The 112,967-nt window shown below is 66.1% G+C and carries 106 protein-coding genes (2 of these 106 only partly in view); 53 read left to right on the top strand and 53 right to left on the bottom strand.

All coding sequences use genetic code 11. The annotated features are described in order from the left end of the window. The 5 genes from IV113_RS08100 to IV113_RS08080 all read left to right on the top strand — a co-directional run. On the top strand, positions 1-698 hold the 3' portion of the coding sequence (locus IV113_RS08100; RefSeq protein ID WP_291082824.1) for a nitronate monooxygenase family protein. It extends 520 nt beyond the left edge of the window; 698 of the gene's 1,218 nt are visible here — the last part of the coding sequence; its start codon lies beyond the left edge, outside the window; it ends in the stop codon at positions 696-698. A 162-nt stretch (positions 699-860) separates the two neighbouring features. Continuing rightward, the gene (locus IV113_RS08095; RefSeq protein ID WP_291082821.1) at positions 861-4,409 is read left to right on the top strand and encodes an LAGLIDADG family homing endonuclease; all 3,549 of its coding nucleotides are present in this window, start codon (positions 861-863) and stop codon (positions 4,407-4,409) included. Next, a complete protein-coding gene (locus tag IV113_RS08090; protein ID WP_291082818.1) occupies positions 4,406-5,065 on the top strand; it encodes a nitroreductase family protein in 660 nt (219 codons plus the stop codon). The genes IV113_RS08095 and IV113_RS08090 overlap by 4 nt, the downstream gene beginning before the upstream one ends. Positions 5,066-5,078: 13 nt before the next feature. Beyond that, positions 5,079-5,483 carry a ribonucleotide reductase subunit alpha gene (locus IV113_RS08085; protein WP_291082815.1) on the top strand — a complete coding sequence of 135 codons (405 nt, stop codon included), beginning with the start codon at positions 5,079-5,081 and terminating at the stop codon, positions 5,481-5,483. 53 nt (positions 5,484-5,536) lie between these two features. Further along, a complete protein-coding gene (locus IV113_RS08080; RefSeq protein ID WP_291082812.1) occupies positions 5,537-6,112 on the top strand; it encodes a hemerythrin domain-containing protein in 576 nt (191 codons plus the stop codon). Positions 6,113-6,115: 3 nt separating this feature from the next. Here IV113_RS08080 and IV113_RS08075 read toward each other — a convergent pair whose 3' ends face one another. The 3 genes from IV113_RS08075 to IV113_RS08065 are packed head-to-tail and all read right to left on the bottom strand — an operon-like array spanning position 6,116 to position 9,108. Next, positions 6,116-6,817 (bottom strand): fumarylacetoacetate hydrolase family protein, encoded by a 702-nt coding sequence (locus IV113_RS08075; RefSeq protein WP_291082809.1) that lies wholly within the window; start codon positions 6,815-6,817, stop codon positions 6,116-6,118. Between the two features lie 14 nt (positions 6,818-6,831). After that, complete coding sequence (locus IV113_RS08070; protein WP_291082806.1) at positions 6,832-7,890, bottom strand: cupin domain-containing protein; 1,059 nt, start codon at positions 7,888-7,890, stop codon at positions 6,832-6,834. Positions 7,891-7,905: 15 nt separating this feature from the next. Next, on the bottom strand, positions 7,906-9,108 hold the full coding sequence (locus IV113_RS08065; RefSeq protein WP_291082803.1) for a 3-hydroxybenzoate 6-monooxygenase: 1,203 nt from the start codon (positions 9,106-9,108) through the stop codon (positions 7,906-7,908). 90 nt (positions 9,109-9,198) lie between these two features. Between IV113_RS08065 and IV113_RS08060 the strand changes: the two genes are divergently transcribed. Further along, the gene (locus IV113_RS08060; protein ID WP_291082800.1) at positions 9,199-9,672 is read left to right on the top strand and encodes a MarR family transcriptional regulator; all 474 of its coding nucleotides are present in this window, start codon (positions 9,199-9,201) and stop codon (positions 9,670-9,672) included. 280 nt (positions 9,673-9,952) lie between these two features. Here the strand turns inward: IV113_RS08060 and IV113_RS08055 are convergent, their stop codons facing one another. Together IV113_RS08055 and IV113_RS08050 are read right to left on the bottom strand one after the other, a co-directional pair. After that, entirely contained in the window at positions 9,953-10,840 is an 888-nt protein-coding gene (locus IV113_RS08055) for an alpha/beta hydrolase (RefSeq protein WP_291082797.1), read from the bottom strand. A gap of 64 nt (positions 10,841-10,904) precedes the next feature. After that, positions 10,905-11,507 (bottom strand): TetR/AcrR family transcriptional regulator, encoded by a 603-nt coding sequence (locus tag IV113_RS08050; protein ID WP_291082794.1) that lies wholly within the window; start codon positions 11,505-11,507, stop codon positions 10,905-10,907. Positions 11,508-11,625: 118 nt separating this feature from the next. On the opposite strand from IV113_RS08050, the gene IV113_RS08045 reads away from it, so the two are divergent. Together IV113_RS08045 and IV113_RS08040 are read left to right on the top strand one after the other, a co-directional pair. Continuing rightward, on the top strand, positions 11,626-12,123 hold the full coding sequence (locus IV113_RS08045) for a hypothetical protein (RefSeq protein ID WP_291082791.1): 498 nt from the start codon (positions 11,626-11,628) through the stop codon (positions 12,121-12,123). Continuing rightward, the gene (locus IV113_RS08040; protein WP_291082788.1) at positions 12,120-13,490 is read left to right on the top strand and encodes a GAF domain-containing protein; all 1,371 of its coding nucleotides are present in this window, start codon (positions 12,120-12,122) and stop codon (positions 13,488-13,490) included. Before IV113_RS08045 ends, IV113_RS08040 begins: the two co-directional genes overlap by 4 nt. Here the strand turns inward: IV113_RS08040 and IV113_RS08035 are convergent. From IV113_RS08035 to IV113_RS08000, 8 genes are all read right to left on the bottom strand, one after another. Continuing rightward, entirely contained in the window at positions 13,487-14,230 is a 744-nt protein-coding gene (locus IV113_RS08035) for a hemerythrin domain-containing protein (protein WP_291082786.1), read from the bottom strand. The genes IV113_RS08040 and IV113_RS08035 overlap by 4 nt on opposite strands. A gap of 166 nt (positions 14,231-14,396) precedes the next feature. After that, the gene (gene arfB / locus IV113_RS08030; RefSeq protein ID WP_291082784.1) at positions 14,397-14,801 is read right to left on the bottom strand and encodes an alternative ribosome rescue aminoacyl-tRNA hydrolase ArfB; all 405 of its coding nucleotides are present in this window, start codon (positions 14,799-14,801) and stop codon (positions 14,397-14,399) included. 30 nt (positions 14,802-14,831) lie between these two features. Then, positions 14,832-15,374: a cytochrome b/b6 domain-containing protein gene (locus tag IV113_RS08025; protein ID WP_291082782.1), complete on the bottom strand. Its 543-nt coding sequence runs from the start codon at positions 15,372-15,374 to the stop codon at positions 14,832-14,834. Further along, the gene (locus IV113_RS08020; RefSeq protein ID WP_291082779.1) at positions 15,371-15,628 is read right to left on the bottom strand and encodes a PepSY domain-containing protein; all 258 of its coding nucleotides are present in this window, start codon (positions 15,626-15,628) and stop codon (positions 15,371-15,373) included. Before IV113_RS08020 ends, IV113_RS08025 begins: the two co-directional genes overlap by 4 nt. A gap of 134 nt (positions 15,629-15,762) precedes the next feature. Beyond that, on the bottom strand, positions 15,763-16,617 hold the full coding sequence (locus tag IV113_RS08015) for an ABC transporter permease (RefSeq protein ID WP_291082776.1): 855 nt from the start codon (positions 16,615-16,617) through the stop codon (positions 15,763-15,765). An 84-nt stretch (positions 16,618-16,701) separates the two neighbouring features. After that, positions 16,702-17,568 carry an ABC transporter permease gene (locus IV113_RS08010; protein ID WP_291082773.1) on the bottom strand — a complete coding sequence of 289 codons (867 nt, stop codon included), beginning with the start codon at positions 17,566-17,568 and terminating at the stop codon, positions 16,702-16,704. A 7-nt stretch (positions 17,569-17,575) separates the two neighbouring features. Then, positions 17,576-18,691 carry an ABC transporter ATP-binding protein gene (locus tag IV113_RS08005; protein WP_291082770.1) on the bottom strand — a complete coding sequence of 372 codons (1,116 nt, stop codon included), beginning with the start codon at positions 18,689-18,691 and terminating at the stop codon, positions 17,576-17,578. 3 nt (positions 18,692-18,694) lie between these two features. Beyond that, complete coding sequence (locus tag IV113_RS08000) at positions 18,695-19,762, bottom strand: extracellular solute-binding protein (protein WP_291082767.1); 1,068 nt, start codon at positions 19,760-19,762, stop codon at positions 18,695-18,697. A gap of 216 nt (positions 19,763-19,978) precedes the next feature. On the opposite strand from IV113_RS08000, the gene mnmA reads away from it, so the two are divergent. Further along, the gene (mnmA, locus tag IV113_RS07995; protein ID WP_291082764.1) at positions 19,979-21,133 is read left to right on the top strand and encodes a tRNA 2-thiouridine(34) synthase MnmA; all 1,155 of its coding nucleotides are present in this window, start codon (positions 19,979-19,981) and stop codon (positions 21,131-21,133) included. A gap of 20 nt (positions 21,134-21,153) precedes the next feature. Here the strand turns inward: mnmA and IV113_RS07990 are convergent, their stop codons facing one another. The 7 genes from IV113_RS07990 to IV113_RS07960 form a co-directional block, all read right to left on the bottom strand. Continuing rightward, positions 21,154-21,474, bottom strand: coding sequence for a DUF3325 domain-containing protein (locus IV113_RS07990; RefSeq protein ID WP_291082761.1), 321 nt, complete (start codon positions 21,472-21,474; stop codon positions 21,154-21,156). Further along, positions 21,467-23,164 (bottom strand): PepSY-associated TM helix domain-containing protein, encoded by a 1,698-nt coding sequence (locus tag IV113_RS07985; protein WP_291082758.1) that lies wholly within the window; start codon positions 23,162-23,164, stop codon positions 21,467-21,469. Before IV113_RS07985 ends, IV113_RS07990 begins: the two co-directional genes overlap by 8 nt. 9 nt (positions 23,165-23,173) lie before the next feature. Continuing rightward, complete coding sequence (locus tag IV113_RS07980) at positions 23,174-23,473, bottom strand: iron uptake protein (RefSeq protein ID WP_291082755.1); 300 nt, start codon at positions 23,471-23,473, stop codon at positions 23,174-23,176. Positions 23,474-23,512: 39 nt separating this feature from the next. Beyond that, entirely contained in the window at positions 23,513-25,648 is a 2,136-nt protein-coding gene (locus IV113_RS07975) for a TonB-dependent siderophore receptor (protein ID WP_291082752.1), read from the bottom strand. 384 nt (positions 25,649-26,032) lie between these two features. Continuing rightward, complete coding sequence (locus tag IV113_RS07970; RefSeq protein WP_291082749.1) at positions 26,033-27,394, bottom strand: DUF3422 domain-containing protein; 1,362 nt, start codon at positions 27,392-27,394, stop codon at positions 26,033-26,035. Positions 27,395-27,470: 76 nt separating this feature from the next. Beyond that, positions 27,471-28,508 carry a response regulator gene (locus IV113_RS07965; protein WP_291082746.1) on the bottom strand — a complete coding sequence of 346 codons (1,038 nt, stop codon included), beginning with the start codon at positions 28,506-28,508 and terminating at the stop codon, positions 27,471-27,473. Beyond that, positions 28,505-30,166, bottom strand: a complete 1,662-nt coding sequence (locus IV113_RS07960; protein WP_291082743.1) for a HAMP domain-containing sensor histidine kinase — start codon at positions 30,164-30,166, stop codon at positions 28,505-28,507. The genes IV113_RS07965 and IV113_RS07960 overlap by 4 nt, the downstream gene beginning before the upstream one ends. Before the next feature lie 571 nt (positions 30,167-30,737). On the opposite strand from IV113_RS07960, the gene IV113_RS07955 reads away from it, so the two are divergent. After that, on the top strand, positions 30,738-32,735 hold the full coding sequence (locus IV113_RS07955; RefSeq protein ID WP_291082739.1) for a sensor histidine kinase: 1,998 nt from the start codon (positions 30,738-30,740) through the stop codon (positions 32,733-32,735). Here the strand turns inward: IV113_RS07955 and IV113_RS07950 are convergent. From IV113_RS07950 to IV113_RS07940, 3 genes are read right to left on the bottom strand one after another with little or no spacing between them, the layout of a single operon-like run. Further along, positions 32,702-33,196: an NUDIX hydrolase gene (locus tag IV113_RS07950; RefSeq protein ID WP_291082736.1), complete on the bottom strand. Its 495-nt coding sequence runs from the start codon at positions 33,194-33,196 to the stop codon at positions 32,702-32,704. The two genes, IV113_RS07955 and IV113_RS07950, sit on opposite strands and share 34 nt — an antisense overlap. 8 nt (positions 33,197-33,204) lie before the next feature. Further along, positions 33,205-35,517 (bottom strand): molybdopterin-dependent oxidoreductase, encoded by a 2,313-nt coding sequence (locus tag IV113_RS07945; protein WP_291082733.1) that lies wholly within the window; start codon positions 35,515-35,517, stop codon positions 33,205-33,207. A gap of 10 nt (positions 35,518-35,527) precedes the next feature. Continuing rightward, positions 35,528-35,986: an Lrp/AsnC family transcriptional regulator gene (locus tag IV113_RS07940; RefSeq protein WP_291082730.1), complete on the bottom strand. Its 459-nt coding sequence runs from the start codon at positions 35,984-35,986 to the stop codon at positions 35,528-35,530. A 129-nt stretch (positions 35,987-36,115) separates the two neighbouring features. On the opposite strand from IV113_RS07940, the gene metC reads away from it, so the two are divergent. The 11 genes from metC (at position 36,116) to IV113_RS07885 (ending at position 50,732) form a co-directional block, all read left to right on the top strand. Continuing rightward, positions 36,116-37,336, top strand: coding sequence for a cystathionine beta-lyase (gene metC, locus IV113_RS07935; RefSeq protein ID WP_291082727.1), 1,221 nt, complete (start codon positions 36,116-36,118; stop codon positions 37,334-37,336). Positions 37,337-37,440: 104 nt separating this feature from the next. After that, positions 37,441-38,376, top strand: a complete 936-nt coding sequence (locus IV113_RS07930) for a 4-hydroxy-tetrahydrodipicolinate synthase (protein ID WP_291082724.1) — start codon at positions 37,441-37,443, stop codon at positions 38,374-38,376. 16 nt (positions 38,377-38,392) lie between these two features. Then, on the top strand, positions 38,393-39,172 hold the full coding sequence (locus tag IV113_RS07925; RefSeq protein ID WP_291082721.1) for an SDR family NAD(P)-dependent oxidoreductase: 780 nt from the start codon (positions 38,393-38,395) through the stop codon (positions 39,170-39,172). A 77-nt stretch (positions 39,173-39,249) separates the two neighbouring features. Next, positions 39,250-40,263: a tripartite tricarboxylate transporter substrate binding protein gene (locus IV113_RS07920; protein ID WP_291082718.1), complete on the top strand. Its 1,014-nt coding sequence runs from the start codon at positions 39,250-39,252 to the stop codon at positions 40,261-40,263. A 6-nt stretch (positions 40,264-40,269) separates the two neighbouring features. Next, a complete protein-coding gene (locus IV113_RS07915; RefSeq protein ID WP_291082715.1) occupies positions 40,270-41,538 on the top strand; it encodes a D-amino acid dehydrogenase in 1,269 nt (422 codons plus the stop codon). An 81-nt stretch (positions 41,539-41,619) separates the two neighbouring features. Beyond that, the gene (locus IV113_RS07910; RefSeq protein WP_291082712.1) at positions 41,620-42,753 is read left to right on the top strand and encodes a Re/Si-specific NAD(P)(+) transhydrogenase subunit alpha; all 1,134 of its coding nucleotides are present in this window, start codon (positions 41,620-41,622) and stop codon (positions 42,751-42,753) included. A gap of 30 nt (positions 42,754-42,783) precedes the next feature. After that, positions 42,784-43,107, top strand: a complete 324-nt coding sequence (locus IV113_RS07905) for an NAD(P) transhydrogenase subunit alpha (protein ID WP_291082709.1) — start codon at positions 42,784-42,786, stop codon at positions 43,105-43,107. Next, a complete protein-coding gene (locus IV113_RS07900) occupies positions 43,107-44,531 on the top strand; it encodes an NAD(P)(+) transhydrogenase (Re/Si-specific) subunit beta (protein WP_291082706.1) in 1,425 nt (474 codons plus the stop codon). Before IV113_RS07905 ends, IV113_RS07900 begins: the two co-directional genes overlap by 1 nt. Positions 44,532-44,675: 144 nt before the next feature. Beyond that, entirely contained in the window at positions 44,676-48,119 is a 3,444-nt protein-coding gene (locus IV113_RS07895) for a PAS domain-containing protein (RefSeq protein WP_291082703.1), read from the top strand. Between the two features lie 169 nt (positions 48,120-48,288). Then, positions 48,289-49,977 carry a long-chain-fatty-acid--CoA ligase gene (locus tag IV113_RS07890; RefSeq protein ID WP_291082700.1) on the top strand — a complete coding sequence of 563 codons (1,689 nt, stop codon included), beginning with the start codon at positions 48,289-48,291 and terminating at the stop codon, positions 49,975-49,977. Further along, complete coding sequence (locus IV113_RS07885; protein WP_291082697.1) at positions 49,977-50,732, top strand: 5'-methylthioadenosine/adenosylhomocysteine nucleosidase; 756 nt, start codon at positions 49,977-49,979, stop codon at positions 50,730-50,732. Before IV113_RS07890 ends, IV113_RS07885 begins: the two co-directional genes overlap by 1 nt. Positions 50,733-50,738: 6 nt before the next feature. Here the strand turns inward: IV113_RS07885 and corA are convergent, their stop codons facing one another. The 3 genes from corA to IV113_RS07870 form a co-directional block, all read right to left on the bottom strand. Next, entirely contained in the window at positions 50,739-51,725 is a 987-nt protein-coding gene (gene corA, locus IV113_RS07880; protein ID WP_291082694.1) for a magnesium/cobalt transporter CorA, read from the bottom strand. Positions 51,726-51,933: 208 nt separating this feature from the next. Continuing rightward, the gene (locus IV113_RS07875) at positions 51,934-53,181 is read right to left on the bottom strand and encodes a patatin-like phospholipase family protein (protein WP_291082691.1); all 1,248 of its coding nucleotides are present in this window, start codon (positions 53,179-53,181) and stop codon (positions 51,934-51,936) included. 4 nt (positions 53,182-53,185) lie between these two features. After that, complete coding sequence (locus IV113_RS07870) at positions 53,186-54,970, bottom strand: ATP-binding protein (protein WP_291082689.1); 1,785 nt, start codon at positions 54,968-54,970, stop codon at positions 53,186-53,188. A gap of 216 nt (positions 54,971-55,186) precedes the next feature. Between IV113_RS07870 and raiA the strand changes: the two genes are divergently transcribed. The 3 genes from raiA (at position 55,187) to hprK (ending at position 57,173) form a co-directional block, all read left to right on the top strand. Then, entirely contained in the window at positions 55,187-55,516 is a 330-nt protein-coding gene (gene raiA / locus IV113_RS07865; RefSeq protein WP_291082686.1) for a ribosome-associated translation inhibitor RaiA, read from the top strand. A 143-nt stretch (positions 55,517-55,659) separates the two neighbouring features. Next, on the top strand, positions 55,660-56,130 hold the full coding sequence (locus tag IV113_RS07860; RefSeq protein ID WP_291082679.1) for a PTS sugar transporter subunit IIA: 471 nt from the start codon (positions 55,660-55,662) through the stop codon (positions 56,128-56,130). A 92-nt stretch (positions 56,131-56,222) separates the two neighbouring features. Beyond that, positions 56,223-57,173: an HPr(Ser) kinase/phosphatase gene (gene hprK, locus IV113_RS07855; protein ID WP_291082674.1), complete on the top strand. Its 951-nt coding sequence runs from the start codon at positions 56,223-56,225 to the stop codon at positions 57,171-57,173. Between the two features lie 12 nt (positions 57,174-57,185). On the opposite strand, the gene fur is transcribed toward hprK, so the two are convergent. After that, positions 57,186-57,629 (bottom strand): ferric iron uptake transcriptional regulator, encoded by a 444-nt coding sequence (gene fur / locus IV113_RS07850; protein WP_291082671.1) that lies wholly within the window; start codon positions 57,627-57,629, stop codon positions 57,186-57,188. 161 nt (positions 57,630-57,790) lie between these two features. On the opposite strand from fur, the gene IV113_RS07845 reads away from it, so the two are divergent. From IV113_RS07845 to holA, 7 genes are all read left to right on the top strand, one after another. Further along, entirely contained in the window at positions 57,791-58,390 is a 600-nt protein-coding gene (locus IV113_RS07845; protein ID WP_291082668.1) for an outer membrane protein assembly factor BamE, read from the top strand. Continuing rightward, complete coding sequence (gene dapB / locus IV113_RS07840; RefSeq protein ID WP_291082665.1) at positions 58,387-59,205, top strand: 4-hydroxy-tetrahydrodipicolinate reductase; 819 nt, start codon at positions 58,387-58,389, stop codon at positions 59,203-59,205. The genes IV113_RS07845 and dapB overlap by 4 nt, the downstream gene beginning before the upstream one ends. Next, positions 59,205-59,870 (top strand): MotA/TolQ/ExbB proton channel family protein, encoded by a 666-nt coding sequence (locus IV113_RS07835; protein ID WP_291082662.1) that lies wholly within the window; start codon positions 59,205-59,207, stop codon positions 59,868-59,870. The genes dapB and IV113_RS07835 overlap by 1 nt, the downstream gene beginning before the upstream one ends. Then, positions 59,867-60,298, top strand: a complete 432-nt coding sequence (locus IV113_RS07830) for a biopolymer transporter ExbD (RefSeq protein WP_291082659.1) — start codon at positions 59,867-59,869, stop codon at positions 60,296-60,298. The genes IV113_RS07835 and IV113_RS07830 overlap by 4 nt, the downstream gene beginning before the upstream one ends. Positions 60,299-60,408: 110 nt before the next feature. Then, on the top strand, positions 60,409-63,090 hold the full coding sequence (gene leuS, locus IV113_RS07825) for a leucine--tRNA ligase (protein WP_291082656.1): 2,682 nt from the start codon (positions 60,409-60,411) through the stop codon (positions 63,088-63,090). 10 nt (positions 63,091-63,100) lie between these two features. Then, positions 63,101-63,643: an LPS assembly lipoprotein LptE gene (gene lptE, locus IV113_RS07820; RefSeq protein ID WP_291082653.1), complete on the top strand. Its 543-nt coding sequence runs from the start codon at positions 63,101-63,103 to the stop codon at positions 63,641-63,643. Positions 63,644-63,650: 7 nt separating this feature from the next. Further along, entirely contained in the window at positions 63,651-64,703 is a 1,053-nt protein-coding gene (gene holA, locus IV113_RS07815; RefSeq protein WP_291082650.1) for a DNA polymerase III subunit delta, read from the top strand. A gap of 101 nt (positions 64,704-64,804) precedes the next feature. Here holA and IV113_RS07810 read toward each other — a convergent pair whose 3' ends face one another. Next, a complete protein-coding gene (locus IV113_RS07810) occupies positions 64,805-65,791 on the bottom strand; it encodes a helix-turn-helix domain-containing protein (protein WP_291082647.1) in 987 nt (328 codons plus the stop codon). A 192-nt stretch (positions 65,792-65,983) separates the two neighbouring features. On the opposite strand from IV113_RS07810, the gene IV113_RS07805 reads away from it, so the two are divergent. The 7 genes from IV113_RS07805 to IV113_RS07775 all read left to right on the top strand — a co-directional run bounded on the left by IV113_RS07805 (position 65,984) and on the right by IV113_RS07775 (position 74,317). Further along, the gene (locus IV113_RS07805) at positions 65,984-67,183 is read left to right on the top strand and encodes an amino acid ABC transporter substrate-binding protein (protein WP_291082644.1); all 1,200 of its coding nucleotides are present in this window, start codon (positions 65,984-65,986) and stop codon (positions 67,181-67,183) included. Between the two features lie 133 nt (positions 67,184-67,316). Then, a complete protein-coding gene (locus tag IV113_RS07800) occupies positions 67,317-68,219 on the top strand; it encodes a branched-chain amino acid ABC transporter permease (protein WP_291082641.1) in 903 nt (300 codons plus the stop codon). Beyond that, complete coding sequence (locus IV113_RS07795) at positions 68,216-69,244, top strand: branched-chain amino acid ABC transporter permease (RefSeq protein WP_291082638.1); 1,029 nt, start codon at positions 68,216-68,218, stop codon at positions 69,242-69,244. The genes IV113_RS07800 and IV113_RS07795 overlap by 4 nt, the downstream gene beginning before the upstream one ends. Next, the gene (locus IV113_RS07790; protein ID WP_291082635.1) at positions 69,234-70,034 is read left to right on the top strand and encodes an ABC transporter ATP-binding protein; all 801 of its coding nucleotides are present in this window, start codon (positions 69,234-69,236) and stop codon (positions 70,032-70,034) included. The genes IV113_RS07795 and IV113_RS07790 overlap by 11 nt, the downstream gene beginning before the upstream one ends. Next, the gene (locus IV113_RS07785) at positions 70,031-70,849 is read left to right on the top strand and encodes an ABC transporter ATP-binding protein (RefSeq protein WP_291082632.1); all 819 of its coding nucleotides are present in this window, start codon (positions 70,031-70,033) and stop codon (positions 70,847-70,849) included. Before IV113_RS07790 ends, IV113_RS07785 begins: the two co-directional genes overlap by 4 nt. 136 nt (positions 70,850-70,985) lie before the next feature. Beyond that, a complete protein-coding gene (locus IV113_RS07780; protein WP_291082630.1) occupies positions 70,986-72,440 on the top strand; it encodes an aldehyde dehydrogenase in 1,455 nt (484 codons plus the stop codon). Positions 72,441-72,718: 278 nt separating this feature from the next. Further along, positions 72,719-74,317, top strand: a complete 1,599-nt coding sequence (locus IV113_RS07775) for an MFS transporter (protein ID WP_291082627.1) — start codon at positions 72,719-72,721, stop codon at positions 74,315-74,317. Positions 74,318-74,484: 167 nt separating this feature from the next. Here IV113_RS07775 and IV113_RS07770 read toward each other — a convergent pair whose 3' ends face one another. Together IV113_RS07770 and IV113_RS07765 are read right to left on the bottom strand one after the other, a co-directional pair. Beyond that, a complete protein-coding gene (locus tag IV113_RS07770) occupies positions 74,485-74,718 on the bottom strand; it encodes an addiction module antidote protein (protein ID WP_291082624.1) in 234 nt (77 codons plus the stop codon). A 17-nt stretch (positions 74,719-74,735) separates the two neighbouring features. Then, positions 74,736-75,428, bottom strand: a complete 693-nt coding sequence (locus tag IV113_RS07765; RefSeq protein ID WP_291082621.1) for a helix-turn-helix domain-containing protein — start codon at positions 75,426-75,428, stop codon at positions 74,736-74,738. A gap of 129 nt (positions 75,429-75,557) precedes the next feature. On the opposite strand from IV113_RS07765, the gene IV113_RS07760 reads away from it, so the two are divergent. The 3 genes from IV113_RS07760 (at position 75,558) to IV113_RS07750 (ending at position 77,952) form a co-directional block, all read left to right on the top strand. Continuing rightward, complete coding sequence (locus IV113_RS07760) at positions 75,558-76,448, top strand: methyltransferase domain-containing protein (RefSeq protein ID WP_291082618.1); 891 nt, start codon at positions 75,558-75,560, stop codon at positions 76,446-76,448. Between the two features lie 134 nt (positions 76,449-76,582). Then, entirely contained in the window at positions 76,583-77,059 is a 477-nt protein-coding gene (locus tag IV113_RS07755) for an Rrf2 family transcriptional regulator (RefSeq protein WP_291082615.1), read from the top strand. Then, positions 77,056-77,952: an NAD(P)/FAD-dependent oxidoreductase gene (locus IV113_RS07750; RefSeq protein WP_291082612.1), complete on the top strand. Its 897-nt coding sequence runs from the start codon at positions 77,056-77,058 to the stop codon at positions 77,950-77,952. The genes IV113_RS07755 and IV113_RS07750 overlap by 4 nt, the downstream gene beginning before the upstream one ends. Positions 77,953-77,955: 3 nt before the next feature. Here the strand turns inward: IV113_RS07750 and IV113_RS07745 are convergent, their stop codons facing one another. Beyond that, positions 77,956-78,282, bottom strand: a complete 327-nt coding sequence (locus IV113_RS07745) for a flagellar basal body rod protein (protein WP_291082609.1) — start codon at positions 78,280-78,282, stop codon at positions 77,956-77,958. Between the two features lie 124 nt (positions 78,283-78,406). Here IV113_RS07745 and IV113_RS07740 point away from each other — a divergent pair, with 124 nt between their 5' ends. The 7 genes from IV113_RS07740 to IV113_RS07710 all read left to right on the top strand — a co-directional run bounded on the left by IV113_RS07740 (position 78,407) and on the right by IV113_RS07710 (position 85,813). Next, entirely contained in the window at positions 78,407-79,687 is a 1,281-nt protein-coding gene (locus IV113_RS07740; protein WP_291082606.1) for a glutamate-5-semialdehyde dehydrogenase, read from the top strand. A gap of 24 nt (positions 79,688-79,711) precedes the next feature. Beyond that, positions 79,712-79,987 carry a DUF2277 domain-containing protein gene (locus tag IV113_RS07735; protein ID WP_291082603.1) on the top strand — a complete coding sequence of 92 codons (276 nt, stop codon included), beginning with the start codon at positions 79,712-79,714 and terminating at the stop codon, positions 79,985-79,987. 132 nt (positions 79,988-80,119) lie between these two features. Then, positions 80,120-81,412: a glutamate--cysteine ligase gene (gshA, locus tag IV113_RS07730; protein ID WP_291082600.1), complete on the top strand. Its 1,293-nt coding sequence runs from the start codon at positions 80,120-80,122 to the stop codon at positions 81,410-81,412. Between the two features lie 131 nt (positions 81,413-81,543). Next, positions 81,544-83,412 (top strand): potassium transporter Kup, encoded by a 1,869-nt coding sequence (locus tag IV113_RS07725; protein WP_291082592.1) that lies wholly within the window; start codon positions 81,544-81,546, stop codon positions 83,410-83,412. Between the two features lie 21 nt (positions 83,413-83,433). Then, positions 83,434-84,621, top strand: coding sequence for a benzoate/H(+) symporter BenE family transporter (locus IV113_RS07720; RefSeq protein ID WP_291082589.1), 1,188 nt, complete (start codon positions 83,434-83,436; stop codon positions 84,619-84,621). Beyond that, positions 84,618-85,562 (top strand): glutathione synthase, encoded by a 945-nt coding sequence (gene gshB, locus IV113_RS07715; RefSeq protein WP_291082585.1) that lies wholly within the window; start codon positions 84,618-84,620, stop codon positions 85,560-85,562. The genes IV113_RS07720 and gshB overlap by 4 nt, the downstream gene beginning before the upstream one ends. Next, the gene (locus IV113_RS07710; RefSeq protein WP_291082582.1) at positions 85,559-85,813 is read left to right on the top strand and encodes a VF530 family protein; all 255 of its coding nucleotides are present in this window, start codon (positions 85,559-85,561) and stop codon (positions 85,811-85,813) included. The genes gshB and IV113_RS07710 overlap by 4 nt, the downstream gene beginning before the upstream one ends. 23 nt (positions 85,814-85,836) lie before the next feature. Here IV113_RS07710 and IV113_RS07705 read toward each other — a convergent pair whose 3' ends face one another. Further along, complete coding sequence (locus IV113_RS07705) at positions 85,837-86,169, bottom strand: SMR family transporter (RefSeq protein ID WP_291082579.1); 333 nt, start codon at positions 86,167-86,169, stop codon at positions 85,837-85,839. Between the two features lie 133 nt (positions 86,170-86,302). On the opposite strand from IV113_RS07705, the gene IV113_RS07700 reads away from it, so the two are divergent. Further along, on the top strand, positions 86,303-86,794 hold the full coding sequence (locus tag IV113_RS07700; RefSeq protein ID WP_291082576.1) for a VOC family protein: 492 nt from the start codon (positions 86,303-86,305) through the stop codon (positions 86,792-86,794). Between the two features lie 7 nt (positions 86,795-86,801). On the opposite strand, the gene IV113_RS07695 is transcribed toward IV113_RS07700, so the two are convergent. Continuing rightward, positions 86,802-87,791 carry a hypothetical protein gene (locus tag IV113_RS07695; protein ID WP_291082573.1) on the bottom strand — a complete coding sequence of 330 codons (990 nt, stop codon included), beginning with the start codon at positions 87,789-87,791 and terminating at the stop codon, positions 86,802-86,804. A 157-nt stretch (positions 87,792-87,948) separates the two neighbouring features. Here IV113_RS07695 and IV113_RS07690 point away from each other — a divergent pair, with 157 nt between their 5' ends. Beyond that, the gene (locus tag IV113_RS07690) at positions 87,949-89,037 is read left to right on the top strand and encodes an alpha/beta fold hydrolase (protein ID WP_291082570.1); all 1,089 of its coding nucleotides are present in this window, start codon (positions 87,949-87,951) and stop codon (positions 89,035-89,037) included. 237 nt (positions 89,038-89,274) lie between these two features. Here IV113_RS07690 and IV113_RS07685 read toward each other — a convergent pair whose 3' ends face one another. From IV113_RS07685 to IV113_RS07665, 5 genes are all read right to left on the bottom strand, one after another. Continuing rightward, positions 89,275-90,102, bottom strand: coding sequence for an ABC transporter permease (locus IV113_RS07685; protein WP_291082567.1), 828 nt, complete (start codon positions 90,100-90,102; stop codon positions 89,275-89,277). Between the two features lie 3 nt (positions 90,103-90,105). After that, positions 90,106-90,918, bottom strand: a complete 813-nt coding sequence (locus IV113_RS07680) for an ABC transporter ATP-binding protein (RefSeq protein ID WP_291082563.1) — start codon at positions 90,916-90,918, stop codon at positions 90,106-90,108. A gap of 1 nt (position 90,919) precedes the next feature. Then, positions 90,920-91,945 carry an ABC transporter substrate-binding protein gene (locus IV113_RS07675; protein WP_291082560.1) on the bottom strand — a complete coding sequence of 342 codons (1,026 nt, stop codon included), beginning with the start codon at positions 91,943-91,945 and terminating at the stop codon, positions 90,920-90,922. A gap of 103 nt (positions 91,946-92,048) precedes the next feature. Continuing rightward, positions 92,049-92,813 carry a class II glutamine amidotransferase gene (locus tag IV113_RS07670; protein WP_291082557.1) on the bottom strand — a complete coding sequence of 255 codons (765 nt, stop codon included), beginning with the start codon at positions 92,811-92,813 and terminating at the stop codon, positions 92,049-92,051. Positions 92,814-92,925: 112 nt separating this feature from the next. Further along, the gene (locus IV113_RS07665) at positions 92,926-94,410 is read right to left on the bottom strand and encodes an MFS transporter (RefSeq protein WP_291082554.1); all 1,485 of its coding nucleotides are present in this window, start codon (positions 94,408-94,410) and stop codon (positions 92,926-92,928) included. Between the two features lie 141 nt (positions 94,411-94,551). On the opposite strand from IV113_RS07665, the gene IV113_RS07660 reads away from it, so the two are divergent. Next, complete coding sequence (locus IV113_RS07660) at positions 94,552-95,670, top strand: AI-2E family transporter (RefSeq protein WP_291082551.1); 1,119 nt, start codon at positions 94,552-94,554, stop codon at positions 95,668-95,670. Here IV113_RS07660 and IV113_RS07655 read toward each other — a convergent pair. Then, positions 95,667-95,906, bottom strand: coding sequence for a cysteine-rich CWC family protein (locus tag IV113_RS07655; RefSeq protein WP_291082548.1), 240 nt, complete (start codon positions 95,904-95,906; stop codon positions 95,667-95,669). The genes IV113_RS07660 and IV113_RS07655 overlap by 4 nt on opposite strands. 243 nt (positions 95,907-96,149) lie before the next feature. On the opposite strand from IV113_RS07655, the gene IV113_RS07650 reads away from it, so the two are divergent. After that, on the top strand, positions 96,150-96,791 hold the full coding sequence (locus IV113_RS07650) for a PEP-CTERM sorting domain-containing protein (RefSeq protein ID WP_291082545.1): 642 nt from the start codon (positions 96,150-96,152) through the stop codon (positions 96,789-96,791). Between the two features lie 75 nt (positions 96,792-96,866). Here the strand turns inward: IV113_RS07650 and IV113_RS07645 are convergent, their stop codons facing one another. From IV113_RS07645 to IV113_RS07620, 6 genes are all read right to left on the bottom strand, one after another. Next, positions 96,867-98,453, bottom strand: a complete 1,587-nt coding sequence (locus tag IV113_RS07645) for a gamma-glutamyltransferase family protein (protein ID WP_291082542.1) — start codon at positions 98,451-98,453, stop codon at positions 96,867-96,869. A gap of 26 nt (positions 98,454-98,479) precedes the next feature. After that, positions 98,480-99,316 carry a sulfite exporter TauE/SafE family protein gene (locus tag IV113_RS07640; RefSeq protein ID WP_291082540.1) on the bottom strand — a complete coding sequence of 279 codons (837 nt, stop codon included), beginning with the start codon at positions 99,314-99,316 and terminating at the stop codon, positions 98,480-98,482. A gap of 4 nt (positions 99,317-99,320) precedes the next feature. After that, the gene (locus tag IV113_RS07635) at positions 99,321-100,646 is read right to left on the bottom strand and encodes a TRAP transporter large permease subunit (protein ID WP_291082537.1); all 1,326 of its coding nucleotides are present in this window, start codon (positions 100,644-100,646) and stop codon (positions 99,321-99,323) included. Continuing rightward, the gene (locus IV113_RS07630; RefSeq protein ID WP_291082534.1) at positions 100,639-101,166 is read right to left on the bottom strand and encodes a TRAP transporter small permease subunit; all 528 of its coding nucleotides are present in this window, start codon (positions 101,164-101,166) and stop codon (positions 100,639-100,641) included. Before IV113_RS07630 ends, IV113_RS07635 begins: the two co-directional genes overlap by 8 nt. Positions 101,167-101,182: 16 nt before the next feature. After that, complete coding sequence (gene dctP / locus IV113_RS07625) at positions 101,183-102,271, bottom strand: TRAP transporter substrate-binding protein DctP (protein WP_291082531.1); 1,089 nt, start codon at positions 102,269-102,271, stop codon at positions 101,183-101,185. A gap of 369 nt (positions 102,272-102,640) precedes the next feature. After that, on the bottom strand, positions 102,641-103,126 hold the full coding sequence (locus tag IV113_RS07620; protein WP_291082528.1) for an Lrp/AsnC family transcriptional regulator: 486 nt from the start codon (positions 103,124-103,126) through the stop codon (positions 102,641-102,643). Positions 103,127-103,268: 142 nt separating this feature from the next. On the opposite strand from IV113_RS07620, the gene IV113_RS07615 reads away from it, so the two are divergent. Continuing rightward, positions 103,269-104,033: a M48 family metalloprotease gene (locus tag IV113_RS07615; RefSeq protein ID WP_291082526.1), complete on the top strand. Its 765-nt coding sequence runs from the start codon at positions 103,269-103,271 to the stop codon at positions 104,031-104,033. Between the two features lie 12 nt (positions 104,034-104,045). Here the strand turns inward: IV113_RS07615 and IV113_RS07610 are convergent, their stop codons facing one another. From IV113_RS07610 to IV113_RS07575, 8 genes are all read right to left on the bottom strand, one after another. Next, complete coding sequence (locus IV113_RS07610; protein ID WP_291082523.1) at positions 104,046-105,209, bottom strand: ATP-binding protein; 1,164 nt, start codon at positions 105,207-105,209, stop codon at positions 104,046-104,048. Between the two features lie 47 nt (positions 105,210-105,256). Beyond that, positions 105,257-105,559 (bottom strand): hypothetical protein, encoded by a 303-nt coding sequence (locus tag IV113_RS07605; protein ID WP_291082519.1) that lies wholly within the window; start codon positions 105,557-105,559, stop codon positions 105,257-105,259. 73 nt (positions 105,560-105,632) lie between these two features. Beyond that, positions 105,633-107,843 (bottom strand): malate synthase G, encoded by a 2,211-nt coding sequence (locus IV113_RS07600; RefSeq protein WP_291082516.1) that lies wholly within the window; start codon positions 107,841-107,843, stop codon positions 105,633-105,635. 62 nt (positions 107,844-107,905) lie between these two features. Beyond that, positions 107,906-108,604 (bottom strand): haloacid dehalogenase type II, encoded by a 699-nt coding sequence (locus tag IV113_RS07595; protein WP_291082513.1) that lies wholly within the window; start codon positions 108,602-108,604, stop codon positions 107,906-107,908. A gap of 51 nt (positions 108,605-108,655) precedes the next feature. Further along, complete coding sequence (locus IV113_RS07590) at positions 108,656-109,360, bottom strand: hypothetical protein (RefSeq protein WP_291082510.1); 705 nt, start codon at positions 109,358-109,360, stop codon at positions 108,656-108,658. Then, positions 109,341-110,057 carry a hypothetical protein gene (locus IV113_RS07585; RefSeq protein ID WP_291082507.1) on the bottom strand — a complete coding sequence of 239 codons (717 nt, stop codon included), beginning with the start codon at positions 110,055-110,057 and terminating at the stop codon, positions 109,341-109,343. The genes IV113_RS07590 and IV113_RS07585 overlap by 20 nt, the downstream gene beginning before the upstream one ends. A gap of 173 nt (positions 110,058-110,230) precedes the next feature. Then, the gene (locus tag IV113_RS07580) at positions 110,231-110,680 is read right to left on the bottom strand and encodes a hypothetical protein (protein ID WP_291082504.1); all 450 of its coding nucleotides are present in this window, start codon (positions 110,678-110,680) and stop codon (positions 110,231-110,233) included. After that, positions 110,677-112,967, bottom strand: partial view of a hemagglutinin repeat-containing protein gene (locus tag IV113_RS07575; RefSeq protein WP_291082502.1) — the end only. It continues 4,624 nt past the right edge of the window; 2,291 of the gene's 6,915 nt are visible here — the last part of the coding sequence; its start codon lies off the right edge, out of view; it ends in the stop codon at positions 110,677-110,679. Before IV113_RS07575 ends, IV113_RS07580 begins: the two co-directional genes overlap by 4 nt.

Raw genomic sequence — 112,967 nt, 5'->3', positions numbered from 1 at the left:
ACGCGCGCGGTGTGCAGCTGCTGGTGCGCAAGTGGGAGAAAAAGGGACGCCTGCCCGACGCCATCGTGATCGAGCACCCGCGGCTGGCCGGTGGCCACCTGGGCGCGGCGAAGGTGGCGGATTTGCAGGACACGCGGTTCGATTTTGAGGTGGTGATCCCGCAGGTGCTCGAGTTTTTCAAGACCGCCGGCATCGAGCGCGAGATACCGCTCATCGCCGCCGGCGGCATCGGCTGCCGCGACGACATCCTGCGCTTGCAGGCCCTGGGCGCCAGCGCGGCGCAGCTCGGCACGGCGTTCGCCGTCACGCAAGAATGCGACGCCGATCCGGCCTTCAAACGTGTGCTGGCCGAGGCCCGACCCGAGGACCTGGTGGAGTTCATCAGCGTGGCCGGCCTGCCCGCGCGCGCCGTGCGCACGCCCTGGCTGGACAAATACCTGCGTCTGGAGCCGCGACTGAAGGCGGTTGCGCATGTGAAGAAAAAGTGCAACATGGCATTTGATTGCCTGGCCCATTGCGGATTGCGAGACGGCAAGGGCGAAATGGGGCAGTTCTGCATCGACCAGCAGCTCGGCCACGCGCTCGACGGCGACACGCAGAAAGGCCTCTTTTTCCGGGGTGCGGGTGTGCTTCCATTCGGCCAGCAGATCCGACCGGTGAAAGACCTCATGCTGTGGCTGTTGGGCGGCAGGATGTGAACACCCCCCGCAGTGCGGTGATCACCCTCCGCGTCGCCTTCGGCGCCACCCCCCTGACAGGGGGCGACACCTGAGGCCCGGCGGAGCCGGTTCCTCGGTGTCTCTGGGCTGGGGCATTTCGCGCGGTGCGGTGTGGCAACTGATTGAAAGGAAAGTCTGAACATGAAACGCGACGCATTGAAATCTGCCTCCACCGCCATCGGCCAGCAACCCATCACGCTGGACGTGCTGAAAGAAAAATACCTCAAGGACGGCGAGACCAGCGAGCAAGACATCTACCGCCGCGTGGCGCGTGCCATGGCCTCGGTGGAGCCCGAGGCCGACCGTGCGCTGTGGGAACAGCGTTTCTTCGACAACCTGCAGGCGGGCGCCATCGGTGCGGGCCGCATCATGAGCGCGGCCGGCACGGCGATCCAGGCCACGCTGATCAACTGCTTCGTGCAGCCCGTGGGCGACTGCATCCAGGGCCTGGACGACGGCGGTTACCCCGGCATCTACGAAGCCCTGCGCGAAGCCGCCGAGACCATGCGCCGGGGCGGTGGCGTGGGCTACGACTTCTCGCGCATCCGCCCGCGCGGCGCCGAGGTCAAGACCATGGCCTCGCTGGCCTCGGGTCCGTGCAGCTACATCAACGTGTTCGACCATTCGTGTGCCACGGTGGAGAGCGCGGGCGCGCGGCGCGGTGCGCAGATGGGCGTGCTGCGCATCGACCACCCCGACGTGATCGAGTTCATCACCGCCAAGCGCACACCGGGGCGCTGGAACAACTTCAACGTGTCGGTGGGCGTGAGCGACGCCTTCATGCGCGCGCTGGCCGACGACCAGCCCTGGGAGCTGGTGCACCGCGCGCGCCCTGGCGCGGCGCTGATGGCCCAGGGCGCCCACCAGCGCTCCGATGGCCTGTGGGTCTACCGCAGCATGCCCGCGCGCGAGCTGTGGGACACGGTGATGCGCTCCACCTACGACTTCGCCGAGCCCGGCATCCTGTTCCTCGACCACATCCAGCGCGACAACAACCTGCGCTACTGCGAGACCATCGAGGCGACGAACCCCTGCGTGACGGCCGATACCCGGCTGGCAACGCAACACGGACTGGTGCGGATCGGCGACCTGTGCGCAAGCGGGCTGCCACTGGAGACCACAGTGGATCGCCGAGCGCTTGGAGGCGAGGGGCGTGGTGTCGACACCCGTCCAGCCAAGCCCGCCTTCATGACCGCCCGCCTGGCCGATGTCTTCAAGGTCACCACCGAAGATGGCTACGAGATCAAGGCCACGGCCTGGCACGATTTCTACACGTCGCGCGGCAAGGTCAAGTTGTCGGATTTGAAGGTGGGCGACGAGTTGTGGGTGCAGTCAGGCAAGGGCCAGTTTGGCCAGCAGGGCAGCGAGGAGCTGGGCATTCTGCTGGGTCTGATCACGGGCGATGGCCATTTCATCCACCGGGGCAAAGGTCAGGAGGTCGTTTGCATCAACCTCTGGAATCAGGAACGCGAACTCGCCGAGCGGGTGACCACCACGGTCAACGCCATGATTGCCGGCTTGTCGCGAACGCAGAGGACCTACTGCGTCTCGCCGGTGTCGGTGGCTGAGCGCAACCACGTGTTCATTCGCTCCGTGCTGTTGGCGCGTGCCCTGGAGGCACTCGGTTTCACGCGGGCCACCAAGCTGAGGGTGCCCGAGGTGGTCTGGCAAGGCAACGAGGCGTGCGTCAAGGCCTATCTGAGGGCGCTTTTTCAGACCGACGGCACCGTCAACATCTCCGGGGCCAGCGAGAGTTGCTCCATCCGTTTGAGCTCCAGCTACCCACAACTGCTCCAGGATGTGCAGGTGCTGCTGGCCAATTTCGGGGTGTTCAGCCGTTTGCGTTTGCGCAGGGATGCGACCGTCAAGGCCATGCCCGACGGAAAGGGGGGACAGGCCGAATACGCTTGCAAGTCCCAATACGAACTCATCGTGGACGGCGAGTCCCGCGAGCAGTTCATGAGCGAAATCGGCTTCCTGCTCGATTACAAAACGGCCCGATACCGCGACTGGGTGGCTGGCAAGGCTTTGCGCAAGACCCAGCGCTTCTCGAGTCGGATTGCAGAAATCGTGTCCGCCGGCCAGGAGGCTGTTTACGACACCACCCAAGCCGATCACAACACCGTGATTTTCAATGGCGTGGTGACGGGGCAATGTGGTGAGCAGCCACTTCCACCCTACGGCTGCTGCGATCTCGGGCCGGTGATCCTGACGCGTTTCGTGCGCCACCCCTTCGGCTTCGGCGGCTTGCCCACCTTCGACTTCGAGGCCTTCGAGCAGGCGGTGGCACTGCAGGTGCGCGCGCTCGACAACGTGCTGGACGTGACCTTCTGGCCGCTGCCGCAGCAGCGCGACGAGTCGGCGGCCAAGCGGCGCATCGGCGTGGGCTTCACCGGCATGGGCAATGCGCTGGCCATGCTGTGCGTGCGCTACGACCGCCCCGAGGGGCGCACCCTGGCCGCGCAGATCGCCGAGCGCATGCGCGACGCGGCCTACGCGGCCTCCGTGGCGCTGGCGCAGGAGAAGGGCGCGTTCCCCAAATTCGACGCCGACGGCTACCTGGCCGAGGGCACCTTCGCCAGCCGCCTGCCCGAGGCGCTGCGCACGGCGATCCGCACGCACGGCATCCGCAACAGCCACCTGCTGTCGATCGCGCCCACCGGCACGGTCAGCCTGGCCTTTGCCGACAACGCGTCCAACGGCATCGAGCCGCCGTTTTCCTGGATGTACCGGCGCAAGAAGCGCGAGGCCGACGGCACGACCACCGACTACGCGGTGGAAGACCATGCCTGGCGGCTCTACCGCGAGCTCGGTGGTGACATGGCGCAACTGCCCGAGTTTTTCGTGAGCGCACTGTCCATGCCGGCGGCCGACCACCTGGCCATGATGGAGGCGGTGCAGCCCTTCGTGGACACGGCGATCTCCAAGACGGTGAACGTGCCGGCCGACTACGCGTACGACGATTTCAAGGATCTCTACCGCCAAGCCTGGCGCGCACAGCTCAAGGGGCTGGCGACCTACCGTCCCAACGCCATCCTGGGCTCGGTGCTCGACACCGGCACACACTCCGAAGTTTTGCCTGAGACAACAGCGAGCGTGGCCACCGTGGACCCGATGCGCAGCGTGATCGAGAGCCGGCCGCCGGGTGCGCTGTCGGCGGTGGCCGACAAGATCGAGTACTGGACGCAGGAAGGCCACCAGACCTTGTACCTGCTGGTGTCCTTCCTGCCCGTGCCGAGTGCCGACGGTTCGGGCACGGTCGAGCGCGCGATCGAGTTCTTCATGCCGGTGGGGCAGAGCGGCGAGTCGCAGCAGTGGGTGTCGTCCAGCATGCGCCTGCTCTCGCTGGCCGCGCGCGGTGGCTTCCTCGAACGCGCCCTGCGCGACATGCGCAAGGTGGCCTGGGACCGCGGACCGGTGCGCATGGGCACGCACCAGAAAGCCGATGGCACGCACGTGCCGATGTGGCACGACTCGGTGGTGGCGGCCATCGCCTACGCGGTGCAGACCCTGATCGCGCAGCGCGCCGGGATCACCCCCGCAGGCGCGCCCCCGCCACCGGTGGTGGTGGCGGCCACGCCGGGCCTCATGCCGGGCAAGAAGTGCGGCGAGTGCGGCGCGCATGCGGTGATCCGCAAGGACGGCTGTGACTACTGCACGCAGTGCGGTCACCTCGGGGTGTGCGGATGAACACGGTGCTGCGCAACAGGCCGTTGCAGGCGGCGTTCGAGGTTGATGCGGTCGAGCGGGAATGCGCCCGCACGGCGGCCGACCTGATCCACGCGCGCCAGACCGTGCTGCCCAAACGCCTGCTGGCGCCCGGACCGGATGCGGACCAGCTGCAGGCCTTGCTGGGTGCCGCTGCGGCTGCGCCGGACCACGGGCAGTTGCTGCCCTGGCGCTTCGTGATCGTGCCGCGCACCGAACGCGGCTCGCTGGCCGAGGTGTTCGCACGAGCGCTGCACGAGCGCGACGCCACCGCCACGCCCGAGCAACTGGACCAGGCGCGCGAGAAGGCGCACCGCGCGCCCTTCCTGTTGCTGGTGGTGGTTGACGGGCAGCGCGGCGACCCGGCGGTGGACCTGTCCGAGCGCATTCTCTCGGCCGGGTGCGCGGTGCAGAACATGCTGCTCATGGCCACCGCGATGGGTTTTGGCTCGGCCCTCACCAGTGGCAAGGCGCTGGGCTCCACCGCCTTGCGCCAGCGCTTCGGCCTGAGCGCGGGCGAACATGCCCTGTGTTTTCTGAGCGTGGGCACGGTGGCGGCACGCCGGCCCGCGCGCGCGCGCCCGACCATGGCCGACTACTGCAGCACGCTCGGCCCCGCGCCGGTGAATGCCAACTGAATCTGGAGACACCATGAACATTCAAACCTTCGACGACCTGCTGAGCGCCGCGCGCCTGCAACCGCTGCCGCAGCGCCTGCTGTTCGTGTTTGCCGGCGTGGAGCTGCCCGACGACGCCACCGAGGCCCAGCGGCTCGAATTCGAACGCGGCGAGGGCGGCGCGCTGGTGCCGCAGATGTGCGTGGACAAGGGGCTGGACGAACTCCACTCGTTTGATCAACTGGTGCAAGAGGCAGAGGCCTTTGGTCAGCCGTGGGGCATGGTGTTTGCTGCTGCGCTGGCGGGCACGCCGGGCCGACAACCCGAGAGTGCCGAGGCCGAACAGCCACTGCAGGACATGGTGGAGGCGATCCGCCAGGGCCAGCTGCACGCTTTCATTCCGTTCGACCCGCAAGGGCAGGCCGTGGCTCTGGGATGAGGTGAAACAAACACCCCCGCCGCGCTTCGCGCGCTGCGTGATGGAAATCTGACATGGTCACCACGATCCCCCTCACATCGATCACCTTGCCCGGTCACCGCGCGCCCGCCGCGGGGTTCGAAGCGCCGTTCGAGATGCTGGGCGCCTGCCACGAGCGCGTCGAGCGCATGCTGGGCTTGCTGGCCAAGCTGCAGCAGCACGTGTTGGTGCGCGGCTGGGACGAGAGCGTGGCCAGCGCCGCGTGTGACGTGATGCGTTATTTCGACCTGGCCGCCCCGCTGCACCACGAAGACGAGGAGCGCCATGTGTTCCCGCCACTGCTGGCCGGCGATGACGCGGCGCTGCGTCAGGTGGTGCAAGGCCTGCAGCAGGACCACCGCGACATGGAAGCGGCCTGGGTGACGGTGCGTGCAGCGCTGGCGTCTGTGGCGCAGGCGCCACCTCCGGGGTGGGCCCACTTCAGCCCGCAGGAAGAGGCGGCGCTCATCGGCTTCGCCCGGCTGTACGACCACCACCTGTGCCAGGAAGACGGCCTGGTCTACCCGGTCTCACAGGCCCAGTTGTCGGCCGATGCCTTGCGCGCCATGAGCGCCGACATGATGCGCCGCCGGGGGCTGGAACCCACCTGAAAGTCAGGCCTTCGGCCCCACCTGCAGCGCCACCTCGCCCACACCTTCCACGGAGCCCGTGATGCGGTCACCCGGCAGCACCGCGCCCACGCCTTCGGGCGTGCCGGTGTAGATCAGGTCGCCGGGTTGCAGGTGGTAGAAGAGCGAGAGGTCGGCAATGATTTCGCGGATGTTCCAGATCAGCTTGTCCACGTCGGACTTCTGCTTCACCGCGCCGTTGACCGCCAGCTCGATGCCACCGCGCTCGATCACCACACCCGGCATGGGCACGATCTCGCTGCACACCGACGAATGCTCCACGTCCTTGCCCAGGTCCCAGGGGCGGCCCTTGTCGCGCGCCACCAGCTGCAGGTCGCGCCGCGTCATGTCCAGACCGGCCGCATAGCCGTAAATGATCTCGTGTGCGTCTTCGGCCTTCACGCGGAAGCCGGGTTTGCCGATCGCCAGCACCAGCTCCATCTCGAAGTGGTAGTTGGCCGTCTCGCTCGGGTAGGGCGTGGTTGCGCCCGACAGCGCCAGCGTCTGCGGCGCCTTGGTGAAGTAGAACGGTCGCTCGGCCGTCTTGTTCACCGGCTTGCCCATTTCCACCGCGTGCGCGTGGTAGTTGCGGCCGACGAAGAACAGGCGGTTGACGGGGAATTGCTCGGTCTTGCCGCGCACGGGCACGGCCGCAACGGGGGGTGGGGGGAAGAGGTAGGTGGTCATGGGTTGGGGCCGGTTCAGGGCATGGAGGGTTGGTTGTCGGGACGCACTTCGTAGACGCCGAGCTTGCGGTGCAGCGGCGATTCGTCGGCGATGAAAAGGAAGGCCGGTGCGCTGGCCGAGGCGTTGCTGAGCGTGGTGGCGGTGTAGCCGGGGATGCAGCAGGTGTCGGCGGCGACCAGGTCGAAGCCCTGCGCGTCGGTGGCCACGCGCGCCGCGCCTTCGATCACGTGGTAGACCACGGCCGGCGAACGCGCGGGCAGCTTGAGCGTTTGGCCCGGGCGCAGCATGAGTGCGTGGAAGCCGAGGATGTTCTCCACGTCTTCACCGGTCTCGGGGTTCACATAGGTCACCTGCACCGCGTCCACATCGGGCCGGTCGGCCGCGATCGACTCCAGCGCGGCCTTCGCATCGGCCCAGGGGTAGCGCAGCATGGGGTAACGCTTGCCGCTGCGGCCGAACACGGGTGTGGGCACGACGCCGGCGCGGGCGTACGCGCGGTCGCCCTGTCCAGGCTTGGTGTCCTGGCGCGCGCCGTTGAGGTGGTAGCTCACCTCCAGGTAGTAAGCCAGCGGCAGGTCGAGCACGTCGAGCCAGATCACCGGTTCGGTGCCGTCGTGGCCGTGCTCGTGCCACAGGCCGGTGGGCGTGAGGATCAGGTCGCCGCGCGACATGGGGCAGCGCTCTCCGTCCACCGTGGTCCAGGCGCCTTCGCCTTCCACCACCATGCGCACGGCGTTGGGCGTGTGGCGGTGGCTCGGTGCCCACTCGCCGGGCATCAGCAGCTGCATGCCGAGGTACATGGCCGCACTGGCCTGCATCTTCTCCAGCGTGTGGCCCGGGTTGGCCAGCACCAGCACGCGGCGCTCGGCCTTCTCGATCGGGGTGAGCTCACCGGCTTTGAGCAGCAGCGGCTTGATGGTCTTGTAGGGCCAGTGCGTGGCCTGCGTCTGGCGCGTGGGGATGGTCGGCGGCAGCACGCCGCGCAGGCTGGGCCACAGCGGCACCAGGTTGAGCGCGCGCAGCTCGGCCACGTAGTCGGCGGGCAGGTCTTCGAGTCGTCCGAGGTCGTTCATGTTGTCTCCGTGTGTTCAGTGGGCGGCCAGGCAGTTCTGCACGTTCCAGCCGTAGAGCCACTCCATGGCGTCGTAAAAACGCTCGGGCGTGCGGCCCTTCCAGAGGTCGTTGCGCACCAGGCGTTCGACGCCTTTGGCGTGGTAGATGCGGCCCATCTCGCGCGAGCTCAACACGATGCGCGCGGTGCGCGCCACGCGCGAGCGCTGGTAGAGGTCGAAGGCCTTCTCGATGTCGTTGCCGTGCACGCGCAAGGCTTCGCCGAGCGTCACCGCGTCCTCGATCGCCATGCACGCGCCTTGCGCCATGTACTGCGTGGTGGGGTGGGCCGCGTCGCCCAGCAGCGTGACGCGGCCAAAGCTCCACTGGCCGATGGGCTCGCGGTCGGCCGTGGCCCAGCGTTTCCAGCTTTTCGGCAGGTCGATCAACTGCCGCGCCTTGGGGCACAAGCCTTGAAAGTAGCTCTGCACTTCTGCCTGGCTGCCCTCGGTCACGCCCCACTCTTCCTGCTCGCGGCTGTGGAAGGTCACGACCACGTTGTACTGCTCGCCGCCGCGCAGGGGGTAGTGCACCAGGTGACAGTTGGGCCCGACCCAGATGCTGGCTGCGTTCCATTGCAGGTCTACGGGAAAGTCGGCCTTGTCGACCACCGCGCGGTAGACCACGTGGCCGGTCACGCGCGCCTCGTCACCCACGAACTGCTGGCGCACGACAGACTTCACGCCGTCGGCGCCGATCAGCGCCAGGCCGCGGTGGGCGTTGCCGTGCTGGTCGTGCACCGTCACGCCATTCGCATCCTGCTCCACGCGCGCCACGCGGGTGGAGGTGACGAACTGAATCTGCCCGCTGGCCTGCACGCCTTCGAGCAGCGAGCCGTGCGCGTCCGCCCGGTGGATCACGGCGTAGGGGTTGCCGAAGCGCTGGCGGAAGGCTTCACCGGTGGGGATCATGCCGACCTGGACTTCGTCGATGGCGTCGTGCATGACCATGAAGTCGGTGTACACGGCGCGCTGGCGCGCGGCCTCGCCCACGCCCAGCGCGTCAAACGCGTGAAAGGCGTTGGGCCCGAGCTGCATGCCCGCGCCGATCTCACCCAGCTCGGCCGCCTGCTCCAGCACCTTGACGTGAAAGCCCTGGCGCACCAGGGCGAGCGCCGCGGCCAGGCCGCCAATGCCGCCACCGGCAACGATGACGGGCAAGTCTGAATGGGGTGCGCTCATCGGTGTCTCCTCGATATGCATCGCATGCTTATGATCAGTGTACTTATTGTATGACCGGTGCTAGGATTCCCGCAACCCCCATCCATCGCCATGAAACGCAGCCCTCCCGCCGTCGACATCGACCACCAGCCCGGCCACTACATCCGCCGGCTGCACCAGATCTCGGTGGGCATCTTCCTGCAGGAGCTGGGCGAGATCGGCATCACCCCGGTGCAATACGCCGCCCTGCAGACCGTGGCCAACCACCCGGGTATTGACCAGCGCACGCTGGCGCGCACGATTGCGCTGGACGCCTCCACCACCGGCGGCGTGGTCGACCGGCTGGAAGCCCGTGGCTGGCTGGAGCGCCGCACCGCGCCCGAAGACCGACGCGCCCGCCAGCTTGCGCTCACCGACGCCGGCGTGCAATTGCTGGGCGAGGCCGTGCCGGCCATGCTGGGCGCGCAAGACTTGATCCTGGGGCCACTCTCCGAGCGCCAGCGCGCCCAGTTCATGAAGCTGCTGCGCCTGCTGGTGGACACCAACAACGAACACAGCCGCGCGCCCAGCGAAGCGATGAAGTGAGCGCGGTGGGGCTAGAGCCTGCTCTAAGTCTGTCTGGGGCCGCGTTGGGTCGAAATCGGGATGAGTTGCCCGCCCACATGCCGCCGCTGGGCTCATGCCCATGCAAGGGATTGGGTGGGCAAATCGCCCGATTTCGTCCCAACCCGGAGGGCAAGAGTCTTTTCGGGCGGTCTGCCGCGTTGCAAAGCCTCGCCGGGCCACCGGCCCGGCTGCGTTTTGCGCCTTGCAGCCCATCCCGAAAAGACTCTTGCGCGGCCCCAGACAGACTTAGAGCAGGCTCTTAGCCCCGCAGGTGTGCCACCACCGCCTGCAGCACCTGCTCGTCGCGCAGCAGCCGGGTGTGGCCCAGGCCGTTGGTTTCCATCAACTGCGCGCCAGCGATCGCATCGCGGTAGGCCTCGGCGTCGGCGAAGCGGTTGATGCGGTCTTCGCGGTCGTGCACGATGAGCGTGGGCACGGCCACGCGCGGGCCGACCGCCGCCGGCTCGAACTGACGCATCAGAATGCCTTCGCGCGCTTCCACCCGTTGCTGCATGCGCGAGCGCGTGTCCTCGCTCAGACCGAACACCATGGCGAACAGGCGCGTGTACGCGTGCGGCGAGGCCGGAGGTGCGAGCAGCGCCAGCCGGGCCACGGGCAGGCCGCGCGCGGCGGCGTAGGCCAGTGCGTTGGCCGCCAGCGAATGCGCCACCACGGCGCGCACCTCATGGCCCTGTTGCTGCAGGCGGGCGGTGACGTACTCGATGGCGCGCGCGAACTGCGGCAGGTTGCTGGTGCTGCCCTGACTGCGGCCGTGGGCGGGCAGGTCCACCAGCATGGGCCGCAGGCCTTGCGCCTCCAATGCCTGTGCCAGCGGCAGCATCTGCGCGGCATGGCCGCCCCAGCCGTGCAGCAAGAGCACCACCGGGCCGGGTGGGCCCGGCGGGGGCTGGTACAGCGTGACGCTGGCCTGCTCGAAGGGCCAGGGCGTGGCCTGCCAGGTGGCCAGTGCGGGTTGCCGGCGGTGCAACCATTTTGGTGGCAGCGGCGTGCCGAACAGGCGAAGGGCGCCGCGCACGGCCAGCGAGGGCCAGACGCGCTCGGACAGGCCCAGCGCCCAGCGCAGCCAGCGTGTGCCTGGGGTGGTCTGGTAGTAGGCGGAGGCTGTCTGAAGGGGTGTGGTGGTCATGGGCTTCTCCTGTAATCGCACAGTCGTGCGAAATTGGTTCAAAAAAAAGCAAGCAGAAAATGGCTCAGATTTGATAGGTCTTGACCAGCCGCGCCCAGGTGGCCTGCGCGCGCTCGGTGGCGCGGGGGTCGCGCAGGAAGCGCACGTCGTGCACCAGTCCGATCGCCAGGCTGCAGATCTCGCCCACCAGTTGTTCGGCGTCGGTGTCGGGCTGGAGGTGGCCGACCTCGATCGCCTGCAACACGGTGCGGCGCAGTGCGGCACGCCAGCGCGTGACTTCGCCCAGCAACAGGTCGCGCAGTTCGCCCTCGCGGTCATCGAGTTCGAAGGCGCCCGAGGTGTAAAGGCAGCCGGTGTGGGCCTCGACATCGCGCAGACGGATGAACCAGCGCCGAACGATCTCGCTCAGCCGCGGCAGCCCCTTGGGAACCTGCATAGCCGGCACGAACACGTCGGCAAGGAAGCGGCGGCCGAACTCCTCGATCACCGCCTTCTGCAAGGCTTCGCGCGAGCCCACACGCGAGAACACGCCGCTTTTGGAAACGCCGATGCGATCGGCCACCGCCTGCAGCGTGATGGCCTCCAGCCCGTCGGACGAAGCGAGGTCCAGCGCCGCGCCCACGATGGCGGCGCGTGTCATTTCACTTTTCTGGGTCCGGGCATCCATGGGCCATATTTTGGCACACATGTGCGAAATTGCAAATGTTCGAGTTTCTGCGGGCGCTTGGCGTTGCGGCACCTGCTCGCTATGATCGCGGCGTCCCGTCCACCGACGCCGGCCCCCCTTGGAACAACCCAGCCCACCCCTGTTGACACCGGAGCACCTGGCCATGATGGACGGGGGCATCTCGGTCATCGCCAGCAGTTGCGGCCCCGACCTCACGCCCAGTGTGATGCGCGCCGTCGGCAGCCTGGTGCAGGCGCAGGGCCGTCACATCACGGTGTACGTCTGCCGCAGCCAGGCGGGGCAGTTGCTCGGCGATGTGGCCCGCAGTGGGCGCCTGGCGGTCGTTTTCAGCCAGCCGAGCAGCCACAAGACCGTGCAGCTCAAGACACGTGGTGCCCGTCTGCGCGAGGCGCGTGAGGACGACGTGCCGGCACTGCAGCGTTACCTGCGCGGCATGGAGATCGAGCTGACGCGCATCGGCTTTGGCGCGGTCTACGCACGCGCGATGCTGTCGCACCGACTGGACGACGTGGTGGCCATCGAATTTGAACCCGAGCTGGCCTTTGACCAGACACCCGGTGCCAGGGCGGGCCAGCCCATCACGGGCGCCGCATGACGGCGGCACTCCCATTGCCTGCGGTGGATCTGGGCGAGGTGCGGCCCTGCCTGGAGGGTGCGATTCCCGCCATCATGGCCACCACCGCGGCCGACGGCACGCCCAACGTGGCCTACATCTCGCAGGTCTATTACGTGGACGAAGGCCACGTGGCGCTGTCGTTCCAGTTCTTCAACAAGACGCGCCAGAACCTGCTGGTCAATCCGCGTTCCACGCTGCTGGTGCTCAACCCGCTCAACGCGGTGTTCTACCGGCTGCACCTGCGTTACCTGCGCACCGAGGACGCGGGACCGGTGTTCGAGAGCATGAAGGCGCAACTGGCGGGGATCGCCTCGCACACCGGCATGGCCGACGTGTTCCGCCTTCGGGGGTCTGACATCCACGAAGTGATCGAGGTCGAGCGACTGCCACAGGAGCCGCTGCCCGAGGCCTTGCCCCCGCCGCCCCCCAGGCCCAACTTTCTCGCCGTGCTGCGCCGCGGCAGTGCGCGCCTCTCGGCCGCGCGCAGCCTGGGCGCGGCACTCGACGCCACGCTGGACACGCTGGAGCAGGACCTCGCGGTGCGCCACGCCATGGTGCTGATCTCGGACGCTGCTTCCCAGCGCCTGTACACCGTGGCCAGCCGTGGCTACGACACGTCGGGCGTGGGCTCCGAGATCGCACTCGGCGATGGCGTGATCGGCGTGGCCGCGCGCGAGTGCACGCCGGTGCGCATCATGCACATGACCAGCGCCTACCTGTACAGCAGCGCCATGCGCAGCAGCCTGGGCGACGCTCAACCGCAGAGCACCGACATCCCCTACCCCGGCCTGCCCGAGCCGCACAGCCAATTGGCGGTGCCCCTGCAGTCGGCCGGGCGGGTGGTCGGTGTGCTGTTCGTCGAGAGCCCGCTGGACATGCAGTTCAGCTTCGAGGACGAAGACCTGCTGGTGGCGCTCGGTGGCCAACTGGGCGCGGCCATCGACCTGATGCAGGAGGCCGAAGCGCCGTGCACTGAGGACGAAGTCAACGCCACGACGCCGGTGCCAGCGGTGGCGGCGGGCCCGGTGCTGCAGGTGCGGCACTACCGCAGCAACGACAGCGTCTTCATCAACAACGCCTACCTGATCAAGGGCGTGGCCGGTGCCATCCTGTGGAAACTGCTGCGCCACAGTCAGCAGGGCCGCAGCGAGTTCACCAACCGCGAACTGCGGCTGGACAGCTCGCTGCGCCTGCCCGAGGTGGCCGACAACCTTGAAGCCCGGCTGCTGTTGCTGCACCGCCGGCTCGCCGAGCAGTGCCCGCAATTGCGCATTCACAAGACCGGGCGCGGCTGCTTCCGCTTCGAGGCGCAGGGCCCGGTCGAGCTCGAGGACATCGCCGCTTAGCCGGCGACGAGGCCGGGCACCGGCGGCAGGCCGAGGCCGCGCGCGAGCTTGGTCCAGTCGCGCTGGTTGAGCAGCCCCTGCGTCCCTGTCAGCATGCCTTCGAACACGGGGGCGGGCGCGCCCGCGCGCATGCCCTCCATCACCCCCAGGCGCTCAGGCGCGTTCAGCTGGGGCAGCATCCAGCGCATCACCAACATCATCTCGGCCGGCGGGATGGTGGCCAGCAGGGCGTCGTGGATGCCGATCAACTCGGCGTCGCTGTACGCCGCCCAGAGCGCGGCGTTGTGCACTGTCTCCTCAGCGTGCATGTGCTGGAAGTTGTCGGCCACGAACAGGGCGAGTGCCAGGTAGAGGGCCTGGAGCGTGGCCTCGCGCTCGGCGGCCTCCAGGCCTGCAAGGCCTCGAGCGGCGTCACGCAGGTGGGCAATGTGGTGCAGGTGGCCTTCGTGGTCTTGCGCGACAGGCCCACAGACGCCGGGGCAGCGCGCTTCGAGCGCGGGGTGCACGGAATTGTTTTCGTGGGCGACGTGGCTGGCGCACAGGTCCATGAGTTCACCCACCCGGGTCGCGGCATGGGCCACATCGGCGGCGTCCGTGGGGTCGGCGCGGCCGACGGTGAGCAGGGTGTCGGCCATCAAGGCGCGCAAGGCTTTGTGGATACCGGCGTACATGTTGAACCGGCCGAGGTTGGTGCGGGCGGTGGCGGCCACGTGGGCCATTTCGAGTGCGTGGGATTGCATGGAGGTTCCTTGGGCGGGCAGAGCCCGGCTTGTCTCGTGATGACCGCAGCACCCCATGTGCAACGAATCATGGAAGACGAGTCTAGGAATCCACCGCGGCGCGCGCTGCTAAATAGCGCTTAAAGGAATCGTAAAAAAACCTTAAGCGAAGCGGGTGGCGGTAGTTTCAGTCCTGTCCGCGCACGCGACCGCGCAGTTGCTTGACGGTGGAGCGCGTGGCCTTGCCTTCCAGCCGGCGTTGCTTCGAACCGAAGGTGGGTTTGGTGGCCTTGCGTGCCTTGGGCAGCGTGGCCACGCTGTCCACCAGCGCCTGCAGGCGCTCGAGCGCTTCAGCCTTGTTCTGCTCCAGGCTGCGGCTGGTCTGCGCCTTGATCACCACCACGCCCTCGGTGGTGATGCGCTGGTCGCTGAGCGCCAGCAGGCGTTCCTTGATCGGCTCCGGCAGCGATGAGGCGTGGATGGCAAAACGCAGGTGCACCGCGTTGGACACCTTGTTCACGTTCTGCCCGCCCGCGCCCTGGGCACGGATGGCGGTGAACTCCACCTCGTTGGGATGCACGCTCGGGGACATGCGGCGAGTGTGCCACGCAGCCCCGCGCCCTCAGTAGCGCTCCTTCACGCCGGTGACCATGGCCTTGACGAGGCGCGTGCGCTCGATGCGGCCCATGACGATGGCCGCCGCTGCGTGCAAGCCGACCATCGGCAGCAACCACTCGCCCAGGCCTTCATGCAGGTCCTGCAGCCATTCCTCGCCCCAAAAGGCATCAAGGCCCTGCATCCAACCGGTGAGGCCCAGCGCCAGCACCATCGCCATGAGGCCGAGCACCATCAGCCCACCCAGCGGGTTGTGGCCCCAGTGGTGTTCGGCTTCACCACCGAACAGCGCGCGAACGTGGCTGGCCACGCGGCGTGGCGTCGGGAAGAAGTCGGCAAACCGCGCGTGGCGCGGGCCGATGAAGCCCCACACCACGCGCACACCCACCAGCGCTGCGGCCACGTAGCCCAGCCACTGGTGCAGGTCTTCACCGTCCTCCACCACGAACAGGTTGAGCAGAACGCAAGCCACCAGCGACCAGTGGAAGACGCGCACCAGCGGATCCCAGACCCGACGCGATGCGGCGGTGGTGGTGGTGGTGGTGTTCACTTCTGTTCCAGCGCCTTGCCGCTGACAGGGTCGAAATAGACCTCGACCTTCTTGCCTGCCTTGTCGGTGCCGTAGATCTCGTAGCACTGGCCCTTGGTCACTTTGAAGGTCTTGATCTGGTAGCCCTGGGCTTCCAGGTCCTTCTTGAAGGTGGCCTCGGGTTGCCACTTGTCCTTGGGTGCGGTGCAGGTGGGAGAAGCCAGTGCGGTGCCGGCCGCGGCGATCAGAAGGGTGGAGAGAACGAGCGATTTCATGTGGGTTTCCTGTGCAATGAACCCCCGCCGAAGTGCGGGTGAAGGCATTGCAACGCCCCAACTTGAAGCCAGCCTTAAGCGGCTTGTGACGGATGTGAGCAGCGGTAAGCAGGCACGCTGGGAGCTCCGCGAGCTCAGGGGGTGGTGGGCTTGCGCCACAGCAGCATCAGCGCCAGCAGGGCCGAGGCGATCATGAGGAACAGGCTGATGGCGTTGAGCACCGGTGTCGCGCCTTCGCGCATGCGGCTGTACATCAGCACGGTGAGTGGCGAGTCCGAACCGACCAACATCAGCGTCGTGTTGAAGTTCTCGAACGACATCAGGAAAGCCATGGCGGCCGCACCGATCATGCTCGGGCGCAGGTAGGGCAGGGTCACCGTCCACAGCACGGCGGCGCGGCTGGCGCCCAGGTTGTAGGCAGCCTCTTCCAGCGTGCGGTCGAAGCGGCGCAGGCTGGCCGAAATGGAGAGCGTGGCGATGGTGACGATGTAGCAGAACTGCCCCAGGATCACCAGCGGCAAGCCCGGGCGCAGGAAGTCGAGCTCCAGGCCCCAGGTCTCGTCAGCGAAGTTGGCGATGCGACTGGCGAACGCGAGGATGGAGATGCCCAGGATCACGCCCGGGATCACCAGCGGCAGCATGCTCAGCAGGGCGATGGCGTTCTTGCCGGGAAAGTCGAAGCGCTCCAGCAGGAAGGCGTTGCAGGTGCCCACGCCAACCGACAGCACCGTGACCCAGGTGGCGACCCAGGCGCTGGTGCCCAGGCTCTTGATCAGCTCGCCGTCGGCCAGCAGGCCGGTGCGCCTGTCGTTGTCGGCCACGAACCAGTCGAGTGTGAAACCCATCCAGGGCGGCGTGGGATGGGGCGCGTTGTTGAACGCGAAGAGGGCCACCACGGCCAGCGGCACGAACAGGAACACAAAGAACACCAGCACGAAGGCGTTGAGGCCGAGGCGCTGTGCGAAGGAGCGGGGGAGGCTGGGGATCATGTCAGTGGCCGCACGGCCGCCCGAAGGACACTGAGCGCCCCCTCGGGGGGCAGAGAACGAAGTGAACGTGGGGGCTTCATGTCTTCAGGTCTTCATCACCGCGCCGAAACGCTGGCCTGTGAGTCGCAAGCCCACCCACACCAGCACGGTGGAGAGAAACAGCAGCAGGAAACCGAAGGCCGCGCCCTGGTTCCAGTTGAAGCGGGTGATGAACTGCGTGTAGATCTGCTCGGTGAACCACAGCGAGTTCTTGCCGCCCAGCAGCGTGGGCGTGAGGTAGTTGCCCAGGCACAGCATGAAGACCACGATGCAACCGGCCGCGATGCCCGGCGCCGCGTGCGGGATGACGATGCGGCGCACGATGTTGGCGGTGCTGCCGCCGAGGTCGTAGGCGGCTTCGATCAGGCTGTCGTCCAGGCTTTCCAGGCTGTTGACCAGCGGGATCACCATGAAGAGCAACGAGGCGTAGACCAAGCCGACCAGGATGGTGGCATCCCGGTAGAGCAGCTCCACCGGTGCATCGGCCAGGCCCACGCTTTGCAGCAGGCTGGAGATGACACCGGTTTCGCGCAGCAGGATCAGCCAGCCCAGCGTGCGCACCATCTCGCTGACCCAGAACGGCAGCAGGCACAGCACCAGCAGCACGGTCTTGGCGCGCCCACGCGCCACCTTGGCGATGTACCAGGCGGCCGGGAACGCCAGCAACAGAGTGAGCACGGTGGCCAGCACCGAGAGCGTGGCGGTGCGCACGAAGGTGTTCCAGTACAGCGGCTCGTCCACGAAGGTGCGGTACTGCTCCAGGCTGAAGCCGTACTCGCCTGGCCCGGTGCGCGCCTGCAGCGAGAGCACCAGCAGTTCGATGTGCGGCAGGATCACCAGGCCCAGCAGCCACAGCAACGCCGGCGCCAACAACACACCCAGGAAGAAGCGGCGGTGGGTGCTTTCGCTCATGGTGGGTTCATGCCCCGAAACACCAGGCCTGCGCGCTCTGATACGCGAAGTGCACCGTTTCGCCCGGCTTCAGATCAGCCAGGCGCCCGGTGAGGGGCAGGGCGATGTGCAGCGGCGTGTTGCTGCGCGTCTCGCGCACCTGCACGGTGGAGTTGCCGCCGTCGAACAGCACGCTGTCGACCACCGCGCTCCAGGCCGGGTCGCCAGCCGGCAGCTCGCGCGGGCTGCGCCCGATCTCGATGGCCTCGGGCCGCACGAAGAGCACCGCGGTCTGGCCCACGGAGACCGTGCCCACGGCCTGCGCCCACAGCGCCATGCCGCTGCCGGTGCGCAGCTGCACCTGGGCTCCATTGAGTTGCTCCACGTGGCCCTCGAAACGGTTGTTGTTGCCCACGAAACCGGCCACGAAGGACGTGGCCGGCTGGTAGTACAGCTGTTGCGGGCTGCCGACCTGCTCGAAGCGGCCCTGGTTCATCACCGCGACCTGGTCCGACATCACCAGCGCTTCCGACTGGTCGTGCGTGATGTAGACGAAGGTGGTGCCGATCTCCGCCTGCAACTGTTTGAGCTCGACCTTCATGTGCTCGCGCAGTTTCAGGTCAAGCGCGCCCAGCGGCTCGTCGAGCAGCAGCAGGGTGGGCTCCAGCACGAGCGAGCGCGCGATGGCCACGCGCTGCTTCTGCCCGCCCGAGAGCTGGTCGATGCGCTTGTCGACGCTGCCGGGCAGGCCCACGCGCTGCAGCATGTCGGTGACCTTGGCCTTGATGGCTGGGCTCTTGACGCCGCGTCGCGCCAGCCCGTAGGCGATGTTCTCGCCCACGCTCATCATGGGAAACAGCGCCAGGTGCTGGAACACCATGTTCACCGGTCGCCGGTTGGGTGGCACGCCGAGCATGGACGCGCCTTTGATGCGCAGGTCGCCGCTGTCGGGGGCGATGAAGCCCGCGACCATGCGCAGCAGCGTGGTCTTGCCGCAGCCCGAGGGGCCGAGGATGGAGAAGAACGAGCCGCGGCGGACGTTGAAGCTCAGGGCCTGGACCGCCGCAAACGCGCCATAGCGTTTGTCGACGGCCAGGACTTCGAGATCGTTGTCGCCGACGGATGCGGCACCGGGTGTGGGCACCGCTTACTGGGCGGCTTTGACGCGGTCGAGCACGCGGCCTTCGATGTCTTCAATGCCGGCGGGCACCGGCGGGTACCACTTGATGTTCTTCAGCGCGGCGTCGGGGAAGCTGTCGGCGAACTGCTTCTTGAGCGTCGCGTCGGCCAGCTGGTCGGCGCCTTTGCTGGCGGTGAAGTTGCCCGCGGCACTGGCGACTTTGGCGGCGACTTCAGGGCGCATGTTGAAGTTGATCCAGGCGTAGGCAGCTTCGTCGTTCTTGCCCTTGGCCGGCAGGGCGAAGGTGTCGACCCAGCCCAGCGCGCCGGATTTGGGCGCAATGAACTTGATGTCCGGGTTGGCCTTGTTCAGTTCCCAGCCGCCGGTGTCCCACATCATGGCGGTGGTCAGTTCACCCGAGCGGATGCCGGCGAGCAACTGGTCCTTGCCGTCCCAGTAGAACTTCACGTTCTTCTTGCAGTCGGCCAGCTTCTTGCCCATGTCGTCCATCAAGGCGGTGTAGGCCTTGGGGTCGTTGTAGAGCTTGAACGGGTCTTTGCCGGATGCAAATGCCATCGCGATCAGCGTGGGGCGCTTCAGGCGCATGCTGACCTTGCCGGCGTTGTCGGCCGCGCACAGGTCGGCGTAATCGGTGGCTTTGGATGTCTTGGTGTTGACCACAAGCCCGTCGGTGCCCCAGATGTGCGGCACGCCATAGACCTTCCCGGCCACGGTCGTGTTCTTCTTGGTGGCATCGAGCATGGTCGGGATGAACAGCTCGGACTTGAGTTTGCTCAGGTCCATGGGCTTGTAGATCTTGAATTCGGTCTGCGGGCCGGCGATGCGGTCCTGGCTGGGCTGCACCAGATCGAAGCCCGCGCCGGCGGTAGCGCGCAGCTTGGAGATCATTTCCTCGTTGTTCGAGAGCGTGACCTCGACATTGATGCCGGTTTCCTTGGTGAACTGCTCGACCACTTCCTTGGGCGCGTACCCGCCCCAGGTGAGCAGTCGCAGGGTTTTGTCTTGTGCGCTGGCGCCGGTGGCGACGCACAGCAACAGGGAGGCCAGGGCGATGTGGCGAAGGGGTCGGTTCATGTGGGGACTCACTTTCAATGGTGACAGGACAATGAAAACGGCGTGACGACGGGATGGACCGGGTGTGACAGGCGAAGCGCCACTATGGTCCAACCGCATGGCTTGTCAAGACGGCAAGCCCGAAGCGGGCCGACTCCAGCGTACGTCGAAGGGGTGACGGCCCGGTGACAGCCCCGCTACACGCGGGGCCATGTTCGCGACTGGGATAATCCCCCGATGGCAAGCAAACAGCGGGTGGTGGTGGGATTGAGCGGTGGCGTGGACTCTGCGGTGAGCGCGTACCTGCTCAAGCAGCAAGGGTATGAGGTCATCGGCATCTTCATGAAGAACTGGGAAGACGATGACGACAGTGATTACTGCTCGACCCGGCAGGACTTTCTGGACGCCGCCAGCGTGGCCGATGTGCTGGGCATCGACATCGAACACGTGAACTTCGCCGCCGAGTACAAGGACCGCGTGTTCGCCGAGTTCCTGCGTGAGTACCAGGCCGGGCGAACGCCGAATCCCGACATCCTGTGCAACGCCGAAATCAAGTTCAAGGCCTTCCTCGACCACGCCATGCGCCTGGGCGCCGAGAAGATCGCCACCGGCCACTACGCCCGGGTGCGCGAGCGCAACGGATCGTTCGAGCTGCTCAAGGGGCGCGATCCCCTGAAGGACCAGAGTTACTTTCTGCACCGCCTGAACCAGGCACAACTGAGCAAGACGCTGTTCCCGGTGGGCGAGCTGCCCAAGACCGAGGTGCGTCGCATCGCGGCCGAAATCGCCCTACCCAACGCGAAAAAGAAGGACAGCACCGGTATCTGCTTCATCGGCGAGCGGCCGTTCCGCGATTTTCTCAACCGCTACATCGCGAAGGAACCGGGCCCGATCAAGGATCACAAGGGCCGCGTGCTCGGCCAGCATGTGGGCCTGAGCTTCTACACCTTGGGGCAACGCCAGGGCCTGGGCATCGGGGGAGTGCGCGAGAAGGGCGCGCAGAAGGGCGGCAACGAGCACGCGCCCTGGTTCGTCGCACGCAAGGACATCGAGACCAACACGCTCTGGGTGGTGCAGGGCCATGACCACCCCTGGCTGCTCACGCCGCGGCTGCGCGCGCAGGACGTGAGCTGGGTGTCGGGCCATGCGCCCGCCACCGGCAACATGGCCGCCAAGACGCGCTACCGCCAGGCGGATGCGCCTTGCCGTTTCGAGGCCGACGGTGACGCCGGTTTCGCGCTCGCGTTCACCGATCCCCAATGGGCCGTGACACCCGGGCAAAGTGCGGTGCTGTACGACGGCGAGGTGTGCCTGGGCGGCGGTGTGATCACCTCCGATGCCGCGTCCATGGCCGCCGAAACATCCGCCCGCTCGGGGCCCGTGCCGGCCTGATCCGACCCGCGTTCAGACGCTCACACACGGGCACCGACCAGCAGCGCGCGCATCACGCGCGGTCGCCAGGTGAGCAGCATGGCGATCCCGAAAGCGGACGCGGCGACGAACATCACCCAGACCAACACGGCCATGGAAGGGTGGTCGGCCGCCAGACACAGCGCGAGCGACGCCAGCAGGCCCAGTGCACCGGCCTGCCGCAGGCCGCGGCGAAGCAACCGAGGCACCGTCGCCTGCGATCCAGTGACCTGCCGCCAGTGCACCTCCATCGACAGCGCCAGCCAGGCCATGGAGACCCATGCCGCCAGAGCGGCCAGCCCGAGCAACATGGCTTCAGACATGGGCGGTCTCCTCGGGCGAGGGTTTGGGAAGGGCTTGTGGCGCGCCGCTGCGCTCACGGCGGGCGAGGCGGCGTGCCGCCCCCCACGCCAGGCCGGCCGAGACCAGCAATGCCAGGTCCACGCCGGCCACGGGCCAGTAGGAGAACAGGGTCTTGCCCAGGTGGTCCCCTGTGCTGGCCCAGTTCAACAGCACCGCGAGCAGAGCGAGCGCAGAAAAGGCGCGGCACTGCTCGCGCCAGGCGGGTGAGACCGTGCCCTGCGCCACCGGGGCGCTGCGCCAGAACGCGTGCGCCGCAGCGATCAGCCATGCGCCCCAGAAGGCCAGCCGCTCCCACTCGCCCCGCTCGGCCAGCCCGGCGGGCAGCACCCGGTTGGCCACCAGGATGGCGGCGGTGGCGATCAACATGCCGGTGACGGTGCTCACCGCCAGTGCGTCAACGACACGGCTGCCCGCCACGCCCCGCTGCGCGTGCTGGCGCTTGCGCTTTTCCACGAAGAACAGGAAGCCGGTGGCGATGCAGACGCAGCCCAGCAACCCGCCGAACACGTAGAGCCAGCGCAGCAGCCAGTGCTCGAAGTGCTGCAGGTGCAGGCCGGTGAGGAATTCTTCGATGCCGTGCGGCACGGTGGGCGCCGGCTCCTCGCGCAGCACCTCACCGGTGGAGCCCTTGAAGTGCACGGCCTGGCCCACCAGGGCCACGCGGTCGCTGCCGGCGCGGTAGATGCTCACGTAGCTGTTGGCGTCGCCCACGTGATGCACCTGCAGAAAGCCGACCTGGCCGGGCATGCCGCGCGCGTCCCAGCGGCGCCGGGCTTCGAGCACCATGGCGTCCACCGAGGCCAGGGGCCCGGCCACGCCCGCCCGCGCGTGGGGCAGGCCGGTGGCGGCGGCCTCGGCCACTTCGTGTGCCTGCGCCAGCGGGCGCAGCATGGTCTGCGACACCGGCAGGTAGTAGAACTGCGCGAAGATGACCAGGCCCGTGAAGGCGAAGAAGAAGTGGAAGGGCAGGGCCACCACGCCGGTGAGGTTGTGCAGGTCGAGCAGGCCGCGTCGCAGGTGCTTGGTGGGCCGGAAGGTGAACAGCTCGGCCAGCACCTTGCGGTGCATCACCAGGCCCGTGACCAGCATGGCCAGCATGGTCAGCGCCGCCAGGGCCACGATCCAGAAGCCGATCAGCTTCCACTCCAGGTGCAGGCTGTAGTGCAGCGGGTAGAAGAACTCGCTGCCGATCTTCTGCTGCCCTTCGCGCAGGGCCTCGCCGTTGCGCGGGTCGATGGTGGTGTCGCCGTGGACGTGGTTGTGACCCTGCGGGTCTTTCGGCTGCGGCACGCGAAAGCCCACGCCCATGGCCAGCACCGGGTCGCGGTGCGTGGTGTAGGCCCAGAACTCGTCGGCCGGCAGTTCCAGGCGCGGCGTCATCGGGCCTTGCTTCGGGTCGTGCAGCAGCGGCATATTGGCCGCGTAGTCCACTTCGTCGGGCTGCACACGCTGCAGGATGGGCAGCAGCACGCGGTCGAACGAGGGCATGGGCTGGGGCTCGAAGCGCGTCTCGGGGATGGCCCAGCGGTCGATCTCGCGGTCGAACACCGAGAGCGAACCAAAGAAGAACACGACCACGAGCACGAAGCCCAGCACGAGGCCGAACCAGGTGTGCAGCCAGGTCATGGAGAGGCGGAAGTTCGACAGCATGGCGGGCTCCTAGATCAGTTGTTGCTGCAGCAGCCAGGCCGCCCCGGTCATGCACAGGCCGCCCAGCCCCAGCACCAGCCACACGCGAGCGAGGCTGCGCGCCGCGAAGGCCCAGACGAAGGCGACGAGGAAGACGAGGAAGGCCAGCAGCATCAGCACGGTGTGGGCTTCGTGGTAGTCCACGCCGAGCGCCACCAGGCCGGTGATGCCCAGCGTGGTGACGCCCCAGGTGAAGGCGTAGCCGCCCAGCAAGCTGGCCGCGATGCGGCCGATCACGTGGGCGGTGGTGGGCGAGGTGGCGGTGGTCATTGGGCAACCTCCGCGCGAGTTGTGGTCCTCATGGCTTGCTCACCAGCGGTAGTCGGCGGTCAGGATGACCTTGCGCCGGCTGCCGAACCAGCAGTCGCCGCGCGCCAGGCAGACCGCGATGTAGTCCTCGTCGGCCAGGTTGTTGACGTTGAGGGCGAAGCGCCAGGGGCCGGTCTCCCAGGCGGCCATGGCGTCGAACAGCGTCACCGAAGGCACGAACACATTCCCGGTGCCGTCGCCGATGCGGCCGATGTAGCGCGCGCCCGCGCCCACCGACACGCCGGGCAGGCCGACGTCGCGGAAGTTGTGCACGGCCCAGAACGAGCTCATGTGTTTCGGGATGCCCTCGAGTTGCTGGGTGGGATCGAGCGCACCGCCCCAGGATGTGGCGCTGGCGCGTGCCTGGGTGTAGGTGGTGCTGGCCAGGAACTGCCAGGCGCCCACGCGAGCCTGACCCTCCAGTTCCACGCCTTTCACGCGCGAATCGCCGATCTGCTTGCTGAATCCGATGTTGTCGGGGTCGTCGCCCAGGCGGTTCTTTTCCTGGAGCGTGAACACCGAGGCGGTGGCCTGCATCGGCAACTGCCGCGATTCCCACTTGACACCCACTTCCACCTGTTCGCCGCGCTTGGGCGTGAAGGCCCGGCCGAAGGCGTCGGTGCCCGCCACGGGGTTGAACGATTCCGAGTAGCTCGCGTAGGGCGAGACGCCCGGCCGCACCTCGTAGACCACGCCGAGGTTGACACTGGTGGCCGAGTCGCGCGTGGTTTCGCCGCCGACCACGGTGTTGCGCACCTGGTCGTGCCGCGCGCCCAGGCGCACGCTCAGGCCGTTGTTGAACTTCATCTGGTCCTGCACCAGCCAGCCGAGGCGCTTGATGCGTGTCTCGGTGGGCGTGGGGTTGCCCAGCGAGGGGCGCGGGAAGCTGCCGTAGACCGGGTCGTACACGTTGAGCGGCGTGCCCATGCCGTCGGCCTGGGCCAGGCTGGTTTCCATGTCCGTGGCGTCGAAGCCGAACGCCACGCGGTGTGTCACGCCGCCGAGCTCCCAGTCGCGCTTGAGCAGTGCCTCACCGGTGGTCAGGCGCAGGCCATCCTGATAGATGTACCAGGGTCGCCCGAGGTACTGGCCGTTCGCATCGGGGGTGCCTGCCGCGTTGAGGAAGCCGGACCACCAGTCCATGTACATGGATTCCATGCGGCCGTCCACGCGGTCGTGGCGCAGCTGGTGGCTCAGGCGCCACTGGTCACCCAGGCCGATGTCCAGCGAGTAGCCCACGCGCTTGCGCGTGCCGCCGTAGGTGTCCCAGTCGGGCTCGCCGGCGAACAGGTCGCGCGGGATCGGCCCGTTGGGCGCGGGCCGCAGTGTGCCGGCCAGCGGCAGGAAGGCGTTGGTGTTCTGGCTGCGGTCCTTCTGGTATTCCGCATAGACGGTGTAACTGTCCTGCGCGTTGGGCTTGAAGGTGAGCGAGGGCGCGACGAAGGTGCGCTCCTCGTTGGCGAAGCGGATCTGCGTACCGCTGTCCTTCTTCACCGCGACCAGGCGGTAGAGCAGCGAGCCCTCCGCGTTGAGCGGGCCGGTGAGGTCGGCGTGCACCTCGCGCAGGGAATCGTTGCCCACGCGGATGCCGACCTCGCGCTGCGGCACGGCCAGCGGCCGCTTGGGAACCAGGTTGACCACGCCGCCGGGGTCGTTCTGCCCCGCGATGATGGACGAGGGGCCACGCAGCACTTCGATGCGCTCGAAGTTGTAAGGCTCGGTGCGCACCGTGCCGTAGTAGCCCGTGAGCGGCTCGCGCAGGCCGTTGTACAACAGGGTGGACTCTTCGCTGCCGCGCAGCGAGAACCAGTCACCGCGGTTGTCGATGCCGTAGAGCTCGTTGCGCACACCCGCCGCGTAGCGCAGCGCTTCCTGCAGGTTGGGCGAACCCTGGTCGCGGATCTGGTCGGCCGTGATGACGGTCACCGACTGCGGCGTCTCGTTCAGCGGCGTGTCGGTTTTGGTGGCGGTGGCGCTGCGCTTGGTCGCGTAGCCGCGCACCGGGCCACGCGCATCCTCCGGCTGCGCGGGCGCGGTCACCGTGACCTCGCTCAGCGTTGGCGCCGTATCGGTGCCGGAAGCCGTGGCCTGCGCCAGCGTCACTGCGGGCAGGACGGACAGCATCATGGCGGCCATCGCTTGGGTCAGGGGTGAGGGTGCGCATGGGTCAACGCAGATGCGTCCGCAGGAGCGGGCGAGCGGGTCTTGGTGTTTGTGCATGGTCGTAAGGGTGCCGGTGGCTTCCCTCGATCGCATCGGCGCGGCGCCCGTTGCCGGGAACGCCATCGCTGTCAGCGCGGACCGCCGCACCCGCGCGAGCGCACAGACAGGCAGATCGGAAAGAGGGCCAACGGTCACGCCGCGTCGGTTTCCAGAGAAATGGCTGGCGACGGACGGTGTTCGCCCTCTCGGCTGGCTGCATGGCTGCTGTAGGCACAGCAGCTGGCGAATTATATGGGAATAATTCTCATTACCAACAACGACAACAACAACGATGCCGATGGCGGTGGCCGTGCACGCTCAATGCGTTGGCGAGCCCAGGCGTGCGTGAATGCGCCGCGTGGTGCGCCACACGACCCACAGCACGAGTGGCACCAGAGCGCCCGCGGCCATCTCGGGCTGGATCGGCATGCCCGCGGCCTTGGCGCCCTTGGCGATGTAGAGCAGCAGGCTGATCACGTAGTACGAAATGGCCGCGATCGACAGGCCTTCCACGGTGGCCTGCAGTTGCAGCTGCAGTTCCTGACCTCGCGTGAGCTTGGCCAGAAGTTCCTGGTTCTGCGCCTCCGTGACGATGTCGACCCTCGTGCGCAACAGCGCGCTGGTGCGCGAGACGCGTTCGGACAACGACGCCAGGCGTTGCGCGCTGGCCGCCACCGTGGCCATGGCCGGCGACAGTCGGCGCTGCATGAACTCGCCGATGGTCTGCGTGCCCGGGATCGGCTTTTCGCGCAACTCGGCAATGCGCTGTGTGACCACCGAGTCGTAGGCACGGGTGGCGCCGAAGCGGTAGGTGTGCTCGGCGGTGGCGCGCTCGACCCGCGCGGCCAGCGAGACCAGCTGGTCGAGCAGTTCCTGCTCCGATGTGGACTTGTTTTCCAGTTGCGCCGTGATGGCAGCGAGTTGGGCTTCGGCCTGCGCCAGCATGGGCGCCAGCGCCTTGACCACGGGCAGGCCCCGCAGCGCCATGAGGCGGTAGGTTTCGATTTCGAACAGTCGCTGCGAAATGCGGCCAGCCCGCGTTTCGCTCGTGTCCTGCGGGGTGATGACCAGCATGCGCTCAAAGCCCGAGGGCCGCAGGTGAAAGTCCGTCAGCGCCCAGGAATGGCCGCCACCCAGTTGTGAGGCGACCACGGTGCGTTCACCGAACCAGCGCTGCGCAGGCCCCATCAACGCGGCTTGGGCCTCCGGGTTCTGATCGGGCAGCTCGGCCTGCAGCATGACCATCTTGATCGCGGCCACGGTGCGTCCGGGGATGTCGCGCAGCCAGCCCGGCGGCGTGACCAGCGCGCCCAGCAGAGCCGGCTCGCTGGTGCCCAGACCCGTGCCCTCGGCCAGTGGCTGCACGATGGAGTAGCGGGTGAACTCGGTGTGGCGCTCCCATTTGAGCGTGTAGCCCTCGAAGCGCAGCCGCAGGAAGTTGCCGCGCATCTGTTCGGGCGTCAGGGTGTCCTGAGCGGGCAGTCGGCGCAGGTGCTCACATTCCTGCTCGCGGCTCACACCGTCGTTGAGCACGGCCACGAAAACGATCAGCACCGGCAGGCGGATGCGCGCGGAGGGCCGGGCATGCACTTCGTTGTGCAGCTCTTCGCGCAGGGCGTCGTCGGGCGGCAATGCACTGGGTGGGACGGGACTGCCGGCGGGGTGTGTGGGCGAATTCATCGGCGCGTGGACTCTGGGAGTGGGGGCTGCCGCCAACTGTATGCCAAGGCGCTTGCCGCGCTCCCGCCGCATCCACTCAGGATTTGCCGAACAGACGCTTGAGCCAGGTCACGCCGGAGATGGACGCGGTGCTTGTCGTCCCGGTGGTATCCGTGAACAGGTCGAAGAATGGGGCCCCCGGAGGAGCCACATCTGCCGGATCCCCGCCAGACGTCGCCTCGCCAGCGTGTTCGAACGCCAGACTGCGTGATGCCTCCACCGCATGCCTTGCGATGCGGGCGGGTTGTGCCATGAGATCCCGGTGCTTCTTGAGTGCCGATCTGATCATGCGGTTCACGTGGCTCGGGGCCGCGGGTTTGGCTATGAAGCGGAAAATCTGACCTTCATTGATGAGTCGGCCGATGGTGCTGCCGTCGCGTTCCGAGGTGTAGATCATGGCCACGATGTTCGGGCTGCTGCGCTTCACTGCCCTGATGAGATCCAGGGTGGAGCCGGTGTCGGCGTGGGTGTCGGCCACGATCACGGCCACTTTGTGGCGGTGGAGCAGCCTGACCGCTTCGCTCGGGTTTCGCGCCCACAAAAGCAACATCTCGGCACCCAGAACGGCGCGGAGCTGGTGTTCGATGGCAGGGTCTTCGTCCATCAGGAGCACGGCTCCGGTGCGACTGCCACGCAGGCCGTTCATGTCGATTTTCGCGGTGACCGTCGGGTTCGAAGGCCGTGGCAGGGGGACCTCGCGCGCCACCGTCGCTGCATAGGCGACCGTGTCGATCAGGTGCTGGTTGTCCCAAGGCTTGCTGATGAAGCGGAACACTTCGCTGTCGTTGATCGAACGCAGCACGTCGTTGTATTCCGAGTACCCGGTGAGCAACAGCCGCATGGTGTTGGGAGAAACTTCCTTGACCCGTTGGAGGAACTCGGTGCCGGTCATGCCCGGCATGCGCTGGTCGCTGATCACCACGTCGAAATCGCCGTTGCCAACGAGCTCAAGGGCTTCACCGGCATCGGTGGCCGACGACACTTCAAAGCGGCTTTGCAGCAGCCAGTTGAGCGAGCGCAGCACACTGGGTTCATCGTCCACACAGAGGACACGGGGTTTTCGGAGGGCGTTCATGCGGGCAGGCCTGCTGGGATGGGAAGTTCGATCAGGAAGGTGGTGCCGATGTCCACCTGGGTCTTCACGCTCAGGGTTCCGCCATGACCGGTCACGATGTCCTGGGCAATGGCCAGACCCAACCCGGTGCCTGCGCCCGCAGGTTTGGTGGTGAAGTAGGGGTCGAAGATGCGCGGCAGGACGTCATCGGGGATGCCCCTGCCGGTGTCTTCGACCGTGATGCGGATGTATTGACCGTCCGTGGCGGTGGACACCGTGACCACGCCGGCGCCGTCGATGGCCTGGGCCGCGTTCATGATCAGATTCAGAAAGACCTGGTTGAGCTGTGAGGCGTGGCACACCAGCCTGGGAAGCTTGGAGAACTTCTGGACCACCCGGATCTTGGTGGAGATCACGGCCTTGGCGATGTAGATCACGCTCGCCAAGGTGGTGTTGAGGTCGACTGCTGCGGTGCGTGAGCGATCCCGTCGGGAGAAGCTGCGCAGGTTGTCCACCATTTCGTTCATCTGGTCCAGACCCATCAACACATCACCCAGCATGTCCTGCGTCATGTGGAGTTCGTCGGGAAACTGGCTCAACCGCGCTCGCACCGAGTCGGTGTCGAGCTCCAATGGCTGAGATGCCGCTGTGTTCCCCGCACTGGCGGTCGCACGCTCCAGTGCGCGAGATGCTCCGCGAATGCCTGGCGTCATGTCGTCCAGCGCCTGGATGGCCATGAACACATTGCTTTTGGAGAATGCCAGCGGTGTGGTGAGCTGGTGGGCCACGCTGGCCACCATTTGCCCCAGCGAGGTCATCTTCTCGGACTGCGCGAGGTGTTGCTTGTTGGCATCGCTCTCCTGCGCCTGCCTTTCGATCAGCGCCTGTGCGCGCCGCACGATGCTGTGGAGCACCGCGTACACGAGCACGAGCAGGCCCGCCAACATCATCAGATGCATCTGCTCCGAGCGCTGGACAAGATCGCGGTTGTCCTGTGTTTGTTGCTCCAGGCGCGTCTGGTTGTTGGCAGCGGTCAGGCGGACATCGGCCCAGGTCTTCTGGAGCTGGTTGAGGTGGGCCGTGACGTCGGACTGCACCTCAAAAACTGCGACGGGCTTGTCCGTCCGGGGATCAACGAGTGGCCAATGGCTGGTGATGACATCGCGGTTGTCCCGTGACGAAAGATCGCTGGCGGGTTGCCCTTCTCGTGCCGCGCGCGTCCAGCCAGGATCGCCCGACGGGTCCGTACCCACTTGCGAGGGGTCGGAGGAATACAAGGTGATGCCGTGAAGGTCGTGCATCCTGATCTTCACAACCTCGCTTCCGCGCATGGCGCCGAGCAGGCGGGTGTGGAGCGCAGCGAACTGGGGGAGTGCCCGAACGCGCGTCCCCTGCTGCCTCAAGCACTCTTGGGACTGCCTTGACGACATGGGTGCGGGGAAGGTGCCTTCGTGTTTCTTCAGGGGCAGGCAGTGACTGAAATCGATGCCTCGGGCGGCGGCCAGAAACGGCGCCAGCGGGGCGTCCCACAGCGCATTCGACAGGAGGCGTGCCAGTTGGACGTTGCTGCCCTCGTGCGTGGTCAACAGATCACGGCGCGCGACTTCCTCCGCGTGGTTCACCAGCAATGCCTGCATCTCATGAATGGCGTGCGCCTCTTGGTCCTGCACGGATTTCACGAGTTTTGATTCACTGGTCTGAAAATGAATCAATGCGGCGGCAACGCAAACCAGTGCAGCCAAACTGGTGATGGTGAAATGTCTAATCAGTTTGAATCGGGCTTGCATGGTATTGGCCGAGTGGGGTCGGGCGGGAGAATTTCCTGATGGCTTCTCGAAGCATCGTTCCGGTTTCAATGGAATTGACTTCGGTTCGCACGCTGAACACTAAAAGATGATCGTATTCAGTAACGAATGAGGGCCACATACCGCCGTGGCAGTATTTTGAATGCGCGCTTGCCAATCAATTGAGCATTTGTCCGCAAAACGCACATTTCAATATCAATTTTGGCGACTGAAAATTGCGTGAAATTGCAATTGACGGTTGGTTGCCCTCATTCCCGGATGTGCGATTGAGTTTCAATTGAAAACCAATATAGTGCTGATGCAGTATTGGTGACGAATAGCCTCCATTTGCAGAATGCCAGGTCGAAATCGCCGTATGGAAATCGAATGATTCACGGTGATGCGAGACGATCCTTCAAAGCGCATTTCACCTGCGCACTGAATCGAACAAGGAGCCGCAAGCGTCATGACGTTTCGCCAACGCACACACGAAGGTGGGTGGTGGGTCCGGGCGTTGCTCTGGTCGATCTGGCTCCTGTGCGCGCCGGCCCAGGCGCTGGTGCTGGGAGAAGCTGAGGCCTATGACTTGTCCACGGCGTTCACGTACCGGCTTGACGACACCGGGGCGCTGTCCGTGCGCGATGTGCTGTCGCGCCATGAAGCGTGGCGCTTCAGGCCCCTGCGCCAAGGCGCGGCGACGCCCAACTTCGGCTACCAAAGCACCACCCTCTGGCTCAAAGCCGAACTGGATGTCTCCGCGCATGCACCAGATCACTGGTTGATGCAGGTGGCCAACCCGCAACTGGATCGTGTCGAGGTGTTTGTCCTGGAGCCCGGTGGCCGCCTCAGCCGGTCCGTCGGCGGCGATGAGCTGCCGTTTTCGGCGCGCGTCGTCCCGCACAGGCATCTGGTTTTCCCGCTGGTTTTCAACGGGACCGGTCCACGCACCGTGGTGCTGCGCGTCCAGTCCTCCAGCTCTCTGCAAATCCCCGTCACGCTGCTGCAGCCTCAGGCCCTCTTGAGCCAGGACCACCGCCTGTATTCCCTGGTGAGCCTGTACTTCGGTCTGCTGACGGGCTTGTTCGCCTACAACCTGCTGCTCTATGTGGCGGTTCGCGACCGGGTATACCTCTACTACATCGCGTTCGTCGCCGCCATGGGTATGGCCCAACTGACCACCTCCGGTTTCGGTGCCCAGTTTCTCTGGCCGGAGCGACCGGACTGGAACAACCTCGCGCTGCATTTGGGCTACGCAGCGTGTGGACTCGCGGCCATCCTCTTCGGGCGCCGGTTCCTGCACAGTGCCGATGAGTTGCCGTGGCTGGACCGCGTTCTGCGCGGGCTGTTGGTCTGTTGGGCCATCTACATCGTGCTTCGGCCATGGATGGACCACAAGCTGGCGGCCCATGTCCTTGTCGCCATGGTCATTGCCTCCATCCTGCCGCTCATGCTGGCGGGGTGGAATCGGCTCATGGCCCGACGCCGGGGCGCACGCTATTTCTTGCTGGCCTGGGCTCTGCTGATGGTGTGCGGTGTTGCCGAGTCCCTGATTTCGCTGGGTTGGTTGCCGGCCAACACGCTGCTCGCACATCCTGTGATGGTCGGCTCGGCGGTCGAGATGCTGCTGCTGTCGTTTGCCTTGGCCGATCGCATCAAGGCCGACCGCGAAGCGAAGGATCTGGCGCTGTCCATGGGCTTGCGTGAGCAGGTGAAGAAGCAGGAGGCCGAGCGTCAATCGATCGAAAAATCGCGGTTTCTCGCGGCGGTCAGCCACGACCTGCGCCAGCCGCTGTTCGCCATGGGCCTGGCCACTGAAAGCCTGCATGCGCGCGAGCCAAGGCACGACCCCACCGTGATGCAGATGAAATCTGCACTCGTATCGGCCAACGGGCTGCTGGACTCGATCATGACCATGGCGCGCCTGGAAACCGGCTCATTGAGAGCGAACATGTCCGATTTCTCCATCCAGCCGTTGCTGGACCGGGTGGACCTGACTTTCGAGCCACAGGCCACGGCCAAGGGGCTGCGCTGGGTGGTCACGCCGAGCATCGCCTGTGTGCACAGCGACCCCTTGCTGCTGGAGCGCATGGTCAACAACCTGGTGTCCAACGCCGTGCGCTTCACCCAGTCCGGTGGCGTGGTGGTGTCTTGTCGTCTCAGCGGGGCATGTCTGCTGCTGCAGGTTTGGGACACCGGTGCGGGCATAGCTCCGGCTCACCACGAAACCATCTTCACCGAATACTTTCGGGGGGAGCCCGAGACCGAGAGCGACAACGGTGTCGGTCTGGGCCTCTTCATTGTCAAGAGCTGCGCCGCGATGTTGGGCATCGGTCTGTCGTTGCGATCCGTGCCGGGCCGCGGCTCTTGTTTCTCGCTGCGCATCCCGCTGGCCCGAGCAGAGTCGACGAGCCTGGCCAGGATGGCTGACTCTCAGCCAGGCCCTCTGACGGAGACATCGGTTTGAACCAGGGCCAGGGGGTAGCGCTGACCCGCCAGGTGGTCTTCCATGCAGCGCAGCACCAGGGGGCTGCGATGGCGTGGCGCGCTGCGACGGATCTCGTCGGGCGTGAGCCACAACGTCCTGACGATGCCGGTGTCCAGGCTGACACCCGGTGTCACATCCCCCAGCTCGCCGCAGAACGCAAACCGCAGGTAGGTGATGTCCTCGTCCTCGGCGGGGGTCTGGCCGGCCCGTTGAAACCGCGACAGGTACACGCCCACTAGCGCTGTGGGGGTGAACCGGTGGGTGGTCTCCTCCAGCGTTTCTCGCACCACACCTTCGGCCGGGCTTTCGCCGGGGTCCAGGTGACCGGCCGGATTGTTCAGGCGCAAACCCTCAGGCGTGTGCTCTTCGATCAACAGGTACCTGCCATCGCGCTCGATGATGGCGGCCACGGTGACACTGGGTTTCCATCGGGTGTCCATGGCGCGCATTATGGTGGCGCGGGCACCCAGGTGGGTGGTGCGAACGCCTGCACCGCCGGCGCTTCGCCCTGCCAGCGCTCCACCTCGACCAGGGTCGTCATCGCGCTGGTACCCTGGGCCAGCCGCGAGGTGCCCACGTCGAGCGTGAGCACGTTGGGGTTGCCGTGCCGTTCCAGGGTCTCGTCCTGCGGGTCGAACCAGGCGCCGGTGGACATGACCAGCACGCCCGGCATGACGCGCGCGTCCAGCTCGGCGCCGGCCAGGCAACTGCCGCGCGCGTTGAAGACCCGCACCAGGTCGTGCAGGCCGATGCCGCGGCGCGAGGCTTCGTCCGGGTGCATGCACACGCGCTGGCGGGCCTTGATCTTGCCCTGGACCGAGCGCTCCCCCGCGTCGAGTTGCGAATGCAGCTTGTCCGGCGGTTGCGAGCTCACCAGGTGCAGCGGCCAGCGCGCGGCCTCGGGCGCGCCCAGCCACTCCGCGGGGGGCAACCAGGCCGGGTGCGGCGGGCAGTCGTCGTAGCCGAACGACGCGATCTTCTGCGAGTACAGCTCGATGCGGCCCGACGGTGTGCCCAGCGGCGCCGCCACGGGGTCCTGGCGGAACGCCTCGAACAGCACCATGTCGCGCGCCGGTTCGGGCAGTTCGGCGAAGCCTTCGGCCCAGAACACATCGAACGAGGGCAGTCCGAAGCCGGCCGCGCGCCACTTGACGGCCATGTCGTCGTAGATGGAGCGGATCCACGCGGCCTCGTCCCGGCCTTCGGTGAACGCGGCCTCGTGGCCCGCGCGCGCCGCGAGCTCGCGGTAGATGTCGAAGTCGTTGCGGCTCTGTGCGTGGGGCGCAAGCGCCTGCTTCATGGCCAGCACGAAGCGGTCGCGCGAGGAGCCGCCGATGTCGTTGCGCTCCAGCGTGGTGGTGGCGGGCAGCACGATGTCGGCGCGGCGCGCGGCGGGGGTCCACCAGCTGTCGTGCACGACGATGGTTTGCGGCTTCTGCCAGCCCTTCATCAGGCGGTTGAGGTCCTGGTGGTGGTGGAACGGGTTGCCGCCGGCCCAGTAGATGAGCTCGATGTCGGGGTAGGTGCTGGTGCGGCCGTTGAAGTCGTAGGGCTGCCCGGGTGCCAGCAACATGTCGGCGAAGCGCGCCACCGGGATGGACTGGCCGATCGGGTTGCGCCCGGCCGACATTTCGGGCGCCGGCACGTCGGGCCTGGGCGTGGCCGCGCCGTTGATGGAGCCGTGCCCGAAGGCGAAGCCACCGCCGGGCAACCCGATCTGCCCGAGCATGGACGCCAGCGCGATGCTGGCCCAATAGGGCTGCTCGCCGTGGTGGGCGCGCTGCAGCGACCAGGTGCAGTTGAGCAGGGTGCGCCGGCTGGCCGCCCGCAGGGCGAGTTCGGTGATGGTGGGCGCGTCCACGCCGCAGATCGCCGCTGCCCACGCCGCGTCCTTGGCCTGGCCGTCGTCCTCGCCCCGCAGGTAGCGCGCAAAACCTTCGAAGCCTTCGCAGTGGCTGTGCAGGAACGCCGTGTCGTGCCGGCCTTGCGCCAGCAGCGTGTGGGCCATGCCCAGCATCAGCGCGGTGTCGGTGTTGGGGCGGATCGGGATCCAGCGCGCGCGCATGCCTTCCGGCACGTCGGCCTGCGTCGGGCTGATGACCACGAACTCGATCGCGCTGCGGCAGGCGCGTTCCACCCAACCCTGCGTGCTGTGCACACCGGCGCCACCCGAGGTGATCTGTGCGTTGCGCAGGGGCAGCCCGCCGAACGCGATGAACAGCTCGGTGTGGTGCAGCACGTTGTTCCAGTCGGTCACGCGGCCCGTGACGGGCGCGTAGGTGCCGATGACATGGGGCAGCAGGAACTGCGCCGCGCCCCAGCTGTAGTTGCCCGCCTGGTTGACGCAGCCACCGCCGCTGTTCAGGAAGCGGTGCGTGAGCGTGCGCGCGTGGTGCAGGCGACCGGCCGACGACCAGCCGTAGGAGCCGCCGAACACCGCGGCGTGCCCGTGCTGGCTGCGCACGCGGGCCAGTTCACCGGCGACGAGGTCCAGCGCGACGTCCCAGTCGACTTCGACGAAGCGCTCCTGGCCACGCGCACTGCGGTCGCTGGCCTCGCGCTGGTTCAGCCAGCCTTCGCGCACGGCGGGCCGCGCGATGCGCAGGTCGGACTGCATCGTGCCGGGCATGGACGCCAGGATGCCGGAGGGCGCCGGATCGCGGTGGAAAGGCTCGCACGCAAGCAGGCGACCGTCCTGGACGACCGCGGTGAACGCGCCCCAATGGGACAGGGAGGGGAAGCGCTGCACGGGAAGGCTCATGAACGGGGTCTCAGATGTAGTCCAGCGGCAGCGCGGTGGTGTATTTGATTTCTTCCATCGCGAAGCTGGAGCTGACGTCGAACAGGTCCACGATCTGGATGAGCTTCTTGTACACGCGGTCGAAGCCCTGGATGTCGGGCACCACCACCTTGAGCAGGTAGTCGGTCTCGCCACTCATGCGATAGAACTCCACCACCTCGGGCAGGTCGCGCACGCCCAGCGCGAAGCGGCGCAGCCATTGCAGGTCGTGGTGGCTGGTCTTGATGGAGACGAACACCGTGACGCCCAGGCCGAGCTTCGCGCTGTCCAGCAGGCAGACCTGCTGGCGGATGAAGCCCTCTTCGTGCAGACGCTGCACGCGTTTCCAGCAGGCCGTGGTGGAGAGACTGATGCGCTCGGCGATGTCGCTGACCGACAGCCGCGCATCGGTCTGCAACAGGGCGAGGATGCTGCGGTCTTTTTTGTCCATGGTGTGTCCATGATTGTTGAAACAGCCATGGTAAATTTTTTTCACTTTTGAAGCCGGAATGAGGGCAACAACGAAAGAATCGTCACTGCCGCCGCTCCTAGACTGGGTCATCAGCAAGGAGTGCAACGCATGAAAGAAAGTACCCGATTGGTCTCGCTCGGGCGTGATCCCGAACGCTTCGGCGGCATGGTCAACACCCCGGTGTTTCGAGGCTCGACCATCCTGTCGAGCTCCATGGCCGAATGGGAGCAGAAGAAGACGGACCGCGCCAACGATGTGGCCGGCGTCAGCACCTATGGCCGTTTCGGCACGCCCACCACCCACGCGCTGGAAGATGCCGTGGCCCAGCTCGAAGGAGGCCACCGCTCGCTGCTCTTCCCCTCGGGGCTGGCGGCCATCGTCACCACGCTGACGGCGCTGCTGTCGGCGGGCGACCATGTGCTGGTCACCGACAGCGCCTATTCGCCCACCCGCACCTTCCTCGCCCGCGTGCTGTCGCGCTACGGCGTGGAGATGACGCTGTACGACCCGCGCATCGGCGCCGGCATCGAGAAGCTGATGCGGCCCAACACCCGCGTGGTGTATGTCGAGTCGCCGGGTTCGGAGACCTTCGAGATCCAGGACATTCCCGCCATCGCGGCGGTGGCGCACCGCCATGGCGCCCGCGTGGTGATGGACAACACCTGGGGCACGCCGCTGTTCTTCAAGCCGTTCCAGCACGGTGTCGATGTGTCGGTGCAGGCCGCCACCAAATACATCGTGGGCCATTCCGATGCGATGCTGGGCGTGGCCACCTGCTCGCGCGAGGTGTGGCCGCTGATGCGCCAGGTGACGCAGGACATGGGGCAGACGGCCGGTCCCGAAGAGGCCTACCTGGCCTTGCGCGGGCTGCGCACCATGGGCGTTCGACTGCGTCAGCACGGGCAATCGGGTCTGCGCGTGGCCCAGTGGTTGCAGGGGCGCGAGGAGGTCGAGGCGGTGCTGCACCCGGCCCTGCCGGACCACCCCGGGCACGCGCTGTGGAAGCGTGATTTCACCGGCGCCTGTGGCCTGTTCTCGGTGGTGCTCAAGACCTCGTCGCCCGAGGATGTCGCGGCGTTCGTGGACAACCTGAAGTTCTTCGGCCTCGGGGTCTCCTGGGGCGGTTTCGAAAGCCTGGTGGTGCCCTTCACCCCGGGTGCTGCCCACACCGGGGCACGCTGGCCCTGGCGCGGGCAGGCATTGCGCTTGCATGTGGGGCTGGAAGATGTAGACGATCTCATCGACGACCTGGCGCAGGCGCTGGCGTGCATGACGCGCCGTCGCTCGCCGGGCCGCCTGCCTGAGCCCGACCTGGCACGCGCGGCATAAGCTCACAACGAATGTGTCTCCGCCGCACGGCTGTATCTGGGTACCATCGTTTCCCCTGGAATGCCGAACTGGCGACTGTCTCAACTGATAAGGAATGAATGACCATGGCCAAGATGAAAATTGAAGGCTCCTTCGTCGCGCTGATCACCCCGTTCAACCAGGACGGTAGCCCCGACTTCGGTGCCTTTCGCAGCCTGCTGAAGTTCCAGGAAGACCATGGCACCAGCGCGGTGCTGATCATGGGTTCCACCGGTGAGGTGTCGATGCTGTCGCAGAAGGAGCGCGAGACCATCATTGCCGAGACGGCCAAGATGAAGACCGGCAAGATGAAGTTCTTCTACGGCTGCACCGGCAACAACACGCAGACCACCATCGACTACCTGAAGTTCGCCAACGCCAACGGGGCGGATGGCGCCATCCTGGCGGCCCCGGCCTACATCTGCGGCCCCGAAGCCGACCTGGAGGACTACTTCCTGGAGGTGGCCGACGCGACCGATCTGCCGCTGGGCCTGTACAACAACCCGCCACGCGTGAAGACCGACCTGCACTGGGACAACCTGCTGCGCATCTTCAAGCACCCCAACTACGTGGTGCACAAGGAGTCGACCACGCGGGTCGGCCAGGTGGCGCAGGTGCTGCGCGCGCGGCCCGATGTGGCGGTGATGTGCTGCGACTCGCCCAACCTCGGCCTGGTGGTGCCCACCATGAGCCTGGGCGGCCATGGCACCGCCAACATGACCGGCAACATCGCGCCGGCGGAGATCGCCACCATCTCCCGCCCCTGGACCACACCCGAGGTGTCGGTGAGCTTCCGCGATGCCTACCTCGGCCTGCTGCCCATGCTGCACTACTCGTACTCGGCCATCAACCCGGTCGCCATCAAGTCGCTGATGCGCGCCCTGGGCATGCCGGCCGGCGAACTGCGCAAGCCGCTCAAGGGCCTGGAAGGCGAGCCCCTGCTCAAGGGCCTGCGCATCGTCAAGGAACTGGAGCTCGACAAGAAATACGGCTGGAGCTCGCCCGCGCTCAAGTCGGTCTGATACGAAGGTCACCACCATGGATCTGGGAATCGCAGGCAAGACGGCGCTGGTGTTCGGTGGCAGCAAGGGCATGGGGCGGGCCTGCGCGGCGCAGCTCTCGTCTGACGGCGTGCAGGTGGTGATCGCCGCCCGCACCGTGGCCACCATGGAACAGGCCGCGGCCGAGATCTCGGCGCAGACCGGCCAGCCCGTGCGCTGGGTGTCGGCCGACATCACGACCGATGCCGGGCGCGACGCCGCGCTCGCGGCCTGCCCGGCGCCGGACATCCTGATCAACAACGCCGACGGCATGTCGCCCGGCGATTTCCGCACCTGGACCGTGGCCGACTGGCATGCGGCGATCGACTCGATGATGCTCGGGCCGATCGAGATGATGCGGCGCACGGTGGACGGGATGATGGAGCGCCGCTTCGGGCGCATCGTGAACATCGTCTCGCGCAGCGTCAAGACGCCGCAGCTCGAACTGGGCCTGTCCAACGGCGCGCGTTCCGGCCTGGTGGGCTTCGTGGCCGGGCTGGCGCGGCAGACCGTGCGGCACAACGTCACCATCAACAACCTGCTGCCCGGCGTGTTCGCGACCGACGCCCAGCGCCACCACATCCTCGGCATGCTGGAGAGCACCGGCAAGACCTTCGAACAGCTGTGGCACGAGCGCGGCACCAACAACCCGGCCGGGCGCTACGGCGAAGCCGCCGAACTCGGCGCGCTGTGCGGCTTCATCTGCTCGGCGCAGGCCGGGTACATCACGGGACAGAACATCCTGATCGACGGGGGTTCGTACCCGGGCACTTTCTGAGCACCTGAGCCGGCGCAGACCGGCAGCCAGGGGACAAATTGACTGCATCCTTTTCCATTCCATCTTCAAGGGTCATCATGAAACGCTCCACTCGCCGCCTTTTTGTCCAACATGGCGCCGCCCTGGCCGGCGCCGCCGCGCTCACCTTGCTGCAGGCCCCGCAGGCCGCCGCGCAAACCCCCTACCCCAAGGTCCGACCCATCACCATCGTGGTGCCCCATGCACCCGGCGGCGCGGTGGACGGCGTGGCCCGCACCCTGGCCGAGCGCCTGGCCTCGGAGCTCGGGCAAAGCGTGATCGTCGAAAACCGCGCGGGTGCCTCCGGCATGATCGGCGCCGCGTCGGTGGCGCGCACCGACGCGGATGGCTACACGCTGTACTTCAACGCGTCCATCCACTCGATCAACCCGCTGCTCTACAAGAGCACCATCAAGTACGACGCGGTGAAGGACTTCACCGCCATCGGCATGGTGGCCCAGGGCGCGCTGATCTTCAGCGTCAACCCCCAGGTGCCTGCCAATACGGTCCAGGAACTGGTGAGCGTGGTCAAGGCAGCGCCCGACAAGTTCAGCTTCGTCACCAGCGGCTACGGCTCGGCGGGCCACCTGGGCGTGGCCCAGTTCCTGTACGAAACGGGCCTGTCCAAGAGCGGCATTCCCATCGTTCTGTACAAGGGCGCGGCGCCAGCGTTGCAAGATCTGATCGGGGGCCAGGTGCACGCCATGATGGACCCCTTCCTGTCGTCCCTGCCCCATGTGAAGGCGGGCAAGCTGCGTGCACTGGCGGTGACCGGTGCCGAGCGCAGCCCCTTGCTGCCCGACGTGCCCACCATGCGCGAAGCCGGCCTGAAGGACTTCGAGTTCTATTCCTGGTACGGCCTGTGGGCGCCGGCCAAGTTGCCCGCGCCTATCCTCAAGACCCTGGAGGCCGCCACAGCCAAGGCGGCCCAGGACCCGGCGCTCAAGACCAAGCTCAACGGTCTGGGCTTCGACGTGGCCTACCGCAACGCCGCGGATTTCGACAAGTTCATTGCCAGCGAGATGACCAAGTACCAAGCCATCATCGAAAAGGCCAACATCAAGATCGAATAAGCGCACATGCGAGTCCTGGTGCTCGGGGCCGGCGTCGTCGGCATGGCGACGGCCTACTACCTGTGGCGCGACGGACACGAGGTGACGGTGGTGGACCGCCAGGGCGGCCCGGGGCTGGAGGCCAGCTACGGCAATGCCGGCGGTCTGTGCCCCAGCTTCGCGGGCCCGTGGGCCGCGCCCGGCATGGTGGCCAAGGCGCTGCGCCTGTCGCTGACGCCGCGCTCGCCGATCCGTTTCCGGCCGCAGCCCGATCTCCATCAGTGGACCTGGCTGGCGCGTTGGGTGGCCAATTGCAATGTGGAGAGTTTTCGCCGGAACAAGCTGCGCATGCAGCGCGTGGCGCATTACAGCCTGGCCTGCCTGCGCACGCTGGTCGACGAGGCCGGCCTGGACGGCTTCGACTTCCACAGCGATGGCGTGCTGCAGCTGTTCCGCACCCCGGAAGAGCTGGAGCTGGGGCGCCTGTCGGCGCGGGCGCTGGAGGAATTGGGCATCGCGTGGCGCCTGCTGAACGCGGGCGAGGTGGATGCGCTGGAGCCGGCGTTGGCGCAGCGCAGCGCCCCCATCGCCGGCGCCCTGCACCTGCCGTCGGATGCGTCCGGCGACAGCCACAAATTTTCGAAAGCGCTGCACCAGCATCTGGTGGCGCGCGGTGTGCGGTTCCTGTTTGACACCCCGGTCCACGCGATCGAGCACGAGGCCGCGGCGATCACCGGTGTTCAAGCCGGGCCGCAACGCCTGGTGGCCGATGCCTATGTGGTGGCGCTGGGCAGCTTTGCACCCCGGCTGCTGCGACCGCTGGGCATCCGGCTGCCGGTGTATCCGCTCAAGGGCTACTCGATCACGGTGCCCGTGCAGGACGACGGCCCCGACTTCCAGACGGCGCTGATGGACGAGCACAACAAGGTCATGATTTCGCGCCTGGGTGGTCGCGTGCGCGCCGCCGGCATGGGTGAACTCGGCGGCTACGACCTGAGCACCGACCCCGAGCAGCGCGACATGCTGGTGAATGTGGTGCGCGAGTTCTTTCCGGTGGGGCTGGACTTCGATCGTGTGGAAACCTGGGCGGGACTGCGGCCCATGACACCCGATGGCCCACCCGTGCTGGGTCGCACGCACTGGCCCAATCTGTTCCTGAACAGCGGGCACGGGTCCAATGGCTGGACACAGGCGTGCGGCACCAGCCGCATCGTGGCCGACATCCTGGCGGGTCGATCACCCGCCATCGACATGGATGGCTTGACGGGCGAGCGATTCGGCATCGCGTCGGCCTGATGCGATTGCGCGGACTAGAATGCGTCCCAGCCCGGAACCCGCGTGCCGCGGGGCAACTGCCCAGATACTGAGGAGACCTTCATGCTGATTGGCGTACCCGCTGAAACGACAGTGGGCGAGACCCGCGTAGCCGTCACGCCCGAGACGGCAAAGAAATACGTGGCGCAGGGCCACACGGTTCGCGTTCAATCCGGGGCCGGCGTGGCCGCCAGCGTGACCGACGCGGCGTACACCGCGGTGGGCGCCGAGATCACCGACGCTGCGGGCGCGCTGGGTTGCGACCTGGTGCTCAAGGTGCGCACCCCGTTCGACAACGAGCTGACCCTGATGAAGCCCGGCGCCACCGTGGTCGGCATGCTCAACCCCTTCGACGGCGACGGCCTGCAGCGCATGGCGCGTGCCGGCCTCACCGCTTTTGCACTGGAAGCGGCACCCCGCACCACCCGTGCGCAAAGCATGGACGTGCTGTCCTCGCAGGCCAACATCGCCGGCTACAAGGCCGTGATGTTGGCGGTCCACCACTACCAGCGCTTCTTCCCCATGCTCATGACGGCCGCCGGCACGGTCAAGGCCGCGCGCGTCGTGATTCTGGGCGTGGGCGTTGCGGGTCTGCAGGCCATTGCCACGGCCAAGCGCCTGGGCGCCGTGATCGAAGCGTCGGACGTGCGCCCGAGCGTGAAGGAACAAGTCGAGTCGCTGGGCGGCAAGTTCATCGACGTGCCTTACGAGACCGCTGAAGAGAAGGAAGCGGCCGAGGGTGTGGGTGGTTATGCCCGGCCGATGCCGCCGAGCTGGCTGGAGCGTCAGAAGATCGAAGTGGCCAAGCGCGTGGCGCTGGCCGACGTGGTGATCTCCACCGCACTGATTCCCGGGCGTGCTGCGCCCGTGCTCATCACCGAAGACATGGTCCAGTCGATGAAGCCTGGCAGCGTGATCGTGGACATCGCCGCTGGCAAGGGTGCCAACGGTGTCGGTGGCAACTGCCCGATCACCGAGACCGACCGCACGGTCGTCAAGCACGGTGTGACCATCGTCGGCGAAACCAACCTGGCCGCCATGGTCGGCGCCGATGCCTCGGCGCTCTACGCGCGCAACGTGCTCGATTTCCTCAAGCTCATCGTCAACAAGGACGGCGCGCTGCACGTGGACATGGAAGACGACATCGTCGCGGCCTGCCTGATGGCGCAGGGCGGTGAAGTGAAACGCAAAAGCTGAACCCAGCGAAGAGACAACAAGGAAAAGACCATGGAAGCCGTATCCCCCACCGTTCTCAACCTCATCATCTTCGTGCTGGCCATCTACGTGGGTTACCACGTGGTGTGGAACGTCACGCCCGCGCTGCACACGCCACTGATGGCCGTGACCAACGCGATCTCGGCCATCGTGATCGTCGGCGCCATGCTGGCTGCAGCCCTCACCGAAACGAACCTGGGCAAGACCATGGGCGTGCTGGCGGTTGCGCTGGCCGCGGTCAATGTGTTTGGTGGATTCCTCGTCACGCGGCGAATGCTGGAGATGTTCAAGAAGAAAGAACGCAAGGCGCCAGTGACGAACGTGGGGGCCCAATAATGTCCCTGAACCTCGTCACGCTGCTGTACCTGGTGGCCAGCGTCTTCTTCATCCAGGCCCTCAAAGGCCTGTCGCATCCCACCACCTCCATCCGGGGCAACATCTTCGGCATGACCGGCATGGCCATCGCCATCCTCACCACGGCCGCGCTCATCGTGGAGCTCGCCGGCGGCAAGGCCGAAGGCATGGTCTGGGTGCTGGGCGGGCTGCTGGTGGGCGGCACCATTGGTGCCATCATGGCCAACCGGGTGGAGATGACCAAGATGCCCGAGCTGGTCGCTTTCATGCACAGCATGATCGGCCTGGCCGCGGTCTGCATCGCCGTGGCCGTGGTGGCCGAGCCCTGGGCCTTCGGCATCGTTGCCAAGGGCGAGGGCATTCCCGGCGGCAACCGCATCGAGCTCGCGCTGGGCGCCTTCATCGGCGCGGTCACCTTCAGCGGCTCGGTGATCGCCTTCGGCAAGCTCTCGGGCAAGTACAAGTTCCGCCTGTTCCAGGGCGCGCCGGTGCAGTTCGCCGGCCAGCACAAGCTCAACCTGCTGCTGGGCCTGGCCACCGTCTTCTTCATTTTTGGCTTCTGGCATTCGCAGAGCTGGATCGACATCGTGCTGGTGATCGCGCTGGGCTTCATCCTGGGCGTGCTGATCATCATCCCCATCGGCGGCGCCGACATGCCGGTGGTGGTGTCCATGCTCAACAGCTACTCGGGTTGGGCAGCTGCGGGCATCGGCTTCAGCCTGAACAATTCCATGCTGATCATCGCCGGTTCGCTGGTGGGCTCGTCGGGCGCGATCCTGAGCTACATCATGTGCAAGGCGATGAACCGCTCGTTCTTCAACGTGATCCTGGGTGGCTTCGGTGGGGAAGCGGCAACCGCCGGTGGCGCCAAGGCCGAAGCGCGGCCGGTCAAGAGCGGCAGCGCCGACGACGCGGCCTTCGTGCTGGGCAACGCCGAGACCGTGGTGATCGTGCCGGGTTACGGTCTGGCGGTGGCGCGCGCGCAGCATGCGGTGAAAGAGCTCGCGCACAAGCTGACCGAAAAAGGCATCACGGTGAAGTACGCCATCCACCCGGTGGCCGGGCGCATGCCGGGGCACATGAACGTGCTGCTGGCCGAAGCCGAGGTGCCGTACGACCAGGTGTTCGAGATGGAAGACATCAACGGCGAGTTCGGCCAGGCCGACGTGGCCATCATCCTGGGCGCCAACGACGTGGTGAACCCGGCTGCTCTGCAAAAGGGCAGCACGATCTATGGCATGCCGATCCTGGAGGCCTACAAGGCCAAGACGGTGATCGTGAACAAGCGCTCCATGGCCGCGGGCTATGCCGGCCTGGACAACGAACTGTTCTACATGGACAAGACCATGATGGTCTTTGGCGACGCCAAGAAGGTCGTCGAGGACATGACGAAGGCGATCGAGTGAGGGGCGCCTGATCGGGGCGATGGCGCGAAGGGTGAGGCGTGCATGGGATGGCGGCCGGTTCCAACCTGACTTAGACTGAGATTTCCAAAGCGCAGGACGTGAGGGACTGTGGAACATTGGAACCCACCCGCCTCTGCAGACGCGATGTCCGACCCGGTGCCGGCGTTGCTGCTCGGATGGCTCAATGCCTATCCGTCGGTGATCATGATCGCCGACGAAGCCGGCAGAGTTGTGTTCGCGAACGACGCGGCGTGCCAATGGCGTGGCTGTGATCGCCAGCAGCTGTTGCAGGCGAGCGTTCACGACATCGACGCGGCCCTCTGGCGGGAATGGTCGGATGCTGCGCATCCTCGCTGGCGACCCGGCGCTTCAACTCAATGGCAGTCGTGGCACGAAGCCGCAGATGGTCGTCGCGTTGCGACGAACTTCCGTCTTCAGGGGCTGACACTGCGCGAACAGCGCTTCCTGGTGCTGTCCTCCGGCGAACTCAATCCGCGTGGGGATGTCGAGCAGGAGTTGAAGCGAACCCTCGCGTTCGTGCAGGGCATTGTTGATGCCTTTCCGGACTTTCTGTTTGAGGGCAGCGCTGAGGGGCGCTACCTCAACACGTGGACGAAGAACCCTGAACTGCTCGCGTCGTCGCGAGATTTCATGCTGGGGCGTACGCTTGACGAGGTGCTTTCGCCCGCCAGTGCAGCGATCGCCAAGGCGGCGTTTCGCGAGGCCGACGAAAGAGGCCTTTCGTTCGGCAAAGTGATCTCTGTCGACACCGCCCAGGGGCGGCATTGGTACGAACTGTCGGTTTCCAAAATGCCGATGGGCGAAGGAGAGGCGCCGCACTTCATCACCGTTTCGCGTGATGTCTCGGCCCGACTGGCCCTGCAGGAGGCGCTCGAAGAAAAGGAGCGCCAGTTCCGCACATTGGTCGAGAACTCGCCCGACCTCATCGCGCGGTTCGATGCCAGTTCTTGCTGCCTCTACGCGAATCCCGCGCTCGCCGAACGCACGCACCGTGAGCCCGCCGAGTTGATCGGGATGACGCCGGGGGATTGCTTGGGATCGACACCGGGCGAAGAGCTCCAGCACCGGATGCGTGCTTGCCTTCGACGGGGTGAGCCGCAGCACATGGAGTTGAGCTGGACCGACACAAAGGGTCGCCCGGCGTGCTTTCTGGTCAGTCTCACCCCCGAGTTCGACAGCCTGAATCGTGTCGGCAGCGTGCTTCTGGTGGGGCGGGACATCGGCGAATTGCGCGCCCACCAGGACCGGATCCATCGTCTGGTGGAGTCCAACATCATCGGCGTGCTGTTCTGGCATGACGACGGGCGCATTGAAGCGGCCAACGACGCCTTCCTCGACATGCTGGGTTACTCGCGCTCCGACCTGTTGACTGGCCACGTGCGCTGGAACCATCTGACACCGCCGGGCCATGAAGAGGCCGACCAACGAACCGCAGAAGAGATCCGCCTCACAGGCGCATGCGGCGCTTACGAAAAGGAGTTGCTCCATCGCGACGGACGGCGGGTTCCTGTGCTGGTGGGGTCAGCCATGCTGGACCGCGAACAACAGTTGCGGGTCACGTACGTGCTGGACCAGACGGAAAGGCGGCGTGCCGAGGTCGAGCGACGCGCGCGTGAAGCGGCCGAGGCGGCATCGCGGGCCAAAGGTGAGTTTCTGGCCCACATGAGCCATGAAATTCGCACGCCGCTCAACGCGGTGCTGGGCATGGCGTATCTGGCGGAGCGCGAAACCCGCGAAATCTCCACGCGAGAAAAACTCGAAAAGATCGCACGCGCCGGTCACTCGCTCCTGAATTTGATCAACGACATCCTGGATTTCTCCAAGATCGAGGCAGGTTTGCTCAAGATCGAGCACGCCCCGTTCGATCTGCAAAAGGTGCTCGACAACGTCGCCGTCATCATGGGTTCGGTGGTCTCGAGCAAGGCCGTGGAAGTGCTGGTTGCGCCTCTGCCCATGGGAGTCCAGCACCTGGTGGGCGACGCATTCCGGATCGAGCAGGTCCTCATCAACCTGGCCGGCAACGCGCTGAAGTTCACCCACGAAGGTCACGTTGAACTGTCGGTCAGGGTGATTGACAAGGTTCGCGACCGCGTCACCCTGCGGTTCTCGGTGGAGGACACCGGCATCGGCATGACCCGCGAAGAGGTGGCGTCCCTCTTCAAGCCTTTCACGCAAGCCGAAGTGTCGACCTCGCGGCGCTTTGGCGGTACCGGGTTGGGCCTGTCGATTTCCAAGCAACTGGTGGAGCTGATGCACAGCGAGATCGTTGTGGAAAGCACCAAGGGGCGTGGCAGCGCATTCAGGTTCACTGTTGAGGTCGGACTGGCCACTGATAGCGAGTGGCCGGCGTCCGAGGCGTTTGCGCGGCGGCAGGTGTTGCTGGCGATGGCCCATGAGCGCACCAGAGACAACCTGATTCAAATCTGTCATCGGCTCGACTGGGGCGTGTCCAATGTGGCAATCGGCGAGGCGGGTGCTCCGGCGGTGGTCGGGCGCGGAGTGGACCCCGTGGCGGATGTGGTCCTGATCGAATGGGGGTCGGACGACGGCGCTGGTCCTGCGCTGGCACGCCAGCTCCGCGACGCCACGGCGGGACGGAGCCTGGGGCTGGTGGCGGTGACCCGCGCCCGGGAGGCGCTCGCTCTGGAATCGCTGGTGGACCAAGGGGTGCTCGATGCGTTGCTTGTGAAGCCCGTGACGCCCTCAACTCTTCGAGAAAGTGTCGACAGAGCCCTGCGTCGCTGCGGTCGGTCACCGGAGACGGACGGCAAGACGAGAAGTGAGTCCGCTCCCCTGCGGGGCATCCGTGTGATGGTGGTGGATGACAACGACACCAACCGGGAGCTGGCCAGCAGCATTCTCGCCAGCCACGGAGCTTCCGTCATCACGGCTGCCGACGGACAGACCTCGGTGGACATCCTGCAGGTCGACCGGAGTGTGTGCGACATCGTGCTGATGGATCTGCAGATGCCGGGAATGGACGGGATGCAGGCGACGTCACGGATCCGCCAACTGCCGGGGTGCGAGACCTTGCCCATCGTGGCGTTGACGGCCAGTGCCTTCAACGAGCAGCGGGAAGCAGCACTGGGTGCTGGCATGGACGCCGTGGTCACCAAGCCGTTTGATGTCGAGGGCCTTGTTCGTCTGCTGTTCCGCCTCGGCAGGGGCCTTGTCGAGAGCGAAGGGATGGCCGCCGATTCACCGCCGCCAGGGACGTCCACGGTGTCTTCTGGTGAACTGTTGCTGGTCGACTTCAATGTGGGATTGCAACTGTGGCAAGACCTTGGGCACTATCGTCACCACCTCCACCGCTTTGTACAGGAGCATGAGGACGAGGCGCAGCGTGCCGATGCGTTGGGGAATGAGGACCTCATTCGTCATGTGCACAAGACGCGGGGCAGCGCTTCGGCACTGGCGCTGATGGCGGCCGCCCAGGTCGCCAGCCATTTGGAGGAGCACCTGCGAACGGGGGTGCGCGACCCCGATGAGATCGCCCGCTTTGCTTCAGAGATCGGGCGGACCTGCGTGGCCATCGGCGAGCATCTGGACACACCACGGGCCAAGTGAGTGCCGGTCGCGACACCGGCTCTCTGGTTCTTGTAGCAGTCCGGCAGCCTGCCATGCGGTTTTGAGGTAGCCTGCCAGCCCACGCGTAAGGGAAAAACACGAGGACCCGTGCCCTGCTTTCCACAGACAATGCGCGGCAGCTGTATCCACAAGAATGAGGAAATTCCGAATGACCGACTCAACGGCCGACCGTCCCTGGCTGGGCTCGTATTCACCCGGTGTGCCCGCCGACATCGACGTGGCGCAATACAGCTCGCTGGTGCACCTCATGGAAGAGAGCTTCGGCAAGTTCGCCAGCCGGCCAGCCTACAGCTTCATGGGCAAGCAGATCACATTTGCTCAGACCGACAGCCTGTCTCTGGCCTTCGCGGCTTATCTGCAGGGCCTGGGGCTGGTCAAGGGCGATCGTGTGGCCATCATGATGCCCAACGTGCCGCAGTACCCGGTGGCGGTGGCCGGCATCCTGCGTGCGGGCCTGGTGGTGGTCAACGTCAATCCCCTCTACACGCCGCGCGAGCTGGAACACCAGCTCAAGGATTCGGGCGCCAAGGCCATCGTCATCATCGAGAACTTCGCCAGCACCTTGCAGCAATGCATTGCCAACACGCCGGTGAAACACGTGGTGCTCACCGCCATGGGTGACCAGCTCGGCCTGCTCAAGGGCGCGCTGGTGAACTACGTGGTGCGCAACGTCAAGAAGATGGTGCCCGCCTTCAACCTGCCCCAGGCCGTGCGCTTCAACGAAGCCATTGCCAAGGGCACACGCGGCACGCTCAAGCGTCCCGACATCAAGCCCGACGACATGGCCGTGTTGCAGTACACCGGCGGCACCACCGGCGTGAGCAAGGGCGCGGTGCTGCTGCACCGCAACGTGATCGCCAACCTGCTGCAGTCCGACGCGTGGAACGAGCCGGTGATGAAGCGTGTGCCCGAGGGTGAGCAGCCCACCAGCGTGTGCGCCTTGCCGCTGTATCACATCTTCGCGTTCACGGTGAACATGATGCTGGGCATGCGCACCGGCGCCATGAACATCCTGATCCCCAATCCGCGCGATCTGCCGGCGGTTTTGAAAGAGCTGAGCAAGCAGACCTTCCACAGCTTCCCCGCGGTCAACACCTTGTTCAACGGATTGGCCAACCACCCCGACTTCAACACCGTGAACTGGAGCAACCTCAAGGTCTCGGTGGGCGGCGGCATGGCGGTGCAAGGCGCCGTGGCCAAGCTCTGGCTGGAGAAGACCGGTTGCCCCATCTGCGAAGGCTACGGTTTGTCCGAGACCAGCCCGTCGGCCACCTGCAATCCGACCACAAGCACCGCCTACAGCGGCACCATCGGCTTGCCCCTGCCCAACACCTGGATGAAGTGCCTGGATGACGATGGCAACGAAGTGCCACTGGGCCAGCCCGGCGAGATCGCCATCAAGGGCCCGCAGGTCATGGCGGGATACTGGCAGCGGCCTGACGAGACCGCCAAGGTCATGACGCCGGATGGTTACTTCAAGACCGGCGACGTGGGCGTGATGGACGAGCGCGGCTACTTCAAAATCGTCGACCGCAAGAAAGACATGGTGCTGGTCAGCGGCTTCAACGTGTACCCCAACGAGGTGGAAGACGTGGTGGCGCAGCTGCCCGGTGTGATGGAGTGCGCCGTGGTCGGTGTGCCCGACGACAAGTCGGGTGAAGCGGTCAAGCTGGTGATCGTCAAGAAGGACGCGGCGCTGACCGAGGCCCAGGTTCGCGACTACTGCAAGGCCAACCTCACGGGCTACAAGCAGCCCAAGGTGGTGGAGTTCCGCACCGAGTTGCCCAAGACCCCCGTAGGCAAGATCCTGCGCCGCGAGTTGCGCGACAAGAAATAGTGGCAGGCCCCACCGCCCTCGTCAGCGCGCTGCACGAAGAGCTGGCCGCCGTGCTGGCGCTCATGCCTGACGAGCAGCAGCAAACTGTGGGTGGGCGCACGTTCTGGCGCGGCCACCTGCACGGGCACGAGGTGGTGGCCGTGCTCTCCGGTATTGGCAAGGTGGCCGCAGCCACCACGGCCACCACCCTGATCGAGCGCTTCGGCGTGCAGCGCATCGTGTTCACCGGCGTGGCCGGCGGTCTGGGGGACGGCATCAACGTGGGCGACGTCGTGGTGGCGCAGCGGTTTCTGCAGCACGACATGGACGCCTCGCCCATCTTTCCGCGCCACGAGGTGCCCGGTTATGGCCGCTCCACCTTCGACGCCGACCCGGCGCTGACCACGCAGCTGTTGCGCGCCAGCGAGCAGGTGCTGCGCACACTGCCGTCGCAGTTCGGGACCGACGTGTTGAATGCCTTCGGCTTGCAAGCGCCACGCTGCCACCAAGGCCTGCTGATCAGCGGCGATCGCTTCGTCTCGACCACCACCGAAAGCCAAGCCCTGTGCGAAGCGTTGCCCGAGGCGCTCGCGGTGGAAATGGAAGGTGCGGCCTTCGCCCAGGTATGTCACGACTACAGCGTGCCGCTGGCGGTGGTGCGCACCATCTCCGACCGCGCCGACGACGCCGCGCACGTGGACTTTCCGCGTTTCCTGCGCGAAGTGGCCAGCCGCTACAGCAGCGCAATCATCGACGCGTTGTTGACACAGCCCTGAGCCGCGCTACCTCAACCAACCACGCTTGCGGAAGTACAGCATCGGCACCACGGCTGACAGCACCATCAGCGCCAGCGCCAGCGGGTAACCGTAGTGCCACTGCAGCTCGGGCATGAATGCGAAGTTCATGCCGTAGCTGCTGGCCACCAGCGTGGGCGGCAGCAGCGAAACGCTGGCCACCGAGAAGATCTTGATGATCTTGTTCTGGTTGATGTTGATGAAGCCAACCGTCGCGTCCATCAAAAAGTTGATCTTGTCGAACAGGAAAGCGGTGTGGCTGTCGAGTGAGTCCAGGTCACGCAGGATCTGGCGCGCGTCTTCAAACTGTTCGGCGCTCAGCAGGCGGCTGCGCATCATGAAGCTGACCGCGCGGCGCGTGTCCATCACGTTGCGGCGGATGCGGCCCGACATGTCTTCGTGGCGCGCGATGGCAGAGAGCGCCTCGCTCAGCAGGTTGTCCGAGGCGTTGCTGTTGAGCACCTGCTTGCTCACCGTCTCGATCTCGTCGTAGATGTCTTCCAGCGTGTCGGCGCAGTACTCGGCATCGGCGTCGAACAGCATCAGCAGCACGTCCTTGGCGTCCTCGATCAGCCCCGGCATGCGCCGCGCGCGCATGCGCAGCAGGCGGAACACCGGCACGTCCTCGTCGTGGATGGAGAACAGCACGCCCTGGCTTTTGAGGGTGTCGTTGTGCTCGTTCAGGATGAAGGCCACCCGCACCGCGCGCGGGTCTTCCTCGTCGTCGATCAAAAAGTCGGAGCGCACATGCAGCTCGCCGTTGTCTTCCTCGAAGAAACGGGCCGACTCCTCGATGTCCTCGTCCATCGCGTCTTCGGGAATCGACAGGCCGAAGTGCTGCTTGACCCAGCGGCGCTCTTCGGGCGTGGGGTCTTCCAGGTCGACCCAGATCGGCTTGAATTGAGCCAGCTCTTCGAGCGACTCGATCTCTTCCTGGAAGAGGCGGCCATTGGCCAGGGTGAATACGTTGAGCATGGAGCGCTCCCGGCGAAGTCTGCTGTCTGAAAGGGCGGGGCCGCGCAGGCGGGCCCGAAGGCGGGTAGGGTGCTTTCAGCCAGCGGACCGCCCGATCCAGTGGGCTGCGCCAGGCGCAGCGGTCAGACGGTGACGGGGGTGGCTGAAAGCACGCAACTGGGGGGCGTGCTGTCCATGAGGCTCTCCGTGGGTGGATTCGACCGGCGAATTATGGCACCGACACTGTTTCTGGAAGCGGTGCGTGAGGCGCCATGAAACGCATCAGTTCGTCCTTTCGGCGCCAGGCATCGTGTTCGCCGAGCTCGATGAGTGCATGCACGAAACCCGGCTCAAACAGCAGGTAGCTGGCCAGCGAAGCAGCACTGCCGGCCGCGCCGCGCGCGGTGTCCAGCGCGCCCAGCCCGGCCAAGGTGTTGCGGGTGGGCGCGGGCAATTCGCCGATGTGCTTGCGCGCCAGCTCATCGAGCGAAAAGCTCGGCTGGATGGCCAGCACGTCGACCGGACGGTAGGGCAGGGCCGCGGCCAGAGCCGGGGGCAGACGCGACAAGGTCTGGCTCACGCGCTGGGCCTGCTCCACATCGGCCTGCAAGGTGTCGTGAAACACGCTGGCCATGGCGTGGCCGGCGATGGTGCCCGCCGTGGGGTCGCCCGCCGCACGCGCCACCATGCCCGAGCGTTGGGGCTGCCCGACGCCGATCACCAGCACCCGCCGCGCGCCGAAATGGATGGCGGGCGACAGCGGCGAGAGCTGGCGCATCGAGCCATCGCCAAAGTGCTCCTTGTGGCCTTCGACCCACAGCGGCACCGATGGAAAGAGGAAAGGGATGGCGCTGGACGCCATCAGGTGTTCGATCGTGATCGGGTGGAATGCGGCCCGGCGTCCCGGGCGGTGCCACGGCTGCACCGAGTTCCCGGTGCGGGTCTGGCAAAAGGTCCAGTGTTCGCCGCTCGTGTAGCTGGAGGCGGTCACGCCCAGCGCGTGGATGGCACCTTGCTCCAGCGCGGACTCCAGGCCCGGCAGATCGATCGCCCGGTGCAGTGTGTTCACCAGCGGCAGCGTGTCGAGCAGCGCGCGGTGGCGCTTGACCTGACGCGCCAGCGTCCAGCCTGCCACCAACCGGTTGGCGCGCACCCAGCCCGGCGCTTCCAGCCGGTAGACCTGCTCCGAGCGCAGCCCCATCCAGAAGGTTGCAAGCTGCGGCAGTGCAGGCAGGCCTTGCAGGGCGATGCTGCCCAGGTAGGCCGCGTTGAGTGCGCCTGCCGAGGTGCCGAACAACCACTGAAACGGAAATGCCTGACTGGTTCGTGGCTGCATCGCCGCCAGCGCCTTGAGCACACCGGCCTGGTAGGCGGTGCGTGCGCCGCCACCCATCAGCACCAGCGCGCACGCGTCGGGCTTCACCTCGTGTGATGAGTGCGCCAACATGTTGTGCGTGATGATGGTGTCGAGCGACATGGGATTACCGGGTCGGCGGAGGAGCAGCTCGGCTTGCGTGCGCGATGAACTGCTGCAGCTCTGCGGGGTCAACCGGTTTGTGCATCACGGTCAGGCCGGCCGCCAGCACGGCGCTCATCACCTCGGTGCTGGTGTCTCCGGTGACGATGGCCACCGCCAGGTCGGGTCTGGCGTGTTGGCGCAAGAGATGGGCCACGGCGAGTCCATTGCTGTCCCGCGCCAGGTGGAAGTCGACCAGGGCGGCGTCCAGCTGGTCCCGGTGGTCCAGAGCGATGCGGGCGGCCGCCTCCGCGTTTGACGCCTGCAGCGGGACGTGTCCCCAGCTTCGCAGCAGAATGGACATCGCCGCCAGGATGTCCTGGTTCTCTTCGACGACCAGCACGATGCGCGCGCCGACAGGTTTCAATGCAGAGGCTTCAAATGGCAGGGGCGTGGCTGGTTGATGGCCGGCTTGCGCGCGGGGCGTGCGGATGGAGAACATCGAGCCCTTGCCCAGCGCCGAGCGCCAGCTCAGGCGCACGCCGATCAATTGCGCTGATCGGTGCACGATCGCCATGCCCAGTCCGAACCCCCGTGTCTGGCTGCCGTCCGCATGCGCATTGCTGCCTTGGTAGAACTCTTCGGTGATGCGCGACAACTCGTGCGACGAAATGCCGATGCCCGTATCCCAGACCTGGATGTCGACACTGTCGCCTCGCGAGCGCGCCGACACCAGCACGCCGCCCTGGTCGGTGTAGCGAACGGCGTTGCTGACCAGATTGCTCAGCATCGTGTGCAGCACCGATGGATCGCTGTGCACCCACAGGCCGCCATCGTGCATGCGCAGCCGCAGCCCCTTGGCCTCGGCCTGCGCCGCCACCTCGTCCACCACCGCAGACAGCAAGGGCTCCAGCGGGAAGTCTTCCGGGGTCACGCGCACCGCGTCGGCATCCAGTCGAGAGACATCCAGCAAGCGGCTGAGCAACTGCCCCATGTTGCCCAGCGCCGACTGCATGCGATCGGCCATGTCCCCCAGTGCCGGGGCAGAGAGTCTGCCCTCTTGTGCCATGCGCTTGAGGGCCGGGACGAACATGCTCATCGCATGGATCGGTTGACGCAGGTCGTGGCTGGCGGTCGCCAGAAACCGCGTCTTGGCCTTGCTGGCGGCCTCGGCGGCGTCTCTGGCCTGCGAAAGTTCGGCCACCAATGCGTCGTTTTCGAACCGAAGGCGAAGCGCTTCTTCGATGGCCGAGGCAATGCGTCGCGCAAACAGCTCTGCCATCAACAGAAAGACCAGTGCGAGCAGGCCCACGGTCATCGTGCGCGCATCGCCGCTGAACATGCTGCGCAACGCCAGCGGCACGATGGCGGGCACGGCAAAAGCCAGGTGCGCCGGGAAATACGGCCCCAACGACTGGGTGGCGCTGGCAACGATGGACGCCAGGATCATGACCAGCACCGCTTGCGTGTGCGGATCGTCGGGGCTGAAGAACAGGGCCGTCAGCGAGCCCCACAGCAATCCGGCGGCGAACGACGCCAGGACGAACCAGCGGGCCCACCGTGGCGCCTGCGCCTGATCTGGCTGTGATCGCTGGTAGCGCCATGCACCCCAGGACCGCACCGCACACAAGGCCACGACGGCGCCCAGCCAGATCAGCACCCACTGGGAAGGCTGACCGTTCATCAGGAGCAGCGCAGCGGTGCCGATGGCCAGCACCAACGTACCCACAACCAGGGCCGGGACATTTCGCGCGAGCAACCGCACCTGCTCGTGCAGCAGCCGGTCTTGCGAGGGGGAGACACTGAGCATGCGCACGAGCATAGAACAAGCCGGACCCCCATGAGCGCGGAACGCGCCTGCCTGAATGACAACAGTCACATACAGGGCGTTCGCACGCTTTGTTGCCCTTGCCAGCTTGCGCCTCAGCGGTTTCGTGTGCATAGTGGGCTCAAGACATCCCCGTGGCCGTCGGGAGGTCTTGCCCCAGGCGGCTTGTCTCAACCCGGAGCATATGGAGGCTCTTTTATGAACCTGACGATCAGCGGTCACCACCTTGAGGTCACACCCGCCCTGCGCGGTTACGTCACCAGCAAACTCGAACGCATATCCCGACATTTCGACCAGGTGGTCGACATGAAGGTGCTGTTGACGGTGGACAACCTCAAGGAAAAGGACCTGAGGCAGCGAGCGGAATGCAACATCCACGTCAAGGGCCGCGACCTGTTCGCCGAGAGCGCTCACGCCGATCTTTACGCTGCCGTCGATGAACTGGCCGACAAACTGGATCGGCAAGTTCTTCGTTACAAAGGCAAGGCGCAAGACCACCACCACGACACGGTCAAGCGTTTGATGTGATGAATGTCACGGGCTGCGGCCCGTGAGGGAAAACCCGATGCTGCACTGCAGCAGGCCGCTTGGAAAGTCAAGCGGCTTTTTTGTGCCTTCAGTCTAGCCAACACCGCTCAACTGGTCATAATTTGCGGTCCAAGAGGGCTCACATGAACCGACTATCTGTCATATTGCCTGCCGCGCAAGTGCTCGTCAGCGTGGACGCAACCAGCAAAAAACGCGCATTCGAAGAAGCAGGTTTGCTTTTCGAGACCCTTCACGGACTCAATCGAGCGCTCATCACCGACAGCCTGTTCGCCCGCGAGCGTCTGGGTTCGACCGGTCTGGGTCACGGTGTGGCGATCCCCCATGGGCGCATCAAAGGTTTGAAGCAGCCATTGGCTGCCGTGTTCCAGCTGGCCAGCCCGATCGGCTTTGACGCGCCCGATGAATTGCCGGTGCAACTGATGATCTTCCTGCTGGTGCCCGAAGCGGCCACGCAGAAGCACTTGGAAATCCTCTCCGAGATTGCAGAATTGTTGAGCGACAGCGGTCTGCGCGAACAGATGAAGACCTCCACCGACGCAGCCGCGCTGCACAAACTGATCACGTCCTGGCAATCGGCGCATGCTGCGGCCTGAGATTTGAGCCCCCACACTCCACCGTTTCACGGGTCGCTGCCCCCCAAAGGGGCTGACCTGCCTTGGGGCGGCCCGGCGGCCGGTCGCTCGCTTTGAAACCCACCGTCGTCAGCGCCGATGTCCTGTTCGAGGACCATCGAGACGCCCTGAAGTGGCAATGGATTGCCGGTCTTGGAGCCTCCGAACGGCGGTTCGACGAAGTGGCCATCCGCGCCGCACGCTCAGGCGCTGATCTGGTCGGTTATCTCAATTACATCCACCCTTACCGCGTGCAGGTGTTTGGCGAGCGCGAAGTCGCCTACCTCACGAGCCAGAGCGAAGACGACAACAAGCGCCGCGTGGCGCGCATCGTCACGCTGGAGCCGCCGGTGCTGGTGGTGGCCGATGGGCAGGCCGCGCCCGATGCGCTCACCGCCATGTGCGAGCGTGCACAGATTCCGATGTTCTCCACGCACGAGTCGGCGGCGTTCGTCATCGACGTGTTGCGCGCCTACCTCTCGCGCCATTTCGCCGACCGCGCTTCCATGCACGGCGTGTTCATGGACATCCTCGGCATGGGTGTGATGATCACGGGCGAGTCGGGCCTGGGCAAGAGCGAACTCGGGTTGGAACTCATTTCGCGCGGCCATGGGTTGGTGGCTGATGATGCGGTGGACCTCTACCGCATCAACCAGACCAGCATCGAAGGCCGCTGTCCCGAATTGCTGCAAAACTTGCTGGAAGTGCGCGGCATCGGCCTGCTCGATATCAAGGCGATCTTTGGCGAGACGGCGGTGCGGCGCAAGATGCGGCTCTCGCTCATCGTGCACCTGGTGCGCCGCGAAACCATGGAACGCGACTACGAGCGCATGCCCCACGAACCGCTGTACCAGGACGTGCTGGGCGTGCCGGTACGCAAGGCCGTGATCCAGGTGGTGGCCGGTCGCAACATCGCCGTGCTGGTGGAAGCCGCGGTGCGCAACACCATCCTGCAACTGCGCGGCATTGACACTTATCAGGAGTTCGTTTCTCGCCACCGCGCAGCCATGTCGCGCGGCGAGTGAGGTCGCACCGCCTCAGCGGTGGTGGCCTGGAGGTGTGCGGTGCGGGCAGTCCGTCTTGGTGCAATTGGCGTAGAGCGACAGCGCGTGCTCCTGCAGCACGAAGCCCCGCGTCTTGGCCACCATCTGCTGGCGCTTCTCGATCTCCGCGTCAAAAAACTCTTCCACCCGACCGCAGTCCAGGCACACCAGATGGTCGTGGTGCTGGCCTTCGTTGAGCTCGTACACCGCCTTGCCAGACTCGAAGTTGCTGCGCGTGAGCAGACCGGCCTGTTCAAACTGCATGAGCACGCGGTAGACCGTGGCCAGACCGATGTCGGAGCGTTCTTCAAGCAGCACGCGAAACACGTCTTCGGCCGTCATGTGGCGCTGTTTGGCGTTCTGAAACACCTCCAGGATCTTCAGCCTGGGCAGCGTGGCTTTCAGGCCTGTGCTCTTGAGTTCTTCGATGTTGGTCATGGCGGTGAGCGCGCAGGGCGCTGTATCGGACGGACGGGTGTGGTTGCAGTGTCTTCGGGCCCCAAGACTACAATGAAAGGATCATATCGTCAGCGTCTGGCGCACGCTGCATTTTTGCCCCGGCAACGCTTGTGCGCGCGCCCCCTTCACGGTCAGATCCCATGCTCCAACACACACCCGATTGCGCCCCCCTGCCCACCCCGGGTCTGCGCCTGCGCAGACCGCTTCAGGTGATCTGCGTGCTCGCCGCGCTGGCGGCCCTGTCGGCTTGCTCCAGCGTCACCAGCCGCATGCCCGGCATCACCAGCCTGGTCAGCCCGTACAAGATCGACATCCTTCAAGGCAACGTGGTCACGCGCGAGCAGGCCGCAGCCTTGCAGACCGGCATGACGCGCGAACAGGTGCGCGACATCCTGGGCTCGCCGCTGCTGGCCAGCGTGTTCCACGCCGACCGCTGGGACTATGTGTTCACCTTCCGCCGCCAGGGCCAGTCGCCGCAGCAGCGTCGCCTGACCGCGTTCTTCAAGGCCGACGTGCTCGAAAAATTCGAGGCCGACGAGTTGCCCACCGAGGCCGAGTTCGTGGCTTCGCTCGACGCAGGTCGCAAGTTCGGCAAGGTGCCGCCCCTGCAGGCCACCGAGGCCCAGCTCAAGACGTTTGACGAGCGCAACAAGACCACCGCTCCCGCCACGCCGGCCGCTCCCACGGCGGCACCGGCCACGAGCTACCCACCCCTGGAGACCCCGGGGTCCACTCGATGAGCGGCGCAGCGAGCCTGCACCGCGTTTGCGTGGCCGGTGCCAGCGGCCGCATGGGCCAGATGCTGGTGGAAGCGGTGCGCACCAGTGGGGACTGCCAGCTCACCGGCGCGCTTGACATCGCCACCAGCCCGATGCTGGGCCAGGATGCCGCTGGTTTTGCCGGGCAGGCCAGCGGCGTGCTCATCACCGCCGATCTCGCCCGGGGCTTGGGCGACAGCCAGGCGCTGATCGACTTCACCCGCCCCGAAGGCACGCTGGCGCACCTGCGCGAATGCGCGAAGCATGGCGTCAATGCGGTCATCGGCACCACCGGTTTCAGTGACGAACAGAAGGCCGAGATCGCCGAGGCCGCCAAGTCGATCGCCATTGTGATGGCGCCCAACATGAGCGTGGGCGTGAACGTCACGCTCAAGCTGCTGGAGATGGCGGCCAAGGCGCTGGCCACCGGCTACGACATCGAGATCATCGAAGCGCACCACCGCCACAAGGTGGACGCGCCCAGCGGCACCGCGCTCAAGATGGGCGAGGTGATCGCCGACGCGTTGGGACGCGACCTGAAGGACTGCGCGGTCTATGCGCGCGAAGGCGTGACGGGCGAGCGCGATCCGTCCAGCATCGGCTTTGCCACCATCCGCGGTGGCGACATCGTGGGCGACCACACCGTGCTGTTCGCCGGCACCGGCGAGCGCATCGAGATCACGCACAAGTCGAGCAGCCGCGCGACCTACGCGCAGGGCAGCCTGCGTGCGGTGCGTTTCCTGGCTGGCAAGCCGGCCGGGCTGTACGACATGTTCGACGTGCTCGGCTTGAAATGATGGACAGCGCGGGCCAGGGTCTCCTGCAGACGCTGGCGCAGGCCGATTTGCTGGGCCGCACAGTGGCGCTGTTGCTGTTGGCCATGTCGGTGGCGAGCTGGGTGGTGATCCTTTGGAAAAGCTGGTTGCTGCGCCGCGCCGCGCGCGATCTGCAACTGAGCACCGCCGCCTTCTGGCAGGCTGCCGATCTGGACGATGCGCAGCGCCGGCTGGCCACCTTCGATGCGCAGCAACTTGTGCTGCCGCTGCTGCAGGCCGCACAAGGGCTGGCCAATGCCCTTCCGCACACCCTGGCCGCCGCCGGGGACCGCTCCCAGCAGCTCACCCGCGTGCTGCGCGACGCCCTGCACCGCGTGTTGCACCGCCTGCAGTACGGCCAGGTGTTGCTGGCCACCGTGGGCTCCACCGCGCCTTTCGTGGGGCTGCTGGGCACGGTCTGGGGCATCTACAACGCGCTCAGCGGCATCGGGATGGACGGCGGTTTTCGCATCGAGCAGGTCTCCGGCCCCGTGGGTGAATCGCTGGTCATGACGGCCGCCGGTCTGGTGGTGGCGATCCCCGCCGTGCTCGCCTACAACGTGCTGGGTCGCCAGATTGCGCGCATCGAGGCCGACCTTGAGGGTTTTGCTCGTGACTTGCGAGAACTCATGGTCCACACGTCATGAGTTTCGGCAGACTTGAAAAACCGGTGGGCCACAAACCCATGAGCGAGATCAACGTCACGCCGCTGGTGGACGTGATGCTGGTTCTGCTGGTGATCTTCATCATTGCCGCGCCGTTCATGGCCGATCGGCTGGCGCTTGAATTGCCGAAGGCCGAGCTGCCGAAGGCCGCCACCCTCTCAGAACCCGGCCCCTTCGTGTCGCTGTCGGTCGACGGCCAGGGCCGCATGCAGTGGGACGGGCAGGCCGTGGACGACAGCACGCTGCGCCAGCGCCTGCTCGAGGCCGCGCAGCGCGACCCGGCCACCGAGGTGCAGTTGCGCGCCGACGCCAGCGTGCCCTACGGCCGCGTGGTCTCGCTGATCGGCATGGCGCAATCGGCCGGGCTCTCGCGCATCGGCTTCGTGGCCGACGCCGCGGCCCCGCGCTGAATGCCTGAGCCCACGGGCTGCGCACAGCCCAAGGCCTAAAATCCGGCAACTCCTCGCGCCCCTGCGCTCCGCTCTCCCTCACCGTCGCCGGCTGGTCCGGACCCTGGTTCATGCAAGACAAATACGCCCACAAGGAAGTCGAGCGCGCCGCGCACGCCCACTGGAACGCCACCGACGCCTACCGCGTGACGGAAGACGCGAACAAGAAGAAGTTCTACGCCTGCTCCATGCTGCCCTACCCCAGCGGCAAGCTGCACATGGGTCATGTGCGCAACTACACCATCAACGACATGCTCACGCGCCACCTGCGCATGAAGGGTTTCAATGTGCTCATGCCCATGGGCTGGGACGCGTTCGGCCTGCCGGCGGAAAACGCCGCGCTGAAGAACGGTGTGCCACCCGCCAAGTGGACGTACGAGAACATCGCCTACATGAAGCAGCAGATGCAGGCCATGGGCCTGGCCATCGACTGGTCGCGCGAAGTCGCCACCTGCGACCCCAGCTACTACAAGTGGAACCAGTGGCTGTTCCTGAAGATGCTGGAGAAGGGCATCGCCTACCGCAAGACCCAGGTCGTGAACTGGGACCCGGTGGACCAGACCGTGCTGGCCAACGAGCAGGTGATCGACGGCAAGGGCTGGCGCACCGGCGCGGTGGTGGAAAAGCGCGAGATCCCGGGGTATTACCTCAACATCACCTCGTACGCCGAAGAGCTGCTCGACCATGTGCAGATCGGCAACCCCAAGGCCACGCTCAACGGTTGGCCCGACAAGGTGCGGCTGATGCAGGAAAACTGGATCGGCAAGAGCGAGGGCGTGCGCTTCGCGTTCCCGCACGACATTCAGGACGCCAGCGGCGCCCTGATCGGCGACGGCAAGATGTATGTGTTCACCACGCGCGCCGACACCATCATGGGGGTGACCTTCTGCGCCGTCGCGCCCGAACACCCCCTGGCCACGCACGCCGCGGCATCCAGTCCTGAGCTCGCCGCCTTCATCGAAGAATGCAAGACCGGTGGCACCACCGAGGCCGAGCTCGCCACGCAGGAGAAGAAGGGCATGGCCACGGGTCTCTCCGTGACGCACCCGTTGACCGGCGAAGCGGTGGCGGTGTGGGTGGGCAACTACGTGCTCATGAGCTACGGCGACGGCGCGGTGATGGGCGTGCCCGCGCACGACGAGCGCGACTTCGCTTTTGCCAAAAAATACGGCCTGAAGATCCAGCAGGTGGTGGCGGCCGAGGGCGAGAGCTTCGACTTGCAGGCCTGGGCCGACTGGTACGGCGACAAGCAGCGCGCTGTGTGCGTGAACTCCGGCGCGTTTGACGGCCTGCCGTACAAGGCGGCGGTGGACGCGGTGGCGGCCCAACTCGCGGCCAAGGGCCTGGGCGAGAAGAAGACCACTTTCCGCCTGCGCGACTGGGGCGTGAGCCGCCAGCGCTACTGGGGCACGCCCATCCCCATCATTCACTGCACTGAGCACGGCGCCGTGCCCGTGCCTGAAAAAGACCTGCCGGTCGTGCTGCCGCAGGACTGCATTCCCGACGGCTCGGGCAATCCGCTGCACAAACACGAAGGTTTCCACGCCGGCGTGGTCTGCCCGGTCTGCGGCAAACCCGCGCGCCGCGAGACCGACACCATGGACACCTTTGTGGACTCGTCGTGGTACTTCATGCGCTATTGCGACCCAAGCAACAGCGAGAAGATGGTCGCCGAGGGCGCGGACTACTGGATGCCGATGGACCAGTACATCGGGGGCATCGAACACGCCATCCTGCACCTGCTCTACGCGCGCTTCTGGACCAAGGTGATGCGCGACCTCCAGTTGGTGAAGGTGGATGAGCCTTTCACCCACCTGCTCACGCAGGGCATGGTGCTCAACCACCTCTACAGCCGGCGCACCGAGAAGGGTGGCAAGGACTACTTCTGGCCGCACGACGTGGAGAACGTGCTCGACGAGACCGGCAAGGTTGTGGGCGCCAAGCTCAAGAACCCGGCCACCAGTGGCGACGGCATGCTGCCTGTGGGCACACCCATTGACTACGAGGGCGTGGGCACCATGTCCAAGTCCAAGAACAACGGCGTCGACCCGCAGGACCTGATCGAGAAGTACGGCGCCGACACCGCGCGCCTGTACACCATGTTCACCGCGCCGCCCGAGGCCACGCTGGAGTGGAACGACGCGGCGGTGGAGGGGAGTTACCGCTTCCTGCGCCGCGTATGGGCTTTCGGCCTGAAGCTCTCGACCACCAGCGGCCTGGGCGCACTCGCCGCCGGTGTCTCGAAGCAATCGCTGTCCAAAGGTGCGAAGGCCTTGCGGCTGGAGATGCACACCGTGCTCAAGCAGGTGGACTACGACTACCAGCGCATGCAATACAACACCGTGGTGTCGGGCGCCATGAAGATGCTCAATGCGCTGGAAGACTTCAAGCCCGACGGCTCAACCGGTGACAACGCCGCGCTGGCCGAAGGCCTCAGCATCCTGCTGCGCTGCATCTACCCGGCCACGCCGCACATCGCGCACTCGCTGTGGACCGATCTTGGCTACCCGGGCGAGCTGCTCGACGCGCCCTGGCCCCAGCCCGACGAGGCCGCCTTGCAGCGCGACGAGATCGAACTCGTGCTGCAGATCAACGGCAAGCTGCGCGGCAGCGTGCTGGTGCCGGCGAATGCCGACAAGGCCGCCATTGAAGCGGCGGCGCTGGCCAGCGAGGCCTTCATCAAGCAGGCCGCCGGTGCGCCCCCGAAAAAAGTGGTGGTCGTGCCCGGCCGCCTGGTCAACGTGGTGATCTGAAAGCCTCAGCATGACATTCCCCCGCCCCTCGATCCCGCGCCGCCGCGCCTTGCTGCAACTGGCCCTGGGCGCGACCGCGCTCGGTCTGTCGGGCTGCGGATTCGCACTGCGCAAGGCGCCCACCTTCGCGTTCGACACGGTGCGCATTCAAGGCATGGAGGGCACCCAGGTGAGCCGGGAGTTGCGCGATGCCCTCCTGGCCAACGGCCTTCGCGTGCTCACCTCGGCCACGCCGGCCAGCGGCGCCGGTGTCCCGGCAGCCCAGGCCATCCTCACCGTGCTGGTGGACCAGCGCGAGCGCGTGGTGGTGGGCCAGACGGCGGCGGGCCAGGTGCGTGAACTGCAACTGCGCACACGCTTCGTGTTCCGATTGCGCACGCCCACCGACAAGATCCTGATCGACGACGTCGAGATGCTGCTCGAGCGCGACATCAGCTTCAACGAAACCCAGGTGCTGGCCAAGGACGCCGAAGAGGCGATGCTCTACCGCGACATGCGCAGCGACATCGTGCAGCAGGTGGTGCGCCGTCTGGCGGCCGTGAAGTCGCTCTGACCGCTCCATGCAGGTCGCAGCCAACCAACTCGCCGCCCAGCTGCAGCGCGGCCTCAAGAGCCTCTACACACTGCACGGCGACGAGCCGCTGCTGATCCAGGAGGCGGCCGATACGATCCGCGTGGTGGCGCGCGCGCAGGGCTGCGGCGAACGCACGGTGCACACCGTGGCCGGCGCGCACTTCGACTGGGGCGAGGTGCTGGCCAGCGGCGGCTCGATGAGCCTGTTTTCCGACAAACAACTCATCGAGATCCGCATCCCCTCGGGCAAGCCCGGCAAGGACGGCTCGCAGGTGCTGCAGCAGATCGCCCAGCAAGCCGAGAACAACGACAGCACGGTCACGGTGGTGATCCTGCCGCGGCTGGACATGGCCACGCAGAAGGGTGCCTGGTTCGCCGCGCTCGACAGCTTCGGCGTGACGGTGCGCGTGGAGCCGGTGGACCGCAAGGCGCTGCCGCAGTGGATCGCGCAGCGGCTTCAGGCGCAGGGCCAGCGGGTGGTGGCAGGCGACGAGGGCCAGCGCACCTTGCAGTTCTTCGCCGACCGGGTCGAGGGCAACCTGCTCGCCGCACACCAGGAAATTCAGAAGCTCGCGTTGCTGCACCCGGCGGGCGAGTTGTCGCTGGAGCAGGTGGAGTCGGCTGTGCTCAACGTGGCGCGCTACGACGCGTTCAAACTGGCCGAGGCGGTGCTGGGCGGACAGAGCGTGCGCGTGCAGCGCATGCTCGACGGCCTGCAGGCCGAGGGTGAGGCGCCGGTGCTGGTGCACTGGGCGCTGTCTGAAGACATCCGCACGCTGCACCGCGTGCGCACCGCGCTCGATGCTGGCCGCCCGCTGCCCATGGCGCTGCGCGAGAACCGCGTGTGGGGTGTGAAAGAGAAGCTCATGGAGCGCGCGCTGCCCCTGCTCTCCTTGGCCACGCTCACGAAATGGCTGGACGACGCGCACACGGTGGACGGCATCGTCAAGGGCCTCAAGTCACCGGGCTGGCCGGCCGACCCGTGGCAGGCGCTGCAGCAGATGGCGATGAAGGTTTCTTTGGCCTGCAGCATGAGGTGACACCCCCGCCTCGCTCCGCGCGACCCCCGCAAGGGGGCAACACCTGCGGCCCGTCCTGAGCTTGTCGAAGGGCGGTTCCGTGGTGTTCTGGTGGGGTTGCTTCAGGTGCTGCGGGTTGTTTCAGTATCGAGCGGCCGCCTTGAAGCCGCTTCCCGGAAGTCGCTCGGCGACACACCGGTGTGCTCACGAAACACACGGCTGAAGTGCGCCGTGTTGTTGAAGCCCCAGGAAAACGCGATGTCGGTGATGGTGCGCTGTGCGCCGCCGGTCTGGCGCAGCTCCCGCATGCAGGCCTGGATGCGCTGGCGCTGGATGTAATGGGCGGGCGTGTCTTCTTCGGCGCTGAAGGCGTTGTGCAGGTGGCGCTTGCTGCAGTTCAGCGCCTGGGCGATGTGGTCCAGCGTGAGCGAAGGGTCACGCAAGTGCTGGCCGATGTGCACGCGGATGCGGTCGCGAAAGGCTTCGAGCTGGGTGACGCTGCTCTCGCGCCCGGCGAGCTCCTGCAGTGACAGGCGCACCAACTCCACAATGAGCTCGCCCGCGCCGCGGGCCGCCGCTTCGCTCATCTGCGGCAGTTCCTGGTAGGTGGTGCGCATGGTCTCCAGCGCCACCCGGGCGATGCCGCTCACGCCACCCACGTGCCGTGCCATCAGCGGCTCAAGCTTCAGGCCACGCTCGGTCAGCTGATCTTTGGGCAGCATCACGATCAGGTGTTCCACGCGCTCGGGATTGGCAATCTCGTAACTGCCCGTGGTGTCGTAGATGGCCCAGCCACCGGGGCGCACCCAGGCTTCGCGCCCCTGCTGCTGCACCGCCGCGCTGCCCCGCCAGGGCGCCACGATCTTGAGGTAGGCGCGGTCGTTGGCGCGCGCCAGTTGCGGGCTCTTGAGCACGCGGTGGCGGTTCGCTTCGAGCTTGGTGAGCACCACGTCGCCCGCGGCCGATGCGCTCATGTGGCCATCGAACCCGGTGTCGCCGTAGAGGTCGGATTCGAGGCCGCCGAAATGGGCCCACACCCAGTCGCGCCAGATGGCGGCGCGCTCGATCGGCGCAACGCTGTCGGTGCTCATCACGGAGGCAACGGTCATGGGGGGCTCCGGGGGTGGTCTGGACACAAATTATCGACCGCAGTGCGAGCGCTCGCCGCGCGCAAGGTTGAGGGTTTACCCGGGGCGTCATGCACGTTCCGTCAATCAGGTAGTGCACCCACAGCACAGCGCAGTGTTGCGGTCGTGCCTACCATTCGGCTCTCAGCCACCCATACCCGCAGGAGACACAACATGGTTCAAGCCAATCGCCGTCTGGTCATCAAGAGCGCCGCCGCCGCGGTGGGCGCCATGTCCTTCGCTCCCCAGCTCATGGCGCAGTCCGCGCCGGTGCGCATCGGTTATTCGATGTCGCGCACCGGCCCGTGGACGGGTGGCGCGCAGGTGAGCCAGGAGCCCAACTACCTGCTCTGGGCCGAGCAGCAGAACGCTGCGGGCGGTCTCGATGTGAAAGGCGTGAAGCGCCAGATCGAGCTCATCAGCAGCGACGACCGCAGCGACACCGAGACCGTGGTGCGCACCTACGAAAAACTCATGGGCAGCGACAAGGTCGACCTGGTGCTGCCGCCCTGGGGCTCCAACGCCAACTTCGCCGTGGCCCCGCTGGCCAACCGTTTCCAGTACCCGTTCCTGGCGCCCACCGCGCTCTCGCGCCGCCTGGTCGAGATGCGCCTGCCGTACTTCTTCCTGTTGCTGCAGCAGCCCGCGCCCATGACCAACGCGCTGGTCGACATGCTGAAAGCCAACGGCGTGAAGACGGTGGCGCTGATCTACGTGGACGACCTGTTCGGCCTGGAGAACTTTGCCGCCTTCAAGGTGGCGCTGCAGGGCAGCGGCATCACGCTGGTGGAAGACAAGAGCTACCCCGGTGGCGTGAAAGACCTCTCGCCCGTGCTGCGCTCGATGAAGGACAAGAACCCCGACGCCTTCGTGGGCTTCACCTACCCGCCCGACACCATCCTGGCCAGCCGCCAGGCCAAGGAAGTGGGCTTCAACCCGAAGTTCTTCTACGCCTCGGTGGGCACGGCCTTCCAGCTCTACCGCAACGTGATGACCCCCGCCGGTGCCGAAGGCGTGCTGGGCATGGGCTCGTGGAACGGCAAGACCAACCCGGCCGCCAAGGCCTACTTCGATGCACACACCAAGAAGTTCGCCGGCAAGGAACCCGACCGCTGGGCCAGCGGGGCCTGCTGGGCCGGCCTGGAGATCCTCACCAAGGCGGTGAAAGCGCAAGGCCTGGACCGCAGGGCCATCCGCGACTATGTGGCGGGCACCACCCACAAGACCATCATCGGCGACATCAAGTTCAACGGCAGCGAGAACGTGGGCACGCCGGGCACCGTGAGCCAGTGGCAGAACGGGGAGTTTGAGGTGGTGTGGCCGAAGTCGGTGGCCACGGCTGCGCTCAATCCTTCCAAGCCCGCCTGGAAATAAGGTTCACCCCCGCGCCGCGCCTGCGGCGCGTCACCCCCTCCAGGGGGCAATGCCTGCGGGCCGGCGGAGCCGGACCCGCGGCATTCTTGGTTGAAACCCTTCGCTCCGGAAAACTTCCTCGCTCAACGCCCCCATGTCTTTCTCCGCCTGGCTCGAACTCCTCGCCTCCGGTCTCATCACCGGGGGCATCTACGCGCTCGTCGCGCTCGGGCTGAACCTGCAGTACGGGCTGATGCGCATCCTCAACATCGCACACGGCGAGTTCCTCATGGTCGGTGCCTACCTCACCTGGATGGCGCAGACCTCGCTGGGCCTGAACCCGCTCTTCATGGTGCCGGTGTCGTTCGGCATGCTGTTCGTGCTGGGCTGGGTGGTGCACCGTCTGTGTTTCCGTCGCCTGACCGCCACCTCGCCCAACCTCGACATCTTTGAAGCACGCGGTCTCATGGTGGCCTTCGGCCTCATGTTCCTCGTGCAGAACTTCGCCTCGTGGATGTGGGGTGGCGATCTTCGTGGCTACGACTTCCTGACCGAGCCGGTGCAGATTCCGCTGCCCGACGGCACGGCCCAGTTCGCGGGCAACAAGCTGCTGGTGTTCGCCCTGGCCCTGCTGTTCTCGGGCGCGCTCATCGTGCTCATGCGCACCACGCTGCTGGGCAAGGGCGTGCGCGCGCTCATGCAGTCGCCCACCGGCGCGCAGCTCATGGGCATCAACACCCAGCGCCTGCACCCGCTCATGTTCGGCATCGGCCTGGGCCTCTCGGGCGTGGCCGGCGCCCTGCTGTCCATGTCGTACACCATCAGCCCGTCCATGGGCGAGCCCTACACCGTCACCGCCCTCATCGTCATCACGCTGGGCGGCTTCGGCAGCATGGGCGGCGCGCTGGCCGGCGGCTTGCTGCTGGGCGTGATCGAAGCCCTGGGCATGCACTTCACCAACCCATCGCTCAAGGCGCTGTTGAGCTACGTGGTCTTCATCAGCGTGCTGTTGCTGCGGCCTGAAGGACTCTTCACTCGAAAGAGTCGCAAATCATGAACTCCCGTCAATTCCTCATTCGCGACCTGCTGGTCCTCTTCGGCCTCACGGGCTGGGCGCTGGCGCTGCCGGGCTTCGCCAGCGAGTTCGCGGTGTCCATGGCGCTCACCTGCCTGATGTACATCGCGCTCTCGTCGAGCTGGGCGCTGTTCTGCGGCACCACGCGTTATCTGTCGCTGGCCACCTCGGCCTTCTTCGGCATTGGTGCCTACACCAGCGCCATCCTGCTGGAGCAGGTGTCGTGGGCGCAGGCCATCGGCCTGGGTGCGCTCATTGCCGCCGGCGTGGCGGTGGTCATGGGTGCGGCCGTGCTGCACCTGCGCGGCACCTACTTCGCGGTGCTCACCTTCGGCATGACCGAGCTCATCCGCCACGCCATCAGTTATTTCGAGAAGAGCGTGACCGGCACCGTGGGCCGCGTGCTCATGGTGGTGCCCGACCGCGACACCATCTACCTCACCGTGCTCGCGCTGGCCGTGATCACGGTGGCGCTGTCCATCACGATCCGGCGCACGCGCTTCGGCCTGGCCATGCTCGGCATCGGGGCCGACGAGCAGCGCGCCCAGACCCTGGGCGTGAACACGCGCTGGGTCAAGGTGGCGGGCTTCGCGCTCACCGCCGCGGTGGCCGGCGCGGTGGGCGCGGCCATGTCGGTGCGCTGGACCTACATCGACCCGCACACCGTCTTCAACCCCTTCATCGGTTTCCAGACCGTGCTGATCGCGCTCATCGGCGGCGCGGCCACGCTGTGGGGCCCGCTGATCGCCGCCATCGTCTTCAGCGTGCTGGCCGAAACGCTGCGCTTGCAGGTGCCGCAGATCTACATGATGTCGCTGGGGCTGCTGCTCATCCTCTCGGTGCTGTACCTGCCGGGTGGCCTGGCCTCGTTGCGCGCCGAGACCTTCCGGGGGTGGCGCGATGGTGCCAAGGCCTGGTGGATTGAAACGCGTGACGACCTGAGCGGCGAAACCAAGCGACGCAAGCAACTCGAGAAGAGCCTGAGGGAGCGCCGCGATGTCTTCTGATCGCCAACCCCTCCTTGACGCTCGCGATATCACCGTGCGCTTCGGCGGCCTCACCGCGGTCGACGCAGTCAGTGCGCGCTTCATGCCCGGCGAACTCGTCGGCATCATCGGCCCCAACGGCGCGGGCAAGACCACCTTCTTCAACGCGATCTCGGGCGTGACCCAGGCCACCAGCGGTGCACTGCTGATGCAAGGGCGCGATCTGAGTGGCAAAGGCCCGCACCGCTTTGCGGCCCATGGCCTGGCGCGCACCTTCCAGACCCCGCGCACCTTTGCCGACATGCTCGTGCGCGACAACATTGCCTTTGGCCTCAAGTTCGCCGGGCGCCGTCCGCGCAAGTACATCTGGTGGGGCGAAGAGACGACGGTGCCCTGGGTGCTGCGCACGCCCGAGAGCATCCTGGGTTTGATCGGCCTCACCGCCCAGGCCGATCTGCCGGCAGCGGCCATCACACCCTCACAGCAGCGCCTGCTCGAGATCGGCATGGCGCTGGCCACGCGTCCGCGCATGTTGCTGCTCGACGAAGTTGCCGCCGGCCTGACCGAAAACGAGGTCGAGGAGATGGCCCGTCTGATCCGCCGCCTGCGCGACGAGCTCGACCTCACCGTGGTCTGGATCGAGCACGCCGTGACCACACTGCTGCGCCACGTGGAGCGCGTGATCGTGTTGCACCAGGGCAAGAAGATCGCCGACGGCACACCCGCCGAGGTGGTGCGCAACGCCGAGGTGATCGAGGCCTACCTGGGCGACGAGATGAACGAGCCCACTGCAGAGGAGGCCGCCGCATGATGTGGTACCGCACAACCCCCTTCGAGCTCGGCGGCGGTGCTCGCGCTCGCCTCAAGGTGGATGGCCTCTCGGCCGGCTACGGCGCCTTCCTGGTGCTGCGCGATTTGAAGCTCGACATCCAGCCCGGTCTCACCGTGGTGCTCGGCCCCAACGGCGCGGGCAAGACGACGCTGCTCAAGGCGCTCAACGGCCTGATTCCGCGCGGCGGATCGGTGCTGCTCGACGGCACCGAGATGCCCGAGAAGACGCACGAGATCGTGCAGGCCGGCGTGGCCCTGGTGCCCGAAGGTCGCCAGTTGTTCCCGCAACTCACCGTCGCTGAAAACCTCGAGCTCGGCGGCTGGCTCGTGCCCAAGGCGCAGCGCGCCGAGCGCCTGGCCCGGGCCTTCGTGGACTTTCCCAAGCTCAAGGAGCGCGCCACGCAACTGGCCGGCACCATGAGCGGCGGCGAGCAGCAGATGGTTGCTGTTGCGCGCGCCATGATGTGCGCGCCGCGCCTGCTCATGCTCGACGAGCCTTCGCTGGGTCTCGCGCCCAAGATGGTCGACGAGCTGCTCACCATCGTGCGCCGCATTGCCGACGCCGGCACCACCGTGCTGATGGTGGAGCAGAACGTGAAGAAAGCGCTCGCCGTGGCCGACCGCGGCTACGTGATGGAGCGCGGCACCCTGGTGGCCAGTGGCCCGGCCAAGCTGCTCGCACGCTCCACCGTGATCCGCGAGGCGTATCTGGGCGCCGACAAGGACCCCGCCACCGGCACCACCAGCGCGGCCGATGCCGTGCAGCGCCGCAAGGCCGTGGCAACGACCCCTTGATACCTACCTACCCCGTTCGCCCTGAGCCTGTCGAAGGGCTCACCCACACGGTGGTGTGAAGGCTTCGACAAGCTCAGCCCGAACGGGATCTTGCTCAGTCCAAACGGTTTCGTTTCTGATTTCAAAGGAGAACCCCATGTCCGACATGTCCATGCTCATCAACGGCCTCAAAGTCACCGCCGAGAAAGGCGCCACCTTCGAACGCCGCAACCCGCTCGACGGCAGCGTCGCCACGCGCGCACCCGCTGCGTCACCGGCCGACGCCGTGATGGCGGTGGAAGCCGCCGCCGAAGCCTTCAAGACCTGGAGCGAAACGGGTCCGAGCCTGCGCCGCGCCCTGTTGCTGAAAGCGGCCGACGCGCTCGAAGCCAAAACACCCGCGTTCATCGAAGCCGTGTCCGCCGAGACCGGCGCCACCGGCATGTGGGGTGGCTTCAACGTGTTCCTCGCCGCCGGCATGATCCGCGAGGCCGCCGCGCTCACCACGCAGGTGGCGGGCGAAGTGATCCCGTCCGACGTGCCCGGGTCGCTCGCCATGGGCGTGCGCCAGCCGGCCGGTGTGGTTCTGGGCATCGCGCCGTGGAACGCACCCGTCATCCTGGCCGTGCGCGCCATCTGCGTGCCGCTGGCTTGCGGCAACACCGTGGTCTTGAAGGGCAGCGAGAACTGCCCACGCACCCACCAACTCATCATCGAAGCATTTCAGGACGCGGGCTTCCCGCCCGGCGTGGTGAACTACATCACCAACGCGCCAGCCGATGCGGGCGCCGTGGTCGAGGCCATGGTGGCCCATCCGGCGGTGCGCCGCGTGAACTTCACCGGCTCCACCAAGATCGGCAAGATCATCGCCATGACCTGCGCCAAATACCTCAAGCCCGTGGTGCTGGAACTGGGTGGCAAGGCGCCGCTGGTGATCCTGGACGACGCCAATCTGGACGATGCTGTCAACGGCGCGGCCTTCGGCGCCTTTGCCAACAGCGGGCAGATCTGCATGAGCACTGAACGCATCATCGTGGACCAGAAGATTGCGGACGCCTTCGTCAAGAAGTTCACCGACAAGGCCAAGAGCCTGCCGCTGGGCGACCCGCGCAAGCCCGAGCCGGTCGTGCTGGGGTCGGTGATCGGCATGGGCACGGTCAACCACTGCAACGAACTGATCGACGATGCACTCGCCAAGGGCGCCAAGCTCGCGTGCGGCGGCAAAGCCGACACCACGCTCATGCCCGCCACCGTGCTCGACCATGTGACCCCCGCCATGCGCATCTACCACGAGGAAACCTTCGGCCCCGTGAAATGTGTGGTGCGCGTGAACGGCGTGGAAGAGGCCATTGCCTGCGCCAACGACAACGAATACGGCCTGAGCGCGGCCGTGTTCGGCGGCGACATTGCGCGCGCCTTCAACGTGGCCCGCAAGATCGACAGCGGTATCTGCCACGTGAACGGCCCCACCGTGCACGACGAAGCGCAGATGCCCTTTGGCGGCGTGAAGGGCTCGGGCATCGGCCGCTTCGGTGGCAAGGCCGGCATTGCCGAGTTCACCGAACTGCGCTGGATCACGCTGCAGACGACGCCGCGGCACTATCCGTTCTGATTCCCGGTGGGTGAGGAGGGGAAGAAGAGCGAAGGCCCTGGAGGCGGTGCTTCCAGGGCCTTTGTTTTGGATGGCCTGTGGTCGGGTTGGGGTCGCGGGTAGCGTCAAGCCTGAACTGTTTGACTGGCTGGCCCGTAGGGCTGCATTTGTGCGCTTCGGCGTGCGTTGTTATCTTTCGCTGGGCTAGCGTGTGTGCGTCCTTGGCGGCGCTCAATTTCATGGGGTGATTCAAGCCTTTCCCACCAGAATGGAATCCCGACCTCTACATTAGTGCCCCTATGTCCCGCACCGACGACGATCTGTCTCCCATCGCCCCGCTGCGCCAGCCGGTCTTCCGCATGTTGTGGATCACCTGGCTCATGGCCAACGTGTGCATGTGGATGAGCGATGTGGCGGCAGCCTGGATGATGACTTCGCTCACCACAACACCGCTGTGGGTCGCGCTGGTGCAGACGGCGTCCACCTTGCCGGTGTTCCTGCTGGGTCTGCCCAGCGGCGCGCTGGCCGACGGCCTGAACCGCAAGCGCTTCTTCCTCTTCACCCAACTGTGGGTGGCGGTGGTCGCGTCGATTCTGAGCGCCTTCATCTTTCTGGGCGCGATAACCCCGGCCCTGCTGCTGGCACTGACGTTTTTCAACGGCATCGGCATGGCGATGCGCTGGCCGGTGTTCTCGGCCATCGTGCCCACGATCGTTCCCCGGTATCAGTTGCCTGCGGCGCTGGCACTCAACGGCGTGTCGATGAACGCCTCGCGCATCATCGGCCCGCTGCTGGCCGGCGCGCTGATCGCCAGCGCCGGCAGCGCCTGGGTGTTCCTGCTCAACGCGGTGTTGTCTGTGGTGGCCGCGGTCATCATCAGCCGCTGGAAGCACGAGCACAAACCGCACCCGCTGGGGCGCGAGCGCCTGGGCACCGCAATGCGGGTGGGCCTGCAGTACGTGGCCCAGTCCTACCACCTGAAGGGCGTGTTGCTGCGCATCTCGATCTTCTTTTTCCACTCAACCGCACTGCTGGCGCTGCTGGCCCTGCTGGCGCGCGGCATGCAGGGCGGCGGTGCCGGCACCTTTACCCTGCTACTGGCCGCCATGGGCGCGGGCGCCATCGCTTCTGCGGCGTTTCTGCCCGCCTTGCGCCGCCGGTATCCGCGCGACGGTCTCGTCCTGCGCGGCGCGGCCCTGCAGGCGGGCGCCATGGCGACCATGGCGTTGACCGACCAGGTCTGGGTGGCGGTGCCCGCGATGTTTCTGGGCGGCGCGGCCTGGATCACCTCCGCCAACACGCTCAGCGTCTCGATCCAGATGGGCCTGCCCGACTGGGTGCGCGCGCGCGGCATGTCCATGTACCAGATGGCGATCATGGGCGCCAGCGCCCTGGGTGCTGCAATCTGGGGGCAAGTCGCTACCTGGACCAGCGTGCCGGTCAGCCTGGGCATCGCTTCCGTGACCGGGTTGCTTTCCATGTTTCTGGCCAACCGCCTGATGCCCGACTCCGGGCTGGAAGACGACCTCACGCCCAAGCGCATTTTTCCGGCACCACAGATCACAGAACCACCGCCCCGGGGCCGTGTGATGGTGATGGTTGAGTACCGCATCGATCCGGCACGCGCGACCGACTTCCGCGAGCTGATGCTGGGTGAGGGGCGCCGCAGCCGCCTGCGCCACGGGGCCTTGTCGTGGGAGCTGCTGCACGACATCCACGAATCCAGCCGTTTTGTCGAGGTCATCATCGACGAGTCCTGGACCGATCACCTGCGGCGATTCGACCGCGTCACCGCCGCCGACGTCGCGCTGCGTGACCGCAAGCTGGCCTTTCACCTCGGTGAGGAGCCGCCGCACGTCACACGCAGCCTGATGGAGACGACGGCGGGTGCCTCCTGAGCGGTGCATCGTGTTCAGGGGTGGATTCCGTGATGGGGAAGCGGTTGGTGGCGCGGCGCCAGCCGCGTCGCGAAAGCCCTATGACAGCAGTACCTCGTACAGCTGCCTTTCAGGCCAGCGCCGGTCGCCGTGACCAACCGCTGCAGATCCGACCACGACAATGGCCTTTACGCCGCCTCCACACACAACCGCACCCCCAACGCCCGCGCCACCCTGAGCACGGTCGCAAAGCTCGGGGTGCCATCCGGACTCAGCGCACGATAAAGGCTTTCAGAGCTGAGCCCCGCGTCCTTGGCCACCTGCGTCATGCCTTGGGCGCGGGTGATATCGCCGAGTGCGCGGACAATGCCCGCCGCGTCGTCGGGCGCTTCGTTGAGCCAGGTGTCGAGGTCAGCGGCCATGTCCTCGGGCGTGGGGGTCACTCCGGGTTGCCCTGCGCCATGCGCGTGGGGGCGAACATGCTGCGCCCCAGCCAGCGCCAGAGCCGCTGACCGTTGCGCCCCGCGCCCTGCACCTTCAGGTCGCCCGACTGGATCTCCTGTTCCGGCGCGCTGTCGCCGGTCCAGATTTCGGTGAGCGCACGCACCGTCGAGTCGACCAGCACGCTGACGTCGTGGCCCGGGTCGTCGCGGCACAGGTCGGCCTCGTGGTGTTCCACCACCAGCCACCATTGCCGTTCGGCCACTGGCGCATCGCTGAAGCGGAAGTGGACGACGGTGCGCTCTTCGTCGGGGAACTCCTCCAGTTGCGCAAAGCGGCGGATGTCCCACATCAGGAAACCCGCGTCGAGTTGCTCGTGCCGCAGCCGGCTGCCGATCCACCGTGCACCCCAGTGGCCCAGGCCCACGACGATCGGCCGCAGCTCCTCGCCCGCGGGCGTCAGGTGGTATTCCCAGGTTTTCTCGACGCGGCGCCGCTCGACGACGCCGATCTCTTCGAGTTTGCGCAAGCGCTGCGTCAACAGCGTGGCCGACATGCGCGGCACGCCGCGATGGATGTCGTTGAAGCGGTGGCTGCCGCAGAGCAGCTCACGCACCACCAGGGGTGTCCACAGTTCGCCCAACACCTCGGCGCCCCGGGCGACGGTACAGAACTGCATGTAGTCGATCATGCGGGTCAGTCTAGTCGTGTGCCGACAGAACGCCTACTCCAGATTCTGGACTTGAGGGCGCCCGGCATCGCGCTTACCTTGAAGACCGACCGTGCATGTCGCACCGGTCAAGTCCCAAGGAGCACTGCCATGACCGAGACTCTCGTTTCCGCCCCCGCTGCCCCGGCCGTCTTCGACGCCGAGAAATTTCGCCAGACCACGCGCGCGCAGTGGGAGAACGCCGCCGAAGCCTGGAACCGATGGGGCCCCTTGCTGGCCCGCTGGCTCGGCCCGGCGACCGAGACCATGCTGGACATGGCCGCTGTCGGCCCCGGATCGCGCGTGCTCGACATCGCGGCTGGCGCGGGCGAACAGACCCTGGTCGCCGCGCGCCGCGTGGGCGCGACGGGTCACGTGCTGGCCACCGACATCTCGCCGACCATCCTGCTCCATGCGAGGCAGGCGGCAGAACAGGCCGGCCTGTCGAACGTGGAAACCCGTGAGCTCGATGGCGAGCGCCACGACCTGTTGCCCTCCGCCTCTTTCGACGCGGCGGTGTCGCGGGTCGGCCTGATCTATTTTCCCGACCAACAGCGGGCGCTTGCCGGCATCCGCCACGCACTGAAGCCGGGCGGGCGCTTCGCCGCGGTGGTGTACTCCACCGCGGAGCGCAATCCCTTCTTCTCGCTGCCGGTGGGCATCATCCGGCGCCGTGCGCAGTTACCACCTCCCTTGCCTGGGCAACCAGGGCCGTTTTCACTGGGCGGCGAGGGCGTGCTGGCGAAAGCGCTGGAGCAAGCGGGCTTTCGCGACGTGGAGGTGCGCAAGGTTGACTCCCCGGTCCGTGTGCCGACGGCCACCGAGTGCGTGCGCTTCGAACGGGAGTCCTTCGGCGCGCTGCACCAGATGATGGCCAGCTTGAGCGACGAGGAACGCGCCGACACCTGGAGAGAAATCGAGGAAACCTTGCTCCGCTTCGAAACGTCCTCGGAGGGTTTCGTGGGGCCGTGCGAGATGCTGGTGGGGGCGGGCACGCGCTGAGTGAAACGAAACGTTGATTGCCAACGTGGCAATGGCCCGGGAGCGCCCCGGGCTTTTTTCTGGAACCGACGAACCTACCCTGACGAAAATCCCTGGCGACGGCAGTGCCTTCAATATGCAACTCATAATGTTGCATGAAAAAGAGCAGTCAACTTTCAGACGTCCTGCATGTGCTCCTGCACATGGCGGAACACGATGGCCCCGCCACCTCCGAGACGCTGGCCACGGCGATGCAGACCAACCCGGTGGTGCTGCGCCGGCTGATGTCCGGCCTGAGAGAGGCGGGCTTTGTTGCCTCGGCCAAGGGTCATGGCGGCGGGTGGGTGCTGTCCTGTGAGCTGGACCGCATCAGCTTGCGTGACGTTCACGAGGCGCTGGGCGCACCGGCGCTCGTATCGCTCGGCTTTCGCGAGGACCGGCCCACGTGCCTGGTTGCTCAAGCGGTTCACGAATCACTCAGCGGCGCCGTGCTGGCGGCTGAGGCTGTCTTGTTGAAGCGTCTCGGCGCGGTGACCTTGGCCACGCTGTTCAACGACTTTCACCAGCGAATGGCGCACCACCGGGCAACAGGAGGCTCTGGTCCGCACCATCTCCGGGGGGCATGCTCATGAAGCGGTTTGATTTCGCCGTCATGGGCGGCAGCTACGCCGGACTCTCTGCAGCCCTGCAACTGGCGCGCGCGCGCCGTGACGTTCTGGTGGTGGATGCCGGTCAGCGGCGCAACCGTTTTGTGGATGAGGCGGGCGAGACTTCACACGGATTCCTGTCGCAGGATGGTCGCGCGCCGGGCGAGATCGCCGCTGACGCCAGGCAGCAACTGATGCGCTATGCAACGGTTCGCTGGATGGACGGTGTGGCGGAACAGGCCCGGGTCGAGCCTGACGGTCGGTTGGCGTTTCGCGTGGGCGAAACCAAGATCAGCGCCGCCCGACTGATCCTCGCCACCGGCGTGCGCGACGAGCTGCCACCGGTTCCGGGTCTGGCAGAGCGCTGGGGGCGCAGTGTGTTCCATTGTCCGTACTGCCACGGATACGAGATGGATGCGGGCCGCATCGGCATTGTGGCCACCTCGTCACTGGCCCATCACCATGCCGTCATGCTGCCGGACTGGGGGACCACCACGCTCTTTTTGAATGGGGTCTATTCACCGAGCGAGGACGAACTCGCGGTGTTGGCGCGCCGAGGTACCCAGCTTGAGCGCACGCCGATCGAACGCATCGAAGGCTTGGCCGACGTGGTGCTCAAAGACGGACGCAAGCTCCCGATGAACGGACTCTTCACGCAGCCGCGGACGGCGATGAGCAGTCCATTGGCCGAGCAACTGGGGTGTGCCATGGACGGGGGTCCGATGGGCCCGTTCATCAAGACGGGTGAGGCGCAGGCCACCAGCATTCCCAACGTCTTTGCGTGTGGAGACGCCGCCCGGGCGGCGGGCAACGTGGCGTTGGCGGTGGCCGACGGCGTGATGGCAGCGCTCGGGGCCCATCGGGCTTCGATGTTCTGAACGTCAGGCTTTCGTGTCGAGCAACGTGCCCAGCATGCGTTCCTCGGTCTGCACCGTGCGCAGGTTGGCGGCGAAGCTGTAGAGGCTCATGCGTTGGCCCACCAGGTCTTCGGCCAGTCGGTCAAAAGGCGTTGACACGTCGGTCTCCCGACCGAGCTGTGTGTCCACACCGCCCGAGTCGGGCCGCGCCTTCTGTACCGTGACCTGGCGCCGGAAGTCCGGTGTCTGTACGTTCGCCACGTTGTGGGCGTGCGAGTCCAGTTGGAGCTGCGCGGCGCGCATGCCGCTCAGGCCGATGGCGGCGACCGAGGTGCCTGAGGTGACGGACATGGACATGGTGGGCGTGGCGCTGGAGGGCGGATGGGTGGGGATCTCAACCGGTGTATCGACCGACGACGCGGCAACTTGAGCCCCCGACCGCCACAACGGGCGCCCCTCTGCGAAAATCCCATGCATGAACGCGACCAACACCACCGAACTCATGCACACCCTGGGCCAGCAGGCCAAGGCGGCCTCGGCGCTCATGGCCAAGGCCAGCGCAGCCACCAAGCAGCGCGCCTTGCTCGGCCTGGCAGCCCTGCTGCGGGCCAGTGTGGACGCACTGCAGCTGGACAACGCCAAAGACCTGGAGCGCGCCCGCGCCGCCGGCCTGGCCGAGCCGCTGGTGGACCGCCTCAAGCTCACGCCCAAAGTGATCGAGACCTGCGCCCAGGGCTGCGAGCAGCTCGCGGCCATGCCCGAGATCATTGGTGACATCACCGGCATGAAGCAGATGCCCAGCGGCATCCGGGTGGGCCAGATGCGCGTGCCCATCGGCGTGTTCGGCATGATTTACGAGAGCCGGCCCAACGTGACCATCGAGGCCGCGTCTTTGTCCATCAAGAGCGGCAACGCGGCCATCCTGCGCGGCGGCTCCGAGGCCATCGAATCCAACCGGGCGCTGGCCGCGCTGGTGCAGCGTGCGATGGTCGAAGCCGGCCTGCCGGCCGATGCGGTGCAGCTCGTGCCCACCACCGACCGCGCCGCCGTGGGCCAGCTCATCACCATGCCGCAGTACGTGGACGTGATCATCCCGCGCGGCGGCAAAGGCCTGATCGAGCGCATCAGCGCCGAGGCCAAGGTACCGGTGATCAAACACCTGGACGGCAACTGTCACACCTACGTGGACGACCCCTGCGACGTGGCCATGGCGGTGACCGTGGCCGACAACGCCAAGACGCAGAAGTACAGCCCCTGCAACGCCACCGAGAGCCTGCTGGTGGCGCGCGCCGTGGCGGCCGACTTCCTGCCGAAGATCGGTGCCATCTACGCCGCCAAGGGTGTGGAGATGCGCTGCTGTCCGGACGCCAAAGCGATCCTGGCCGCCGTGAAAGGCGCCCACCTGAAGGACGCGACCGAGCAGGATTGGTCCGAGGAATACCTGGCGCCGGTCATCAGCATCAAGCTGGTCGAGGGGGTGGACGAGGCCATTGCCCACATCAACCACTACAGCAGCCACCACACCGACGCCATCCTCACCACGAACCACATGCACGCCCAGCGCTTCCTGCGCGAGGTTGACTCGGCCAGTGTCATGGTGAATGCGAGCACCCGCTTCGCCGATGGTTTTGAATTCGGCCTGGGGGCCGAAATCGGCATTTCCACCGACAAGTTTCACGCGCGTGGACCGGTGGGCGTGGAGGGCTTGACCTCGCTCAAGTACGTGGTGTTGGGCGAGGGTGAAGTTCGGGGCTGATGCCAGACCGGGAGGAAGATGTCCATGTGCCGCAACATCAAGACCCTGTTCAACTTCGAGCCGCCCGCCACGGAACTGGAGGTTCGCGACGCCGCGCTGCAGTTCGTGCGCAAGCTGAGCGGCTTCAATGTGCCGTCGCAGGCCAACGAGGAAGCGTTCGACCGTGCGGTGGAGCAGGTGACCGGCTCCGCCCGGGAGCTCATCCAGTCGCTGCGCACCACCGCCGCCCCGCGCGACCGCGACGTGGAGGCGGCCAAGGCCCGCGCCCGGACGGCCGCCCGCTTCGGGACTGCCCCGTAAGTCCAACGGCGGCGGCGTACAAAAAAACGCACGAAAGAAGCCTCGGCAAGCAGGTGTCTTCGGCTTGAAATGGGTGTCATACGGCCCCATTACACTGACTACCCCCACCCGTTGCCACCCCAGGCCTTTCCTATGGTTCCCCACCTCGTCACCGCCCTGACCGGCCCCATCAACGAGCTTGAGCAGCGCATCCTCGAGTCCACGCCGGTGATCGAGCGCTGGTTCCGGCTGGAGTGGATGGAGCACACGCCGCCGTTCTACACCTCGGTGGACGTGCGCAACGCCGGCTTCAAACTCGCGCCGGTGGACACCAACCTCTACCCCGGCGGCTGGAACCACCTCACGCCCGAGATGATTCCGCTGGCGGTGCAGGCGGCGATGGCCGCCATCGAGAAGATCTGCCCCGAGGCCAAGAACCTGCTGCTGATCCCCGAGAACACGCGCGACACCTTCTACCTGAGCAACCTGGCCCAGCTGCAGCGCATCTTCTACATGGCCGGTCTCAACGTGCGGCTGGGCTCCATGTCCAACGACATCAAGGTGCCCACCACCATCGAGTTGCCGGGTGGCGAAAAAGTGGTGCTGGAGCCCCTGATCCGCAGCAAGCGGCGCCTGGGCCTGAAGAATTTCGACCCCTGCACCATCCTGCTCAACAACGACCTGAGCGCCGGCGTGCCCGGCATCCTGGAAGACCTGCACGAGCAGTACCTGCTGCCGCCGCTGCACGGCGGCTGGGGCACGCGGCGCAAGAGCCACCACTTCAAGGCCTACGAAGAGGTGTCCAAGCGCTTCGGCAAGCTGCTGGGCATGGACCACTGGCTCATCAACCCGATGTTCAACCAGTGCGGCGAGGTAGACTTCAACACCAACGCCGGCATGGAATGCCTGCGCAGCAACACCGACGCGCTGCTGGGCAAGATCCGCCGCAAGTACAAGGAATACGGCATCAACGAGAAGCCTTTTGTCGTCATCAAGGCCGACAACGGGACTGGCGGCATGGGCATCCTCACCGTGCGTGACGCCAAGGACCTGGACAACCTCTCGCCCCAGACCAAGGAACGCATGGCCGTGGCCCAGGCCGGGCAGGCGGTGCACGAGGTCATCATCCAGGAAGGCGTGTTGACCAACGAGCGCATCAACAGCGCGGTGGCCGAACCGGTGGTCTACATGATGGACCGCTACGTGGTCGGCGGCTTCTACCGCGTGCACGCCGACCGGGGCGTGGACGAGAACCTGAACGCGCCCGGCTCCAGCTACGTGCCGCTGGCTTTCGAGCAGAGCGCGCAGTTGCCGCAGCCCGGGGTGAAGCCCGGCGCGAGCGTGCCCAACCGCTTCTACATGTACGGCGTGATCGGCCGCCTGGCCATGCTGGCCGCCAGCTACGAACTCGAAGCCACCGACCCGGACGCCGAAGTCTACGAGTGAGTTGTTGCAGCGCAACATAAGCGCTTTCGGGGTGCTTTAGAGCTCCACGCCCACGGCCGCGTGGGCTGACGCTGGCGCAAAATCGCGTTCCCAAGACAATGAACCCCGTGCCAACAGGCCGGGGTTGTTTCGTGTCAGCTTCCAAATCCTCTCTCACAGCGCTCACGCTGGGCGCCATCGGTGTGGTCTACGGCGATATCGGCACCAGCGTGCTGTACGCCGTCAAAGAGGTCTTCGGATCCGGCCACGTACCGTTCACCCACGCCAACGTTTACGGCGTGCTGTCCATCCTGTTCTGGACGCTCACGGTCATCGTCTCGCTCAAGTACGTCGTGCTCGTGCTGCGTGCCGACAACGGCGGCGAAGGCGGTCTGATCGCCATGCTGGCGCTGGCCTCCACCGCGGTGAAAGACCGGCCCGAACTGCGCCAGACCCTGCTGGCCATCGGCATCTTCGGCACCGCGCTGTTTTATGGCGACGGCGTCATCACACCGGCCATCTCGGTGCTCTCGGCGGTCGAGGGCCTGGAGGTCATTTCCCCCGCCTTCCGGCAGTACGTGGTCCCGATCACGCTGGTGGTGCTGTTTGCGCTGTTTGCGGTGCAAAAGAGCGGCACCGGCGGCCTCGGCAAGTTCTTTGGTCCGATCACCGTGGTGTGGTTCGTCACCATCGCGGGCCTGGGGGTGAACCAGATCCTGGACCACCCCGAGATCCTGGCCGCGCTCAGCCCGCACCACGCGCTGCGCTTCATGTGGCAACAGCCGGGCACCACCTTCATCATCCTGGGTGCCGTGGTGCTGTGCGTGACGGGTGCCGAAGCGCTCTACGCCGACCTCGGCCACTTCGGCAAGAAGCCGATCCGCCTGGCCTGGTTTCTGGTGGTCATGCCCTGCCTCACGTTGAACTACTTCGGCCAGGGCGCACTGCTGCTGGCGCGGCCCGAGGCGGTGAAGAATCCGTTCTTCAACATGGCGCCGGACTGGGCCCTGCTGCCGCTGGTGCTGCTGGCCACCATGGCCACCGTCATCGCCTCGCAAGCGCTCATCACCGGCGCCTTCAGCGTGACCAAGCAGGCCATGCAGCTGGGTTATTTGCCGCGCCTGCAGGTGCAGCACACCAGCGAGCACGACACCGGCCAGATCTACATGCCCTTCGTCAACTGGGGCCTGTTTGCCGCCATCGTGCTGGCGGTGGTGATGTTCAAGTCGTCGACCAACCTGGCTGCGGCTTACGGCATCGCGGTCACGCTGGACATGCTGATCACCACCGTGCTCACCTTCTACGTGATCCGCTACGGCTGGAAATACCCGCTGTGGCTGTGCGTGGCCGCCACCGGTTTCTTCTTCGTTGTCGACGTGGCGTTCTTCACCTCCAACCTGCTCAAGCTGTTCGCGGGCGGCTGGTTCCCACTGCTCATTGGCGGCCTGGTGTTCACGCTCATGATGACCTGGAAGCGCGGCCGCAGCCTCATGGGCGAGGCCCAGCAGGCCGAAGCGCTGGACCTGCCGAGCTTTCTGGAAGCGGTGTTCGTGAGCCCGCCGGTGCGCGTGGCGGGTACCGCTGTGTTTCTCACCGCCGAGAGTGGCACCGTGCCCAATGCGATGCTGCACAACCTCAAGCACAACAAGGTGCTGCACGAGCAGAACCTGTTTGTGACCGTGCGCAGCCATGAGGTGCCGTGGATCGCGCCCGGACAACGTTTGCAGATGGAACCGTTGGGGTACGACTGCTGGGCCGTGACGCTGCACTACGGCTTCAAGGACGAGCCCGACGTGCCCAAGGCGCTGCAGCTCATGCGGGGGCACGGCTGTGCCCTGGAGTCCATGACGACCAGCTACTTCCTGTCACGTGACGTTGTGACGCCCACGCTGGGCGGCGGCATGGCGCCCTGGCGCGAAAAGCTGTTTGCGCAGATGCACCACAACGCCAGCGCAGCTGCGCAGTTCCTGCATCTGCCCAACAACGCGGTGATTGAGCTCGGCTCGAAAATAGAGATCTGATCGCGCGGCGAAAATCGCCCGATGCCATTCTTCAAAGACCTCAACCTCTCAGCCGCCACCGCCGGCTTCGTCGCGGTGCTGGTGGGTTTCACCAGCTCGGTGGCCATCGTCTTCCAGGCCGCGCAGGCCTTCGGTGCCACGCCGGCGCAAATCACCTCGTGGATGTGGGCGCTGGGCCTGGGTATGGGGCTCACTTCAGCCATTCCTTCGCTCATCCTCAGGCAGCCGGTCATGGTGGCCTGGAGCACGCCCGGTGCGGCCGTGCTGGCCACCGCCGGCATCGCAGGGGGGTTCTCCATGGCCGAGGCCATCGGCGCTTTCCTGGTGTGCGGCGCGCTCATCACCGTGGCGGGCGCCACCGGCTGGTTCGAGCGCGTGATGAACAAGATCCCGATGGCCATCGCTGCCGCCCTGCTGGCCGGCGTGCTGGCGCGCTTCGGTCTGCAGGCCTTTGCCGCCGCGCAGACCGCGCTGGTGCTGGTGGTGCTCATGCTGCTGGCCTACCTGCTCGGCCGTCGCCTGGCGCCGCGCTACGCGGTGGTGATCACGCTGGCGGTGTCGGTGGCTTATGTGGTGCTGCGGGGCCAGTTCAATGCCGGCTCGCTCACCCTCGAGCTGGCCCGGCCGGTGTTCACCATGCCGGTGTTCACGCTGGCCGCCTTCACCAGCCTGGCGCTGCCGCTGTTCGTGGTCACCATGGCGTCGCAGAACCTGCCCGGCGTGGCCGCGATCCGAGCCGCCGGCTACGACATGCCGATTTCGAAAATCATCACGCTCACGGGGGTGGCCACCTTGGTGCTCGCGCCGTTCGGCGCGTTCGCGCTCAACCTCAGCGCCATCACGGCGGCCATCTGCATGGGCCCCGAAGCGCATCCCGATCCGAAGAAGCGCTACACCGCCGCCGTCACCTGCGGCGCCATCTACGTGCTCATCGGCCTGTTCGGCGCGGCCGTCACGGGTCTGTTGATTGCCTTCCCGCGCGAACTGGTGCTGGCCATCGCCGGCATCGCGTTGCTGGGCAGCATCGGCGGTGGGCTGAACGCGGCCTTGAAGGACGACACGCACCGCGAAGCCGCGCTCATCACGTTTCTCGTCACGCTCAGCGGCGTGGCGATAGCCGGCATCGGCTCGGCCTTTTGGGGTGTGGTGGCCGGCGCCATGGCGCTGTTTGTGCAACAGTACGGCCTTCGTCCGAAAAGCAAGCCATGAACATCCTCTTTGTCGCCGACCCGTTGGTCACCTTCAAGACCTACAAAGACACCACCTTTGCCATGATGCGCGAGCTGCAGAAGCGTGGCCACGCGCTGGCGGCCTGCGAGCCGCAGCACCTGCAGTGGCAGACCGGCCAGCCCGTGACCGCGCTGGTGCGCCGCCTCGAGCTGACCGGCGCGGCCGACGACTGGTACCGCGTGCTCCACGAGGGCCGCGAGGCCCTGTACACGTTTGACGCCGTGCTCATGCGCAAGGACCCGCCGTTCGACAGCGAGTTCTTTTACGCCACGCATCTGCTGGAGCAGGCCGAGCGCGAAGGCGCGAAGGTGTTCAACAGCCCGCGCGCGTTGCGCGACCACCCGGAAAAACTCGCGCTCATGGAGTTCGCCGAGTACGCGCCGCCCACCCTGGTGACGCGCTCGCCCGAGGCCATTCGCCATTTCCACGCCGAGCACAAAGACATCATCCTGAAGCCGCTGGACGGCATGGGTGGCATGGGCATCTTCCGCGTCGGCCCGGACGGCATGAACCTGGGCTCCATCACCGAAACGCTCAACCAGGGTGGCGCCACCAGCGTGATGGTGCAGGCCTACCTGCCGGCCATCGTGGACGGTGACAAGCGCCTGCTGCTCATCGGTGGCAAAGTCGCTCCCTTCGTGCTGGCGCGCATTCCCCAGGGCAACGAGGTGCGCGGCAACCTGGCCGTCGGAGGCAAAGGTGTGGCCCAACCTCTGAGCGACACCGACCGTGCGATCGCCGAGGCCATCGCGCCCACGCTGGCCGAACGCGGCCTGCTGCTGGTTGGGCTGGACATGATCGGCGACAAGGTGACCGAGATCAACGTGACCAGTCCGACCTGCTTTCAGGAGATCCAGCAGCAGACCGGCTTTGATGTGCCCGCGATGTTTGTGGATGCGCTTGAAGCGGCCATGGCATGACAGACGAAACGCCCAACGAGCAGCCACGCAACCCCTTGCACGGGTTGACGCTGGAAGCGATCGTCACCGCGCTCGCGGATCACTATGGCTGGGAGGAACTCGGCCAGCGCATCCCGGTGCGTTGCTTCAACGTCGACCCCAGTGTGGGTTCGAGCCTGCGTTTCCTGCGCAAGACACCGTGGGCGCGCGAAAAGGTGGAAGGCCTCTACCTCTTCATGCTGCGCGAGGAGCGCCGCGCGGGCCGCGGCTGAATGTGCTTCAAGGGGTGTGACGCTCAGTGCACCGAGGCCTTGGAAAACACGTTGAGCACCACCACCCCGGCGATGATCAAGCCCATGCCGATCAGCCCGGCCGCATCAATGCGTTGCCCATAGAGCAACCAGGCCACCGCGGTGATCAGCACGATGCCCAGGCCCGACCAGATGGCGTAGGCGATGCCCACCGGCACGCTCTTGAGCACCCCCGCGAGGCAGTAGAACGCCACGCCATAGCCCACCACCACGATCAGCGACGGCACGAGCCGCGTGAAACTCTCGCTCGCTTTCAAGGCGGTGGTGCCAATCACCTCGGCCACGATGGCCAGTCCGAGCATCATCCAGGCGTTCAATCGGTGGTCTCCTTGGGGGTGGCGTTTTTCGAGGAAGAAGGACTCTGCCACAGGAAGGGGTGGTTTGTCTCCCTGATGGACTCGGTTGGAGCGGTGGCGTACGCTGCGTGCTCAACTCTTCAGGAGACCTGCGATGACGAGCAAGAACACGATCTGTCTTTGGTACGACGGCGCTGCCCTGGACGCCGCCAACTTCTATGCCCAGACCTTTCCGGACAGCGCAGTGGGCAGCGTTCTGCATGCACCGGGTGACTATCCGGACGGCAAGCAGGGTGATGTGCTGACGGTCGAGTTCACCGTGGCCGGCATCCCTTGCCTCGGCCTGAACGGCGGCCCGACGTTCAAGCACAACGAAGCCTTCTCCTTTCAGATCGCGACCGACGACCAGGCCGAGACCGACCGCTTGTGGAACGCGGTGGTGGGCAATGGCGGCCAGGAAAGCGCGTGCGGCTGGTGCAAGGACCGTTGGGGCGTGTCCTGGCAGATCACGCCGCGCGCCCTCACCGTGGCCATCACCGGCCCCGATCGCGCGGCGGCGAAACGCGCTTTCGACGCGATGATGACCATGACGAAGATCGATATCGCCGCGATCGAGGCGGCACGGCGGGGCCAGAGCACGTCGTGAAGCGCGCTCAGTGCACCGTTGCGCTCATGGCGCGCATGGCCTCCGCGCGCACCGGCACCGCGTAGCTCAGAGGCGCCAGCGCGGCCTGTATGCGCGCCATCTGCGCCTCGCTCACCAGGCTCCCCAACACTTTCTGAAAGCGTGGCTCCAGCGTGCCGGAGACGATGTACTGCCAGCGGTAGGCCTTGAGCAGCGTGGCGTGTACCTGCTCGGCGCGCTCGCCTTCCGGTGTCATGCCGCAGATGTTCAGGAAGTACGCCGCATCCGCCTTGGCCTGCGCTTGCAGGATGCCGTCGACGCCGCCGACCAGCGCGATCAGGTCGTTCACCGCCGCATCGCGCTGTGCATCGGACGCCAGCTTGGCGTCTTCCCGCGCCCATTCCAGCTCGTCGATGATCGCGTGCTGAGACTCTTCCCGCCAGTGGAACAGGAACACGTCCTTGAACAACGGCGACAGGCCTTCGGCGGCATCGATGCTGGCGCGGTAGTGCGCCTGTGAGAACAGCTCGATGTGGCAGGTGAGCGCCAGCACGGCCCAGGTGCTCTTGCCCAGCACGAAGGCGGCCACGTCGTTGGGTGACACGTCGAAGCGGTAGCCCGCCGGCATGTCGGCGCCCACCAGCAGTTCGATGCGGCGGAACAGTTCCTGGTGCTTCAGCTCTTCGTCGGTGAATCGCACGATGGCTTCCAGCGCGGTCTGGTCGCCGAGCCAGTGGTCGCGGCTCACCTCCAGCATCTTCGCGCTGATGAAACGCTCGACCAGGCCGAACATGTTGGCGTAGGTGCGGCCCTGCACCTGGCTCAGGAAGCGGTGCTCGGTCGGGCTCAGGAAAGGCAGTTCGTCGGCCAGCGACAGCCCGTCGGGCAGGAAGGTGTGGGCCAGGTCGAAGCCGCGACCGCGGATCACGTCGCGGTCGATGTCCCAGCGGATGCGTTTGGAGACCTCGATGGTCTTGGCGTAACGCGGGATGTCCAGGGGGGTGGGGTGGGTTTCCATGGTGATTCCTCTCAGGGGGCTCCGTCGAATCGACGTGGATGAAGGATTCACCGGTGCGCGTGCCGGCGCATGAGGCGGATGTCCCGATCCCTCCGTTGGGGGACAAGCGCAGACACCCAGTCATGGGACGCACGACCCAGGCGCGAGACAATGGCGCATGCCCGCCGTTCAGAGTCCGCTCCCGAACCCGCGTCAGAGCCTGCGCTTCTGCAACGCGGCCGACGGCACACGCATCGCGATCGCGTCGATCGGGTCAGGCCCGCCGCTGCTGCGCGCCGCGCATTGGCTGAGCCATGTTGAACACGATCTGCACAGCCCCGTCTGGCGGCCCTGGCTGGCCGAGCTCGCGCGAGACCACCAGTACATCCGCTACGACCAGCGTGGCTGTGGCCTGTCCGACAGCTCGGTGGCTGACTTCTCGCTCGACGCCTGGGTGGGCGACCTCGAGGCCGTGGTCGACAGCCTGGGCTTGCGCCGCTTTCCGTTGATCGGTATGTCCCAAGGCGGCGCGGTGGCCATTGCCTACGCCGTGCGCCACCCCGACAAGGTGTCTCATCTGGTGCTGCCTGGTGCCTATGCGCGCGGTGCGCTGCGGCGCGCCACGAGCGACGCCGAGCGGCTGGAAGCAGAGACGCTGGTCAACCTGATCCGCCTGGGCTGGGGGCGCGACAACGACGCCTTCCGCCAGGTGTTCACCAACCAGTTCATCCCCGGCGGCACGCCAGCGCAGCACCAGTGGTGGAACGAACTGGAGCGCCTGACCGCGAGCCCCGGGAACGCCGCGCGCACGCTCGAGGCGTTTCACCGCGTCGACGTGACCGACCTCGCGCGCCAGTTGCGCGTGCCCACGCTGGTGCTGCATGCGCGCGGTGATGCCCGCGTGCCGTTCGACGAAGGGCTGCGGCTGGCGGCACTGATTCCGGGGGCGCGTTTTGTGCCGCTGGACAGCGACAACCACGTGCTGCTGGACACCGAGCCGGCATGGCCCGTGTTCCTGGCCGAACTGCGCGGATTTCTGGGCGCCGCGCGAGACGATGCCACCACCGGCGCGGGCGACGCGGCGCTGACACCGGCCGAGCGCGACGTGTTGCGCCTGGTGGCGCTGGGTCTGGACAACGCGTCCATCGCGCAGCAGTTGAACAAGAGCGAGAAGACGGTGCGCAATCAGGTGTCGAGCATCTTCGACAAGCTGGGCGTGCACACGCGGGCAGAGGCCATCGTTCACGTGCGCGATCGCGAGGGCTGAAGCGGGATGTCATCCTTGTCCTACAGCCATGTGTCGCGAGGGCTTACCTCGCGCAGGCTTCCCGCCCCCTACGATCACTATCAGATCATTCACCCAAGGAGCAAGCCATGAACACCATCATCTACATTGTCGGCCTGGTCGTGGTGATCGGCATCATCATGAGTTTCTTCGGCCTGCGCTGAGCTCTGGCCAAGACGTGCGACCGCGCAAAGACTGTGACAGCGCTACGCGCTCCGGTCACAGTTTCTCGGTCTCACCGACTTTCGGCTGCCATTTCATCAGTCGCTTCTCGATCTTGCCCACCACCGCATCCAGCACCAGCGCGAACGCGGTGAGCACAACGATGCCGGCCATCACGGTGTTGATGTCGAAGCTGCCTTCGGCCTGCAGAATCAGATAGCCCACGCCCTGGCTTGAGCCGAGGTATTCGCCCACCACCGCGCCCACGAAGGCCAGGCCCACGCTGGTGTGCAGCGAGCTGAACACCCAGCTGGTGGCGCTCGGCAGGTACACGTGGCGCAGCAGCTGCTTCTGGCTCGCGCCCAGCATGCGCGCGTTGGCCAGGATCACCGGGCTCACTTCCTTCACGCCCTGGTAGACGTTGAAGAACACGATGAAGAACACCAGCGTCACGCCCAGCGCCACCTTGCTCGCGATGCCCAGGCCGAACCACACCGCGAAGATGGGCGCGAGGATGATGCGCGGCATCGAATTCATGGCCTTGATGTAGGGCTCCAGGATGGCCGAGGCCATGGGCGAGAGCGCCAGCCACAGGCCGCCGCCCAGGCCGCCGAGCGCGCCGATGGCAAACGCCAGCACGGTCTCGGTTAGCGTCACGCCCAGGTGTTGGTAGATGTCGGCGTCGGTGACGAACCAGGCCCAGATGCGCTCGGCCACGCGCAACGGTTCACCGAAGAAGAACGCGGCCTGGCGGTCGTTCTCGAACATGAAGTTCGGCAGCAGGCCGGGCGTGGTCATGGCGTACCAGAACACGACGAGCGCCACCAGCAGACCGATCTGCCACACGCGCAGGGTCTTCGGCTGCGGTTTGATGAGGTTCCACATGGCTCAGGCCACCTTGAGTTGTTGCTGGTAGCCCTTGAGAACTTCCTCGCGCATCACCGCCCAGATGGCGGCGTGCAGCTCGATGAAGCGGGCGGTGGTCTTGATCTCGGCCACGTCGCGCGGGCGCGGGATGTCGATGGTGAACTCGCCGATCGGGTGGCTGGCCGGGCCGGCGCTGAGCACCACCACGCGGTCGCTCATCGCAATCGCTTCGTCGAGATCGTGCGTGATGAACAGCACGGCTTTTTTCTTCGCCGCCCACAAGTCCAGCACTTCGTTTTCCATCAACTGGCGCGTCTGGATGTCGAGCGCGGAAAACGGCTCGTCCATCAGGATGATGTCGGGGTCGAGCACCAGCGTCTGCGCCAGGCTCGCGCGCTTGCGCATGCCGCCGCTCATCTGGTGCGGGTAGCGGTCGCCGAAGCCCCCCAGGCCCACGCGGCGCAGCCAGTCGTCGGCTTGCGAACGCGCCTCCTCGTCCGACGCGCCGCGAAACGACAGGCCGGCCATCACGTTGCCCAGCGCGGTGCGCCAGGGCATCAGACTCTCGGTCTGGAACATGTAGCCCGCGCGCGTGTTGATGCCTTGCAGCGGCTCCCCGAACACATTGACCGTGCCGGTGCTGGGCGAGAGCAGGCCGGCCGCGACGTTGAGCAGCGTGCTCTTGCCGCAACCGGTGGGACCCACCACGCTCACGAACTCGCCGGCGCCCACGGTCAGCGTCACGTCGCGCACGGCGGTGTAGCGCTGGCCGGGGTCGTCCTTGCTGATGAAAGTGCAGGACACGCCCTGCAGGTCGATCGCTGCACTCGTCACGTCAGCCTTTCGGATATTTGGCGTTCGCTTTCTGAACGAAGGCGTTGGTGTAGACCGCGTTCAGATCGAGCTTGGCCGCGGCCAGGTCCTTGTCCACGCTGGCCAGCGCGCGAAACGCCGTGTCCGCGCCCTTGGCCGGGAAGCTGCCGTCGGGAGACAGCGCGCCCTTGGCGGCCATGAAGGCGTCGATGTAGACCGCGCGGTCCCCGAGCAGGAAGCCCTCGGGCACCACCTTGATGATGTCGCCCGGTCCGGCGGCCTGGATCCACTTGCTCGCGCGCACCATCGCGTTGGTGAGTGCCTGCGCGGTGTTCGGATTCTTGTCGAGGAAAGGCTGGGGCGCATACAGGCAGCCCGCGGGCATGGGGCCGCCGAACACCTTCTCCGACTCGGCCACGATGCGCGTGTCGGAAATGATCTTCATGTCGCCCGAGCGCTGCAGCAGCGTGACCACCGGGTCGAGGTTGCTCATGGCGTCGATCTGGCCCGAGCGCATGGCGGCCACGGCGCCACTGCCTGCGCCCACGCCGACGATGCTCACGTCGCTCGGCTTCAAGCCCGCCTTGGCCAGCACGAAGTTGACCATCACGTTGGTCGAGCTGCCTGGCGCGGTCACGCCGATCTTTTTGCCCTTGAGGTCGGCAATCGTTTTGTAGCCGGCCATGGTCTTGGGGTTGACGCCCAGCACGATCTGCGGCGCCAGGCCCTGCAGCACGAAGGCGCGCATCGGCTGACCCTTGAATTGCATGTTGACCGTGTGCTCGAACGCGCCCGAGACCACGTCGGCACTGCCGCCCACCACCGCAGCCAGCGCGCGCGAGCCGCCAGCGAAGTCGGCGATGGTCACGTCCAGACCCTCGGCCTTGAAGTAGCCCAGTTGCTCGGCGATGGTCAGCGGCAGGTAGTACAGCAGGTTCTTGCCGCCCACGGCGATGGTGACCTTGGGCTTCTCCAGGCCTTGCGCGAACGCGAATGGGGGCAGTACAGCGGCGGCGAGGCCGCCGACCACGAGGTGTCGTCTTTGCATGGATTTGTCTCCTTCGTTGAGGGGGGGGCTTGCCGGGTCGCGCGGGGCGCCCGAACTGGACACATGGTAGTCGCAGGGCTGTGCCCCGCGCCAACCCGGGGAATCACACCAGCGGCAGGCCGTCCACGAACACCTTGAGCTCGTTGGGCTCGAAGGCGGCCCACTGTTCATTGCTGGTCAGTGGCGTGGTCACCACCACGGCGGCGCGGTCGCCGGGGTGGTTGAGGTCGGCGAAGTTCACGGTCCAGTCCTGGTCCATCAGCGTGGCCTGCGCAAACGGATGCTGACGCACCAGCCAGTGCAGCTTGGTGCTGCAGTGCGCCCACAGCGCCTCGCCGTTGGACAGCAAAAAATTGAAGGTACCGAAGTGGCGCACTTGGGGCACCAGCTCGCGCAGCGTGAGGGTGAGTTCTTCCACGCTGGGCAGGCTCGCGTGCGACTTGGCCAGCTCCTGCATCAGCCAGCAGAAGGCGCGCTCGCTGTCGGTGGTGCCGACCGGGCGGAAGTGGCTGTGCAGCTGCGGGAAGTAGTCCTTCAGGTCGCCGTTGTGGGCGAACACCCACTGGCGGCCCCAGAGCTCGCGCACGAATGGGTGGGCGTTTTCCAGCGCCACCTCGCCGATGGTGGCCTTGCGCACGTGGGCAATGATGTTGCGGCTCTTGAGCGGGTAGCCCTGCAGGAAGGTTGCCATCGGTGACTGCGCGGCGCTTGCGTGGTCAACGAACAGGCGAAGGCCTTTGCCTTCGAAGAATGCAATGCCCCAGCCATCGGCGTGGTGGTCGGTCTTGCCGCCCCGCTGGCAGAAGCCGGTGAAGCTGAACGAAGCGTCGGTGGGGGTGGCGCAGTTAAGGCCCAGAAGCTGACACATGGAAGCATTGTGCCCCCACGCTCCCCCGCTGCGCGAGGTCCGCTGCCCCCCGAGGGGGCTGATTCGCCTTGGGGCGGCCCGGCGGCGAATCGTCTTTCGTTGATGTGGTGTCTCAGCGCTCTCGGAGCTTGAGTGCCGCCACCACCGCCAAAGCGCAGATCGCACCCAGCATCAAAAAGGTTTCGCCAAACGCCGCCATGCGTGCCGGGCTGGTGGTGCCGGCGTCGAGCGTCGCGCCGTGCGCGGCCACGCGCCATTCGAGCACGATGCCGCACAGGCTCACGCCGGCCGCGCCACCGAGCATGCGCAGGAAGTTGATGACGCTGGAGCCCTGCGGGATGTGGCTGCGGTCCAGCGATCGCATGGCGCCGATGTTGAGCGAAGGCAGGATGAAGCCCAGGCCGATGCGCCCGAGGATCGCCCACGTGATGAGCAGCGGAATGATCTGCGCCGGGCGGCCGAGGTCGATGGTGACCATGAGCGCGAACGACGCGGCCAGCAGCACCAGACCGATGCTCACCAGCCGGTGCGTGGGCTGTTTGTCGGCCAGCCGGCCGACGGCGGCGATGGTCACGGCCAGCACCAGGCCCGCCGGCAGCAGGATGGTGCCCACGTACGACGCCGACAGGCCCAGGCCCATCTGCATGTAGACCGGCAGCAGGTAGGTGGAGCCGAACAACGCGATGCCGTAGATGAAGGCCACGATGCTGCCCATGGCGAAGCGCCGGTCCTTGAAGAGTGAGAGGTTCATGAGCGGGTCCACGCCCTGGTCGGGGTGGCGCTGGCGGCTTTTCAGCGTGCGCCGCTGCAGCACGACAAAGGCCACCAGCAGCAACGCAGCGCCGCCCAGCAGAGCCGCTGCGCTCAGCACTGTGCCGCCCTGCAGCTGCACCAGGCCATTGAGCAGGCACAGCGTGCCGACGGCGGCCAGCAGCAGGCCACGCCAGTCCAGGCTGGCGCCCTGGCGATTGGCTGCGAGTCCGCCTGGCGAGGTGGTGGGCACGAAGCGCCGCGCCAGCCACAGCGAGGCGATGCAGAACGGCACCACCATGAAAAAGATCGAGCGCCAGCCAAAGACGTCGACCAGCACGCCGCCGATGCTGGGGCCGATCGCGGGCGCGAGCACCACGCCCATGCCGAAGATGCCGCTGGCGCGGCCCTGCTCGTGCGGCTCGAAGGCACGCAGGATGATGATGGCCGGGATGGGTTGCACCACGCCTGCGGCCAGGCCTTCGGCCACGCGCGCGGCCAGCACCAACCCGAACGAGTTGGCGAAACCCCCGGCCATGCCGCCGGCCATCAGCAGCCACATGCAGCCGGCGTAGGTGCTGCGGTAACCATAGCGCGCGAGCAGCCAGGGCGTGGTGAGCATGGAGACCGTGGTGGCCGCCATGAAGCTCGAGGCGGCCCACTGGGCGCGCTCCTGGCCGAGCGTGAAGTGCTGGCTCATGTCGGGGATGGCCACGTTGATGATGGTCGACGACATGATCGAGGCCATGGTGCCCACCATCACCGAGAGCAGCAGCAGCCAGCGGTAGCGCTCGCCGTAGCGCGCGCGCATCGCGGGCAGGGAGTGGTCGCTGGAGGGTGGATTCATGAGCGGATGTGCAGGGCGGCAAACAAGCTTAGCCGTTTTGCCGCGCAGGATTCGGCAGGGCTGCGTTGGCCTTGCCGGGCCCGCGTTCGCGCGAGAGGGGTCAGGTATATTGCCCGAGGCCTTCCTGCCGGTGTCCGCCCCTTGCCCATGCCTCCTGTTCCGCACGCCTCCCTGATCGTTCGCGGCCTGCTGCTGCTGATCGTGGCCGCCGGCGTCTACTTCTTCCGGGGCTTTCTGGTGCCGGTGCTGGCCGCGCTCATCGTCGGGTTTGCCAGCTGGCCGCTGTACCGCCGAGGTGTGCGGTCCTGCGGGGGCAACACCACGCTGGCGGCCAGTCTGGCGCTGGTGATCGTGATCGTGGTGCTGATCGTGCCGCTCACCCTGGTGCTGCACTACGCGCTCCAGGAGGCCAGCGGCTTCGTGACCTGGCTGCTCGACGTCAACCGCAATGGCGCGCCGCCGCCGCCCTGGATCGTGGCGCTGCCCTGGGTGGGTGAGACGCTGGCCACCTACTGGCGCGAACACATCGGCGAGCCGCACGCCTTGGGCGACTGGGTCCAGATCCTCAGCGGCCAGCACATCGGCAACATCTACCGCATGGTGCTCAGCGCCACGGGCGACGTCGTCAATCTTGCGCTGACGGTGCTGTTCATGCTGATCACGCTGTTCTTCGTCTACAAGGACGGCGCCCGCATCGCCGACCAGCTCGACGCCATCGGCGAGCGCATCCTGCCGGTGCAATGGCAGCGCTTCTCACGCGTGGTGCCCACCACTGTCAGCGCCACCGTGACCGGCCTGGGCCTGATCGCCATTGGCGAGGGCGTGGTGCTCGGCGTGGCGTACTGGATCGCGGGCGTGCCCTCGCCGGTGCTGCTGGGCGTGGTCACCGGCTTCATGGCGCTCGTTCCCGGCGGCGCGCCGCTCTCGTTCAGCCTGGTCTCGCTGTACCTGGTGGGCTCGGGGCACCTGTGGGCCGGCGTGGGCCTGTTCGCCTGGGGGGCGATCGAACTTTTCATCGTCGACAAGACCCTGCGCCCGCGTCTGGTGGGTGGGCCGGTGAAGCTGCCCTTTCTGCCCACGTTCTTTGGCCTCGTGGGCGGCGTGAAGACCATGGGCCTCGTCGGCCTGTTCGTCGGACCGGTGCTGATGGCGCTGCTGGTGGCGATCTGGCGCGAGTGGTTGCACAGCATGAACCAGGTGCCCGCATCGCCGCTGGTGCTGCCGCCAGACCCGGACGCGAACCCGCCGAGGGAGCCTTAGTCCGTCGCGCGCACGCGCAGCGCCTCGGCCACACAGGCCGCGCAGATGCAGGCTTGCCCACGGGCTTCGGTGGGAATGCGCGCGAACAACTCGGGGCTGAAGGTGGCGTCCACGCACCAGCACGGCGGCTGTGCCTCGCCGGTGTCGCGCTCGATCTCCATGGCGCAGCGGTTGTCGCCGCCGCACAGTGGACAGCGGCCGGGGTCAGGGAAGCGGGTATCGACCGGGGTGGACATCGGCGCAGTGTATGACGCGTCGGCGATGGATGTCGCTGTCGACCGAAGGACACGGCGGGCGTGGTGAAAGGTGTCGGGAAAACTGACACTTCGTTACAACTCCCGGGGGTACGTCCTTACAGATCAACGCCTTGCTGGCCTGGCTCGACTTTTGCTCTGTTTATTGCAGCACAGAAGTGAATCGTGGCAAGCCCTCCAGGGGCGTGACATAAATCACACTCACCAACGAACCCCAGGCATTCCATGATCCGTTTTCTGACCCGTTTCGCAGCTCCCCTGGCCGTGGCCGCCCTGATGGCCGCAGCGCCCGCCGCCCAGGCTGGCGTGATGTTCAGCGACAACTTCAACACCGACGCGGGTTCCAGCGTTCTGAACTTCAATGCCTTCGGCAACTGGAACGTCACGGGTGGCAGCGCAAAGAACCCACACACCGTGGACTACCTCCGCAGTGGCGGCTTCGGCATCGATTGCGTCGGCAATGTCGGCGGTTGCGTGGATCTGGACGGCAGCACCGGACATGCCGGCTTGATGACCACGAAGGATGCGTTTGCGCTGATGGCGGGAACCACCTACCTGTTCTCCGTGGACCTCTCGGGCAACCAGCGCAACAACAACACCGATCGCGTGACATTCGGCTTCGTGGGTTTCGCGGGCCAAACGGTGGCGCTGCAGGGCGATGCATTCAACACGTTCGTGTTCACCTTCACCCCCGACGCAGACGTGCTGGCCAAGCTGTTCATCCAGAACGCCGGCAACGACAACATCGGCGCGATCTTCGACAACGTGTCACTGGTCACAGCCTCCGCCGTGCCCGAGCCGGGCACGCTGGCCCTGCTGGGTCTCGGCCTGGCCGCCCTCGGCCTGCGCCGCCGCCGCGCGGCCTGAGCGATCCGGTTCCCCATAAGAAAAAACCCGCTGTTGCCAGCGGGTTTTTTCTTTGGGCGTTCGCAAAGACGGCCGTCAGACCCCCGCCACCACCCCGTCGCTGCGCGGATCGGCCGCGCCTTCGATCACGCCGTTGGGGTGGCGCACCAGCGCACCCGCGTGGCCCATGGTGTCGCTGAAGGGTTCGTCAAACACCTCCACCTCGTGCCCCGCGGCCTTGAGCGCGTCGACCAGCGCCGGGTCGAAGCGGCTCTCCAGTTTGAGTGAAGTGGTCTCGCCACCCCAGGTGCGTCCGAGCAGCCAGCGCGGTGCGGTCACGGCCTGCTGCAGGCCTTGGCCGAAGCGTGCGTAACGCGTGAACACCGCCGCCTGCGTTTGGGGTTGGCCTTCGCCGCCCATGGTGCCGTAGGGCATCACGCGGCCGTCGTCGAACAGGGCGAGCGCGGGGTTGAGCGTGTGGAAGGGGCGGTGGCCGGGTTTGAGCAGGTTGAGCGCCTGGGGGTCGAGCGAAAAACTGGTTCCCCGGTTCTGCCAGACGATGCCGGTGTCCTGCAGCACCACGCCAGAACCGAACTCCCAGTACACGCTCTGGATGAAACTCACCGCGCGACCCTGCGCGTCGATGCAGCCCATCCAGATGGTGTCGCCCGGGGCGGCCACGTCGGGCCAGGGCAGGGCTTTTGCGCGGTCGATGTTGGCGGCCAGTTCGGCCAACGCTGCGGGTTGGAGGAAGCTCTTCGGATCGGCCGGCAGGCGCTGCGGGTCGGTCACCACACGTTCGCGCACGCGGAAGGCGCGTTTGGTCGCTTCCACCAAGCCGTGCACGTGGGCAAAGCCTTCGCCCTCGGTCACGCCCAGGCGCTCGAACAGGCCGAGGATCATCAGCGCCGAAAGGCCTTGCGTGGGCGGTGGCAGGTTGTAGACCGTGCTGTCGTTGAGGCGCACCGAGAGCGGCTCGACGATCTGCGCCTGGTAGGCCGCGAGATCGCTGGTGCGCAGCGGGCTGCCCACGCGTTCGAGCTCCGCGCCGATGCGTGCGGCGAGTTCACCGCGGTAGAAGTCGTCCAGGCCACGCTCGGCCAGCTCGGCAAGCGTGCGACCCAGCGTGGCTTGTTTGAGGATGTGGCCCACGTCGGGCGGCTGGCCGTTGACCAGGTGGGTCTGTGCGAAACCCGGCGCGTCTTTCAGCCCGTCGAACTTCTCGCGCGTGAGGGCTGCCTGGCTTTCGGTGACGGCGATGCCGTTGTGCGCGTGGCGAATGCCGTCGGCCAGCAGGCGCGACAAGGGCAGGGCGGGGCCCCAGGGTGCGGCCACTTCGAGCGCCTTGGCCCAGCCGCCGATGGTACCGGCCACGGTGAGCGCGGCCTTGGGGCCGCGCGAGGGAATGGTGTCGTGTCCGGCGTACCAGTCCAGGTCGGCCAACGCTGCGGCGGGGCCACACGCGCTGATGGCCACAGGCTCCTTGCCGGGTTCGTGGATGAGCCAGAAGCCGTCACCGCCGATGGCGTTCATGTGCGGGTACACCACGGCAATGGCCGCGGCCGCCGCCACCATGGCCTCGACCGCGTTGCCGCCGTCTCGCAGCACGTCGCGCCCGGCCTGCGCGGCCAGGTGGTGGGGCGCGACAAACATGCCGCCCAGAGCGGTGAGGGTGTGAATCATCCAGGGTCTCCGTGTTGTTGTGGGGGTCAGGTCAGCAGACCGACAAACATGCGTGCAGCGGTCAACGCCAGGAACATCGCGAACACCTGGCGCAGCCGTCTGGCGTTGATCGAGTGCGCGAGTTTCGCACCCCAGCCGGTGGTGGCCAGGGTGGCCGGCACGATGAGCGCGAAGCCCAGCAGGTTCACGTAGCCCACGCTGAACGGTGGCCGGTTGGGCACGTCCAGCCCGTTGAGGACGAAGGCCAATGCGCCCGGCACGCTGATCAAGGTGCCCAGCATGGCGCCGGTGCCCACCGCCGTGTGCATGGGCACACGCAGCGCATTCAGTATCGGAACGCTGAGCGTGCCGCCACCAATGCCCATGAGCGTAGACACGCCGCCGATGCCGCTACCCAGCAGGGCGGTGCCGGCGGTGCCGGGCAGACCGTCGGCCAGCGCGAAGCCGTCGCGTTTGAAGGCCATGTTCAGCGCCACCAGCAGTGCCACCGTGGCAAACACGGCAGTGAGCACATGGCCGCTGAGAAAACCACTGGCGATGGCGCCGACGATCACGCCCACCACCACACCAGGCATGAGTTTTTTCAGCAGCGCCGCATCCAGGCTGCCGCGCTTGCGGTGGGCCCGGCTGGACATGATGGAGGTCGGGATGATGGTGGCCAGCGAGGTGCCCACCGCCACGTGCATGCGCACCGACTCGTCGATGCCCAGCAGCGTGAACAGGTGGTAGAGCACCGGCACGATGACGATGCCGCCACCCACGCCGAGCAGACCGGCGAGCACCCCCGCCACCAGGCCGGTGGCCAGCAGGGCCGTGGCCAAGCCCAGCAGCCAGAGGGTGCTGTGTTGGTTGAAGAAATCCACGGTGCTACCAGCCGATGGCTTTGGGCAGCCAGAGCGCAATCTGCGGGAACAGGAACACCAGCCCGAGGGTGAACAACTGCAGCAGGATGAACGGCACCACGCCCTTGTAGATGTCCTTGATGTTCACCTCGGGCGGCGCCACGCCCTTGAGGTAAAACAGCGCCCAGCCGAACGGCGGCGTGAGGAAGCTCGACTGCAGGTTCACCGTGATCAGCATCGCGAGCCAGACCGGGTCCACGCCTTGTGAGATCAGGATGGGCAGGAACAGCGGCACCGCGATGTAGCTGATCTCGATCCACTCGATGAAGAATCCGAGCACGAAGATGATGAGCATCATGAACCAGATGGCCGTGTTCGTGCCGCCGGGCAGCGCGTCGAACAGACTCACGATCAGCTCCTCGCCCTGCAGGCCGCGGAAGGCCAGCGCGAACACCTGCGCGGTCATGAGGATGAACATCATGATGGCGGTGATCTTGCTGGTGTCCAGTGCCGTGGCCTTGAGCGTGCTCCAGGTGAAGCGGCCCGAGAGCGCGGTGATGATCACCGCACCGACCGCGCCCATGCTCGCGGCTTCGGTGGGCGCCGCGATGCCACCCACGATCGAGCCGAGCACCGCCACCACCAGCATCACCGGCGGCACCAGCACCTTGAAGAAGCGCACCCAGAGCTGGCGGCGCGAGACCGCGTCGCGCTCGGCGATCGGGATCGGCGGCATGGTCTCGGGCTTGAGCCAGCCCATGATGACCAAGTAGACGATGTAGACCGCGGCCAGCAGCATGCCCGGGCCCACGGCGGCGGCGAACAGCGTGCCCACCGAGAGCTGCATGATGTCCGAGAGCAGGATCAGGATCAGGCTGGGCGGGATGATCTGGCCCAGCGTGCCGGATGCGCAGATCACGCCGCAGGCCACGCTCTTGTCGTAGCCCCGCCGAATCAGCGTGGGCAGGGTCAGCAGGCCCAGCGTGATGATGGTGGCGCCGACGATGCCGGTGGTGGCGCCCATGAGCACACCGAACAGCACGATGCCGATCGCCATGCCGCCTTTGAGGCCACCGGCGATGTGGCCCATCACGTCGAGCAGGTCGTCGGCCAGGCGCGATTTCTCCAGCATCACGCCCATGAACACGAACAGCGGGATGGCCATCCATTGATAGCCGCTGACGATGCCGTAAAAGCGCGCGGGCAGCAGGTTGAACAGCACGTCACCAAAACCCAGCCAGCCGAACACGAAGCCGGAGACCGCCAGGCTGATGGCCACCGGGATGCCGATCATCAGCATCACGAAAAAGCCGACCAGCATCAGGACGGCGTAGGTGGACGGCTCAAACATGGGCCGACTCCTCGTTGATGGCTGCGGGTGCGTCCACCAGGCGCACAAGGTGCGCCAGCTGCTGCAGCACCAGCAGGCCGTAGCCCAGCGGGATCAACGACTTCACCAGCCAGCGCAGGGGAATGCCGCCGGGGTCGGGCGAGGCCTCGCTGATCGAACGCGACTGCTCCACGTAGCCCAGCGAGAGCCAGATGAAGCCCAGGCTCACCGTGATGAGCAGCAGCGCGGAGACCACATCGATGACACGCTTGAGGGCGGGCGAGAAGCGCGCGTAGAACACGTCCACGCGCACGTTCTCGCCGCGCTGCAGCGCGTGGCTCATGCCCAGGAGGATGAGGGCGGCGAGCAGGTGCCATTCGAGTTCCTGCGCCCAGACCGAGCCAAAGCTGAAGCTGTAGCGCAGGACCACGTTGGTGGCGACCAGGCCGATCATGACCAGCGCGATCCACGCGGTGAGTGTGCCGATGCGGTCGATGAAACCCTCGATGAGTGCGGCCAGCGGCCGCAATGCCTTGAGCATGGTGCCGTTCTCCGCTTCAGCCGCGAACCTTGATGTGGTACGCCTCTTCGCTGATCTCGCTCCAGCGGTCGTACTTGGCCTTGAAGGCGAAGTACGAGTCGTGCACCTTCTTCGTCATCGGGTCCTTGACCACTGCCTCGGCCAGCACCTTGTCGGTCTCCCCGCGCAACGCCTTCACAACCTCGTCGGGCAGCGGCTTGGCGGTCACCCCCTGGTTCTTGATCAGGTCTTCCATCGCTTCCGAGTTGGCCTTCTGGCACCAGCCTTCGCTGATCACGTTGCAGGCGGCCGAGGCGTTGCTCACGATGGCCTGCAGGTCTTTCGGCAGCTTGTCCCACGCGGCCTTGTTGATCAGCAATTCGGACACGGTGGACGACTCGTGCCAGCCGGTGGTGTAGTAAAACTTGGCGGCCTTGTGCAGGCCCAGGCGGCGGTCCTGGAACGGGCCGACGAACTCGGCCGCGTCGATCACGCCGCGCTCCAGCGCGGGGAAGATCTCGCCACCCGGCAACACCTTCACGTCCACACCCAGGTTGGCGTAGACCTTGCCGGCCAGACCCGGGATGCGCATCTTCAGACCCTTCAAGTCGGCGACCGTCTTGATCTCCTTCTTGAACCAACCCGTCATCTGCACGCCGGTGTTGCCGCAGGGCATGGCGATCATGCCGAAGGGCGCGTAGACCTCGTTCCAGAGGTCGATGCCGCCGCCGTCGTACAGCCAGCCGTTCATGCCCTGGAAGTTCATGCCGAAGGGCACAGCGGTGAAGTACTGCGCGGCGGCGGTCTTGCCGGTCCAGAAGTAGGCGTTGGCGTGGTTCATCTCCACCGTGCCGGCGCGCACGGCGTCGAAACCCTCAAAGGCGGGGATCAGTTCACCGGCACCGAACACCTGGATGTTCAGGCGGCCGTCGGACATTTCGCGGATGCGCTTGGCCAGGTCGGTCGCGCTGCCCGGGCCGTCCATGTAGAAGGGCGAGCCCTTGCCGTAAGCGCTGGTCATCTTCCAGTTGAACTTGGCCGACTGCGCGTTGGCGATGACGGGGGCGCCGAGCACGCTGCCGGCAACAGCGGCGCGGGTGAGGAACTGGCGGCGGATCAGGGACATGGCGGCACTCCTGTGAAGGGGTTGAGAGGGGCAAGCGGGGTGAAAGCTGCCGTTTGTAAAGCGACGTGCTTCTCACTTCGCAAGCGCCATGCCATGCGTGTTGCTTCGCCAAGCCGTTGATTTGATTGAGATCCACGCTCGTTTGGTTGGCATGCTTCCGAAATGGTGCATGCGAAATCGGCGGGGCTGAGCGGTGGTCCGTGCCGAATGTTCAGTGCTTCGCTGCTGCGGTGCCGTTTGTATGGCGAAGTCGACTGTGGCGAGGCGCATGGAAGCCAGCGCTGCCCTCTGAGCCACCCCAGGGACACAAACGGTAGTTGGGCCCGCTTTGGTGCGCGCGCACCAAAGCGAGCGCAGCTGGCTTGACCGCTACAGGCGTGCGCCGCCGCGGCGGTTCTTCACGCGCGTGAGCAGCGTCTTGCAGTCCACCGACAGGATCTCGGGCCGGTTGAAGATGTGCCGGCGCACGAAGGTCTCGAAGGTCTCGGGGCTCTCGGTGAGCGCGTGCACGTGCAGGCTTTTCAGGTCGCTCATGATGTAGAGGCTCACCACCTCGGCGCAGTCGGCCAGCTCCTGCGCAATGCGTTCGATGGCCGCCGGCGTGACCACGATGTCGAGAAAGGTCGAGTTCACCTGCCCCAGTTTCTCGGGGTTGATCACCGCCGCAAACAACTCGATCACACCACTGGCTTGCAGCCCCTGCACCTTGGCACGCGCATGCGCCCGCGAGATGCCGAGCTGGCGCGCGATGTCGGCAAACGAGGCACGGCCGTCCTTCACCAGGATGTTGAGCAGGGCGGTGTCGAGCTTGCTGAGGCCGATGTCGGCGGCCTGGGTCGGTGGGTTCTGGGTCATGCCACAACCCCAAGCAACTGGCGGGCCAGTGGGTGGTGGGGCCACGGGCCACGCCATGCCGTCTGTCGCCTGCACGCCACCACCGTGCCCATGCACTGTTCATCGCGCTCACACAGGCGTACAACCGGGTTGAGGAAACGGTATGAACAGTATGGTTCGTTTTTTCCAGCTCGTTGGTCTCGCCGTGGCGGGCCTGCTGGCCAGCACTGCGGCCATGGCCCAGGGCACTTGTTTGCAAGACCCGGCCCGCGCTCACGAACTGCGCGTGCTCGACGAAATCCAGATCATCGAGCTGATGGAGCGCCACGAGGTGGTGGCCGCGCCCCGGCGGTTGCACCACATGCTCGCCAGCCTGGTGGCCGCCTCACCCCGGCTGCGCCGTGGCCCGGCCGTGCACTTGCTGGCCTACGAAGATGCGGAGCTCAACGCCTACGCGGCCGACCACGGCATGGTCATCATCACCAGCGCCATGTGGAGCGCCAAAGAAAACCTGTCTGACGACGAACTGGCCGCGGTGATGGCGCACGAGCTCGCGCACATCGAGGGGCGCGATTCGCTGGTGGAGGCCTGCGCCAACCTGCAGCGCATGGGGCAACCCGCGATGCACTTCGAAGACGCCCGCGACCGCATGGCACTCGAAATGTTCAACCCACATTCCAACCTGGCCCGCGCGGCTCAGCAGCAACTGCACGCGCAAGAACACGCGGCCGATGTGCGCGCCATCGAACTGCTGCGCCGCGTGGGGCGCAACCCGCAGGCCATGGTGAGCGTGCTGGCCAAGATCCACGGCACCACACCGTCTGCCCTGAACCTGCTGATGGGCACCACGCACCCGGAGCTGCGCACGCGGTTGGCGCAGGCGCAGGCGGCGGTGGATGCGGTGAAGAAACGTCTGACGGGCGATTGAGGAAGCTGCTGTTCACCCTTGCGCCAGACGCCGGCACAGCTCTTCCAACGGCATGGCTTCAATGCCATTTCCCATCGGATAGACCTCGGCGCCCGGATACACCACCACCTTGTGCTGCGGATGCAGGTCTTCACACGCGGAGTGAAAGCCGCGCTCGACCTTCGGGCTCAGGCTGCGCTTGATTTCCACGGCCCACAGCGCGCCGTCGGGCTGGCTTAGCAGCAAGTCGATCTCGGCGCCGCCGCTGGTGCGGTAGAAGTGGCCCTGCACACCCGGAGCCGCGCAGGCCAGCAGGTTCTCCACCACCATGCCTTCCCAACTGGCACCCACCACCGGGTGCGACAGCAAGGTTTCCATCGTCCCGATGTCCAGCAGCGCGTGCACCAGGCCGCTGTCGCGCACATAGACCTTGGGCGATTTCACCAGTCGTTTGCCCACATTGGCGTGCCAGGGCTGCAGGCGGCGCACCAACAGCAGGTCGCACAGCAGGTCGATGTAGCTGTGGGCGGTCTTGGCGTCCACGCCCAGGTTGCGCGCGAGCTGGGCCACGTTCAGCAGGCCACCTTGGTTGTGAGCCAGCATGGTCCAGAAGCGCCGCAAGGTCTCCGCGGCGATGCGGGGGCCGAGCTGCGGAATGTCCCGTTCCAGGTAGGTGCGGATGAAGTTCTGCCGCCAGCGCAGGCTGCGTGTGTCGTCGGGCGCCGTGAAGCTGTCGGGAAAACCACCGCGCAGCCACAGCGCGTCGGTGGTGCCCTCGCCGGTTTCTCTGGCATTCAGAGGACCCAGTTCCAGGTAGGCGATGCGGCCCGCGAGTGTTTCGCCCGATTGCTGGAGCAGGTCCAGCGAGGCCGAGCCCAGCAGCAAGTAGAGCCCCTGGCGTCGCCCGTCGCGGCGGGCCTGGTCGATCAGGCCGCGCAGCACCGGAAACAGCGCGGGCGTGCGGTGCACTTCGTCAAAGATGACCAGCTTGTCCTGGTGTTGCGACAGGTACAGCTCGGGCTCGCTCAGGCGCGCGCGGTCGCGCTCGGACTCCAGATCCAGGTAGAGGCTGGGGCGCTGCTGCGCCACTTCCAGCGCGAGCGTGGTCTTGCCCACCTGCCGGGGTCCGAGCAGCGCCACGGCGGGCATGTGGGCCAGTTCGTCGAGCAGGCGGTGGGTGGCTTGGCGGAAAAACATCCTTGCAATTATGGATTTTCATTCCATGATTTGCAAGGATAAATAGGTCAAATCTCCGCAGGCGGAAACGCAGCCACCAGCGCCTCACCCCAGGTCCACGGCCCGGTGAGCGTCAACGTCACGGTGGTCCATTCGCCTTCGGTTTGCACGAACTGGTCGGCGTCCCACGCGCCGCCTTCGTCCAGCGGGCCCCGAGGACCGGGGCTGTTTCGTTCGGCCCAGGCCAGCACGCTCTGCACCTCCTGCATCACCTCGGGCACCTGCAAGGCCTGCACGCTGGCCATGGCGTCCCACGTGCCGGTGCCTTCGCCGTCGTCGCTGGCGTCAAAGAGGAGGTAGTGCAATGTCATGGGCTGATTGTCTTTGCACAGCGCCATAAAAAACGGCGCCCTCAGGCGCCGTTCTGAATGACCGCAGCCGAAATCAGGCCGCTTTCACCTTCAAGCGCCACGCATGCAGCAGCGGCTCGGTGTAGCCGCTCGGCTGGGCCTTGCCTTTGAACACGAGGTCCAGCGCGGCCTGGTAGGCCATGCTGGTCTTGAAGTTGCCGGTCATCTTTTTGTAGATCGGGTCACCGGCGTTCTGGCCGTCCACCACGGCGGCCATGCGCTCGAAGGTTTTGGTCACTTGCGCTTCGGTCACCACGCCGTGGTGCAGCCAGTTGGCGATGTGCTGGCTGCTGATGCGCAGCGTGGCGCGGTCTTCCATCAGGCCCACGTTGTGGATGTCGGGCACCTTGGAGCAGCCCACGCCCTGGTCGACCCAGCGCACCACGTAGCCCAGGATGCCCTGCACGTTGTTGTCCAGCTCCTGCTGCTTCTCGGCCTCGCTCCAGTTCGGCGTGGCCGTCACGGGGATGGTGAGCAGGCCGGTGAGCAACACGTCGCGTTCCTTGGTGGCGTCGATCTTTTCCAGCTCCTTCTGCACGTCGGACACCAGCACCTGGTGGTAGTGCAGGCTGTGCAGCGTGGCGCCGGTGGGGCTGGGCACCCAGGCGGTGTTGGCGCCGGCTTTGGGGTGGCCGATCTTCTGCTTGAGCATCTCGGCCATCAGGTCGGGCATGGCCCACATGCCCTTGCCGATCTGCGCCTTGCCGCGCAGGCCGCAGGAGAGGCCCACCAACACGTTGTTGCGCTCGTAACTCTGGATCCAGGCGCTGGTCTTCATGTCGCCCTTGCGCACCATGGGGCCGGCCAGCATGGCGCTGTGCATCTCGTCGCCGGTGCGGTCCAGGAAGCCGGTGTTGATGAAGGCCACCCGGCTGGAGGCCGCGGCAATGCAGGCCTTGAGGTTCACCGACGTGCGGCGCTCCTCGTCCATGATGCCGAGCTTGACCGTGCTCTCGGGGAGGCCAAGCAGCTTTTCCACGCGGCCAAAGAGTTCGGCGGCAAACGCCACCTCGGCCGGGCCGTGCATCTTGGGCTTGACGATGTAGACCGAGCCCTTGCGCGAGTTGCGGATGGCGTCCTTCTTTGTGCGCTTGAGGTCGTGCAGGGCGATGGTGGTGGTGACCATCGCGTCCATGATGCCTTCGGGGATTTCCTTGGCCGCAGCGCCCCAGAGGATGGCGGGGTTGGTCATGAGGTGGCCCACGTTGCGCAGGAACATGAGCGAGCGGCCATGCAGACGCACCGCGTTCTTCTTGCCGTTGGGTGCGGTGTATTCGCGATCGGCGTTGAGCCCGCGCGTGAAGGTGGTGCCGCCCTTGCTCACCGACTCGGTCAGCGTCGCCTGCAGGATGCCGAGCCAGTTGCTGTAGGCCAGCACCTTGTCTTCGGCGTCCACCGCGGCAATGGAGTCTTCAAGGTCGAGGATGGTGGAGAGCGCGGCTTCCAGCACGAGGTCGCTCACGCCGGCGGCGTCCGTCTTGCCAATGGGCGTGTTGCGGTCGATCTGAATGTCGATGTGCAGGCCGTTGTGCTTGAGCAGCACCGAGCTGGGTGCCTTGGCCTCACCTTGGTAGCCCACCAGCTGCGACTTGTCGGCCAGCTTGCTCGTGCCGCCTTCGGCCAGACCCACCACCAGTTCGCCGTCCTTGTTGATCTTGTAGCCGGTGGAGCCCACATGCGAGCCCTTCTTCAGCGGCGCGGTGCGGTCCAGCACGTGGCGCGCGTATTCAATGACCTTGGCGCCGCGCTTGGGGTTGTAGCCGCCCTTCTTGCCCACTTTCTCGCAACCCTTGTCTTCCGAGATCACGTCGGTGCCGTAGAGCGCGTCGTACAGCGAACCCCAGCGCGCGTTGGCTGCGTTCAGCGCATAGCGCGCGTTCAAGATCGGCACCACCAGCTGCGGGCCGGCCTGCACAGCCAGCTCGTCGTCCACGTTCTTCGTGGTCGCCTTCACCTTCTTGGGCTGCGGCACGAGGTAGCCAATGCCTTCAAGGAAAGAACGGTAAGCCGCCATGTCGGCAATCGGGCCGGGGTGGGCTGCGTGCCAGGTGTCCAGCTCGGTCTGCAGACGGTCGCGCTCGGCGAGCAGTGCGGTGTTCTTGGGCGCGAGGTCCGCCACGATGGCGTCAAAGCCCGCCCAGAAGGCGGACTCGCTCACGCCGGTGCCGGGCAGCACCTGCTGGTTGATGAAGTCGGCGAGGACGGTGGCGACTTGAAGGCCGTGGATCTGGGTGCGTTGTGTCATGGTGGGTTCACTGGTGAGGGCTTCGACAAGCTCAGCCCGAACGGGATGGTGGAGAAAGGAAATCAGTCAAAAAAAGCGAGCACATCGTTCAGCTGGCTGCCGGTGCGGTGGGGCTGGGTGCCCAGCTCCTCAAACGGGAGATTTTGCCGGTTCACCCACAGCGTGCGGTAGCCGAACCAGGTGGCGGCCAGCGCATCCCAGGCGTTGCTGCTCACAAACACGATCTGTCCACAAGCCAAGCCGGTGGATTGTTCGCCCAGCGCATAGGCCTCGGGGTGGGTCTTGTACTTGCGGATGGTGTCCACGCTGATCACGTGGTCCAGCAGCCCTTCAAGCCCCGCGCTGCGCACCGCGATGCCCAGCATGTCGGGGTCGCCATTGCTCAGGATGCCGGTGGCCACGCCGCGGTCGCGCAGCGCCTGCAACACGGCGCGGTTTTCGGGGAAGGCCGAGAGGTGGCGGTATTGGTTCATGAGGCGTGCGGCGCGCTCCTCAAAGGCGGGCCAGTCGCTGCGCGCCTCGGGCGCGATGGTCTTGATGGCGTATGCGAGCGCGTTTTGCGTGAGTGTCCAGAACGGCCGGTAGTGCGCGCCATGGTCGCTGGTGGTCACCAGCCGCGTGTACTCGATCTGCTTGTCGCGCCACAGCGTGGCCAGGCGCGCGCCCTGGCCCGGAAACAGCTGCTCTGCGAGCAGACCTACGCTGTACACGTCGAAGATCGTGCCGTAGGCGTCGAAGAGGACTGCGCGGGGTTTTTGCATCCCCGCACTGTATTCCACACGTGCGCGCTGATTTATCGGGTTTCTTGTCGGCTATTTGTGACCTGAATGCAGGTAATTCCGAGTGGTCGACCCATCGAACCAAGTCGAAAGGCGTTGCCGCAAGGACTGTGGAGGCAGGAGCGACGCCAAAGGCCGCAGGTGGACCTCTGAGAAGTCGCTCTTTTGCGGCGTGCGCCCCGCAGTCTTGGCGGCTTCGAGCATGCAGTAGTGCGAGATGTACCTTGCCAATGCCAGCCCGAGCACAGGGCGCGACTTGGCGGCCAGAATGCCCAAGGCGCCGGTGGCCGCGTGCAGCAGCTCCTCGGGCGCAAGTGAAGCGCGCTTGGCGTAGCTCAGGTAGACCGGGTCCAGCCCTTCCTGGGTTTGGGCAAGCGTCAAGCGATAGATGGGCTGCGCGCCGGTGGTGTCGGCGTTGTCCATGTCCGGTGGTGCGGCCTCGCCCTGCGTTGCCATGGCAGCCACCATGTTCATCAACCCGGGCAGCCGCTGGTTCACCGGTTCGCTCAGCACCACCGTGCCCGGCTTCACGTCCAGCGCGGCGTCAATTTCAAGCCGGTACAACTGGGTGCCCGCCATCCAGCTCGCACAGGCCAGACTTGTTTCGGCAGCGATTCCCTTCCCGTCCATGATGTGATGCCTCACGGCGGTTTCAAGAAACTCTGCGGCTTGCTGGATCTTTGGATTGGTTTGCATGGGTGCTTTCAGTTTCAAATGATCAATCGCGAAGAAGCTCATCCAGCGCTGCGACCACTTTGGTCGCGCAGGTCGCAAGTAGGGCGTCCATCTCCTGTTTCACCGGAAGGTAGTTGCCTTCTGCCCAGCGGGATTGCGGCCAGGCTTGCGCAGACTGGTCGGCGCACGAGACGGTTCGCGGGCCCATCAGGGATTTGATCGAAGCGCCTGTTACCCTCCGATAAATCACCAGGTCGGTCTTGAGGCGGTACGTGGCTTCGTCAGTGCCCGCCAGGTTCTCGTAGACCAGCCGCGCATTCCCGCCGCCCACCACCAGCGGATGCGCGTAGGTATGCGTCTTTAGGCGGTCGTTGCCCTGAATCGCCGTGTCAACACGTGTTTGAAGTCGGGCCACGAAATCCGTGGGTATGGGGTTGAGCAGGTGGGCTCGATCGGTCGGCCCGTCCACTGTTCGGCCGTTCAGGTCGTCTTTGCTGAAACCTTGGAAGGAAAGTGCCCCCACGCTCAGCAAGAGCAGGTTGAGGCCCACCTGCTGGGCGACGTTTTTGGTCGTTGCTTCGCGCGTGACCAAGCGGATTTCGGTGGGCTGTTCCTTGAGATAGCTGCCGTCAGGGTAGTGCTGCGAATACACCACCTTGAGCGCACCCGGCGGCGTGTCTGCGGGCGGGGTTGCGCAGCCTGCGAGAACAGCAATGGCGGTCAATGCGAGAACGGATTTTTTGAAATGGGATGCTTTCATGGGAAGAACGGAACAATGGTGGCATGGCCACGGTGGGTATCTGCCGCAGTGGCGCAATCCTTGACTGCGGATCGCGTGGGCGGCGCCAGGTTTGAAACTTGAATGCGTTGGATGTGGTGCGGGTTTCCTTTCGAGAAATGCCCCGGCGCAACGGCCGGGCGATCAGGTGAAGCTCACTTCACCTGATCGCCCGTGCACGTGGCCACACCGGTCTCGGGGTCCAGCACATAGCTCCACCAGCGGGTGAGCAGGTAGACGACACAGCCTGGTCGCCATATGCCTTTGTGCTCCGGATCGATGGCGTTGCGTTCGTCCATGCCCAGGCTGGTGAAGGGGTCGAGGTAGCCTTGGGCGGTATAGGCGCCGTCGATCCTGCCCTCGCGCCACCACTGCTTGGCCTTTTCGTGCAACTGGTCCCACGGCATGTGGGTGGGGTTCTCCACCCGCTTCACCTGCCAGACCACTTCGTTCTTTGCGCTCAGGCGGAAGACGTTGTGGTTGGCGAGTTCGATGTCTTCCCAGCGGGACTCAATCGGATTCACCGAAACGAGTCGTTCGCCATCCGGCAAAAGGACTTCCTTCGAAATCTGAACGTTGATCTGCGGAATGATTTCACCTCTCATGGCAACCTCCGGGGATTTGTAAACCAACGCTCAAAATCTGCATCTACCGAGGGTCGACTCAGAACCTCAAACTGCACCCCTCCACCCCCACCATTCCCGCCCAGGCCCTGTTTGATATGCACATCGTTGGCCACCGACACGCGTAGAGAGTTGCCCGCTGGCACGCTCACATCGGCCACGTGGGTGGGTACCTGGGGTAAAGCGTATTTGCTGGCGATCTGCTCGGGCGACAGACCCTTGATGTCCTTGGCGCGCATCATCCAGGTGCCAGCCAGCTCGGACTTGTTGGCTTCCTGCACGAACACGCGCACGAAGGCATCGGGTTGGGTGGTTTGAACCGTCACAATCTGGGCGTTGGGTATGTAGGGAGGTTTGAACAGCGCGTCGGCGGCCAGCACCTCGGCGTTGGCTTTGTTTGTCGCGATGACCTCTGTTACTCGTGCACCTTCCGGCAACCGCTGCGCGATCATCACATCCGCCTCGCGCCCGCTGATCACTGCCGCAGGCTTCCAATCACCCAAGGGTGACATCGCCCGGGCCGGATCGGCGATGGAATCATCGCGATACACGTTGTTGGCGATGCGATAGGCCTCGGCCTCACCGATCTCCTTGCCTGTTCTCGCCAGCACCATTTCGCGCACTAGCGTCGAAGTCAACACCTTGGCCGCAGCAAGCTGGCCCATGGTGATCACATCGAGGGCGATCAGACCCAACTCCGCCGCATCGCGCAGCACGGGCGAGCGCTGAATCACGTGGACGGCGTTGTCGAGCTCTCGAATGCTGCGCCGAGCCTCTGCCTTGGCCGCCTCACTGACGGAGGGATCGTTGAGAACTTCCTCCAGCAAAGCCTTGTCGGCCTGCAAAGCGCCTTCGGTAAGGACGCTTCGATAGTCGATGCTCGCGCTATTGCGCACGTTCTTGAGGTCGTACTCTTTGAGCACCCTGAGCTCGCACGCACCGTCGCCCGCCGCGCGGCAATCGATGAGCTTCTGGTGCTTGTTTCGCAGATCCGTCGCAGTGAGGTAGTTCTGTGACGTCGCATTCAATGCAGCGGCAGCACCACTGCTTCCACCCACACTGCCGCCGAGGGCCAACGCCATCGTCTGGACCATGGCTTGCTTGAGCTCGACGGGCACATCAAGGGCCGCAATGTGTTCACCCAGTGTGGGAATGGCGCTTTGTGTAAGGCCTGCACCTGCCGCGCCACCCGCACCGCCACCCAAGGCGCCTGCCACCATGTGCAAGGCGACACGCCCCGCCCCCCCTTCCTTCCATGTTTCTTCCAGTGCCTGGGCTTCACCGAGCAAGGCCTCGCGAGAAGCTGCATCAAGTTCTTGCGCAGCCTGACTTTTCAGGTCTTTTGCCTTCTCCAGTTGACCATTGGAATACTGGCCAATTGCCTTGCTCGTCTGCTGCCCGAATGCCTTGGTGATGGCCACCTGAGCCTCGACCTCATCGCGCACGCGCTCCTTGTCGAAGATGGGTGTCAGGCCGTTTTCAGCGTCACCGGTGCGCGCCGCTGTGTTGCCCGCGACGCCGGAGATCGCTGCAGCAGTGACGGACGAGGCCGAACCCTTGTCCGATCCGATGCCTGCGCCGCTGGAGCCGAGTTGGCTGCCCACACCCGCCGTGAATCCGCTGCTGCTGGCTTTGAAGTTGGCAGAGTTGTGGATGTCACTGGTCGTCAGTCCACCCGCGCTCTCGAAGGCGTTGAGGCCCCTGTTGATGGCGACTTGTGTGCTGGTGATGGCCCCACCCTGCAGATCGGTGGCGCCTCGCACGCTCACGTCAAAGCCTCCATCGCCCGCGCGGATAGCGGCTTGTTCACCGACGGAGGCCAGGTGGCTGTCGATCCTGGTCTTGCTTGCGCTGATGCTGGCCCCGGGTGTCGGGCCGAAGGTCACCGAGCCACCGGTCTGCTTGCTCTGCTCGTGGAAGACGCTGGTGTCCTGCAGGCTCTCAATGACCAGGTCGCCGCCGATGCGCGCCTGCACCTTGGGTGCGGCCACCACGGCGCCGCGCAAGGCCGTGTTGCCCCCGCTGTCGATGCGCACCTGGTCACCCACTTCGATACGGGTGTTGCTGTGCGCGGTCTCCTCGCCCGATCCGTGGCTCTTGCCAGCGCTGGCGGCCACGGTGATGCCGGTCTCTGCGCCCAGACTGATGCCGATGCTGGCGCTGCGGTTCTTGCTGCGGCTGCTCTCCTGCGTGGTGTGGGTGGCGGCGAGCAGTTGCACGTCGCCTTCGGCGCTAAGCGACGCCACTTGCCCTGCCTTGACCTGGCCGC

Source organism: Hydrogenophaga sp. (genome assembly GCF_018780385.1).
GTDB lineage: Bacteria > Pseudomonadota > Gammaproteobacteria > Burkholderiales > Burkholderiaceae_C > Hydrogenophaga.
The sequence above is the reverse complement of the archived record's forward strand: the minus strand, read 5'-3'. Positions and strand labels throughout refer to the sequence as shown.

Bases quoted from the DNA above. Each gene is read 5' to 3' on its own strand.
- IV113_RS08095 (WP_291082821.1), top strand. From the start codon at position 861: ATGAAACGCGACGCATTGAAATCTGCCTCCACCGCCATCGGCCAGCAA.
- IV113_RS08090 (WP_291082818.1), top strand. From the start codon at position 4,406: ATGAACACGGTGCTGCGCAACAGGCCGTTGCAGGCGGCGTTCGAGGTT.
- IV113_RS08085 (WP_291082815.1), top strand. From the start codon at position 5,079: ATGAACATTCAAACCTTCGACGACCTGCTGAGCGCCGCGCGCCTGCAA.
- IV113_RS08080 (WP_291082812.1), top strand. From the start codon at position 5,537: ATGGTCACCACGATCCCCCTCACATCGATCACCTTGCCCGGTCACCGC.
- IV113_RS08075 (WP_291082809.1), bottom strand. From the start codon at position 6,817: ATGACCACCTACCTCTTCCCCCCACCCCCCGTTGCGGCCGTGCCCGTG.
- IV113_RS08070 (WP_291082806.1), bottom strand. From the start codon at position 7,890: ATGAACGACCTCGGACGACTCGAAGACCTGCCCGCCGACTACGTGGCC.
- IV113_RS08065 (WP_291082803.1), bottom strand. From the start codon at position 9,108: ATGAGCGCACCCCATTCAGACTTGCCCGTCATCGTTGCCGGTGGCGGC.
- IV113_RS08060 (WP_291082800.1), top strand. From the start codon at position 9,199: ATGAAACGCAGCCCTCCCGCCGTCGACATCGACCACCAGCCCGGCCAC.
- IV113_RS08055 (WP_291082797.1), bottom strand. From the start codon at position 10,840: ATGACCACCACACCCCTTCAGACAGCCTCCGCCTACTACCAGACCACC.
- IV113_RS08050 (WP_291082794.1), bottom strand. From the start codon at position 11,507: ATGGATGCCCGGACCCAGAAAAGTGAAATGACACGCGCCGCCATCGTG.
- IV113_RS08040 (WP_291082788.1), top strand. From the start codon at position 12,120: ATGACGGCGGCACTCCCATTGCCTGCGGTGGATCTGGGCGAGGTGCGG.
- IV113_RS08035 (WP_291082786.1), bottom strand. From the start codon at position 14,230: ATGCAATCCCACGCACTCGAAATGGCCCACGTGGCCGCCACCGCCCGC.
- arfB (WP_291082784.1), bottom strand. From the start codon at position 14,801: ATGTCCCCGAGCGTGCATCCCAACGAGGTGGAGTTCACCGCCATCCGT.
- IV113_RS08020 (WP_291082779.1), bottom strand. From the start codon at position 15,628: ATGAAATCGCTCGTTCTCTCCACCCTTCTGATCGCCGCGGCCGGCACC.
- IV113_RS08015 (WP_291082776.1), bottom strand. From the start codon at position 16,617: ATGATCCCCAGCCTCCCCCGCTCCTTCGCACAGCGCCTCGGCCTCAAC.
- IV113_RS08010 (WP_291082773.1), bottom strand. From the start codon at position 17,568: ATGAGCGAAAGCACCCACCGCCGCTTCTTCCTGGGTGTGTTGTTGGCG.
- IV113_RS08000 (WP_291082767.1), bottom strand. From the start codon at position 19,762: ATGAACCGACCCCTTCGCCACATCGCCCTGGCCTCCCTGTTGCTGTGC.
- mnmA (WP_291082764.1), top strand. From the start codon at position 19,979: ATGGCAAGCAAACAGCGGGTGGTGGTGGGATTGAGCGGTGGCGTGGAC.
- IV113_RS07990 (WP_291082761.1), bottom strand. From the start codon at position 21,474: ATGTCTGAAGCCATGTTGCTCGGGCTGGCCGCTCTGGCGGCATGGGTC.
- IV113_RS07985 (WP_291082758.1), bottom strand. From the start codon at position 23,164: ATGCTGTCGAACTTCCGCCTCTCCATGACCTGGCTGCACACCTGGTTC.
- IV113_RS07980 (WP_291082755.1), bottom strand. From the start codon at position 23,473: ATGACCACCGCCACCTCGCCCACCACCGCCCACGTGATCGGCCGCATC.
- IV113_RS07975 (WP_291082752.1), bottom strand. From the start codon at position 25,648: ATGGCCGCCATGATGCTGTCCGTCCTGCCCGCAGTGACGCTGGCGCAG.
- IV113_RS07970 (WP_291082749.1), bottom strand. From the start codon at position 27,394: ATGAATTCGCCCACACACCCCGCCGGCAGTCCCGTCCCACCCAGTGCA.
- IV113_RS07965 (WP_291082746.1), bottom strand. From the start codon at position 28,508: ATGAACGCCCTCCGAAAACCCCGTGTCCTCTGTGTGGACGATGAACCC.
- IV113_RS07955 (WP_291082739.1), top strand. From the start codon at position 30,738: ATGACGTTTCGCCAACGCACACACGAAGGTGGGTGGTGGGTCCGGGCG.
- IV113_RS07950 (WP_291082736.1), bottom strand. From the start codon at position 33,196: ATGGACACCCGATGGAAACCCAGTGTCACCGTGGCCGCCATCATCGAG.
- IV113_RS07945 (WP_291082733.1), bottom strand. From the start codon at position 35,517: ATGAGCCTTCCCGTGCAGCGCTTCCCCTCCCTGTCCCATTGGGGCGCG.
- IV113_RS07940 (WP_291082730.1), bottom strand. From the start codon at position 35,986: ATGGACAAAAAAGACCGCAGCATCCTCGCCCTGTTGCAGACCGATGCG.
- metC (WP_291082727.1), top strand. From the start codon at position 36,116: ATGAAAGAAAGTACCCGATTGGTCTCGCTCGGGCGTGATCCCGAACGC.
- IV113_RS07930 (WP_291082724.1), top strand. From the start codon at position 37,441: ATGGCCAAGATGAAAATTGAAGGCTCCTTCGTCGCGCTGATCACCCCG.
- IV113_RS07925 (WP_291082721.1), top strand. From the start codon at position 38,393: ATGGATCTGGGAATCGCAGGCAAGACGGCGCTGGTGTTCGGTGGCAGC.
- IV113_RS07920 (WP_291082718.1), top strand. From the start codon at position 39,250: ATGAAACGCTCCACTCGCCGCCTTTTTGTCCAACATGGCGCCGCCCTG.
- IV113_RS07915 (WP_291082715.1), top strand. From the start codon at position 40,270: ATGCGAGTCCTGGTGCTCGGGGCCGGCGTCGTCGGCATGGCGACGGCC.
- IV113_RS07910 (WP_291082712.1), top strand. From the start codon at position 41,620: ATGCTGATTGGCGTACCCGCTGAAACGACAGTGGGCGAGACCCGCGTA.
- IV113_RS07905 (WP_291082709.1), top strand. From the start codon at position 42,784: ATGGAAGCCGTATCCCCCACCGTTCTCAACCTCATCATCTTCGTGCTG.
- IV113_RS07900 (WP_291082706.1), top strand. From the start codon at position 43,107: ATGTCCCTGAACCTCGTCACGCTGCTGTACCTGGTGGCCAGCGTCTTC.
- IV113_RS07895 (WP_291082703.1), top strand. From the start codon at position 44,676: ATGTCCGACCCGGTGCCGGCGTTGCTGCTCGGATGGCTCAATGCCTAT.
- IV113_RS07890 (WP_291082700.1), top strand. From the start codon at position 48,289: ATGACCGACTCAACGGCCGACCGTCCCTGGCTGGGCTCGTATTCACCC.
- corA (WP_291082694.1), bottom strand. From the start codon at position 51,725: ATGCTCAACGTATTCACCCTGGCCAATGGCCGCCTCTTCCAGGAAGAG.
- IV113_RS07875 (WP_291082691.1), bottom strand. From the start codon at position 53,181: ATGTCGCTCGACACCATCATCACGCACAACATGTTGGCGCACTCATCA.
- IV113_RS07870 (WP_291082689.1), bottom strand. From the start codon at position 54,970: ATGCTCAGTGTCTCCCCCTCGCAAGACCGGCTGCTGCACGAGCAGGTG.
- raiA (WP_291082686.1), top strand. From the start codon at position 55,187: ATGAACCTGACGATCAGCGGTCACCACCTTGAGGTCACACCCGCCCTG.
- IV113_RS07860 (WP_291082679.1), top strand. From the start codon at position 55,660: ATGAACCGACTATCTGTCATATTGCCTGCCGCGCAAGTGCTCGTCAGC.
- fur (WP_291082671.1), bottom strand. From the start codon at position 57,629: ATGACCAACATCGAAGAACTCAAGAGCACAGGCCTGAAAGCCACGCTG.
- IV113_RS07845 (WP_291082668.1), top strand. From the start codon at position 57,791: ATGCTCCAACACACACCCGATTGCGCCCCCCTGCCCACCCCGGGTCTG.
- dapB (WP_291082665.1), top strand. From the start codon at position 58,387: ATGAGCGGCGCAGCGAGCCTGCACCGCGTTTGCGTGGCCGGTGCCAGC.
- IV113_RS07835 (WP_291082662.1), top strand. From the start codon at position 59,205: ATGGACAGCGCGGGCCAGGGTCTCCTGCAGACGCTGGCGCAGGCCGAT.
- IV113_RS07830 (WP_291082659.1), top strand. From the start codon at position 59,867: ATGAGTTTCGGCAGACTTGAAAAACCGGTGGGCCACAAACCCATGAGC.
- leuS (WP_291082656.1), top strand. From the start codon at position 60,409: ATGCAAGACAAATACGCCCACAAGGAAGTCGAGCGCGCCGCGCACGCC.
- lptE (WP_291082653.1), top strand. From the start codon at position 63,101: ATGACATTCCCCCGCCCCTCGATCCCGCGCCGCCGCGCCTTGCTGCAA.
- holA (WP_291082650.1), top strand. From the start codon at position 63,651: ATGCAGGTCGCAGCCAACCAACTCGCCGCCCAGCTGCAGCGCGGCCTC.
- IV113_RS07810 (WP_291082647.1), bottom strand. From the start codon at position 65,791: ATGACCGTTGCCTCCGTGATGAGCACCGACAGCGTTGCGCCGATCGAG.
- IV113_RS07805 (WP_291082644.1), top strand. From the start codon at position 65,984: ATGGTTCAAGCCAATCGCCGTCTGGTCATCAAGAGCGCCGCCGCCGCG.
- IV113_RS07800 (WP_291082641.1), top strand. From the start codon at position 67,317: ATGTCTTTCTCCGCCTGGCTCGAACTCCTCGCCTCCGGTCTCATCACC.
- IV113_RS07795 (WP_291082638.1), top strand. From the start codon at position 68,216: ATGAACTCCCGTCAATTCCTCATTCGCGACCTGCTGGTCCTCTTCGGC.
- IV113_RS07790 (WP_291082635.1), top strand. From the start codon at position 69,234: ATGTCTTCTGATCGCCAACCCCTCCTTGACGCTCGCGATATCACCGTG.
- IV113_RS07785 (WP_291082632.1), top strand. From the start codon at position 70,031: ATGATGTGGTACCGCACAACCCCCTTCGAGCTCGGCGGCGGTGCTCGC.
- IV113_RS07780 (WP_291082630.1), top strand. From the start codon at position 70,986: ATGTCCGACATGTCCATGCTCATCAACGGCCTCAAAGTCACCGCCGAG.
- IV113_RS07775 (WP_291082627.1), top strand. From the start codon at position 72,719: ATGTCCCGCACCGACGACGATCTGTCTCCCATCGCCCCGCTGCGCCAG.
- IV113_RS07770 (WP_291082624.1), bottom strand. From the start codon at position 74,718: ATGGCCGCTGACCTCGACACCTGGCTCAACGAAGCGCCCGACGACGCG.
- IV113_RS07765 (WP_291082621.1), bottom strand. From the start codon at position 75,428: ATGATCGACTACATGCAGTTCTGTACCGTCGCCCGGGGCGCCGAGGTG.
- IV113_RS07760 (WP_291082618.1), top strand. From the start codon at position 75,558: ATGACCGAGACTCTCGTTTCCGCCCCCGCTGCCCCGGCCGTCTTCGAC.
- IV113_RS07755 (WP_291082615.1), top strand. From the start codon at position 76,583: ATGAAAAAGAGCAGTCAACTTTCAGACGTCCTGCATGTGCTCCTGCAC.
- IV113_RS07750 (WP_291082612.1), top strand. From the start codon at position 77,056: ATGAAGCGGTTTGATTTCGCCGTCATGGGCGGCAGCTACGCCGGACTC.
- IV113_RS07745 (WP_291082609.1), bottom strand. From the start codon at position 78,282: ATGTCCGTCACCTCAGGCACCTCGGTCGCCGCCATCGGCCTGAGCGGC.
- IV113_RS07740 (WP_291082606.1), top strand. From the start codon at position 78,407: ATGAACGCGACCAACACCACCGAACTCATGCACACCCTGGGCCAGCAG.
- IV113_RS07735 (WP_291082603.1), top strand. From the start codon at position 79,712: ATGTGCCGCAACATCAAGACCCTGTTCAACTTCGAGCCGCCCGCCACG.
- gshA (WP_291082600.1), top strand. From the start codon at position 80,120: ATGGTTCCCCACCTCGTCACCGCCCTGACCGGCCCCATCAACGAGCTT.
- IV113_RS07720 (WP_291082589.1), top strand. From the start codon at position 83,434: ATGCCATTCTTCAAAGACCTCAACCTCTCAGCCGCCACCGCCGGCTTC.
- gshB (WP_291082585.1), top strand. From the start codon at position 84,618: ATGAACATCCTCTTTGTCGCCGACCCGTTGGTCACCTTCAAGACCTAC.
- IV113_RS07710 (WP_291082582.1), top strand. From the start codon at position 85,559: ATGACAGACGAAACGCCCAACGAGCAGCCACGCAACCCCTTGCACGGG.
- IV113_RS07700 (WP_291082576.1), top strand. From the start codon at position 86,303: ATGACGAGCAAGAACACGATCTGTCTTTGGTACGACGGCGCTGCCCTG.
- IV113_RS07695 (WP_291082573.1), bottom strand. From the start codon at position 87,791: ATGGAAACCCACCCCACCCCCCTGGACATCCCGCGTTACGCCAAGACC.
- IV113_RS07690 (WP_291082570.1), top strand. From the start codon at position 87,949: ATGCCCGCCGTTCAGAGTCCGCTCCCGAACCCGCGTCAGAGCCTGCGC.
- IV113_RS07685 (WP_291082567.1), bottom strand. From the start codon at position 90,102: ATGTGGAACCTCATCAAACCGCAGCCGAAGACCCTGCGCGTGTGGCAG.
- IV113_RS07675 (WP_291082560.1), bottom strand. From the start codon at position 91,945: ATGCAAAGACGACACCTCGTGGTCGGCGGCCTCGCCGCCGCTGTACTG.
- IV113_RS07670 (WP_291082557.1), bottom strand. From the start codon at position 92,813: ATGTGTCAGCTTCTGGGCCTTAACTGCGCCACCCCCACCGACGCTTCG.
- IV113_RS07665 (WP_291082554.1), bottom strand. From the start codon at position 94,410: ATGAATCCACCCTCCAGCGACCACTCCCTGCCCGCGATGCGCGCGCGC.
- IV113_RS07655 (WP_291082548.1), bottom strand. From the start codon at position 95,906: ATGTCCACCCCGGTCGATACCCGCTTCCCTGACCCCGGCCGCTGTCCA.
- IV113_RS07650 (WP_291082545.1), top strand. From the start codon at position 96,150: ATGATCCGTTTTCTGACCCGTTTCGCAGCTCCCCTGGCCGTGGCCGCC.
- IV113_RS07645 (WP_291082542.1), bottom strand. From the start codon at position 98,453: ATGATTCACACCCTCACCGCTCTGGGCGGCATGTTTGTCGCGCCCCAC.
- IV113_RS07635 (WP_291082537.1), bottom strand. From the start codon at position 100,646: ATGTTTGAGCCGTCCACCTACGCCGTCCTGATGCTGGTCGGCTTTTTC.
- IV113_RS07630 (WP_291082534.1), bottom strand. From the start codon at position 101,166: ATGCTCAAGGCATTGCGGCCGCTGGCCGCACTCATCGAGGGTTTCATC.
- dctP (WP_291082531.1), bottom strand. From the start codon at position 102,271: ATGTCCCTGATCCGCCGCCAGTTCCTCACCCGCGCCGCTGTTGCCGGC.
- IV113_RS07620 (WP_291082528.1), bottom strand. From the start codon at position 103,126: ATGACCCAGAACCCACCGACCCAGGCCGCCGACATCGGCCTCAGCAAG.
- IV113_RS07615 (WP_291082526.1), top strand. From the start codon at position 103,269: ATGAACAGTATGGTTCGTTTTTTCCAGCTCGTTGGTCTCGCCGTGGCG.
- IV113_RS07610 (WP_291082523.1), bottom strand. From the start codon at position 105,209: ATGTTTTTCCGCCAAGCCACCCACCGCCTGCTCGACGAACTGGCCCAC.
- IV113_RS07605 (WP_291082519.1), bottom strand. From the start codon at position 105,559: ATGACATTGCACTACCTCCTCTTTGACGCCAGCGACGACGGCGAAGGC.
- IV113_RS07600 (WP_291082516.1), bottom strand. From the start codon at position 107,843: ATGACACAACGCACCCAGATCCACGGCCTTCAAGTCGCCACCGTCCTC.
- IV113_RS07595 (WP_291082513.1), bottom strand. From the start codon at position 108,604: ATGCAAAAACCCCGCGCAGTCCTCTTCGACGCCTACGGCACGATCTTC.
- IV113_RS07590 (WP_291082510.1), bottom strand. From the start codon at position 109,360: ATGAGCTTCTTCGCGATTGATCATTTGAAACTGAAAGCACCCATGCAA.
- IV113_RS07585 (WP_291082507.1), bottom strand. From the start codon at position 110,057: ATGAAAGCATCCCATTTCAAAAAATCCGTTCTCGCATTGACCGCCATT.
- IV113_RS07580 (WP_291082504.1), bottom strand. From the start codon at position 110,680: ATGAGAGGTGAAATCATTCCGCAGATCAACGTTCAGATTTCGAAGGAA.